Source organism: Klebsiella sp. JN_Kp127, from assembly GCF_040062505.1.
Lineage (GTDB): Bacteria > Pseudomonadota > Gammaproteobacteria > Enterobacterales > Enterobacteriaceae > Klebsiella > Klebsiella quasipneumoniae.
Window position 1 is genome coordinate 54,956 of record NZ_JBEAHS010000005.1, and the last position, 98,315, is coordinate 153,270.

Sequence of the window (98,315 nt, forward strand, 5' to 3'; positions counted from 1 at the left end):
CTTCCAGTGTCGCCTGGCTAATTTTCTGCTCTTTATCAATCATTATTTCGACACGCATGGAGATCATCCCCCTAACTGGAAACATCCATTGACCGGCTATACTCATGGCTACGGATTTTCGCCATTAATTCATCAGTCAGCTCTGAGACCCACTGGATAGCAAGCCGCTTCTCTTCATCGCTGCACTCACTAGCCGCTACAAGCTTGATAAAAAAATCAATACGCTGGAGCTTCAACGACTCCAAAAGATAGTCCTGCATTTTCCCTCCGATCCTCACTACAGGATATGTAATGCCACATCCCTACATACGGACAACCAAGTACTGTATATACATACAGTATAATACGTTTTTTAAGTTGTAAAATACTTTTTATCATTCAATCAGATGTGTCCGATGTAGCAGAAAAAAGGGGGGGGGGGAATGCGCCCCTCCATCAGTACCACTGGCACCATTTGTCATCTTCCTGCAGCCTTTGGTTCCGGTAAAAGACACGTAGACCTGCACCGGATGGAATACTGCCACCGCGCAAAAGCAGATCGATCTCCGCCTTCGAACCATCAAAGCCTCTCGATTTAAGTTCATACTCCAGCTGCAGGTGCTGCTGATTATCCACATCCGGCCTGTACCCTTTCCGGCGCTTAGGCTTAACCATGCGAAGCCGTGCATTTAGCTCCCTCAGCTCCTTTTTGCTCATGCTATGGAGATATTCCTGCAGCTCCCGTTCATCCATACCCGCTATATCCGGTAAATCCTGTCCGCTTACGGCCCCGTTTTCGTACATTTTTTCCACAGGGGGACAGTTATTGCCACGAGTCCAAGGGGCGCAAGCGCCCTGGTCGGCTGGCGCCTCCTGAACGTCAACGGCCTTACGAACCATTTTCCACTTCATCGCATGCGTGCAAATCCGGCCCTCAATAATCGGGGACCAGATGCCATAAATACGGATGCCGTGATCGCCATAGGCTGATGGCTCGTCATTGAGTTCATAAGCCGTGCGGACCAGGTGATGTTTACGCGGAACCAGTACGCCGCCCTGTTTCATGATGTAGGTGGCAAAACACCCGGCATCGGCTGCCGCCAGCACGGCATCCAGACGCGGGTTATCCAGTACCGGCGCACCTGCTTTTTTATCGGCCTGCTGTCGCGCGGCCTGGCCTGCCAGCAAACGCAGCTCGCGATAAGCCTGGCGGCCCGGTATACCGAAAAAGCGGAATTGCTGGACGCGATGCAGCGAAGCCCAGGCATTGACATGTTCGGCATTGTCCCGCAGTGATCTGCCGGTTTCTTTGCTGATTTCATTACCCAGGCCGCGGCCGTCGATGTTCTTACTGATGTACTTCGCGATGTAGCTGGTAGGCGTCCCCTTGTGCGGGTTGATCAGCTCAGATTTAAAGCGCGGGCCGGTATTATTTCCCAGCTCCTCGCGGTCCTCACGGATGGCAAATTTACGCAGCAGCGCAGTGATGGACTTGCGGTCTTTTTTGCGCATGAAGCAAAGCAGGTGCCAGTGCACGGTGCCGTCATGGTGTGGCTCAGCAACGCGGACGCCATACCAGCGCAGCCCGGCTTTGTGCATCGCCTTGCGGAAAGCGGCGAACGTATGCACCAGATAGTCACTGCTCTGCCGGACAGTGCCGCTTGTCCACTTCGGATTAGGTCTGCCGTTGTTGAGGGTGGCATGGAAGCGCGACGGGCAGGTGATGGTATAGAACACCGCGCAGTCACCCCTCATTTCCGCGATTAACTCCAGCCCCTTAACGCAGGCCATCATTTCATTACGACGGTGCGTCGGATTGCTGCTACTGGCGTTTACCACGTCTTCCATATCCAGCGTATCGCCATGCTCATTGGTCAGCTCATGCGAGCGGAAGAACTCCAGCGATTTGCGGCGCTGTTCGCGTTTATGGATCACGGCCTCATAGCTGACATACGGGGACGCCTTTTTGTTAACCAGGCAGACGGCGCGCAGCTGTTCTTCCCGCCATTCACACCGCATCTGCCACAGCTTGCGATACCACCAGTCAGCACAGAGCATACGGGCAAGCGAACCCGGAATAAGTTCGTATGGTACCGGGTTACGGCGGTGCTTTTTACGGCGCAGCCGCTCGAAGGCAGGCGGGATAACATCAAGGCGCATGGCCTCAGCGGCCACCCTTTCCCATGACCGGCGGATCTCTTCCGGCGTAACGTCTTCATCCGCAAGCAGCTCACCGCAGGCAGCATCCAGACACATGCTCATGTGTGCCGCCACTAGGGTAGATAACCGCTTAACCTGATCCTGGTTCATTTCCGGCAGAACCAGCAGGCCCTCCAGCCCGTCGTGGCTCGCCATAAACCGGAATGACGCAGAAACCTGGCTTGCACGCACGCGCTCCAGGCGTTCAAGGCACGGCCTGATGGTTTCACGCAGGTAGCGGGAATAGGCTTTTGCTCTGCCCAGACTATGGAAATATTTAATCCGCTCCAGCAGAGGCTTGCTGATATGGGACGGCATGGCGTTAACGTCAGCCAGTATGACCAGATCGGGATTAAAACGCTGCTGCTCGCGCGCCATTTTGGCATGGCTAATCAGCCGGTCCTGCTCCATTTCACGCTGAACAGGATCACGGGCTTCATTGTAGAAATAGCGTTCCCAGACCTCATCGCTCATCGCCTCACGGCGCAGCTGCTCCTGCTCGTTGTCGCTGGCGTAGAGAGCGATCAGGTTTGAAAGCGCTGACACCGGCGCAACTTCCGCCGGGTCCAGATATGGGTTAATCGCCTTGTTAGGTATATTCCAGGCAAAAGCAGCGGCGGAATCTTCTGCTCCGCCGTGCTTTTCAACTTCGTGATGACTCACGCGCGCACCTCATGCACGACAGAGCAATCAGGTCCGCCAGCTAGATCAAAGCCAGCCCATACTCCCGGCTTCAGTACAGCAATAAGTTCGTCAGCACTTTTTCCTTCGCCCGCGGCAACGCCGATGCTGCGCTTTACGTTAATGCGGTCATGAGTGAAATTTCGATACAGGGAACGAGTCAGAGAAGTGTCGCTGTTCGAAACAATGACCGGATGGCCTTCTGATGCCCGGCGCTCAAGGATAGACGCCAGATGATACTGATCATCCTCGGTAAATCCGTCAGTGTGGTAAGTGGAAAATGTACCGTCATACGGAGGATCGCAGTAGATAACATCCCCCGACTGCAGCATTGCCAATGTTTTCTCATAGCTGGCGCAAATGAAGGTGGCACGCTTTGCCTTTTCGGCAAATGCTCTGATTTCGCTTTCCGGGAAATAAGGTGCTTTGTAATTACCGTATGGGACGTTGAAATGACCTTTAAGGTTATAACGACATAAGCCACGGTAACCATGACGATTAAGAAAAATAAACATAGCTGAGCGGCAAACAGCGGGCCAATCACGACCATGATTAAACTCTTTTCGAATATCGTAATAGCATTCTGCTGAATTATTTTTAGCAAACAGGTCTTTAGCTATAGATATCAAATGGTCAGCATCGTCTTTAATGACACTGTATAGATTAATTAAATCAGGATTCACATCAGCAACAAGATAATGAGGATACTCTGTCGCCATCATCACAGCGCAGGAACCCGCGAAAGGTTCAACCAGTCGCGGGCCTGCAGGCAGGTGCTTTTTCAGCTCATGCATGACGGCGGTTTTATTGCCCGCCCATTTCAGGATGGTGCTCATACAGCACCACCATTGTAATGTTTGCCTTTCAGCTCTGCGATTTCCTGACAGGTGATGCAGCACTGCACGCCAGGAATAGCGCGGCGGCGGGCAGGCGGTATTGGTGCGTCGCAGTCAATGCACAAGACACGGGAAACGCCCGGCGCTTTACTGCGGGCGGTGTGGATGTGCCGCTGGAGTTCTTCTTCAACGCGCTGCTGTACGAGGTCCATAGAATCAGCCATCAGTGGATCTCCTGCGCTTCGTTCTGGATGTTTTCCGCAGCAACGCGCAGCAGCTCCGCCGCCTCAACGTGATTAAGCTGGCGCGATGTGATGTGACACGCCAGGCTATCAAGACGGGCAGCCATTGCCGCAGCACGTGCACGGCGTTCTTCCATGCGGACCTCTGTCAGTATCTGGTTAAGACCTGCATCATCCGGGCCGATTTTGTTGGAACGGGTTTCTATATTTCGCATTGTTGTTTCTCCTGAATTTTGGCAAAAGAATGCCCGGCGGGTTTACGCCATTAATTTCTGTTACTGGTTAATTCGGCATGGTTAGCCGCTTTGGAAATAAGCTCACCACTGCACGAAAATGGTTCATTGCTTTTATCAGCTCCCGCTTTTCGTCAGTCGTCAGCTCATTCATATTGACGTTATGACGATCCGCCGGAATCTTAGCCATAAAGAATATGGCGGCTAAGGCACGCTCATTCTGTTTATGGTTAATATCTCGCTGGTCCCGCATATCGCTAATAAAACGCTCCAGTTCAGGTTCTATATTCAAGCCGAACACTTTCGCCCTAAGCTCTGCAATATGATTCAGGCCATCCAGCCGATGCCCCGGACTTAGTGGAACAGTCGCAGAATCGCCTTCAATAGCCATGGTTTCCCCTGTTTAGTAGTACGCAGTTCAGCCAGCAGCGCATCCTGCGAGCGGCACGGATGCCAGCGCTTGCCATCCTTCCCCATGATCCAACCATGCCCGAAATGAGGTGATGGGCTTTGCTTAACGAGCAGCGATGCGAGTGATGGTTGTTTAGTCAACATAGCCACCTCAGATCAAACCAAACGAGGCACCCAGGCCAGTGACTGTATCAATGGTGCTGGCCATCGCCGGGCTTGCCTGCAGGCGCGCCTGCAACGTCACTGCGGTTAATGCCATCAGTCGAGTAACTGAATTGATGCTATCAACAATCTGGCGGCGCCCTGCCGTTGTGTGCGCTTCGCCGGAAACAGCGCCAGCAGCTACGCGGCCGATTTCTGCCGTGGCTTTCAGTACGTAGTCCGGCATTTTCTCCCGAGCGACTTCGTTTAGCGGCACGCACGGCAGGCAGTGGATCTGTGCCAGGAAACCATCAACCAATGCGGAATCCTCGGTCAGATCAGTAAGCAGCCAGATTTCCGGTGCGGTAAGTTGGTGCGGCTGGTCAGGGTTTAGCTTATTACGCAGTGTCTGGACATTCATTCCCGCGCGTTCTGCCAGTTTCGCCATGTTATGACGCAGCGCGAAAGCCCGGCAGGCCTCTTCAAAATGTGGATGTTTGGAAATCCTGAAATCAAACATGTTCGTCGCTCCAAAAGTTCTCATAATTGGACTTACTGACCAACGATGATGCGGAAGTTGGAGTGACCAAGGGACTCACGAACCTGATCGGTTTTGTACATCAGGTAACGCAAACTTACACGACCTTTATTTTTTTCTTTCTTTACCATGTACTTAGCGAGTTTTCCATGGTGGATTTTTTGATAAACAGAACCGCGTGAAATACCTTCCCATTCCGCGAACTCTGCAGGAGTTGCCATCTCTTTTGGTACACGAATTGAAATATCTGTGCTCATAGTGCAGTATCTCTTGGTTTGGTTTCGTTTTATCTCGTTTTATTTGGTTGAGGTTTGTTTTTCTAACCTCAATCGAATACTAAGATCACATTTTATATACGTCAAGGGTTTTGCTTATGAGATCTATCAAGGTTGGCAATGACAGCGGAGGACGTGAAGCAATCAATAGGCTGATTAAGGCTTATAAATTCAACTCTCGACAGCAACTATGCGACCATCTTTCTGTTTCAAAAAGCACTATGGCAAACAGATATTTAAGGGATAGTTTTCCCGCGGAATGGGTTATACAGTGCGCTCTTGAAACTGGGGTTTCGCTACTTTGGTTAGCTACCGGGCAGGGAGATAAAAATGATAATAATGCTCAGGAAAATAGTTTTGTTTTTGTGAACCACTCCCACATCAAACCGTTATCCGAGGTAGTAGCACCTGAAATTGACAAGGCCACATTGGATGGTGGAGCTTTAGTTGACCATGGAAAAGTCATACTAGATAACAGCCTGATCCCTCACAACATAACTAATCCGTGGCTCATCCATACGGATGATGGTTCCTATCTCGTTGACCGTAGCGGCACTCCGCCAGTAAACGGTACATGGCTCGTCGATATCGATGGGATAAAAACGATGGCAAAGCTTGCACGAATCCCCGGAAATCGATTAGTTGTCCAGCAGGGCGAATCATCTTTTGAGTGCAGCCTTGATGATATTGAGGTCGTAGGCCGGGCAGTTAAAGTCATAAAGAGCATCTGAACATGACCATCAGAAAACAGCCGAACGGAAAATGGTTGTGCGAGTGCTATCCGAACGGGCGGGACGGCAAGCGCGTGCGCAAGCAATTTGCGACAAAGGGCGAGGCTATAGCATTCGAAAATTTCACCATGGATGAAGTGAACAAAAAGCCGTGGCTGGGTGAAAAGGAAGATCGGCGGCGTTTGTCAGAATTGATTGAGCAGTGGCACTCCCTTTATGGCCAGACGCTCGCAGACCCCAAGCGCCTGATGGCGAAACTCAACATTATTTGTAACGGCCTAGGCGATCCCATCGCCTCGGAGCTAACAGCTGGTGACTTTACCAGATATCGAGAAGCACGATTAAAAGGTGAGATACGAAACGAAGACGGCACGCTAATGTCGCCAGTAAAGCCCCGCACGGTAAACCTGGAACAGCGTAACTTATCATCCGTTTTTGGCACCTTGAAAAAGCTGGGCCACTGGTCAGCGCCTAACCCGCTCGCCGGGCTGCCTACATTCAAAATTGCAGAGGGAGAACTGGCATTCCTGGCCCCGGACGAAATTAAACGCCTGCTTGATGCCTGCGCTGACTCTCAAAGCCCCAGCTTGTTGAGTATTGCAAAAATATGCTTGGCCACCGGCGCGCGGTGGAGTGAAGCCGAAAACCTGCAGGGCCATCAGTTATCTAAATACCGGATCACCTATACCAAAACCAAAGGCAAGAAAAACCGAACCGTACCGATATCTCAGGATCTATATGACGAACTCCCCAAAAACAGAGGGAAGTTGTTCACTCCATGTAGAAAAGCGTTTGAGCGCGCAGTGAAACGAGCAGGTATTGATTTACCAGAGGGTCAATGTACTCACGTTCTGCGCCATACATTCGCCAGCCATTTTATGATGAACGGCGGAAACATACTGGTCCTTAGAGATATATTAGGTCATTCCGATATCAAAATGACTATGGTTTATGCTCATTTTTCGCCTGATCATCTTGAAGATGCGGTGACAAAGAATCCACTTTATGCATTAAACTACTCTAAAGGGTAAAACATGGGAAGTGAAAATTTATCTGATGGTTTGAATGATATTTTTTCAAACATAGTCAATGAAGAAAGTTTAAATTTACCATTTACGGTTGAATCTGACATTATTAGTGACTTTAAAGAAAAGTGCCAAATCTATTTCAACCTTTTAAATGACTATACTGAGAACAATGAAACTGGATTATCCAAGAGAATCAGCAGACGTCTAGAAAAAATTATTGAGATTTATTTTGGATTAGTCACCTCTTTGTCAGAATTTTTATCTGGTGATATTAAGGCAGCATATGATAGCTTTGATAAAACCTTTTCTGACAATGTAACCTCTCGCTATATACATCACATATCTATTCCACTAAACAAGTTGTGCAACGAATCCAAACCTCTATTTCGAGTCAGGAAGTCTGACACTTCAATAAAAGACAGAAGTGAGATATTTCACATCCCTTTCTCTATGCGGCATTTAGTCAACGCACAGAGATACTCTGTCGCAGGTTTGCCATGCTTATATCTTGGATCGTCTTTGTATGTCTGTTGGTTGGAAATGGATAAACCAGACTTTGACAAACTATATATTTCTTCTTACTCGTCTGATGAAGAGAATTCTAAAATTTTGGACTTTACCGCCGAAATCCTTTACTCACGTTTTTATGGCATTGTCGATGATGATGAAATGCCGTACCTTACAAAAATGGCATATATTTGCTTAATGCCATTGATTTACGCTTGCAATTTTAGAAAAAAGCATAACAGTACATCATTTACTCAAGAGTACATAATTCCAAACTTATTAATGCAATGGATTAGCCGCCGGGCAAAATCAAATATTGTTGGCATCGCTTACAGATCCACGAAAATGGTTAAAACAAATGATGGGGACAAGTCAATCAATGTTGTACTCCCTCCAAAAGTCACTTACCAACAAACAATCTCAAAAGATTTTTGTCCCAAACTGATTAAAATGTTTAAGCTCACTCCCCCTGTATCATGGCAAGTACTTAAAACACTGGATTACACATGCGAGCCAGGTGAAGGAGATAGGGTAAAGTCCGCCTCAAGGTTTTTGAGGCGGACTGAACGCCTGTCAGGGATCAAGAATTTTGACGACAGCATTGTGCACCTTTACCCTCTCACCGACTTCTATAAACTCGAGAAGTGCATGGATAACTTGCTTGAGTACGACTTCATTGAAGATAAGAAGTGATGGCGGCACTTTGGCGGCAAAGCAGTAAAAATGTATAAAATTGGCAAACACCACAAAAAAACAACGTATTGTTTTAAAACATAAATTACTGTTTTTGTTGTAGTGAAAATGCTATGTAGGAATTTCGGACGCGGGTTCAACTCCCGCCAGCTCCACCAAAATTCTCCATCGGTGATTACCAGAGTCATCCGATGAAGTCCTGAAAGCCCGCACGGCGCAAGCCCTGCGGGCTTTTTTGTGCCTGTTGTTGTTCGAGAACATCCGGCTAAATCCTGTGATTATTGGTACACGTTTAGATACACGCTATAGTGTTGTCCATTAAACGTGTACCAATTATGGAAGGAATCCAGATATGGGGCGCATCACACGCCTACTCACTATCAACGAAATCCTCAAAGCTAAACACCGTGAAAAAGACTTCACCCTTCATGATGGCGATGGACTGTTTTTACTCTTCAAACCTCCGGTAAAAAACTCTAGCGTTTCCGTTATCAACGACCGGGAAGCAGCAGCCGCATGAATTTGAGTCTCGGCTCATACCCTGCCCTTACACTCGCAGCAGCTCGTCAGATACGTGACCAGCACTTGACCACACTCGCGCAAGGTATGGATCCACAACAGGAACAGGAACAGTAACAAGCGTCAGAACAACGCCAGATTGAGTTAGACAGCATTTTTTCAACTGTGACTGCCAACTGGTTCCAGATAAAAAGCAGAAGTGTCACACAGGATTATGCAAAGGATATTTGGCGTTCTTTGGATAAAGATGTGTTCCCGGCAATCGGTACGATACCCGTACTGGAGGTAAAGGCCAGAACGATAGCTGAAGCACTTGAGCCAATCAAAGCGCGAGAGGCATTGGAGACAGTTCGCCGCCTGGTACAACGTATTAATGAAATAATGATTTATGTGGTTAACACTGGTCTGATAGATGCGAATCCGGCCTCAGGTGTTGGCATGGCCTTTGAGAAACCAAAAAAGCAAAACATGCCGACGCTGCGGCCAGAAGAATTGCCAAAATTGATGCGGTCACTGGTTATGTCTAATTTAACTGTTCCGACACGCGTCTTATCGAGTGGCAGCTTCTAACACTTGTGCGTCCCTCTGAGGCTTCAGGTACTCGATGGTTAGAGATCGATATAGATGCCAAGCTTTGGACAATTCCAGCCGAACGGATGAAGGCCAAGCGTGAGCACATTGTAGCTGTATCTCCTCAGCCATTAGAGATTCTGGAAGTGATGAAGCCTGTTAGTGCTCATCGAGAACATGTTTTCCCGAGCAGGAACAATCCAATACAACCGATGAATAGCCAGACAGCCAATGCTGGATTAAAGAGGATTGGTTTTAGTGGGAAATTAGTTGCTCGTGGCCTACGATCAATTGCTAGCACTGCAATGAATGAAGCTGGTTTTAATGCCGATGTGATACAGTCCGCTCTTGCACATAGCGATAAAACGAAGTAAGAAAAGCTTATAATAGATCTAATTACTTAAAGCAAAGAGTAGAATTGATGGACTGGTGGGGAATACCTACATTTAAAGAATATACTAAAAGCACAATATCCTTTCCTACTAAAAAATTTTAAAAACCTAATCACTAACTATTATAAAACCACGTCTAATGACGTGGTTTCTTGTTATGACTTAGTGAGCTATAATTTCACTAAGATATTTTATAATTGGAACTTTATTTATATCTTGATGAGTGATATTAGGCTTTAGAATATCCTTCCAATATAGGTTTGCATTAAACGGCTTACTTTTATCACCACTATCGACAAATCTCAAGAAATCAGGTATATCTGTGCTTTGATGTGCTGGTTCAAAAGTGATGGAATGAGTTCTAAGCAAACCAATATTCTTATTATTTTGTTTTTTATCGTAAGAATGCTGGTCTGATATGGTTTTTTGTATCCCAGAATCAAAGCATGGGTTACCACTCTCATCAATACTTAGGATTGAAGCTTTGTCAGTATCACAAATCACATGATATTTAATATTGAAACGTGAGAAAATTTTTTGATAGAAGGGGATGTTAGTTACAGTACCACAATTAAGAACGAATACTGTTTTTTGAGAAGGGAATTCCTGAAAGTATGCTCTAGATATTATCTCCTCCGTTGGGCCTTCAATCAAAAGAACCTCATCTGCATAAAATGATTCACATATATAAGGATTAAACCTCAATACTTCATACATTTCCTGCTTGAGTTCATCGTTGGTGACTATCCCCTTCGCATCCTTCAAAAACTGGTCATTTATTTGGTATGTTTTGGTCCCCTCTCTGTTATTTACCAAGCGTATTATAGAAGATTTAGGTTTTGAAAGGTCTATCATAGAAGATGAATGTGATGCACAAAGCACTTGATAAGGAAGATCTTCAACACTAACTTGATAAATAAGATCACGAAGTTCCTTAACTATCCTTGGATAAAGAAACAGTTCAGGCTCTTCAAAAAGGACCATGTAATCTTTACGCCCTTGTTTTCTCTCAAACCTCTCAGCAACATCCCGCATTAATAGCAAAGTAAATATTGCCGTTCTGATTGTTCCATGACCTACACTGCTATAAGTAGAGGGTATGTTAGCATCTACTACACCATCACCATTTTTTTTCAGAAACTCAATATCAAAATCCTTTCCAAGTTTATTTTCTGTCCAAACAACCCTATCCTTTTGATCTTTGAAATATATTTCCGTATCGCCGAATATCTTATTAAAATAATCATTAACAGATGCTTGATATGCGTCAATTAATTTTGGATCGTACATCCTATCCTGCAACTCTTTTATCTTATCTTGTGCCGCCTTTAATTCTGCGAGATCATCTTTTCTAAGAGTACTTTCAGCCATCAACTTTAATATGTCATTAAGTATTTTTTTTGCTTCCTCTTCTGTCGGCATCGCTTTAATAAATACAGGTTTTGGTAAGCAAGATTGAAAAACTGTATGCAAACCAACTGTCGCATATCCAACCTCATCATATTTGTCACTATTATAATCGTAGGTAAAATTCTTATCTTCTATCTTCGAACCGTTTTTACTCCAAACTTTCTTTATTCTTATAAAATCATTTTTCAAATATTTTTTGTAGCTTTCTTTTTGTTTAGGAGCTTTCTCTTCTATCCTTTGTTTATCTAGATCATCGAGCTCAACCTCTAACTCGAATTCGATAGAATTTTTATCATCACATTTATAAAAATCATTACCTGTAGGTTTTTCATTTGAATAAAAAAATACATACGCCTTTAAAAAAGTCGATTTTCCGGCATTATTAGCCCCATATATAAATAAAGTATTAGTATCCTTAAAAATTATCTTATTGTTTTCGATGCCACCAGAGATGGTGCGAAAATTATCAACTCCAAAAAATGATATTTTCATAAGAGAACCCTATCATAATTATAGTGTGTGTAGTAAATCGTTCGGTATGACAAGTTATTAATAGCAAATTTATCAAAGTATAAAATAGACTATATTTTTACATATGTGAGGTTGCTTACATTTTATTGGAATAATGACTTATTAACACTATTACAATTACATATTCATTACAAAATAGTAACCGAATTTAGCCCACCCTCCTTTAGGTTGATAATAATTTACCTGTGAATTAATTTTGAAGTTCTAAGTCAATTAAAAACTAATAAGTTAAATGATTCTAAATGAGAGGCCAAGACTTTCCCCGCCTCGCCTGCACGCTTCGTGAAGTGACCGGGCTAGGCGACAGCGGGAAAAGTATTCTCGTCGAAATTGCCACGATGCTGGCCGGAGAGGATAACGCCACGTCAGCCGATATTGACACGCTGGAAGACCCGCGCAAGCGCGCCTCCCTGATTGGCTTCTCGCTGATACGTCTGCCTGACCAGGAGAAATGGAGCGGTGACGGTGCCGGACTCAAGGCCATCACCGGCGGCGATGCGGTCTCCGTTGACCCGAAATACCAGAATCCGTACTCGACGCATATTCCGGCGGTGATTCTGGCCGTCAACAATAACCCGATGCGCTTCACCGACCGGAGCGGCGGCGTCTCACGTCGCCGGGTGATTATCCACTTCCCGGAGCAGATTGCGCCGGAAGAACGCGACCCGCAGCTCAGGGATAAAATCGTCCGCGAGCTGGCCGTGATTGTGCGCCAGTTGATGCAGCAGTTCAGCGACCCGATGAGCGCCCGCGCGCTGCTCCAGTCGCAGCAGAACTCCGACGAGGCACTGAGCATCAAGCGTGATGCTGATCCGACGTTTGATTTTTGCGGCTATCTGGAGGCACTGCCGGAGCCGGACGGGATGTATATGGGGAACGCGAACATTATCCCGCGCCAGCCGCGCCTGTATCTGTATCACGCCTATCTGGTCTACATGGAGGCCCACGGCTACAGGAACGCACTCAGCCTGACCATGTTCGGCAAGGGGCTCTCAGCCATGCTGAAAGAGTACGGACTGAATTATGAGAAGCGCCGCACAAATCAGGGTATGCAGACCAATCTCGCTCTCAGGGAGGAAAGCAACGCCGACTGGCTGCCGAAGTGCGATGACCCCACCGCAACATAACCTACCCGGACCGGCATTGCCGGTCTTTTTTTACCTGCACACCGGGCAGAGTGAACAGTAAAGTGTTCAATGTTTAATGAGTGTTTATCTGCTAACCAAATGAAATAAAAAACAAAAATACAGAATAAACAGTGTAAAAAGTTTTCCAGAAAAAATTTTTCATCCTAAAAAAATTATCAGGTAGCTCAGTGCTAAAATGGACATTACTACGTCTTTATGCACTAATTATTGGGGGGCGGTCATATCGAGTACCGCAGTTTTTAAACAACCATTAGCAAATTTGAGTGGAGAAAAGGAAAATAAAATGCACGATTCATTTATATCATATGCAATAGAAGATAATGATTTTGTATCGGATTTAGCATTTGGATTGAAGAGAAATGGATTAAGTGTTTGGTTTGCTCCTCTGTCTCTTAAGGTAGGGGACCGATTGCTCGATTCTATCGAAAAAGGATTGAATGAATCGAGGACAGGGATTTTGATTTTGAGTCCATCTTATCTTTCAAAAAACTGGACATCTTATGAAATGGATATTCTTATTAGACAAAATATTGAAGGTAATAAAAAAATACTCCCAATATGGCTAAATGTTACTAAGAAAGATATCGAGAATAAGCACATCGGACTAAGCGGAATAGTAGGGATTACAGATACAGCGGAAGTTTCTAGAGTCGTATCTCAGTTGGTAGAAGCTCTGTCAGATGGTGCACCGTATAGAGGTGTTATTCCCAGTTGGGAGAATCCGGAATACCGGTTTTTAAGTGGTGTCAGTGAAGTAAATCTTCAAAGTATTGATGGTAAGACAACTACAATTTTCGAACTATTAGTTCACAGTAATGATGAGCAGTTTCCTTTTTGGTTAGCTGGTAAGTCTTATTCAAAGGAGGAGCTTTTATTGCGCGTTGCTGAAGTTATAGGAGCAGATCCTGCTAGAGTAAAAAAATGGGTTGGAGATGATGGCTATCAGCAGCTCTGGGATATGTGCATTGAATATGGTTATGATCCAAAGATATTTTGCTAATTATATAACGCTTGTTAGCCTTTTCTCTCTGTCGAACTCACAGCGCGTAGTTAACACTATCTCCGCATACCAGAAGCAGAAGAAATTTTGATACATATACCCTAAATAATTCGAGTTGCAGAAAGGCGGAGACACAGCGAGTCCCCAGGAGCATACTCCAGTAAGTGACTGGGGTAAGCGAGGAAAGCCAACGCACATGCAGCTTGAAGTATGACGGGTATATAAACTTATCTAAAAACCAACTTCCGTTTTTCGTTCTCAGTAAACTACAGTGATTTTACCTATAAGGCCGCAAAGGTGAACAGTCAAGTGTTCACTGTTCACCAAGCATTCACATGCTAACACCATGAAAATAAATAACAAAAACGCTCAGTGAACAGTGTGAACAGTTTTCACCAAAAAAACTTTTTCCCCCCCCTCATCACTATCGTATTGCGGTGATGGTCGCCGGAAACCGGCCAGAGACGCGCTGAGGTGAAGAGTTGACTGTTCACTCTTCACCAACTGGTCACCATCTATCATTATGATATAAAAAGAAAAATAATAAGGTGAACAGTATGAACAGTTAAATGCAAAAAAATTTTTCTCTAGCCTTTGTAGATACAGAAAAATCATCAGGAGGAAGAACAATCGACAACTTTAGATAGGTAAGAATGCTATGACATTCCATAATTGGTACACGTTTAGGTACACAAATGAAAGTTGAACACATTAAAATTATTTAAATTTAAATGCTTACGAGGTTTATTCAGACTCCGCCAGCCCACCAAAATTCTCCATCGGTGATTACCAGAGTCATCCGATGAAGTCCTAAGAGCCCGCACGGCGCAAGCCCTGCGGTTTTTTTTGTTACCTGTGCGGTCATATTCTCTGTATAAATCTCGAGCATCATCTATGCTTGTTTTGCACCACGATGCCATATCGTAAAAAACCATGGTGCAAAAAGATACCTAACCAATTGAAATACCAAACTAATACCGAGTAGCGGCTACGCGATGGCGACGGGCTGGCGTTGTTGATTAAGCCATTCGGCAGAAAGATCTGGTTCTTCAAATACACTCCCCCGGCGCTGAAAAAAAGGGCCACCATCAGCATTGGCCCCTACCCCGCTTGGTGCCAAATGCCAACGCTGCAGCCATAATCTCACCATGGCGTGATGTAACAGATGACGACTGATGGTTATCTTCGTCAGGTACTTGATGTTTCTAAAGACAAAGAAAGGCGAATCATGGGCAGATTTCAAGGTAAACGCATCCTTATCACTGGCGGTACCAGCGGTATGGGATTTGCAGGCGCACTGCGCATTGTTAGTGAGGGCGGCAATGTTGCCATTACGGGCCTCAATGATGAAAGGCTGAAGCGCGCCCGTAGTCTACTGCCTGAATCATCTCTCATTCTGAAAAACGATGCAGCCAGCGAAGCAGATATAAGCGTTCTTCAGGCAGCGATAAGCGACTGGGGTTCACTCGACGGACTATGGCTTAATGCTGGCTTCGCAGAAGTAGGTGCTCCGGAATCGGTGACAGCGGATGCTTTTAACCGCATGATGAATGCTAACGTCCGCGGCCCGATGCTGCAGCTTGCCGCTCTTTCTGGATCCCTCAATTCAGGCGCATCTGTTCTTGTCACCTCATCTTCATCTGTATATGAAGGTGCGGCAATGACCAGCCTCTATGCAGCAACGAAAGGCGCAGTTGTCGCAATGGTTAAAAGCTGGGCCTCTGCGCTGGCTGTGCGGGGTATTCGCGCCAATACGCTGGTACCGGGTCCGATCGAAACGAACTTTAGACATTTCATGCCGGAAGAGTCGCGTCAGCAGTTTGAGGATTTTGTTGTCAGCCAGGTCCCCCTCGGCCGGGCAGGAACCGCGGAAGAAGCATCTGCTGTCGCACTTTTCCTGCTTTCTGATGATGCATCCTATGTCACCGGCAGTCAGTACGCGGTAGATGGCGGGCTGGTGCATTACTAGATATGGCAACACCGGCATCATTTCCTGATACAGATCCTCAAACCCCCACTGTAGAAGTGGGGAAAATAACGGCCCCTGCTTACATCAATAAACAATCCGTTACTCCAGAATCATCCATTTTTCGCTTAAAACAGCCCGGCAACATCCGAACGCAACGAACAGATTCAATGTGCAATATCTCCCGTTACCCAGACTGCCCATCAAACCGGTGAACACCAAAATGGTTCATTTGAAAGGATAAACGTGGTATTCAGGCATGGCGGGCGCGTGAAGAATCACTGACTGTTGATGCAGCGATGACATATCAGGCCAGCGACAGCAGTGTTATGTCCCTACCGCAATCTCAACTGGGCGGGGCGTTTATTCGGATGAGAAGGACTCACTCGGGGAGGGAGGCAATAATGGCAGATTCTGAACGCGATAAACCAGCTGCGTTGTCATTAAATATCGGCAGTAAAATAAGACGACTACGGCAGTCCCGGGGGATTTCGTTAAACGATCTGTCTAAATTGTCAGGGGTTTCAAAGGGAGCGTTATCCAAGCTGGAATCAGGATCTTCCAGTCCCCGAGTTGATACGCTGGACGCTATCGCCACCGCGTTACGTTTACCGGTCGGCGATTTGCTAAGCGGCAGCAGGATGTATCCCCGCTTTGAAAAATATCGCCCTGTGCCGGGCGAGTATTCGCAAATGATGAAATTCCGCATCGGCCCCGGCAATACCTCCGAGATATGGTTGCTGCAAATGGAACCGCGGGTCACCATCCACAGCCCCGGACATTCAGAGGGGGCGCATGAACATATTCTGGTACACAGCGGAACTCTGCGCCTGCGCTTGAGCCAGTATGAAGTCATCACCCTGGAGCCCGGGGATTTTTATGCCTTCTCTGCAGAGATTGCGCACACGTACAGCGCAACGGAAACGGCGGTTAGCGCGACGGTGGTGATGACTCACCTCGAGCCCGGTTAACTCCGCCGCGCCATTATCGGACCTGGAGACCTGAGATATGGCGCCGGCGTTTCGGGCATCTGTTCACTTAAAGAAACAAAAACGGTCCGCTGAATGCCTGAGGAAAAATTATTTTAAAAATAAAATTAATTAAATTCAGTCGATTGATTGCGAACTGATAAATATATTCCCCCGTCATCGGGAAACCCGTTGTTCAGTTTGCGGGTTAACTGTATTGTTATTTCGAACAGCAGAGCCGGCCTGCTTGCGCTGTATTTCCCCACAAAGCAAAGCAGGCGTAATAGCCGGAAAGCTGGCCATGATACGGTCACTTTCCTGATAATCCTGGCGTCTTTTTATTAGCGATCAATATCGCCTAACCCGGCTGTGCGCCGTGCGGCCCAATGCCTGCTCTTTTTTTATGACGAAATCAACCCACCCGCATTAAATATGTGTGACGGAGAAGATGAATGCGTAAAGTTAATTTAAAAGACAGTTTTGCTCTGTTCAGCGATTACTGGAGCCCGAAAATTGTCGGCGAAATGAATAACGAATATGTCAAACTGGCTAAATTATCCGGAAAATTTGACTGGCATCATCATGAACAGGAGGACGAGCTTTTTCTTGTGGTCAGCGGCCGCTTGCGAATGGGCTTAAGAACAGGCGATATTATTCTTGATGCCGGTGAGTTTATTATTGTGCCGAAAGGAACTGAGCATTGTCCTGAAGCGTTAACCGAAGAGTGCTGCGTCGTTTTACTGGAGCCAAAATCGACCCTGAATACGGGTAATATCGTCAATGAACGTACGGTGCATGAACTGGATAAACTCTAATCGTCTGGCGGTGCGGAACAAACCGGGCCAGGGGAAGTTTTAGCGTTACCGGTTACCCGGCCCCCCTCTAAGGATAAAACCACCCATAACATCTCGCGCAACCCTTTCATACTCCGGCCGCGTCAGCGGCCGGAGGGATAGATTTACTCCTTGTCAGAATAGGCGTCCAGCATGGCAAAGACCGCCCACCGCGCCGCATCGTCTGCAATATTGTCAGGCAGCGCATCAGCCCGCAGATTGACATAAGCGTCGGCAGCCCTTCGGATGGCAATCCCGACAGAGTGACGATCGTGCGTTGCCAGAGTGGAAGTCAGCAGGCCATCGGGATCAATGCCGAGGGCTTCTATTCGGCGAACCCCGCGTTGCGGTAGATTGGCGCGACGGAACAGCATCGGTCCCAGCACTTGTTCGCGGAAGAAGGACAGCATCCCCAGCGCTTCGAAGAGTTCGCCCCGGCCCAGTTTAACCCCGGCATAATGCAGCCAGATCCAGGCTCGGGACTCAAACCACTCCGGCGTCATGTTCGGCCAGTAAGCGCTAAATTTTGCCAGCTGGCGCTTGAGAGCATCGCTATCACGGGTAAATAGCACGGCAGGCTCCTCAACGCGCTGAGTGAGCATGTCCAGGGTGATAAATTTGAGATCGACATGCAGAAGTTGCGGGCCAAACAGACAGATCAGCAGGCGAGGCTCGCCGACGTGTTCCCCGGTGAAAGCATGTAGCAGATGGCCGAGGGTTCCGGCGAACGCCATACGCTGAGCCATGATTTCGTCATAATAGAGAGGGTCGACCACCACCACGAAATCGAGATCGGAGTATTGATCAAACCCGCCATGGATAAACGAGCCGCCGGCGAGAAGGGCGAGGATCCGCGGGTCAGACTGTAATTTAAGCTTCAGTTGCTCTGCAAAACTTCTGTGTAAATCGGGGAGCGTATTAAACATACTTTTTCCTGTTCACAAAAAAGACAAAGCACTACAGAATATCGAGTGATTGATCGGCAGACCAGATATTTCTGCAGGAGCCCTGCGCTCCCATGAGGGGCTCCCGAAACGATAATCTCCTCAAACCACCTCGCTCATCCACTCAGCAAACGCCCGCACGGCAGGAGAGAGAAAGCGCTGGTGCGGATAGAGCAACGTGACAGGTACCGGGGGCGGCTGCCAGTCCGCCAGCACTTCCACCAGCCTCCCCTCCCGCAGGTGGTCAGCCACGATATTCTCCGCCAGCTGCGCCAGCCCAAATCCTGCCAGGCACATTTTTATATAAAGCCCCGTTTCATTCACCGCGGCGGTGCCGCTGACGGGTACAGAAAAAGTCTCGCCGTGGCGAAGGAAGCGGAACTCATCGGCCCGCCTCGCCTGGCCGGAGAAATAATGCACGGCCCGGTGCTGAGAGAGCGCCTCCGGTGATGGCGGCACGCCATATTCCCTGAGATAGTCCGGTGACCCGCAGGTGACCCAGCGAAAGCGGCCCAGAGGCCGGGCCACCAGGCTGGAGTTGTTCAGCTCTCCCGTGCGTATCACGCAGTCGACGCCTTCCTGAATGAGATCGACCTGCCGATCGCTGACCCCGATCATCAGGTAGATATCAGGGTAACGTCGGTAAAAGTCTTGCAGATGGGGCATGACGATGAAATGCGCGATGCCCGCGGGCATATCAACCCGCAGGCGCCCCTGAGGCCGCGCGACAGACTCGCTCAGGCTGGATTCGCTATGTTCGATGAGGGCGAGAATTTCCCGGCACTGCGCCAGATACTGCATCCCTTCCGGAGTCAGGCTCACCCGCCTTGTGGTCCGGTTCAGCAGCCGCACCTTCAGGTATTTCTCAAGGTTTTTAATGGTACTGGTGACAGTGGAGGCCGGCAGGGAAAGGGTTTCCGCGGCACGTACGAAGCTTCCTGCCTCCGCGACGCGCATAAACATCTGCATAGCCTGGATACGATCCACCTTCTTTCTCCCCTGTAGCGAGCAGCCTACCGACAGGCGGCATGATTATTCGTTGATTATGAATAATGAAAACAATTTACGCATCTTTTTGCGCTTAATCGCCTGGCGTATCGTTGCGCTGTGGATATCGCGTGAGGGGCCAAAAATGACCATGCCCTCAATAAATATCCAGAGAATCAACATATTAAATAACACGCATAAAGGAAAAATAATGTCCGTTCAGCCTGTCGAATTAAGTAAGGCGTATCGTTTATTGCAGGTCGGGTCCACCACCATGATTTCCGCAAAATATGATGGCGTCGAAAATGTCATGTCAGCCGCCTGGGTTGGGCTGGCAGGCGAGCGAAAAGTGGTGGCCTATATCGGCCCCCAGGCCTTCACTCGTCAGCTGGTGGAAAAGAGCGGCTATTTCGTCGTGCAGATCCCCGTAGTCAGCCAGATGGCAACCGTCCTCTACGCTGGCGGGCGCAGCTATGCCGACGCGCCGGATAAAAACGACACCATCCCCTTCTTTTATCAGCCGGGGTTCGATCTCCCCCTTGTCGCCGGCTGCGCGGGCTGGCTGGTGTGCAAAGTGATGCCTTACCCGGACATCCAGCAACAGCACAATCTGTTTATGGGTGACATCGTCGCCGCCTGGAGCGATGACCGGGTATTCCGCAACGGACACTGGATCTTTGATGATGCGCCGGACGAGCTGCGGACCGTTCACTATGTCGCAGGCGGGCAGTTCTATGCCATCGGCAAAGGCAGCAAATTCGATCATGGACCGGGTAAGGACTGACCCTCCCCGGTCATGAGCATCACTGACGAGATGTCTGCGCGGCAGAGCGGCTGATACTCCGGCGCCAGACGCCGGGCGCCTGGCCAAACTGGCGCTTGAAGCTGCGGTTGAAGGACTGCTGTGAGTCAAAGCCGAGGGCGATCGCCACGTTGAGGATCGGCTCGTTGCTGTGGGCTAAGCGTTCGACCGATTTTTGCAGCTTTTGCGCCCGGATATACTCCCCGAGGGGGTGCCCGGTATGTTCTTTGAAGATCCGCTGCAGGTGCCACTTCGAATAGCCGGCTCGCCGGGCAACGGTATCAATATCCAGACGGCTATCAAGATGGTTGTCGATCCAGTCGATCAGATCCTGAATGATGGCGCCAGTGTTCATCATATTTCCCCCTCGCGGCCGGTTAAAAGCATCTTTAGCAGTTGCATTAAAAGGTGGCCTGGTTTTACACAAAATGCAAGTTTTATTGTTGCATTTAAAACCCTGCCAGGATCGCGCCTTTTTTCTCCGGTGAGGATCGCACATAAAGTGCAACAATTATTCTTGCACTTAGTTAAGCGCATTCCTACAATCGCCGCGATAGTGTATTCGAAATTGTTACAATTTTGTGGCGATGATCGACACAAATGGCCTTAAGCCAGCCCGGACAAAGGAAGTGGCGCAGCCTCTCAGGCTGCGTCTTGCCCGGCGGCTACAATGACTGGAATAAAAATAATGAGCCTGCAAAAAAACTGGGGAAACATTCACCTGACCGCGCTCGGCGCGATGATGCTCTCCTTTCTGCTCGTCGGCTGCGACGACAGCGTCGCGCAAAACGCCGCGCCGCCCGCGCCTGCCGTCAGCGCCGCTAAGGTGTTGGTGAAGTCGATCAGTCAGTGGGATAGTTTCAACGGTCGCATTGAAGCGGTGGAGAGCGTTCAGCTCCGCCCCCGCGTCTCGGGATATATTGATAAAGTGAATTACACCGACGGCCAGGAGGTGAAAAAGGGCCAGGTGCTGTTCACGATAGACGACAGAACCTATCGCGCCGCGCTGGAGCAGGCGCAGGCGACGCTGGCGAGAGCCAAAACGCAGGCCAGCCTGGCGCAAAGCGAGGCGAACCGCACCGATAAATTAGTTCATACCAACCTCGTCTCCCGTGAAGAGTGGGAGCAGCGCCGGTCAGCCGCGGTACAGGCGCAGGCCGATATTCGCGCCGCGCAGGCGGCGGTGGATGCCGCGCAGCTTAACCTCGACTTCACCAAAGTGACCGCCCCTATCGACGGCCGCGCCAGCCGCGCGCTGATCACCAGCGGCAACCTGGTCACGGCGGGCGACACCGCCAGCGTGCTCACCACCCTGGTCTCGCAGAAGACGGTGTACGTCTACTTTGACGTCGACGAGTCAACCTACCTTCACTACCAAAATCTCGCCCGCCGCGGGCAAGGCGCGTCCAGCGATAATCAGGCGCTCCCGGTGGAGATTGGCCTGGTTGGCGAGGAGGGCTACCCCCATCAGGGCAAAGTGGATTTTCTCGATAATCAGTTAACGCCAAGCACCGGCACCATCCGCATGCGCGCCCTGCTGGATAACTCGCAGCGGCTGTTCACGCCGGGTCTGTTTGCCCGCGTGCGTCTGCCGGGCAGCGCGGCGTTCCAGGCTACGCTTATCGACGACAAAGCGGTGCTCACCGATCAGGATCGTAAATATGTCTATATCGTTGATAAAGATGGCAAAGCGCAGCGACGTGATATCACGCCGGGGCGGCTGGCCGACGGTTTACGCGTCGTGAAGCAGGGTCTGAAGCCAGGGGATAGCGTCATCGTCGACGGCTTACAAAAAGTGTTTATGCCGGGTATGCCGGTTAACGCCAAAACCGTTGCCATGACCCCCAGCGCCGCCCTCAACTGATCCCTAATCAGAGAATCCAAGACATGGACTTTTCCCGCTTTTTTATCGACAGGCCAATTTTCGCCGCGGTGCTGTCGATTTTAATTTTTATCACCGGGTTAATCGCCATCCCGCTGCTGCCGGTGAGCGAATATCCTGACGTCGTGCCCCCCAGCGTGCAGGTGCGCGCGGAGTATCCCGGCGCCAACCCGAAAGTGATTGCCGAGACCGTGGCGACGCCGCTGGAGGAAGCGATCAACGGCGTTGAAAACATGATGTACATGAAATCGGTCGCCGGCTCCGACGGCGTGCTGGTGACCACCGTGACCTTCCGCCCGGGTACCGACCCGGATCAGGCGCAGGTTCAGGTGCAGAACCGGGTCGCGCAGGCGGAGGCGCGTCTGCCGGAGGATGTGCGCCGTCTGGGGATCACCACCCAGAAACAGTCCCCGACGCTGACCCTGGTGGTGCATCTGTTTTCGCCAAACGGTAAGTACGACTCGCTGTATATGCGCAACTACGCCACGCTGAAGGTGAAGGATGAGCTGGCGCGCCTGCCCGGCGTCGGCCAGATCCAGATATTTGGTTCCGGCGAATATGCGATGCGCGTCTGGTTGGATCCCAATAAGGTGGCGGCGCGTGGGCTGACCGCCTCGGACGTGGTCACGGCGATGCAGGAGCAAAACGTCCAGGTCTCCGCCGGACAGCTTGGCGCCGAGCCGCTGCCGCAGGAGAGCGACTTCCTGATCTCGATTAACGCCCAGGGCCGTCTGCATACCGAAGAAGAGTTTGGCAATATCATTCTGAAAACAGCGCAGGACGGCTCGCTGGTCCGCCTGCGCGACGTGGCGCGCATCGAGATGGGTTCCGGTAGCTATGCGCTGCGCTCCCAGCTCAACAACAAGGACGCGGTCGGGATCGGTATCTTCCAGTCCCCGGGGGCTAACGCCATCGATTTGTCGAACGCCGTGCGCGCCAAAATGGCCGAGCTGGCCACCCGCTTCCCGGAAGATATGAAGTGGGCGGCGCCGTACGACCCAACGGTGTTCGTGCGCGACTCCATCCGCGCGGTGGTGCAGACGCTGCTGGAGGCGGTGGTGCTGGTGGTGCTGGTGGTGATCCTGTTCCTGCAGACCTGGCGCGCGTCGATTATCCCGCTGATCGCGGTGCCGGTATCGGTGGTCGGTACCTTCAGCATTCTCTATCTGCTGGGCTTCTCGCTGAATACCCTGAGCCTGTTCGGGCTGGTACTGGCGATTGGTATCGTGGTGGATGACGCCATCGTGGTGGTGGAAAACGTCGAGCGCAATATCGAAGAGGGGCTTGCGCCGCTTGCCGCGGCGCATCAGGCGATGCGAGAGGTCTCCGGGCCGATTATCGCTATTGCGCTGGTGCTGTGCGCGGTTTTCGTGCCGATGGCGTTTCTCTCGGGCGTGACCGGTCAGTTCTACAAGCAGTTTGCGGTGACCATCGCCATCTCCACGGTGATCTCGGCCATCAACTCGCTGACGCTCTCCCCGGCGCTGGCGGCCCTGCTGTTAAAGCCGCACGGCGCGAAAAAAGACCTCCCTACCCGGCTGATCGATCGTCTGTTCGGCTGGATTTTCCGTCCGTTTAACCGCTTTTTCCTGCGCAGCTCGAACGGCTATCAGGGGCTGGTGAGCAAAACCCTCGGCCGCCGTGGCGCGGTGTTTGTGGTGTACCTGCTGCTGCTCTGCGCCGCAGGGGTGATGTTTAAAGTCGTCCCCGGCGGATTTATTCCCACCCAGGACAAACTGTACCTGATTGGCGGCGTGAAGATGCCGGAAGGTTCGTCGCTGGCGCGCACCGATGCGGTGATCCGCAAAATGAGCGAGATCGGGATGAATACCGAAGGGGTCGATTATGCGGTCGCCTTCCCCGGTCTTAACGCGCTGCAGTTCACCAACACGCCGAATACCGGGACGGTCTTTTTTGGCCTGAAGCCGTTCGACCAGCGCAAACACTCGGCGGCGGAAATCAACGCGGAGATTAACGCCAAAATCGCGCAAATCCAGCAGGGATTTGGCTTCTCCATCCTGCCGCCGCCGATTTTAGGATTGGGTCAGGGATCCGGCTACTCCCTTTACATCCAGGATCGCGGTGGGCTGGGCTATGGCGCGCTGCAAAGCGCGGTGAATGCCATGTCCGGGACGATTATGCAGACGCCGGGGATGCACTTCCCGATCTCGACCTACCAGGCTAACGTGCCGCAGCTGGATGTCCAGGTCGATCGCGATAAGGCGAAAGCGCAGGGGGTATCGCTGACCGATCTGTTCGGCACGCTGCAGACCTATCTCGGCTCGTCTTATGTCAATGACTTTAACCAGTTCGGGCGTACCTGGCGCGTGATGGCCCAGGCTGACGGGCCGTACCGCGAGAGCGTGGAAGATATCGCCAATCTGCGCACCCGCAATAATCAGGGCGAAATGGTGCCGATCGGCAGTATGGTGAATATCAGTACCACCTACGGGCCGGATCCGGTGATCCGCTACAACGGTTATCCGGCGGCGGACCTGATTGGCGATGCCGATCCGCGCGTCCTCTCCTCCTCGCAGGCGATGACGCTGCTGGATGCCATGTCTAAACAGGTGTTGCCGAATGGGATGAATATTGAGTGGACGGATCTGAGCTTCCAGCAAGCCACCCAGGGCAATACGGCGCTGATCGTCTTTCCGGTGGCGGTGCTGCTGGCGTTCCTCGTGCTGGCGGCGCTGTATGAAAGCTGGACCCTGCCGCTGGCGGTGATCCTTATCGTGCCGATGACGATGCTCTCCGCGCTGTTTGGCGTCTGGCTGACCGGGGGCGATAACAACGTCTTCGTGCAGGTGGGGCTGGTGGTCCTGATGGGCCTGGCCTGTAAAAACGCCATTCTGATCGTCGAGTTTGCCCGCGAGCTGGAGATTCAGGGCAAAGGCATCATGGAAGCCGCGCTGGAGGCGTGCCGCCTGCGACTGCGCCCGATTGTCATGACCTCCATCGCCTTTATCGCCGGGACCATTCCGCTGATCCTCGGCCACGGCGCAGGGGCGGAAGTCCGCGGCGTCACCGGGATCACGGTGTTCTCCGGGATGCTGGGGGTGACGCTGTTCGGTCTGTTCCTGACGCCGGTGTTTTACGTGACGCTACGGAAACTGGTGACCCGCAGTAAGCCGGTCGAGGAGGATCTGCCCGCCTAGCCTGCGGCAAATAACAAAAAACCGCCTTCAGCTGAAGGCGGTTTTTTTTCGTCAGGACCAGGATTAATGCGCTTTTTTAAAGCGGGCGATCATTTCCGGTACCGGGTCGCAGCCGCTGGTATCGGCGTTTTTAAGTGCCTCCAGCGCGCTGGCCACGGTATGGCGAGCGAGGACGTTTAGCGAAGCCTGCTCCGCTTCGTCAGCGACCGACTTGAAGTACCAGCAGGCGTTGGCGCTGACCACGCAGCGGGCCGGGACGTCAGGGCGCGACGCCCACAGTTTTTTATCTTCGATAACGGAAAGATAGATATCACGCAGAGTGATTTTGTCCGCCGGGCGGCCAAGATGAATAGAGCCGTTGCGGCCAAGCGTGGAGACAATGATGCCGTCACGGGTGAGCGGAACCATTAATTTGCGGATAAAGCTCGGGTTGGCTTCCAGGCCGTAGGCCAGAATCGCACTCGTCGAACGTTCACCCATCTGCTCCGCCATTGCTACGCTGAGAACCATCTGCAAAGCTGTCGGGAAGCGGTAATCTAACATGGTATTGTCCTGGGTTGCGGTGAATCTTGTTCTTTTTGGCACCGCAGAGGTGAGTAATCAATGAACAACAATATAACAAATACGGGAATTTTTTTGAAGCAATCTGCGGTTAGCCTGCGAAGTAAATTTTCCTATTTCGTCTGCACAGGCGGGCTGAGAAACCGCGCTCTTCCGAAGCGGTTTGACTGGACGGCAATCTCCTCAGCGCTCCCCGGTGGCTGCCCCGTGGTATAGAAATCCGCTGCCATAACGGCAGCGGATCCTGTGGGAGGTTACGCCGTTAACTCCAGCTCGGTTTCAAAGGTGGTCACCGGCACAAACGGCAGATAGGAGATCCGCAGCCTCTCGGCCACCTTCAGGCGATGCCAGCCGGCCGGCAGGCCGCCGGGTTTGAGCACCGTGATGGTCGCCTTTTCACCGAAGTTCCACCGGTCGTCGTAAACGCTCTCCAGCTCGTCGAGCGTCCACTCCCGGCCGCGCAGCGCCAGGCGGATCGCCTGCCGCGGGATGGCTTCGCCGTTGAGGGTCACGGCGATATCTTCCACCATCGACAAACCCAGACCGCGGTAGTAAGGCAGACGGGCCAAAAAGCGCACGCCGATAATTTCCCCGTCGCGGGTGACGTTGCCGAAACCTTCGCGGCAGATAATATGCTGATCAAACATGATAATGCTCCTTACTGACCCAGCAGCGCCGGGGGTGGGGTTTCATCTAAAAGGCGACAGAACATCAGCTGCTGGCGGCGGACCTGCTCCAGGCTGTCCACCTCCTGCGCATCTTCCACCCAGCGGTTGCCTTCATACTCGGAGCACACATACCCCTCATAGCCGCCCTTCTGCAGCACGCGGAAGATCTCATCGTAGGGAATTGACCATTCGCTTATCTCGTCGGTCATCTCATAGAATTTGGCATGAATGTTGTGGATCCGCGGCATAAAATCGAGCATCCGCTTCGGCTCGAACGCCGCGTTGTGGCGCAGCGTTTCCGCCATCGCCAGCTGCGGGCCCGGCCCCCATTTTTGCATCACATCCAGGATCACGTATTCGCTGAGCGTCCGCTCCTCATAGGCTTTCTCGATAAAATCCGCCGCCGCCTGCGGGCAACCGTTACGAATAAAGCGCTCTTTCCACACCCGCGGGAAGCGGGCTAAAAACATCCCCATATCCGGCAGGAAGCCCAGCGCCCGGGTGTTGGCTTTTTCATAGGCTTCGGCATGGCGAATAATCCACGGATGGTCGAAATGCAGCGGGGCGTGCACCTCCAGCAGAATGGTGATCCCTTTGTCTTCCGCATAAGGCGCCGCCGCCACCAGCACCTCCGGCGCCACGGAAACCAGAGAGCGGATAAAGCGCATGCCCAGCCGGGCGGCAAAATCGATGTCGTTTTGCACGCTGCGCACCTGCTCGTCAAACGGCATCGGCCGGTCTTTATAGCGTTTATAGTCGAGCATAAAGTCATGGCACACCGGCACCGTGTCATGGCGCTGCATCAGACGGCGCCAGTCGGCGATCGCCGCCTCCGGCATGCCGCACTCCGGCCAGCCGGCGAAGGTCTGTTCGCCGACGACTTCAATGCCGCGGGCGCCGAACGCCGCGCAGTGACCGATCGCCTGATCGAGGGACATCTTGCCGAGATAGGTCTCATTCTGAAAGCTGTACAGACTGACGCCGCGTTTTATTTTCTGAGTCATAAAAGTACCAGGTAAGTTGGTTAACAGGATAAGCCGGTCGCTTCGCGGGCGCGGGCCACCGAGGCCGCTGCGGGCAGCGACGGTTTATACTCCAGGCCAATGGCCCCGTTGTAGCCCAGGCGTTGCAGCCGGGCGATCACTTCTGGCCACTCGCCGCTGCGCGGATCCGGTTCGTTACGTTCCGGCGCCTGCGCTATCTGCACGTGTCCCACCCGGTGCATTCTGCCGCCGAGCACCTCCTCCATCTCCTCTTCCATCACCAGCGAGTGATAGACGTCAAACAGCAGCTGCAGCCGCGGGCTGTCGACCGCCTCGATAATGTCCAGCGCCAGCCGGGTGTCGTTTAAGAACATCCCCGGATGATCGATGCGGGTGTTGAGCGGCTCCAGCAGCAGAGTGACCCCGGCGGCTTCCGCCAGCGTCGCCGCCTGGCGCAGGATGTGGATCGCCTGCGCCTGCTGTTCGGCGATCGCCACCCCTTCGCGGCTGAAGCCGGAGGCCACCACCAGCGGCGGCGACCCCAGCTGGCGCGAGGCCGCAAGGCTGTCGCTCACTGCCGCCAGAAACTGCTCATGCTCCGCCGGATCCACCAGGCTGCGCCGGGGCTCCACCACGAAGCTCGACAGCCTCACGCCGGTCTCCTCCAGCGCCTGCGCCAGCGCCGCCAGCGGTTTATCACGCCAGAGATGAAACTCAACGTGGCTGAATCCCTGCGCTTTCGCCGCCCGGACCCGATCGCTGAAATCGGGATACTCTTCACGAAACAGCCATTCAATACATGCGGACAAATACATCCGACCCCCTTCTCTACTTGCCAGATCAAAACAAACAAAATTAGAATAAGAATTCTTATTCTGTTTCGGAGCGGCAGTGTGACGCCTTCCCTTCTGGCTTCGCGGTCAACAGCAGGATCTGACGCGGCATAACCAGAATGAGTGCTCTAATTCTAATCTCTGGTTGCTATAAATTGTCAACATTATTTAACAAGTTTTTAACCAAATCTGAAGGTACATCATGCTCAATAACGCTTCGGCGGCCGCGGTTCAGGCGCCTCCCTATACTAGCGAGCGGCAGCGCACGCTGGCCACGCTGGTGGTTTCGATAGCGCTGGTGCTGGAGATCATCGACGTCTCGATCATTAATGTCGCCATCCCGGTGGTACAGCGGGATCTGCTCGCCAGCCCGCGGCAAATTGAATGGGTGGTCACCGGCTACCTGTTCTTTTTCTCCATTCTGCTGCTCACCGGCGGTCGGCTCGGCGATCTGTATGGCTACCGGCGGCTGTTTATCAGCGGACTGCTGGCGTTTGGCGCTGCGTCGGCCGGCTGCGGGCTGGCCGCCAGCCCGGAGATGCTGGTGGCGATGCGTATTGCGCAGGGGGCCAGCGGGGCGATGATGGGCCCGCAAATCCTCTCCCTGATGCAGGTTCTGTATCGCCCGCACGAACGTTTCCGGGTGATGAGTATTTTCGGCCTGCTCGGCGGCGCCGCCGGGATCCTCGGCCCGGTGCTCGGCGGGATCATCATCGAAAGCAATCTGTTCGGCCTCAGCTGGCGGCCGATCTTTTTGATCAACGTGCCGGTGATCGTCGTCGCCGTGATACTGGCCTGGCGGGCGCTGCCGGCGGTGCGCAGCCCGGCGGCCAAAGGTATCGATCCGCTGGGTACCCTGCTGGCGGTGGTGGGCGGCGGCGCGCTGCTGCTCACCCTGATCGAAGGCCCCGCCCTGCGCTGGCCGCTATGGATGGCGCTGCCGCCGCTGCTGTCGCTCATCACGGTGGCCCTCCTCTGGCGACATCTGCTGGGCCGTGAACGCCGGGGCGGCACGCTGTTGTTACCCCCCGCGGTGCTGCGCGACCGCTTCTTTCGCGCCGGGATCGTCATCACCCTGCTCTATCAGCTGACCACCGCCTCGCTGCTGCTGGCCACCGCGCTGGTGCTGCAGAGCGGGCTGGGCTTCAGCCCGTTCCATACCGCCCTGCTGCACATCCCCTTCGCCCTCGGGGCGATGTTTTCCATCGCCGTCGCCGGCCGCCGGCTATCGCCTCGTCTTGGGCGTAACGTGACGCTGGTCGGGGTGACCGTGCAGATGAGCGGCCTGCTGCTGATGGGCTACGGGATCGCCGCGGCGCCGGGGACGCTGCCGCTGACCGCGCTGGGTCTCGGGTTCGGCCTGTGCGGCTGTGGGATGGGGCTTATCTCCGCCCCACTGCCGGCCTTTGCCATGGCGGCGATCCCGGTGGCCCACGCCGGCGCGGCGTCGGGATTATTTCGCACCGGCCAGCAGTTTGGCGCCGCCCTCGGCATGGCGACCCTTGGCGGTTTCTATCTGGCGCAAAGCGCCTCCGCGCCGGACGCCTGGCGCGGGGCGTTTATCACCCTGCTGACCCTTGGCGCCCTGATCCTGCTGGCGATTGCCGCCCTCAGCCGCCTGCTGCCCGTCTCGGTGCTTCCCCCGCCAGGGAAGCCATGACCTATCGCGTCCGGCAATGGCTGCTATCATGAGGAACCATTTATCAGGACGCACAAAGCTGTAGTACCTATTTTCTGTACACCTGCAACGGGCATGCGCCCGGAGAACAACAAAGGCAAGGACTGATATGGATGAGAACATCGATGTACTGATTATTGGCAGCGGCCCGGTAGGCGCCGCTTTCGCGCGGCGGATTGCCGACCGCCGCGCCGCGCGGATCCTGGTGGTGGAAGCCGGCGAAGCGCTGACGCCCGCCACCGGGGTTAATATCCGCAACCTGGCGCCAGCGCAGCGGGAAACGGCCTACGACCGCGCCCGGGCGTTTCCGCTGGCCGCCCTGCCGGAAAACCTGCCGGCAGACGCCCTGCAGGCGCGGCCCGGCACCCATCTTCTCGACCCGACGGCGCCCCACAGCGGCATGCCGGCCGCCGCGCTCTCCACTAACCTCGGCGGCATGGGCGTCCACTGGACCTGCGCCTGTCCGCGCCCGGGCGGCAGCGAAGTCATTCCCTTTCTCGATCCCCGGGAGATGGCCGACGCCTGGGAGTCGGCAGAGCATTATCTGCAGGTGACCCGCGAAGGATTTCCGGCCACCGCCATCGGCCGGCAAATCGTCGATGCCCTTAATCAGCACTTCGCCAGCGACCGTCCGCCGGCGCGGCTGGCACAGCCTATGCCGCTGGCCTGCGCCGCGACGCCGGAGGGCAAGCCGCGCTGGTCCGGCGTCGACGCGGTGCTCGGCGAGCTGGCGGAGGAAGAGACCCGCCGCCACCGCGGGGTGGAGATCCGCACCGCCACCCTGTGCACGCGGATCCTCAGCGAGGACGGCGTCGCCCGCGGGGCGGAGCTGCGCGATCTGCGTACCGGCGAACAGTATGTGGTGACGGCCAAAGCGGTAGTGGTCGCCGCCGATGCGCTGCGTACGCCGCAGCTGCTGTACGCCTCGGGCATCCGTCCGCGGGCGCTGGGGCGCTGGCTCAACGATCAGCCGCAGGTGATCGCCCTGATTGAAGTGGACGCCCCGCCGGCCGCCGTCGCGCCGACCTCCCCGGTGCGCGACGGACGGGACAATGTCTCCGGCGTCACCTGGCTGCCGTTCCATGAGCCCGATTTTCCGTTCCACGGTCAACTGATGCAGATGGATACTTCGCCGATCGCCTTTGCCCAGCCGTCGGGTACCCCGGCGAAGCCGGTGGTGGGCCTGGGGCTGTTCCTCGCCAAGGAGCTGCGCGAGGAGGATCGGATCGTCTTCAGTGATGAAACCGACGCCGTAGGGCTGCCGAAAATGCAGCTGAACTATCAGTTAACCGACGGCGATCGCCGCCGTTTACAGCAGGCGGTGGCAGTGACTGAACGCGTCGGCGCCGCGCTGGGCCGCGTGGCGCCCGGCGGGGAGGCCATGATCCTGCCGGCGGGCACCTCGCTGCATTACCAGGGAACCTGTCGCCTGGGAGAAGCGAACGACGGCAACAGCGTGGCCGACCGCCGCTCGCGGGTCTGGGGTTTTCACAATCTGTACGTCGGCGGCAACGGCGCGATCCCCACCTCAACCGCCTGCAACCCGACGCTGACCAGCGTCGCGCTGGCGATCCTCGCCGCTGACGATATCGTGGCGCGGCTGCTGTAGCGCCTCTGGCTCACCGGGGCACAAGCGGCCCCGCTCCCAGCGAAAGGCGACACCGGTCGCCTTTTTATTGCCGCAAAAAACCATACAAAACAAATGGTATTTTTGTTTGTGATGGATCACATACGTAATCACAATTTTTCCCCGCGCCGTTCCTGCTCCTACTCTTAAATCCGCGGCTATTCCCGCCGCCACCTGTATCCCTGACCTGCATACTAAAAAACCGCGCCGCCGCCAACGACAGGCGACCCGCGCGATAAAAGGAGAACGTCGTGAGCCATAGTCTGAATCCGCCCCACGCGCCGCAAGCCGGCGCGATCCAGGGCATCATCATCGCCCTGACCGCCTTTCTGCCCATCCTGGCGATCGTTTCCCTGGCGCCGGCGGTCCCGACGCTGATCCAGCACTTCGCCGGCGTGCCTTATGTCGAAACCCTGGTGCCGCTGATGCTCACCGCGCCCGGTCTGGTGATCGCTATCGCCGGGCCCTGCACCGGCTGGCTGGCGGATAAATTTGGCCGCCGCAAACTGCTGCTCAGCGCCACGCTGCTGTATGGCATCTGCGGCACAATGCCGCTGTACATCACCTCCCTGACCGGCATCTTTTGCAGCCGCCTCGGCGTCGGGCTGGCGGAGGCGGTGGTATTGACCATCGCTAACACCATGCTGATCGATTACTTTGACGACAAACAGCGCCGCTTCTGGCTGACGGTGCAGGGGGTGATTGGCCCGGCGCTGGCGGTGCTGGTGCTGGCCAGCTCCGGCTATCTGACCGCCCTGCGCTGGAACGGCGCCTTTATGATCTACTTTGTCGCCATCCTGCTGTTTCTGGCGATGTACTTCTGGATGTTCGAACCCGCTCAGGCGGCCCGTCCGCAGCACGCCGCCCAGGCGGCGCAGCATAATCCGTTTCCGTGGCCGCGAGTGATCGCCCTCAGCGTGCTTACCTTTGTCTGCGCCATCATTTATTACGTGTACACCATCAACGGCGCCAACGCCTTTCATACCCTGCAAAACGCCAGCCCACAGCGTATCGGCCTGATTATGTCGCTGGTCAGCCTCGCCGTGCCGGTTGGTTCGCTGCTGTTCGGTCTGGTCTCCCGCCGCTATACGCCGGAGCGCGTGCTCGCCATCATGCTCTGCCTGATGGGGATCGGAATGCTGGTGGTGGGCGAATCGCGGACGCTGATCGCCATGGGGATCGGCTCCGCCATCCAGCAGCTGGGTGCCGGCATGGCGATTAATGCGATGATTTACTGGGTAGGATCGTTGATTCCGCCCGCCTACTGCGGCCGGGCGATGGGCGCCTGGTCCGGCGCCTTCTTCGCGGGCATGTTCGTCAGCCCGATTATCGTCGGCGCGATCCGCCTGCGGGCCGGGAACGATGTGCTGAGCGCCTTCCTGACGCTCGGCATCGCGGCGCTGGTGCTGGCCGCCGCGATATTTCTTTATACCTTCTCCCGCCATAGCCAGCGCCTGCGTCAGCACAAGCAGGCCAGCGCCTGGCAGTTAGCGAAGTAAAATCCCGCGGCTTAGCCGGCCTCGACGGGGGTAACCAGATAGCTCAGACACATCATGCCCAGATGGCGTTTGAGCTGTTCCCAGTCGCCCTCGCCGGCGGCTTCTGCCGCCGACCCCAGGCCGAGGAAGCGCGCCAGCGCGGCATACGAAACCGTAAAGCAGAAGCGGGCGGCCTGCTCTGGCTCCGGGTGGCGGATCTCCGCCGCGGCGTCGAGCAGCTGGTCGATAAAGGTCTGCTCATTTTTCTGGTAAGCGGCTTTACCAATCCCCGCCACGCGCTCATCATCCGCCCGCGCCATAAACGGCCGCAGGATCCCGGCATGGCGACGCAGATACTCCGCCTGGACATCCATCAGCGCCGGAAGCCGCTGGCGCAGCGGCAGATTGCGCGCGTGCAGCTGCTGGATCAGCTGCTGCCATTCGGCGTCCAGCTCCTGCATCACCTCCATCATGACGGCGATAAACAGATCTTCTTTGCCGCCGAAGCGGGCATAGATCGAGCCGACAGAAACGCCCGAGCGTTTACTGATTTCAGCAATGGTCAGCAGCTCAAAGGTGCCTTCATGCAGGATTTCACGGCTGGCGGCCATCAGCCGCTCCAGCGCCACCCGGCTCCGGTCCTGTTTCGGCTGGCGCATCGCGGGAAGATCGGTCATCGCAGTTCTCACCTCTTTATCCATAGAAAACCCCCGCAGTGTATTGCAGTTAGCGACCACGCTGCAAATTGCCCACCCGACTCCCCCGTCGGCGATGTGACAAAAGTGTGATGGCGGTCATTTTCATTCTTTGATAAACAACTAGAATCATAATTCTAGTTCTATTTAATAATAACAACCACCACACAACCCAGGAGTTGCTATGCGTTTCTCTGTTTTCCTCGTCGGCCGTTCCACCGCCCCCGAGCAGGATCGTTTTGTCATGCAGTCGCTGATCGATCATGCGCGCCAGGCCGAAGATCGCGGCTTCGATGCGGTCTTTATGCCAGACCATCACTTCACCGGCTATGCGCCGATGTCCAGCGATCCGTTTGTCTTCGCCGCCTACCTGGCCGGCCAGCTGAAAAAGATCCACTTCGGCATGTCGGTGACCACCGTCCCGCTGCACCACCCGGTGCGCTTCGCCGAGCGCGTTAACCTGCTGGATCAACTCACCGAAGGCCGCCTGCTGGTGGGCATCGGCAGCGGCACCACGCCGGAAGAGATGATCGGCTTTGGCGTGAACTACAAGGACGCCTCCAGCCTGCTGCAGGAGAACCTCGATCTGGTCCAGCGGCTGTGGGAGAAAAATATTGAAGACGATCCGATCATTTTCGAAACCGGCCACTATAAGGGCGCGGTAGTCCAGCGCATCGTTCCTGCCCCCTGGCAAAAACCGTTCAACCGCATTATGCCGGTGGCGCTGCGTGAAACCAGCATGCAGCGCGCCGCCGATAACGGCTGGCCGGCCTTTATTCCCGCGTTTACTCCGCCGATCCCGGCCAGCAACGATCCGTTTGGCCAGCTGACCCACTATTTCACCCGCTACCGCGATGCCCTGCTCAACGCCGGCCATAGCGACGAGGTGGTGAACCACTGCCTCTCGTGGACCACCCACACCTGGCAGTGCGTCCATATCGCCCCCACCGACGAGCAGGCCCGCGAAGAGATGCTGCAGATCATGGGCTGGTACCAGCAGGCCATCGACCGGGAATATGAGTACAACAAGCGGGCGGAAGAGTTCAGCGGCGTTACGCTGCACCGCCATCCGGACTGTTTCAGCGAAGAGTGGATCAAAACCTGGTGCCTGTACGGCAGCCCGGAGACCGTCGCCGAGGAGCTGGAACGCCATCAGCAGCTGGGCATCGGCAACGTGCTGCTCGGCTTCACCAACGGCCCGCTGACCGAGGAGCGCCTGCGCCTGAGCCAGCAGTCGATCTCGTTGTTTGCGGACCAGATCCTGCCGCGCTTTCGCTAATCCGACCGGGAGATCCTGCTATGAATAAACCTGCTTTCTCACGCCCGCCGCTGCTGATCGGCATCGGCGGCACCACCCGCCCGGGCTCCAGCACCGAGCGCGCCCTCGCCGCCGCGCTGGCCCACGCCCGCACGCTCGGCGCGCAGACCCAGCTGTTCGGCGGCGCTGAACTGGCGGCCCTGCCGCCGTTTAACCCGGAAGTCACCACTCGCACGCCGCAGGAAACGGCGTTTGTCGACGCCGTGCGCCAGGCCGACGGCATTCTGCTGGCCTCGCCGGGCTACCACGGCGGGGTGTCTGGCCTGGTGAAGAACGCCATCGACCTGCTGGAAGATTTGCGCGGCGACAGCCGGGTCTATCTTGATGGCCGGGCGGTGGGCTGCATCGTCACCGCCGCCGGCTGGCAGGGTTGCAACACCACCCTCGGCGCCATGCGCGGGATCGTTCACGCCCTGCGCGGCTGGCCGACTCCGCTGGGGGTGACCCTCAACACCGCCGGCGTGTCGCTGTTCGACAGCGAGGGACGCTGCACCGACGACGCGGTCCAGCGCGCGCTGGCCACCGTAGCCGAACAGGCGCTGGCCTTCGCCCCCGCCGCCCCCTTACGGAGACATGCCGATGCCTGCGCTCAGTCTGTCGCTTAGCGTTGCCGAAAAAGCGCGGCTCACCGCCGGGATGGGGATGTGGTCCACCCACCCTATCCCCCACTCCACGCTGGGTTCAGTCACCCTGTCCGACGGCCCGATGGGGATCACCGGCGGCCGGGTTGACGAGCGGGATATTGCCCTGCTCAGCCCCTGCGGGCTGGCGCTTGGCGCCAGCTGGGACCGCCAGCTGGTCAGCCGGGTTGGCGGCGTCATCGGCGAGGAGGCGCTGCGCACCGGAACGCAGGCGCTGCTGGCGCCTAACCTGAACCTGTTGCGCAGCCCCCTTGCCGGCCGCGCGTTTGAGCTTTTCGGCGAAGACCCGCGGCATATCGCCGAGCTCGGCGCGGCGTGGATCGACGGCGTCCAGCGTCAGGGGGTGGGCTGCATCGTCAAGCATATGGTCTGCAATGATTCGGAAACCGATCGGCGGACCATGAACGTGGTCGTCGATGAAGCCACCCTGCGCGAAGTCTATTTCTGGCCGTTCGAAGTGGCGGCCAGTCGCGGCGTCTGGGGCATGCTGACCGCCTATAACCGGGTGAACGGGATCTATTGCGCCGAGCAGCATCAGGCCATCAGCCAGTGGCTGAAGCGCGATCTCGGTTGGGACGGGCTGGTGATGTCCGACTGGTTCGGCACCCAGAACGGCCCGGCCAGCTTCCGCGCCGGGCTGGATCTGGAGATGCCGGGCCCGGCCCGCCATATGGGCGAGCGCCTGCTGCCCGCGCTGATGGACACCGACAGCGACGCCCGGCGGCTGGACGATGCCGCCGTCCGGCTGGCGCGGCTGGCCGAACGGGTCAGCCATCCCCTGCCCTGGGATGGCTCTGCCGCCGCCGAGGCGCAGCGGCGTCACACCCTCGAAGAGGCGGCGGCGGCGGGGTTTGTCCTGCTGCACAATCGCCAGCGGCTGCTGCCCCACGCCGCGCAGGCGGGACAGCGGCTGGCGGTGATTGGCCCCAACGCCACGACGCCCTGCTTCCAGGGCGGGACCTTTGCCAGAGTGGCGCTGATGCCGGGGCTGATCTCTCCTCTGGAGGCCATTCGCCAGCGCTTTTCCGCCGCAGGGGTCGAAATAAGCTATGCCCAGGGGGTGGAGAGCGATTACCGCATCCCGCCTCTGCATCATCTGCCGCTGCGCACCGCCGCCGGCGAGCGCGGCCTGGACGTTGCCTACGCCACCGCCGACGGGGGCGTGGTTCATCAGGAGGTGCGCGACGCCTCCTCGCTGATCTGGTTCCGCGATATGCCGGGCGTCGGCGACATGCTGCGCCTGACCGAACGCGCCACCGTGACGGTAAGCTGCCAGTTCACCGCGCCGGTGAGCGGCCGCTACGGCTTCTGGATCGGCGGCACCGGGGAGATCGCCCTGCAGCTGAACGGCGAGCGTATGGCGACCTTTAACGGCGAGGCGCTGGAGGGGGATATCATGGGCAAGCTGATGCAAGCCCCACATACCCGTCTCGACTTCCCGCTGCAGGCGGGGGAAACCCTGACCTTCCGGGCCGAGATGGCGCTAGGCAGCAGTATCGCCCACGGCATCTGGTTCGGCTGCCAGCCCCCGCAAACCATCGACCTGCTGCAGCAGGCGGTCGACCATGCCCGGGCGGCCGACAGCGTGGTGCTGGTGATCGGCGAAACGGCCGATGCCGGTCTGGAGAGCATCGACCGGGACGCTACCGCGCTGCCGGCGCATCAGGTCGCCCTGATCCGCGCCGTCTGCGCGGCGAATCCGCGGACGGTGGTGGTGCTGAACGTCGCCCATCCGGTGGATACCGGGTGTCTCGCCGACGCGGCGGCGGTCATGGTCGTCTGGTATCCGGGCCAGGAGTTTGGCCCGGCGCTGGCCTCGGTGCTGGCCGGGGATCGTGAGCCTGGCGGTCGCCTGCCGGTGACCTTCGCCCAGCGTCTGGACGACTATCCGGTGCGCAGCCTGACGCCGGACGCCGCAGGGGACCTCTGGTACCACGAGCGCCAGCAGGTGGGCTATCGCTGGTTTAACGCCCGCGAACGCCCCGCCGCCTGGGCCTTTGGTCACGGTCTGGGGTATGCCGATATCACCCTGAGCGCCGCCGCGCTGACAGGCGACGAGGTGGACGCTCTGCAGCTGCGCTGCCGGCTGGAAAACCGCGCCGCCCGCGCCGGAAAAGCAGTGGTCCAGCTCTACCTGCGGGGGCCGGAGACGGCCTGGTCGGCGCTGGCGGAGTTTGCGGCGGTCAGCGTCCCGGCGCACGAGGAAGTCGCCCTGACCCTTGCCCTGCCGCGTCACGCGCTGCAGCGCTGGCAGGTGCCAGCCCAGGAATGGCGCCTGGCCAGCGGCCCCTGGCAGCTGGCGGTGGGTTTCGCCAGCGACGATATCCGGGCAACCTTCGATTTCGTGCTGACTCCCGACGGGAAAATCAGCCACCGGGGCTAAGCCCGGATCGATGTCAAAGAGGGTCGGCAACATGCCGGCCCTCTTTTTTTATTCCTGCGCCAGCCGATTCGCGAAAAAAAAACCGCCCGGCGGCAGCGTACCGGCGGGCGGGGTTAAAACCCTGAGGCGATCGGTGTCAGAAGTTCCAGTACATCGAGGACTGCCAGAGGACCGCCGACTCATGCTTCGGCACCAGCGTCGGGTTATCCTGCCAGGTGATACCGTTGATCCAGTAAATCCCTTTCGTCACGCGCAGGGCGTGCGACAGGGAGATGGCGTTGATGCTCTGCGGCGCTTCCATCCCCGCCTCGCCGACATAATCGCGGAACTTCTTACTGATAAAGGAGCGGGTGTAGCCCAGCGAGGTCATATCCTGCTCGCGGCCGGGAAACAGGCCGATGTCAAAGAAGGTCACCTGGAAGTCGCTGGTGTAAGCATTGCGATCGTCCGGCGCGTAGTCCGCTTTCACATCGAGATACAGCCCCAGCGGAAGCCCTTTTTTCGGCTGGGTCAGCTGCATGGTGTTGGCGACGTAGAACGCATAGTTACTACTGCTGTCGCCGGGCTGGTCAAAATACTGGTAGTGCGAGGTGTTATAGATAGCCCCGGCGCGGAACCACAGCGATCGCTGCGACTCGCCCGCCGCCTGCTTAAAGCCAAACTCATTCACCAGGATCGGGTTGGCGCCATCGACGTGCCATTTCAGCCCCGAGGGGTTCTGCTCCACGTCGTCGAGATGTCCGGCAGGCGACATACTGCGGCTGACGGCAAAGTTGTTATAGAACTTCTTATCGCTGTCGCGGACGATGGCGGTGAAGGTCGGCGTCGGCGCGTTGAGGCTGATCCCCACCTGCACCGGGATCACGCTGGTCGGCCCCAGCGCGGCTGAGGAGGAGTTACCCCCCAGCACCATGCCGTAAAACTGACGAATTAACGGATAAAAACCATACTGCAGTTCCAGCTGGCCGTTTAATAAGGGCTGGTTCACCGCCAGCACCGCAATATTATGCAGTTCCGGATAGCTATCATGATAATTCGAGGTCGCCCACTGGGGAGAAAAAGTAAATTGCGCGTCTTTGCTAAAACCAATTCGGCTTAAATCGTAGGTGACGTTCAGCGACATATTTTGCGACCAGGTAAAATTCTGCCCGGCATATTGTTGCGGGTCGGCGGACTGGCCTTTCAGATCGTACATCACCATCGGATTCCAGCTTAACTGGACGCCCCACCCGCGGTCGGCCAGCGCGCTGCGAAAGCCGCCAATATCGCCGATGAGCGATTCGCAGGTTGACGGAGGGCTGACGACCTGCGCGGAGCGGGTATTCAGTTTATCCAGTTGCTCACAGGTCCAGGTATCGGCCAGCGCGGTGCTGGAGAATATCGCCAGCGTCAGCGCCGAAAGTGGAAACACTATTTTCTTACTTACGTCGGTACAGCAGAGACTCATAATAAACCCTCATTTTTATTTTTTGCAGGTAAGATGCGCCATATCGTGAAAAATAAATTAGTCACAATACGTTTATTTACAGGGATTAATTAGGCTGAAAGTTAACGCTAAATAAGGTGTACGCTTTTTCTAAATAATGGCCTCCCCTTCCCGCCGGGAGACCGGCGGGCGTGTGGTAATTATGTTGTCAGGTGAAATTAACGAGCCAGCGCGCGGCGGCCCCCCATCCGGGCGCTGGCGATACCCGTCGCGCCGGCGATAGCCAGCGTCAGCAGCGCAAACAGCAGCAGGCTGTCCTGCATGCTGCCGGTCATGCCGTTCAGCAAGGTCATCAGAACCGGGCTGATGAACATGCCGAGGAAAAAGAAGGTGTGCCAGATACCGATCCCCGTCGCCCGGTGCGGCGCCGGCAGGGCTTCCAACATCCAGGCCAGCATCAGAGGGATCAGCATTCCGTTACCAACCTGCGCGACGAACGCTGCCGCCACGCCGGCCAGCGGATTGTGGGCCACGGCGATAAACAGCAGACCGAGGCCAAAAATGGCGTAAAAAAGGAAAAACTGCCTGTCGACACGCTGCCTGGCGCTGCGGCCATACAGCCAGGCGCCCAGCGGCACGCCAATGCCCGCAACGGCGGTGGCGATGCCGATCTGGCTGCTGGAGGTCAGCCCGAGCTGACTGAACACCTGGCTTATCTGCAGCGGCTCGAGAAAGTAGAGGATCGCGCTGGCGAGCGTAATCAGACCGATCGTCGCCATTTTGCGCCGTGGAAAAGCGACAGGCTCCTCGTCAGCGACGCTGTCCGCGCGACGCCGGGTCGCCGGCTCAGCGGTGAACAGGCACAGGCCGATAAACACCGGGATCGCCAGCGCATACAGGTAGATCGGGCCATACCAGCCCAGGGTGCCCAGCAGGCCAGCGCCCAGCACGATCAGCGTCGACAGTATCGAACCGATGCCGCTCTGCACCGCCAGCCATTTGCTGCGCGCCTCGCCGGCAAAGTAGTCGCCAACCAGCGCATTGGCGGTGGTAAGAATAAAGGCGTCGGCGATGCCCATCACCAGCCGCGCCAGCAGAATGGCATACAGATCGTCGAGCATCACCGGCAGCAGGCCAAACCCCGCGTACAGAGCAGTGGCGGCAATCAGCAGGCGACGACGGCTCAGGCGATCGCCCACCCTCCCCGCCAGCGGAGCCAGCAGCGCCATGCTCACCGCCGGAATGGTGATGATCATCGGCACCAGCAGCTGGGCGTGCGGCTGCGCGGCAAAATGGCCGAACAGGAGCGGCATCACCGGCAGCATGGTCAAGGTCCCCATGATCGGCAACAGGGCCGCCAACATCAGTAAAATCGCCTGTACGGCCCCCGCCTCGCCCGGGGTTGCTGAAACCTTGTGCATCACCATCTTCCGCTCTCCGTCACTGCTCTTTATTTAGAATATGAATTACAGTTCTATTTTTTATCGATAAAGAAAGGCGCTCTGTCGCCCCGGTATCCTGGCTGAACACGCCGCAGCGAACTCAGCACACATACCGTTCTACCCTACCGGATGCAGGTGGCATGGACTGCGATTGCTATCACAATTAACACAATGCATTCACATTAAATTAACATAACCATCGACTCCTTCAGGCGTCGACAATCGCCACCGCGCGGATAAAACCGGCCGAGCCGCGGCGGATCTTGTAGGGAAAACAGCTCACCCAGAAGCCGTGGTCGGGAAGCTGCTCCAGGTTGCTCAACTTCTCCATTTGCCCATAGGCGATCTCCCTGCCGGCTTTATGTCCTTCCCAGATCAGCCCGGCGTCGCCGCTGGCCTGAAAGCGTTCGCGGGTAAAGTGGAAGGGCGCATCCCAGCTCCAGGCGTCGGTGCCGACCACCCGTACCCCCTGCTCCAGCAGCCACAGCGTTGCCGCCCGGCCAATGCCGCAGCCGCGCTGCAGATAATCCGGCTGGCCGTAGCGGGCGCCGGCGGCGGTATTGATTAACACGATATCCAGCGGCGACAGGCGATAATCGATCCGCGCCAGCTCGCGCTGCAGATCCTCCGGCTGGAGGATCGCCCCGTCGGCGACATGGCGAAAATCCAGCCGGACGCCGGGGCGCAGGCACCACTCCAGCGGCAGCTCATCGATGCCAAACGCCGGTTCGCCGCCGTTGGTGGTTGAGCTGTAGTGCCAGGGAGCATCCATATGGGTGCCATTGTGCGGCGTCACGGTCAGGCGCTCCGAGGCCCAGGCCTCCTCTCCCGGCATCTGCGTTTTTTCCAGTCCCGGAAACATCGCCGCCATTTCCGGCCATCCCTGCTGATGATCCTGATACTCAATGTTCGGCAGCAGCGGCGGCGGGTCGGTCCAGGGATTGTTATCCAGGGTGACGGAGAGGTCGATCAGCCGACGCCCCTGTAAAAGATTGATCATGGTTTACTCCGTTAACATCACAACATGTTGATCCAGCACGCCAAACAGCGGCCGGCCATCAGGGGCGTGGGCTTCCATCGTCACCCGCTCCCCCGGGGACAAAAACGGCGTGCGCGGCTCGCCGAAGGCCAGCATCTCTATGGCCCGCACCTCGGCGATACAGCTGGCGCCGCGGCTGGCGTCCGGCCCGGACACCGTGCCGGAACCCACCACCGTCCCGGCGCGCAGGCGGCGGGTCTGCGCCGCATGGGCAATCAGTTCGCCAAAATGGAAATGCATCTCGCTGCCCGACTGGCAGCCAAACGGCTCGCCATTGCGGGTCACCTGCAGCGTCAGCGCCGCCCGCCCGTGCTGCCAGGCCTCGCCCAGTTCATCCGGGGTAAGGGCCACCGGCGCAAAGGCCGAGGCGGGTTTGGCGTGAATAAAACCAAACCCGGTCTGCATCTCGCGCGGCGCCAGCGCCCGCAGACTGATATCGTTGAGCAAGACGATCAGGCGGATACAGCTCAGCGCCTGCTGCGGCGAGCACCCCTGGGGTACCTCGTCCACCACCACCGCGAACTCGCCCTCAAAGTCGAGACCGTCCTCGACCCGGCGGCAGACTATCCCGGCGTGGGGGGCAAGAAAGTCGTCCCCGCTGCCCTGATACATCAGCGGCGTCTGGTCGGCGCCGGCAATCGGCGGCAGATGAAAGGCCCGCTGCATGCGCTCGCCATGGCTGAGGAAGGCCGAACCGTCCAGCCACTGCCAGGCGCGGGGCAGCGGCGCCAGCAGGCGCCGGGGATCATAGGGCTGCGCCGCCGGGTAGCGGCGCGCATTGAGCGCCTGATAGCGCGCCTGCAGCGCAGGCCAGACCCGCGCGGCCTGCTCCAGCGCCTGCTGAAGCGTCGGAGCGATATCCGCCGCATCGGCCATCAGCGTCAAATCGCCCGAGACCACCACCAGGCAGCCGTCGCGTTCACCGTTATCTCGTGTTGCCAGTTTCATAACCTGCCTCCTCCAGCAGACAGAGCCAGCCGTCGGCGTCCACCTCGCCAGCCAGCGGACTCAGACGTTGGCCTACGCAGGCGCCCTGCACGCAGAGGCCGCTGTCCGGCATAAAAATCGCCCCGTGGGCGAAGCAGACCAGCCGGTCGCCCCGGGCGTTGAAAAAAGCGTCCTGCCGCCAGTTCATCGGGGTATCCAGATGCGGACAGCGGTTACGCCACAGATAGAGCATTCCCTGATAGCGGCAGGCAATCACCGTCGCCTGCCCGCTGCCCGTAGGGTCAAATCCCCGCGCCTGGCCCTCGGCGAGGCTGTCGGCACGGCACAGGCGAACCATCAGCGAGCGTTATCCGGACCGGGGGCCCACTTCTCGCGATACCCCAGCAGGAAATATTGCGAGTTATCGGCTCCCGGCAGCGCTTCGCGCGGCTGCCAGTGGTCATCGTGCTGATCCATATCGGCGTCGTATTCGATGTGACACCCGAGCGGGCTGTTGAAGTACCAGAACCAGTTCGATCCCAGCTGATGGCGCCCCGGCCCCCAGAAGGTCTGATACCCCTTCTGCTGAAAGCGGCTGCCGGCCATCATCAGCTCGGTGGGGCCGCCGAGATGAAAGGTAAAGTGTTCAATACCGGTCATAAACGGCGGGGCCTGGATCAGAAACAGGGTATGGTGATCCTGGGTGCCGGCGGGCCGCAGGAAGGGGCCGACGTGGGTGAAGCGATCGGTACAGACAAAGCCCAGCCGTTGATAGAAGGCTTCCGCGCGCGCGGCGTCCGGCACAAAATAGACCACATGGGAGAGCGAGCGCGGCTCTGCCGCCATGTCAGCGCTGGCCCCGGTCTGGTTGACCGGCCGCCCGGCGCGATCCCCCGGGGCGTTGATTTTCTCCCCTTCCCGCTGCAGCGGCTGGCGCTGGCTGACGCGAAACCCGAGGGCAAAGCCGGCATCATCGACGCAGCGCAGCACGCCGTCGGCGCCGAGCTTCACCTCGCGATCGCGGCGCAGCGTCTCGGCGATCGCCTCAAGGGTGGCGCTATCCGCCACGCCATAGACGGTTTCCCGCAGCTGGCTGCCGCTGGGCAGCGCCGCGGGCAGCGACGGATCGTCACGCTCCCGCAGCAGCACCCCGGTGCCATCCAGCGCGCTAAAGAAACCGTTCTCCTGCTCGCGTAAACCGTAGTCGAGAAGAAACTGTCGGCAGCCCGTCAGGTCATCGACGCCAAATACCAGATAATCCGGACCAAGAATATTCATCGCGGTTGTTCCTTATGCGTGTTCAGGCCACCCGGCCGCCGAGGGCTTCCGCCACCCAGTCAGCGATGTAGTGCCCGGCGTTAATCGAGTTGTCGAAGCTGGAGTGCTGCACACCGCCCTCGCGGTCAGTAAAAATTTTCAGCTCGCGGCGCGGACTGTTCACCAGCTGGTCGTAGGTGCGCTGCGCCCATTTCACCGGGATCTGCGAGTCCTTTTCACCATGGGTGACGAGGAAAGGCACCCGTATGCGGTCGAGAATGCCGTCGAGATGGACGTTCTCCGCGATGCGCATAAAAGCGTCGATATCCTCGCCCCCCCACACCCAGCGCACATGCTGCCAGTAGTGCGGTACCGGAAAATCGCCTTCGCGTTCGCGGCGGCGCTGCTGTACCTCCCGCCAGTCGTGATTGGCGCCCCACACCACGCCGCAGGCGAAGCGCGGCTCAAACGCCACCGCCCGCGGGCAGTAATAGCCGCCCAGCGAGACCCCTTCCATGCCGATGCGCCCGGCATCCACCTCCGGGTGCTGTTCCAGCCAGTCAACGATCCGGCTGGCCCAGTGCTCGCTGTCATAGCGGGCCTGCATGCCGTGAAGACGCAGCGCTTCGCCGGTTCCCGGCTGGTCGACCACCAGCGAGGAGACCCCGCGCCGCGCCAGCCACTGCGGCAGCCCCACCAGATATTTCATCTCTTTGGTGGAGTCGAGACCGTTGACCTGCACCAGCAGCGGCGCGCGGCCGGTCGCCCCTTCGGCGCGGACGTAAAGCGCCGACAGGGTTTTGCCCTCGTAGGGAATAGTCACCCGCTGACAGTTGGCATGGGTATGGTGCAGCCCGGCGGCAAAGACATCGAGAAAGCGGCGGTACAGCGCATCGCGGTCCGGCGCGCCATGCGCCTGCAGGCGCTCGCAGGTCAGGTAATAGTTGGCCGCCCGAAGATATTTCTCTCCTGCCGACAGCCGCCGCCCCCGCGCCTCATCTTCGCCGGCCAGCGCGCATAATTTATCGGCCATGCGGGACCAGGTTTCCCGGAACGCGCGGGTGCCTTCGGCGTCGGGATGCTCGGACGCGGCCAATAGCGGCGCGCACATCTCTTCGATCTCACCGATGCGGGCGCCCATCTCGATGGAGAGATCCACCGACAGGTTCCAGACATAGTTTTTAGGGAAATAGCGAAACATAGGGTCATCCTTCAACATTCAGTCGCAATCGCTGTAGCGCAGGCACTGTCACATAAAGCACCTGCGGGCGACCAATCATGTCTCAGGATGTCAGGTATCGACGGGAGCAATACCAGTGGGTTAGCGTGCGCTGGCGACGATTTTCGCTTTCAGCCAGCCGAAGATAGGATCGTTATCCAGCGAGCGGTGCCAGCCGATAAATTCGCGCATGACCGGCAGCGTCACCGGGACCGGGAAAAGACGCAGCGGCAGCATCGCCGCGTACTGCTCCGCCAGCCGCCGGTGCAGCGTGGCGATCCGCGAGGTGCCGATCAGCAGCTGCGGAACGCAGTGGTAGCTGTGGGTCACCACCTCGATACGGCGGCTCAGCCCCGACTCGGCAAATAGATTGCCCTCCAGCCCCGGCTGCCGCTCGCGGCCAAAGACCACCGACACGTGCCCCAGCTGTTGCCAGGCTTCAAGGGTCAGCGCCTCGCCGGTGTGGGGATTGTCCGCCCAGGCCAGGCAGACAAACTCTTCGTCAAACAGCGCTTCGGCGGGATGGTCGGCGGCCATAAAACGCTCCGGCGCCACGATGATATCCAGCTCGCCACGGTTGAGCATGCCGGTGGACTGGGCGTCCGGCGAGAAAAACTCAAAGGTCATATTCGGCGCCTGCAGGTGTACCGCCTGCAGCGCATCCTTCAGCATCACGTTGATAACGTAATCCGAGGCCATAATGCGGAAATGGCGCTTACTGGTTGCCGGCTCATCCACCGGCCGGCGGGCAATGGAGGTCTGAATTTTCATCAGCACGTCGCGGACCGGCTCCCGCAGCTCTTCCGCCAGCGGCGTGGGCCGCATCTTTCTGCCCACCTGGGTGAGCAGATCGTCCTCAAAGTAGGTGCGTAGCCGGTTGAGCACCCCGCTGGTGGCAGACTGGGTCATATGCAACCGGCCCGCGGCGCGGGTGATGTTCTGTTCATCGAGTAACACATCCAGTGCCACCAGTAAGTTCAGATCAAGATGTTGGTAACGCATGGGTCCCCCGGCGAGAAATGGCGTGCTTATCCTGTGGCTTAATTTAACTTTTCTGCAACTTTTTGTTTTCAATTTCCACGGCGATATCGTTTTTTGCGATAGCGATCATTCTTTATCGCGATTAGTCAGCGCGCCGCTGGCCTGGTTAACGTCCTCTACTCTGTACCCTGGAGAAAACAGCTACGATGAACATCAATAACGTATTAATCGTTGGCGGCGGCATCGGCGGTCTGTGCACCGCCATCGCCCTCCGCCAGGCCGGCGTCGCCGTCGACGTGGTGGAGATCCAGCCGCAGTGGCGGGTCTACGGCGTCGGTATCATTCAGCAGAACAATGTCGTGCGGGAAATGCAGCGGCTTGGGGTGCTGGAACGCTATCTGGACGCCGCCTGGCCGTTTGACAGCGTCTCAGTGCACACCCTGAGCGGCCACCAGCTGGCCAGCTTTCCCGGCCAGCGGCTGGCGGGTGAACAGTTCCCGGCTAACGTCGGCATCTCCCGCCTGGCCCTGCACAACGTCCTCTGTTCCACCGCCCGGGAGCTGGGGGTCCGACTGACCACTGGCGAGAGTATTGACGCCTTTCGTCAGGTTGACGATGCCGTGGAGGTGAGCTTCAGCCGCGGCGGCCAGGGGCGCTACGATCTGCTGGTAGGCGCCGACGGGATCTACTCCCGGGTGCGCGGCATGCTGTATGGCGAGCGCTATCGTCCCCGCTTTACCGGTCAGGGCGTTTGGCGCTACAACTTTCCGCGTCCGCCGGAGGTGGACCATCTGATGTGCTTTATGGGCGAGAGCTGCAACTGCGGGCTGGTGCCGCTGGGGGAAGATCTGATGTATCTGTTTATCACCTCCCACGAAGCGGATAACCCCCGCTACGCCCGCGACCAGCTGGCGGCAGAGATGCGCCGCCGTCTGCCGCCCGGCGCGGGGTTACCGGGGAGCCTGCGGGAGCATATCGTTAACAACGACGAGGTCGTCTATAAGCCGCTGGAGGAGCTGTTCGTCGACGATCCCTGGTATCAGGGACGAGTCGTTCTGGTGGGCGACGCGGTTCACGCTACCACCCCGCACCTCGGTCAGGGGGCGGGCATGGCGATTGAGGATGCCATCGTGCTGCGCGAAGCGCTGCAGCAGACCGACAGCGTCGCAGCCGCGCTGGCGCATTTTGACGCCCGCCGCCGGCCGCGCTGTCAGCAGATCTGGGCCGCCTCGCTGCAGGTGGGCGAGAGCGAGATCCACCGCGATCGCCATTTTGACCGCCAGCGGGCGATCGGCGATATGATGACCCTGACGGCGAGACCGATATAAACGCCGCCCCCTCCGCCGGCCAGGCCGGCGGAGTATTCTCTTGTTCATTCGTCGACACGACCGCCCTCTCCCCTCTTTCACCAGACGCTCACCTTTCGCCATGGAAAATATACCGGCGTGCCTCGTGATATTTGACACCCCTCCATCATGATGGCTAAGGTATATTTCAGCCCGCCCCGTTATCATGGAAAGGAAAATACGGAGATGAATATTATTCCGACTGAGATCTTAAAATATGCTATCGCTATTATCCCGCTGATTATTCAAATTTTTGCCGTGCGTTCTGGCTGGGTATTCCCTAAAGATAAAATATTCACCTCGCGCAAAAACATCAGTGAGTTCGCCGCTGCGCTGCATAAAAACAGCGACGATCCCGATCTGCAACGGATCGCGTACGAATATGGTATCGCCGCGCTGACCAAAGATAAAAACCTGACCATGGAGCAAAGAAAAATACTGTTGAAATGCAAAAATCCGGTCAGCGATATTGATAATTACAGCAAATGCCAGCATTTAATTTCCGTCAATAATGAAAAGCGGATATTCAAATGGAAAAAGCCGGGCTATCGCTTCTGGCTCTATCGCAAATGCGTCGAAGTCATCAGTCTGGCGCTCTATTTTATTGGCGGCTTCTTAACGGCTTTGCCTTTCCTGTATGAAGGCCTCGCCAGCCCGGCGGTGATTGAGCGGATTAATCATTTATCCCGTCTGCAAAAATTCTGTATGGCAAGTTATCTGTTCGCCTGCGGGGTTTGTCTGGCGCTGATCTGCCTGCATAAACTCTCCACCCTCTCGATCGCGGAAAAAACCATCAAAGCGAATCGCTAACCCGCCCACCGCCCGGCGACCTGTCCACATCAGCGGCCCCTAACCCTGTGGATAACCTGGAGGCAGTTGCCCGGCAGCCCCAGCACAAGCGGGCTACCGGCCGCCGTTCGTTTTTTGAACAGGAAAACACCCCCGCCGGACCGCGCGCTGAGCGCGAACCCCGCCACCACGGCGGAGGGAAGCGTCCGCCCCGCTTAATAATTCCACTTCGGCCGCGCCACCGTGTTTTTCTTCAGCAGATCGCGGAACGCTTTCAGATAGGGTTCATTACTGCGCCCGCGCTTACAGATGGCCGAGAACGGCGACTGAAAGCCAAACTCGTTGGGCAACAGCACCCGCAGGCGGTTCTCTTTGATCCACGGCCAGGCGTAATGCTCCGGCAGATAGCCAATATATTTCCCCGAGAGGATCAGCAGCAGCTGGGCGTCGACGGTCTCAACGGTGGCGCTGCCTTTGCTGAAGCCCCGGCGGCGGAGATCGCTGGTGTTCCAGTAGCTGCGGGTCACCAGCGGACACTGGCTGATCTGCTCTTTATCGAGCTGGCGGCTGAAGAACATCGGGTGCAGATCGCTGCAATAGAGCCAGTGCTGCTCGCGGTACAGCGGCTCGCTGATGATGTTATGCACCTGCGAGTTGTAGCTGCCGATGGCCAGGTCGATATGGTTGTTCAGCACCCCGTTCAGTTGCTCCGCCGGGGTGCGAATAATCAGTTTGATATGCACATGGGGAAATTTGTCGCTGAAGCTGCGCAAGACCACCGGCAGCGAGAGTGCCGTTTCGGTCTCGATGGAGTCGAGCGTCGAAATGCACAGGGTGCCGCTGTGCTCCCCTTTGAGCAGGGCCGACTGCCGCTCCAGCTCATTGAGTTCGCTCAGCACGCGGATCGCCTGCTGTAAAAACTGCTGTCCTTTTTCCGTTAAGGAAAAGCCGCCGCGCCCGCGCTGACAGAGGGTGAAGCCGAGCTGCCCCTCCAGTTGCGACATCGCATTGCTGATGGCGGAGACCGAAATGCCCAGCTCCTGCTGGGCCCGGCTGTAGCTCTCCAGGCGGGCCACCGCCTCGAAAACCTGCAGCTGACGAATATTGAGGCTGGCGTCGTGATGCATCGTATTTAGTTCACCAATAAATGAACTGAGTATTTACGCCAGACGATGTAAAGTCCAGCGCGGGTTGCGCACTATCTCTCCTGTTACGTTTCATCCGTCAGATTCAGGAGCAGACATGGATAACCTCTTTCACCAACCGCAGGGTGGCAATGAGATGCCACGCTTCGCCGGCCGCGCCACGATGATGCGCCTGCCGTTTATCGAAGATTTACAGGGACTTGATGCGGCATTTGTCGGCATTCCGCTGGATATCGGCACCTCGCAGCGCTCAGGCACGCGCTACGGACCGCGCTATATTCGCGCCGAATCGGTGATGATCCGTCCGTACAATATGGCGACCGGCGCCGCGCCGTTCGACTCGCTGTCGGTAGCCGACATCGGCGATGTGCCGATCAATACCTACAGTTTGCTCAAATCGGTGCAAATTATTGAAGATTACTACACCGGTTTGAATAGTTATCCGCTGATCCCCCTCACCCTCGGCGGGGACCACACCATTACCCTGCCCATCCTGCGGGCGCTGACCAAAAAACATGGGCCGGTGGGGCTCATCCACGTCGACGCCCATACCGACACCAATGATGAGATGTTCGGTGAGAAAATCGCCCACGGCACCACCTTCCGCCGCGCCGTTGAGGAGGGACTACTCGACCTCAAGCGGGTGGTGCAGATTGGCCAGCGCGCCCAGGGCTATGCCGCCGGGGACTTCCAGTGGGGCGTCGACCAGGGCTTTCGCCTGGTGCAGGCGGAGCAGTGCTGGCATACCTCGCTGGCGCCGCTGATGGCCGAAGTCCGCCAGCAGATGGGCGACGGGCCGGTGTATCTCAGCTTTGATATCGACAGCCTCGATCCTATCTGGGCCCCGGGAACCGGGACGCCGGAAGTCGGCGGCCTGACCTCCATTCAGGCGCTGGAGATCGTCCGCGGCTGCCGCGGCCTGAACCTGATTGGCGCCGATCTGGTTGAAGTCTCGCCCCCCTATGACGTGAGCGGTAATACCTCCCAGCTGGCGGCCAACCTGCTGTACGAGATGCTCTGCGTCCTGCCCGGCGTGAAGTACGCCTGAGGAAGCCGCCATGGAGCTGAAATGCTTTCGCACCCTCTGGGGAGTGACGACCCCCTGGCCGCAAACGCTGGATGAACTGCAGCGCGTCGGCTGCTGCGGTATCGAAGCCCGCGTCCCGTTAACCGCGGAGGAGCGGCGGCAGCTCGCCGACCGCCTGCAGGCGTCGGGGCTGGAGTATATCGCCATTCTCTTCAGCGGCGGCGGGGTGCTCCCCGCTCAGCATGAAACGCCGGAGCAGCATCTGGCGCGCCTGCGGATCCGCTTCGCCGAGGCCAGCGGCCTCAACCCGCGCTTTGTCAATCTGCTGGCGGGCAACGATCGCTGGCCGCTGGCGCAGCAGGTCGATTTTCTCGGCAAGGCGCACGAGCTGGCCGCCGGGTTTGGGTTGACCTGCAGCTTTGAAACCCATCGCGCCACCTCGCTGTACAGCCCGTGGCTCACCCTGGAGATCATTCAGCAGCTCCCCCAGCTGCGCTTTACCGCCGACATCAGCCACTGGGTGGTGGTCAGCGAGCGCCTGCTGGATGACCCCTGCGATGACTTCAGCGCCTTTATCGACCGCGTGCATCACGTGCAGGCCCGGGTGGGCTACGACCAGGGGCCGCAGGTGCCGCACCCGGCGGCGCCGGAGTATCAGCCGGCGCTGTCCTTTGCCGAGCGCTTCTGGGAGCAAATCTGGCATTCGCAGCGCCGGCGCGGCTACCCGCAGACCACCCTGACGCCGGAGTTTGGCGCCGACGGCTATCTGCACCATCTGCCGTTCACCAACGTTCCGGTGGCCGACCTCTGGTCGCTCAACGCCTGGATGGCCGCGCGCCAGCAGGCCCACTTTCAGCAGTTTTTAACGCTCACTGAACAGGAACCGCAGCCATGACCGCCGTGAAGCACGCTTTTACTGAACTCCCGACCATCGATATCCGCGATCTGGCCGGCGACGATCTCGCCAGGCGCCAGGCGGTGGCCGACGCCATCGGCCGCGCGGCGCGCGAGGTGGGCTTTTTCTACATCACCGGCCACGGCATCGACCCGGCGCTGATCGCCGGCGTCCGCGAGGCGGCGAAGCAGATCTTCGCTCTGCCGATGGCGGAGAAGATGAACTATTACATCGGCCGCTCCAAAAGCCATAAGGGCTACGTCCCGGAAGGAGAAGAGATCTACGGCGCCGGCAAGCCGGACCATAAAGAGGCCTTCGATATTGGCTTCCAGGCGGCGGACGACCATCCGCTGGTACTCGCCGGTACGCCGCTGATCGGCGCCAACGAGTGGCCCGACCTGCCGGATTTCCGCGCGCGGGTGCTGGCCTACTACGACGCGGTCTTCGCCCTCGGCCACCGCCTGTTCGACGCTTTCGCCCTCGCGCTCGGTCTGCCGGAAGGGTATTTCAAACCGATGGTGACCTGCCCGCCGGCCAAGCTGCGGCTCATCCATTACCCGTTCGACGCCAGCGTCGAAGATGTTCCCGGAATTGGTGCACACACCGACTATGAGTGCTTCACCCTGCTGCTCGCCGACCAGCCCGGGCTTGAAGTCCTCAATGAAGAAAGCGTGTGGATCGACGCGCCTCCCGTCACGAACGCCGCCGGAGAAGAGGCGTTCGTGATCAATATCGGCGACATGCTGGAAGTGCTCAGCGCTGGCACATTTGTTGCTACAGCCCACCGGGTGCGCAAAGTGCCGCAGGAGCGGTACTCCTTCCCGCTGTTTTTCGCCTGCGATTACCACACGCTGATCCGCCCGCTGCCGACCTTTCTCGCCGCCGGCGAAGCCAGCGAATATCAGGAGCTGAGCATCGGCGAGCATATGTGGAGCCAGGCGCTGCAAACCTATCGCTATCTGCGCGAGAAGGTCAATCGCGGCGAGCTCCAGCTGCCGGCGCGCGCGCGCGGCACCCATACCTTTGGCCATCTGAAAAAACAGGCACAGCAAAAAAAACCCTAACCACCCGTGAGGATCCATGATGACTAGCACCCTGAAAAAAATCTCGCGCCGCGTCGCGCTTACCCTCGCCGTCAGCGCCTGTTTCTCCTCTGTCACCCAGGCGGCGGAACTGCTGACCGAGGGCGTCTTTAAGGTGGGGATGGAGGTCACCTACCCGCCGTTTGAGTCCTATGACAGCAATAACAATATCGTCGGTCTCGACCCGGAGTTCGCGACGCTGATTGCCGAGCATCTGCAGGCCAAACCGCAGCTGATCGACACCAAGTTCACCAGCCTGATCCTCGGCATCGGCAAGAAATATGATGCGGTGATCTCCGGGATGTACGTGACGCCGGAGCGCCAGAAACAGGCCGACGCCATCCCTTACGCCCTCTCCGGCGCGTCGATCATCGCCCTCAAGGGCGGCGCGGCGCAGCCGAAAACCGAAGATGAGCTGTGCGGCGTGAAGGTCGGCCTGCAGGCAGGCACCACCTGGGTGACCAGCCTGAAAAAACACTCCGATGAGTGGTGCCTGAAAAACGGCAAACCGGCCATCACTATTCAGGAGTTCCCGACGGCGCCGGAAGCCTCCCAGGCGCTGCTGTCGAAGAACATCGACGCCCAGCTTGAGATAGCCCCGGCGGCGCAGATTATCGTCGATAAGAGCCGCGGTCGCCTGGGGATAAGCTCGACGCGCCTCGTCTACCCGCTGCCGCTGGGGATCTATGTCGCCAAAGGCAACACCGAGCTGGCGGAGGCGATCAAGGCCACCCTCGCCACGCTCAAAGCCAACGGCAAATATGCCGCGCTGATCAAAAAATACAACTTAGAAAGCATCGATTAAGACAATAAGCACTGCGCAACAGGAGTCAGTATGGCGTTCGATTGGGGATACTTTTTTTCATTATTTAGCATTGGGGCATTCTGGCAGGCGTGCGTGACGGTTATCGTGATCAGCACCTTGTCCTGGGGGATCGGCCTGGTGGTCGGTTTTCTGCTAGCCTGCGCGAAGCTCTCGGCGCCGCGCTGGATCAAGATCCCCGTCGAACTCTATATCTGGTTTTTCCGCAGCGTGCCGCTGATGGTGCTGCTGGTGTTTGTCTACAACCTGCCGCAGCTGTTTCCGCTGACCCAGCCGCTGCTCGGGGTGCCCTTTATCGCCGGGCTGGTGTCGATGACCGTCACCGAAGCGGCCTATATGGCGGAGATCCACCGCGGCGGGCTGTTGTCGGTGGCCAAAGGGCAAAGCGAGGCGGGCCATGCGCTGAGCTTCAGCTTTATCGGCATCCAGCGGCTGATTGTTATTCCTCAGGCGTTTCGCATCTCGTTGCCGACGCTGATCAATGAATACATCACCATCATTAAGCTGAGCTCGATTTTATCGGTGGTCTCCTTACCCGAGCTGCTGCTCACCGGCCAGCGCTTGTATGCGCAAAATTTCCTCGTGATGGAGACGCTGCTGGCGGTGGCGGTGTACTACGTCATGGTGGTTACCGTCTTCACCTGGCTGTTCCGGGCGCTGGAGAATAGCCTCGATATTCAGCGCAAGCGTCCGCAAACGCTCAGCGAGGCGGAATGCCAGGCGCTGCGCCAGAGCCTGCCGGCGATGACGGAAGCGATCAACACCCCGGCCGTCAACGGCGCGCCGCCGGCGCTGGATCTGCGGGGCATCCGCAAATCCTGGGGCCAGCATGAGGTGCTGAAAGGCATCGACCTGCAGGTAGATAACGGGGAGGTGATCAGCATCATCGGCCCGTCCGGCTCCGGCAAAACAACCCTGATCCGCACCATCAACGCCCTCGAAAGCATTGATGACGGGGAGATCATTCTCTACGGCGAGGACTATCTGAAAGGCGGAGCCATCGTCGATAAGCACCAGATGCGCGCCGGGGTGCGGCGCATCGGCATGGTCTTCCAGAGCTTCAACCTGTTCCCCCACCGCACGGTGCTCGACAACGTGATGCTGGCCCCGCGCTACCACCAGCTGCTGGATCAGCCGGTCGCCCGCGAGCAGGCCCTGGCGCTGCTCGACCGCGTCGGTCTGCTGGCCCATGCCCACAAGTACCCCGGACAGCTCTCCGGCGGCCAGCAGCAGCGCGTGGCGATCGCCCGGGCGCTGGCGCTGAAGCCGGACATCATGCTGTTTGACGAACCGACCTCGGCGCTGGATCCCGAGCTGGTGGGCGAGGTGCTGAAGGTTATTCAGTCGCTGGCCCGCGAAGGTATGACCATGCTGATTGTTACCCACGAGATGGACTTCGCCCTGTCGATTTCCGACCGCGTGGTGCTGATGGAGAACGGCGTGGTGCAGGCCGACATCGCCCCGCAGGTGATCCGCAGCCCGCTGGAGGCCCCTTCTCTGCAACGAATCCGTGAATTTATGGGAGTGCACTAAATGGCAACTGAGCAACACCTGCGCCAGCAGCTGGCCGCCGCCTACCGTCTGGCGGCGCTGTTCGGCTGGGAGGATACCCTCTACACCCACTTCTCCGTGCGCCTGCCCGGCGACGGCGAGCCGCGCTTTTTAATTAATCCCTTCGGCATGATGTTTGATGAGGTCACCGCCAGCAATCTGATCGTGGTGGATATGCAGGGCAAGGTCGTAGAGGGCGAGGCGCCGGCTAACTCGGCGGGCTTCACCATCCACAGCGCGGTGCATATGGCCCGGGAAGACGCCCACTGCGTGATCCACACCCATACCCTGCCGGGGATGGCGGTGGCCGCCTGCGAGGACGGCCTGCTGCAGCTCAACCAGATCAGCACCGAGTTTTACCAGCGCGTCGGCTACCACCCCTATGAAGGGGTGGCCTTTGACCTCGACGAACGGGCGCGCATTCAGCGCTCGCTGGGGAATAACATCGCCATGATCCTGCAGAGCCACGGCCTGCTGTCGGTGGGCCGTACCGTGGCTGACGCCTTTTACATCATGTTCTACCTCAATCGTGCCTGCGAGATCCAGATGGCCGCCGCCCAGCTGGCGGCCCTCAGCCCGATCCACACCATCGCCCCGCACCTCAGCCAGCACGCCTGCGAGCAGCTGATGGGCGTGGAGCATGAACGTCAACAGGTCTGGCAGGCGTGGTTGCGCCGTCTTGACCGTCTCGATACTTCTTACAAAGACTAACGCCTATGTCCGATATCACTATCGTGGTGGATTGTAACGACGCGGATTTCGCCCGCGATATCTGCGCCGCCCTGCAGCAGTTTCCCGACGTCACCGCGCTCCTGCCCCATCACCAGGCGGCGCGCGACGCGCAGTACGCCAGCTGCTGGTTCCCTAGCCCGCAGCTGTTGACCCGCTCGCCAGGGCTGAAGCTGATCCAGGCCGCGTCCGCCGGGGTCGATCATCTGCCGCCCGCGCTGTTCGCCAGCGATATCCCGCTGTGCCGGGTGATCGATGAGGACTTTCGTCACGGCATGTTCGAATATGCCCTGTGGGGCGTGCTGTGGTTCCAGCGTTATTTTGACCGGGCGCTGGCCCACCAGCGGACCCAAACCTGGAAGCTCTATCCCCAGCGCGCCGCCGCCGACTTCCATATCGGCATTATGGGACTCGGCGAAATTGGCGGCTATATCGCCGACCAGCTGGCCCGCCTTGGCTATCGGGTCTCCGGCTGGTCGCGCAGTGAGAAGCAGCTGGCTGGCGTCACCAGCTACCGCGGCGAGGAGGCGCTCGACAGCTTCCTCGGGTCGCTTGACGGGCTGATTAACCTCCTGCCGCTCACCGCGCAGACCCGGGGTATTCTCGCCGCGCCGCTCTTCAGCCGGCTTCCCGCCGGGGCGGTGTTAATCAACTGCGGGCGTGGAGAGCATATGGTCAATGAGGATGTGCTGGCGGCGCTGGAGAGCGGCCAGCTCGCCGGAGCGGTGCTCGACGTCTTCCCGCAGGAGCCATTGCCGGCGGACGATCCGCTATGGCGCCATCCGCAGGTGGTGATCACCCCGCATATGGCCTCTGCGGCCCCCGCCGAGGTGATCGCCCGCCAGCTGCTGGAGAACATTCAGCGCCAGCGTCGCGGGCTGCCGCTCAAAAACCTGGTCAATAAGCACGCCGGTTACTGATCCCCACCGATACCGCCGCTGCTACGCTTAATGGGAGATCCACAACCAGAAGGCAGGAACATGAAGATTGATTTATCGGGGAAAGTCGCGCTGGTCACCGCCTCCACGGCGGGTATTGGCTTTGCTATCGCCAAAGGCCTGGCGGAGAGCGGCGCAGAGATCATCCTTAACGGGCGCAGCGAGCAGAGTGTGAACGCCGCGATCGCCCGCTTGCAAAATGAGGTGCCGGGGGCGAAAGCGCGCCCCGCCGTCGCCGACCTCAGCGGTGCCGACGGCGCGGCACAGCTGCTGCAGGCCGTGACCGGCGTCGATATTCTGGTCAATAACGCCGGGATCTACGGCCCGCAGGATTTTTACGCCACCGATGACGCGACCTGGGAAAACTACTGGCAGACCAACGTCATGTCCGGCGTGCGCCTGTCGCGGGGGCTGCTGCCGGCGATGGTCAGTAAAGGCTGGGGACGGGTGGTGTTTATCTCCTCGGAATCGGCGCGCAATATCCCGGCGGATATGATCCACTATGGCGTCACCAAGACCGCCCAGCTGTCGCTGGCCCGCGGCCTGGCGAAATATGTCGCCGGCAGCGGAGTGACCGTTAACAGCGTTCTGCCGGGGCCGACGATTTCCGACGGCTTTGCCGAAATGCTGAAAGACGAAGTGGCGAAAACCGGCCAGTCGCTGGAGGAACTGGCGAAAGCGTTTGTCATGACCCATCGTCCGAGTTCGGTGATCCAGCGGGCGGCCTCGGTGGAAGAGGTCGCCAATATGGTGGTATACGTCTGCTCGCCGCAGGCGTCGGCCACCTCCGGCGCCGCGCTGCGCGTTGACGGCGGCGTGGTGGATGATATTCTCTGACGTCCTCTCATTCAGGGGAGTCCCCCTCCCCTGTCGTCTTTCCCGGCGCTAAAAAGCGCAAAACGTTAAAAAACCGCCGCAAAGTCGCACAAAGTGAACAGGAACATGTATTCCCAAAACTTATGATATTTGTTTTAAATATAAGTTGTGGTGTTAATGTCTCTGTTACGAAGCTTGCTTTTCTTTCTCGGCGCGGCGGTCGCGGCCGCCATCGCGGTACTCTGCCTGTGGGTGGATATTCGGGTATTTGGCAACGACATCCCGGAGGTGTCGCTCACCGAAGTGGTTCAGGAGAGCGTGCTGGCCGTCATCGTGTTGGTTCATCTTCTGCTGGCGCGCAAATATGCCCACCTGCGCTATAGCAATATCCTCATCGGCGGCTTCTTCCTCGCCATGCTGATCCGCGAACTGGATGGCCTGTTTGATTTACTCTCCCATGGCAGCTGGGTGTGGTTTGCCCTGCTGGCTACCGCAGGGTCCCTGCTGATGCCGCTGCGCCATTTGCGCCAGACCCTGTCGCAGCTGGCGGATTATACCCGCACCCCGTATTACGGGATGATGATCAGCGGCCTGCTGGCGATTCTGGTCTTCTCGCGGCTGTTCGGTATGCACGGCCTGTGGTACGCCGTGCTGGATGAGAACTACGCTCGGGTGGTGAAAAATACGGTGGAGGAAGGCAGCGAGTCGTTTGGCTATATGCTGTGCCTGACCGCCACCCTCGGCTACGCCTGCTACTTCCGCGACCTGGCGCGACAGACGCTGTCGCCGCAGCGCTGACCGCGGCCGACAACCACCGCCGGACGCGCCCGTCGGCGGTGGGGCCCTCAGCGCTTAACCGCGAATTTTCCACTTCCGTTTGAGAACCTCTTTATCCTGGCTATCCAGCCACTGGTTCACTTTCTCCAGCAGCGCCGGATTATCTTTACTCATCATATACACCTTGTCGCTGGCGGTGCCGGCGAACGGCGTCTCGTTGGCGACGCAGAACACGCCGGGCTCTTTGCTCTGGTAATAGTCGCCTTCGATCAGATCGGTCACCATCATATCGGCCGTTTTCTGCCGCAGCGCCTCCAGGTTATCGACGTTGTTCTTCACGCGAATGATCTGCGCCTGCTTAATATGCTCATCGACAAAGCTCTGGTTGGTGCCGCCAGGGTTGACGACCACCTTCACCTCCGGACGGTCTATCTTCGCCAGCGATCCAAGCCGGGGGGCGGCCTGACAGTTGGCTAAGGCGATTTTACCGTTCGCCACCACCGGGTGGCTGAGGGCGAACTCCTTCGCCCGCGCCGGGGTCTGCGTCACGCCGCCCATCGCAATATCAAACTTGTCCGCCTGCAGATCGGCGGCGAGCGCCGGCCAGCTGGTGTAGACGAAGCTCACCTTCAGCCCCAGCGTGCGCCCGAGATCGCGGGCCATGTCCACGTCATAGCCCTGCAGCTCGCCGGCGGTATTGCGAAACGCCAGCGGGGCGTAGTCGCCCGGCACGCCGACCTTCAGTTCACCGCTGCGCTCAATGGTTTGCATATCGCGCGCCTGGGCGCCGCAGGTCATTATCGCCAGCGTCAGCGCCAGCCCCACCGTCAGTTTCATCTCGCCATCCTTATTGTTATCGGGTTTTCGCGCCGGGGTGGCCGGCCGCTTCTCAGTCAACATCATCCGCAGCGCGTAACAGGGAATTCATCCTATTTTTAAACATCGGGACATACAACCCGACGATCGGGTTGCCGATCGCAAATCTGAAAACGAAACAGGGCTATCGCCCGGTGAATGATTTCTCATCCGCCGGGCGTAGCTTTACGCCAGCGATCGTATTTTCCAGACTGACGCCGTGCCGAATTAAGCACAAAAAACAGCAGCAAGAGCGAAGTAACCAATTGAATTAATGAATAATTTATTTAAATACACGATATTTCGCGTTCAGACACCGACAACTACCGTCTTATTTACTCCAGCATTCCTCCACAGTACTATCCCGGAAAACGCAGGTAATAAATAACAAGCATATATTAATTCCAGGCGACAATATATTTGCCAAATAAATGAATTAATAAAAAACATGCCCGATTAAAGTCATTTTGTGCCGTATCTGACCCGCAAAATAATGACCCTGGCGCCAGGTTTACCGGCACGACAGGAGGAATGAACATGAAAATAACCACCCTGGGTCTGGCGATGCTCTTCGTCGGACTGGCCGCCGGCCCGGTTTACGCGGCAGACGGCACGCTAAATTTCATCGGCAGGGTCGTGAACGGCGCCTGCAAACTCGAAGGGGCGGGCAATAACGGGGTCATCGACATCAGCATGGGCGATATTCCGCTGTCGAGACTGAAAAACAGCCAGTCGGGTACCGGGCCAGCGGTCGGCGTCGATATTCGCGTCAAAGATTGCGAGAAAGGCACCTACTACATTGTGGTGGATGGCCCCTCTCCCACCGCCACGCCTGAAAATCATGTGCTGGCCCTCAACGATAGCGGTAAGCCGGCCGGCAGCGTGGGTATTCTGCTCACCGACCGTACGGGGACGCCAATCGGCCTCGATGCACACCTCGATCCACAGCACGATCCCCGCATTGAGATCCCGGTGGACGGCGGCTCCGGCACCTTCAGTCTGAAAGCCTTCTATTACACCTGGGATAAAGCCCACGTACTCCCCGGCGACGGCAACGCAACGGCCCGGTTTACCATTATGCAGGAATAGCTTCCCGGTCAGGGATGAGACGTAAAGGGAGCGAAGATGAAAATACAGCTGGCTGTTCTGTTTAGCGCCATGACCTTTCAGGCCTGCGCCGGGATCACCATCGATGCCACGCGGGTGGTCTACTCAGGAAAAGACAAAGCCGCCACCCTGAACATTCATAACCGCAGCCGCACACCTTATAAAGTGCAGATCTGGCTGGACGCCGGGCTCAACAGGTCGCGCGTCGGCCTGCCGATGGTGGCGACCCCGCCGCTGGTCTATTTATCCCCCCAGCAAACCGCCCAGCTGCGCTTTATCTATCTCGGCGGCGGGCTCCCCGCCGATCGGGAAAGCCTGTACTGGGTCAATATTCAGGAGAATCCGCCGCCGTCAGACGGTAACCATACGCTGCAGTTTATCGTCCGCACCCGCCTGAAGCTCTTTTATCGTCCTCCCGCCATCGCCACCACCCTCGCCAGAGAGGTGCGAAAGCTGCAGTGGCAGCAGAGCGGCAATAACCTGCGCTTAACTAACTCAGGCCCACTGCATATCACCCTGGTCAACGGGGCGCTGATCGATAATAAAGGCCACATTTCGCCGATGAGAAACGTGATGCTCCGGCCGTACAGCAGCTATACCGTGTCAACGACCGACAGCGCTCGCCTGTACAAGCTGAACTATATCGACGATGACGGCGCGGTGGTGGCGATCCCCCTTCAGGCGGCCTATGCTCCGGCCCCACGCTAGTTATACTCGAGGGCGAAGGTCACCATGCTGTCGGCTGTGCCCGCCGTCACCGTGGCGTCAGTTTGCACATACTGGGCGTTAAAATTGATGGCCTCAGCCGTGCCGGCGTTACTGCCGGTTACCCTTTTCAGGATCGGCAAGTTGCTGGCCTCATTGATTTTAACGCTGGAGCCATCGGACACTGCCGCGCCGGGGTTATTGCCGTAGGTCAGCTTCACGCCGACGCCGCTGGCGCTGTTGCTGGCCTTGCTTAGCGCCAGGGTATCACTCTCCACGCTGACGCCGAAAAAGCCGATGCGCACATCGGTCGGCGACGGACAGAACACCGGGATCGAAAAGCGCTTCGCCTGGCCGCCGGTGCTCCCTTTACCGTGAAACTCCGCCCGGTTTACCGTGCCCAGACTGACCTGGATCGTTGAGGTCGCCACCTGGCAGCTGCCGCTGCTGCCAATGTCCACGTTCAGGGCGGCGATATCAATGCTGACCGGCGCGCTGGCGACAAAGCCGGCGTTTCCGTTGGCCTGCTGTTCAATGGTCACCTCCCCTACCTGCGGCAGCGGCGACGAGTTGGTATGCGTCCCGTCCGCCAGCTGTACCGTACCGGTCTTATAGAAGGTTACCGCGATCCTGACCGTCGTCTGCTGCTGCGTCATGAGCGCCGGGAGCATCGTGCTGTCGCAGACCACCACCGACTCGCCGCCAGCGGAGTGGCTGCCGTCGATAGCGCGCATCGGGCCGCCGGCGCACTGGAAGCTAAGCGCGTAGCCGATGCCGTCGATGGCGCTGGGGTAGACGTGCTGTCCGTTAATCACCACCGGCGAGCCGCCGGTTTTCAGCTGTTTGTAGACAATGCGTTTGGCGCTCGCCGTCGGCAACTGCAGGTCGCAGGAAAAGGGGATCCCGCTGCCGTTATCCGCCATCGCGCTGGTCATCTGGGTATTGACCGGCAGCGTGGGCAAATACTTGATATTGGGAATATTGACGGTGGTCTGGCCGATATTCGCGCGGCAGTTTTCAGCCCGCGCGCCGGGAAGATAGCCGCTCAACGCCAGCAAAAAGAGAAAAGGAAGTAGACGAAAAACAGATTTCATAGCCGCCTCAGCGTGACTGGCACAGCCCGGAGACGGTTTTCACCGTATTCAGACTCTGCTGTGGGTTATCCGCAAGATGAAAATGCATCGTGCAACTCTGCGACTGGTTATTGACGACCCAGCTCACCGCCAGGGTTCCCTCCTGCGGCACGCCGCTGAGGTACACCTGACCGCCGTCGGCTACCATGCCGCCCGGCGCATTGCCGCTCTCCTCCGTCCCGACCAACCGTGCGCTGGCGCCAAAGGGTAACGGCCCCTGCGCGTTGCGCAGGGTAAATAGCACCCGGTTGCCTATGCGGGTCCGGTAGTTGGCCATCACCACCGCGCCGCCGCCAGGGATCACCGTCTGACCCTGCTGGTCGACGTCGGTGTCGTCTGCCATCGACTCCGTGTCGAGGGTAATGACATTTTTCCGGTAGGTGGTCAGAGACGGCACCACGGCATAGCCGCGCCAGTCGGTGTGCACATTGTTGCCGTTTTGCACCGCCACGCCGGCAGCCCCCGGCGCGCGGACGATGGCGAAGCTCTCGCCCACCGTCTGACCGAAGGTCACGCCGTGCGGATGCGCGACCACCGAGCCGGCGCCTCCCCAGGTCAGCTGATTACTGGCGGCGTCATGGCGATAGCCGAGCTGCGCGTTGCCGAAGCCGCCGTGGTAGTCCAGGGCGACGCTGCTGTTGGTGCCCCGCCCCTGGTTGCCGTAGCCCTGCTGAACCGAGTAGAACAGATTCGGCCGCGTCGGCACCGCGCCATACAGCGACACCTGCTGCGAGGTATAGCCATTGCTGTCCGAGGTGGTGTTGTAGCTCACCGCGCTGTCGGACAGCGGACCGCCCAGCGGAATATTGATATTGAAAGACCAGGAACGGTCATTTTTTTGCTGGCCGCTGGCGCGGGTGTAGTAATAGCCCACGCCCCAGGAGATCCCTTTCCAGGCGCTGTAGAACCCGAGATGCACCGTCTCATCCCGACTCTGCCGGTGCCAGTATTCCTGCGACCAGGCGGAAACCGCCAGACTGCCCAGACCGCCGAGGCTTTGTGACACCGACACTTCCTCCCGGCGGCGCCGGTTATCCACCTGCCCCTGCGCGCTTTCGAGGGCGCTGGCTTCGGCAAAATCGTAATAGCCGCTGGAGGAGTAGCGATAGCTGGCGAGGCTGAACGTGGTGCCCGAGCTGACGAAATCTTTCTGATACTGAGCGCGCAGCGAATGGCCCGCATAGCGCTTGCCCGACGGCGTACGGGTGACGGCCTGGGTGACGTCGCCTCCCAGCGAACCGAACTCGCCAAAGCCGCGGCCCAGGCCCAGCGCCCACGACTGATAGTCCTGGGCCAGCTGCGTGCCGCCGTAGAGGGTAAATCCCGCCGACAGACCATAGAACAGGGTGCCCTGCAGGAATTCCGGCGAGCGCACCGAATCCGCCCCGGAGTGGTAGCGACCGGCGCTGAGGCTGAATTTGCCGCGCCCTTCGCGCAGCATGTAGGGCACGGCGGAATAGGGCTGGGTAAAGGTGCGCACCGAACCATTGCTCTCGGTCACCTTCACCTCCAGATCGCCGCTCTGCGAGGTGGGATAAAGATCGCTGATGGCGAACGCCCCCGGCGACACGAAGGTTTCGTAGATCACATACCCGTGCTGGGAGACGGTCACTTTGGCATTGCTGTGCGCCACGCCGCGGATGGTAGGGGCAAAGCCGCGCTGGCTGTCCGGGAGCATCTCATCGTCAGACATCAGCTGGACGCCGCGAAACGGGATGCTGTCAAACACATCGCCGGTGGTGTAAGTATCGCCGATCCGCAGCAGACTCTTCAGCGAGCGGACGTCGCGCTGCAGCCAGGTGCTCTGTGAATCCCAGTGCCGGCGCTGCTGGTCGTACTGCATTGAGGAGATATTGCGCAGCCGCCAGGCGCCCAGGTTCACGCCGCTGCGTAAATTGAGATAGTTTGAGCGGCTGCTCTCCCCTTCATCGGCATTCTTTATCTGCGCGCCGGAAAAATAGTAATCGACAAACGCGGCCGGCACGCCATCGTCCCAGCGCGAGGGATCGACATAGCCGCGGCTTTGCACGTTCATCGCCGCCTGGGGAATGCTCAGCGTCAGGCGCTGGTTAGCGAAGGTGAAGCGGCTGCTGGCGTCGGGAATAAACTTCTCGATCCGGGTGAAGGTCTCACCTTCATGCAGCGTTTGAAAAGTCGGAAACGCGCTGACGTTGACCCCATAATCCGCCAGCTGCCCGGGCGTCAGCACCGGCTGCAGCTGCCCGCCATCGTCAACAAAGGTGATATTGGCCTGGCCCAGCTCCTGGTCGTTAACCACCACGGTGACAGGATAAGTCCCCGGCTGCTGCCCGCCGGGTTTGGCGAAGTAGTGCAGATCGGAGGTTTGCTGCTGCGGGTCGGCAAACTCCAGCGCCGCCGGATCAAAATAGTCGTCGGCCAGCGCCCGGCTCAGCGGGCTGAGACAGCACATCATCGTCGGCAGCGTCGCCAGCGCCAGCGCCCGTCCGGCGGTGACGGGCAACGCGGCATACTCCCGCACCCTGGCTGTTGTTATTCTTTTCATGCTGGCGCCGTCCGGTAAGCTCATCACAAAGGGGAATTACTGCTGGGCGTAATCGCTGACGCCGCCGTAGTCGTTAATCGCCCGCCATTTGACGGTGCCGTGCCCGCTCACCGGCCACGTTTTCTCGCCAAAGGGGGTCACCATGCCAGGCTCGTCGATTGCCTGCCCGCCCACCTCGACGGCGTAAAAAGAGACAAAATAGGGAGTGGGGTTTGCCACCGTCAGATGACCGCCGGACTGGCTAAACTTCAGCTGCTGCCAGGCTTTAGCCGGGTCGCCCGCCAGGCCGTTGGGGCGATAAAAGATTTTGAATTTCGACTTAATATTGACCTGCAGCTTGTTCACCTCGCCCTTGGGCGTCGGGGCGATACTTTTGACGTTCAGCCAGTAGACCGATTCACGATCGCTGGGCAGCGAGGCGCCAATAAAGTTAATGCGCAGGACGTTATTTTGCTCCGGATCGAGACGGAATAAGGGCGGCGTAACAATAAAGGGCACCTTGGCCTTATCGTTTTCCGCGTAATTTTCCACCCACGACTGCACCAGATAGGGCGTATGGGTATCGGCATTAGTGACTGAAATAGCGGCTTCACGCTTCCCTTCCTGATAAATCACACGGGTTCCACCCATGACAATACCGGCCTGCGCTGCCGTGGAGCACAGCAGAAAGGCCGCAACGGCAATTATTTTCTTCATCATGACTTACCATCAGGTAAAAGTTGAACAAACAGTAAAATAAAGCAGGGAATATCAGAGCCAGTACCCGTCGGGATAATTAGCAAAAACAACTATACCGTCACGAATATATTTCGTGACTTTATGACAATTATCACTTTAGCTATCTGCAATTAATCAGGACGCAGTGGACTGACTCTGAATAGCGCGCAATATGATTAGTTATAAATCATATTGAAATTAGCCGTACCGTTGGCATCGCCAGCCGTCACCGCACCGGTGGAGATATAGTCGGCGAAAAACTCGAGGTCGGCAGTGCCGGTGCCGGCAGTCGCGCCCGCAACGACATTTTTGGCTTTCGACACTTTGCCGAGGCTGACCGCCGTAGACTTGTCATCTTCATACAGCTTGATCGCCACGCCAGCGGCGCCGCCGGTGGTCGCCAACAGCGTGTTATCGGACTGATCGCGCGCGCCGTCAAACAGCACCGCGACATTTGTCACGCTGGCAGGGCAATCTTTTACTTTGATATGGAAAGGCGTTTTGGTGGTTTCAAAACCTGTGCTGGTAAAATAGGTGCTGGCCCATTTGCCCAGATCCACCGTCTGGCTGGTGGATGCGCTGTCGATATTGCAGGAGCTGTCGGTGATTGATCCATTGAAGATAACCTGTCCGCCGGTACCCTGGGTACCCGCGTTGGAGCCTGGGTTAACGTTAATGGTTGGCGTAGTAACAGAAATTGCAGCGCCAGAAACCAGCGCTCCCATGAGAATTGCCATAATACGAAGTTGCGTTTTCATTATTTATCTCATCGTTAACGAATATATTTTCCCGTCATCGACAATAGCCCCATGGCTATCGCGAAACGGCTCGTCCATTCCTCCCTGTAAATGTTCATTGCGTTCCTTCCGCAGGATAATCGGCACACGTCCTTTAACTCCGCTTTATTTCGCCGAAAGGTGGCCATGAATAACAAGCAGAAGAAAAAGAGTTATTTTGATGTGCGAAATAAATATATTACCCGATGTAAAAAAAGGCAACCTGATGAAATGTTACATACAGGTTAACGACTATACTCGGCATAAAGTTATTTTTTGAAATGGCATTTCAATGTTAATTTACATATCTATACAAAAGAAAATTAAATACCTCTCAACAACAACACGTCCATTTTATTAACAAATTTAAAGGTAATTGCTCAAAAAAGCGTCTTGTTTTATTGTGCTCAAACCCGTTGCCACTAAAAAATTAGGAATTTTCCTGGTATTAATCTTCATCATTTCTACACAAATTAAGGCAAAGCGCTCCTGACCCGCGCTGTAATTTCTTGTTCTGGAAGTGTTTTTGTTTTCAAATGAAAGCCATTACTTCATTAACCCAAATGTATTGCCGTGATCCGCCACCGTAACCGCTCCCTTTCACAGGGTTATTTTGACGCAAAAAAAATCCGCAACCCGAACGGATTGCGGACTGAGGATCAATCAGTAATGAGATGGCCTTCAGAACAGGCCCAGCGGCGCGGTGCCGTAGCTCACCAGCAGGTTTTTGGTTTGCTGATAGGCATCCAGCGCCATCTTGTGCGTTTCCCGCCCGACGCCGGACTGTTTATAGCCGCCGAACGCCGCATGAGCCGGGTAGACATGATAACAGTTGGTCCATACGCGACCGGCCTGAATACCGCGCCCCATGCGATAGGCGAGGTTGGTATCGCGCGTCCACACCCCGGCGCCGAGGCCAAACTGGGTCTCATTGGCGATAGCCAGCGCTTCCGCTTCGTCCTTAAAGGTGGTCACCCCGATCACCGGCCCAAAGATCTCCTCCTGGAAGGAGCGCATATCGTTGCGACCTTTAATCAGCGTGGGCTGAATATAAAAACCATTATCCAGCGCCGGCGCGATCGCCGCCCGCTCGCCGCCGGTGAGGATTTGTCCGCCCTCTTCCCGGGCAATCTGAATATAGGAGAGGATCTTGTCGAACTGCTGGCGGGAAGCCTGGGCGCCGATCATGGTGTCGGTATCTAACGGATCGCCGCGACGGATCTGCGCCACCTTCTCCATGACCCGCGCCATAAAGGGCTCATAGATGGATTCATGGATCAGCGCCCGCGACGGGCAAGTACAGACCTCACCCTGGTTGAAGAAACCGAGCACCAGCCCCTCCACCGCCTTCTCAATAAACTCCTCTTCACCCTCCATCACGTCGGCGAAGTAAATATTGGGCGATTTGCCCCCCAGCTCGACGGTGCAGGGGATAATATTCTCCGCCGCGCAGGCGAGAATATGTCGCCCGACCGGCGTGGAGCCGGTAAACGCCAGCTTGGCGATACGCTTGCTGGTGGCCAGCGCCTCGCCCGCCTCTTTGCCGAAGCCCTGCACCACGTTCAGCACCCCCGCCGGGAACAGATCGCCGATCAGCTCCAGCAGCAGGGTAATACTCAGCGGCGTCTGTTCCGCCGGCTTGAGCACCACGCAATTACCCGCCGCCAGGGCCGGGGCCAGCTTCCACGCGGCCATCAGCAGCGGGAAGTTCCACGGGATAATCTGACCAACCACCCCCAGCGGTTCATGGAAATGGTAGGCCACCGTAGTTTCGTCAATTTCGGCAGTGCTTCCCTCCTGGGCGCGCAGGCAGCCGGCGAAGTAGCGAAAATGATCCACCGCCAGCGGCAGGTCGGCATTCAGCGTTTCGCGGATCGGTTTGCCGTTGTCCCAGCTCTCCGCCACCGCCAGATATTCCAGATGCTGTTCAATACGGTCGGCGACCTGCAGCAGCAGCCTGGAGCGCTGTTGCACTGAGGTTTTGCCCCACGCCGGCGCCGCACGGTGGGCGGCGTCGAGGGCGAAGTCAATGTCTCTGGCATCCGACCGGGGAAACTGCGCAATGTTGCTGCCGTCTACCGGGGAGGTATTCATAAAGAATTCACCGCTCAGCGGCTCGACAAATTTACCGTCAATAAAGTTGCCGTAAGCGGATTTCAATGAAACCAGGGCGCCGGGCTGGCCAGGGTGTGCATAACGCATCGCAAATCTCCTTCTGTAGGGTTGAGACGCAGCGGCATATTGATTTTTTAAACTTGCCGCCGAACGCTTCTCACTTTGCAGGGGTTATGCCAGTTTTTCATTTTCTCTAAATATGTTTATTTATTAACAGGTTGTATTCACTGGCTGGGCAGATGGTCAGCCACTGTCGCACGGGTTTCCACTTATGTGTTGCAAATCGCAACACCAAATAAACCAAATAGCTACAATATTGCAACACAGCAACATCGACCCAGAGGTGCCCTGTGCCAGGCAATCCCTTTCTTCTCGCCCCAGAGGTTAACGCCAATCCCCTGCTGAGCGATTCATGGTCTCGCTGCCAGCGCTACGGTCTGGATCCCGCCACCGAGGATTTTCCCCGCCTCGACGCCGGCGAGCTGGCGGACCGGCTCGCCAGCCACCGCAGCCTGCAGCAGCTGGCGCAGCCGGTGGTGGAAGCCCTGTCGCGCCAGGTGGCGGACCTGCAGTCGGTGGTGATCCTCTCCGACCCCGGCGGTCTGGTGCTCCATACCGTCGGCGATACCCAGGCGATGCAGAAGGCTCAGCGCGTCGCGCTGGCGCCGGGCAATCTGTGGAGCGAAAGCGGACGCGGGACCAACGCCATCGGCACCGCGCTGGCGATTGACGACGGCTGCGAAATCGATGGGCGTCAGCACTTTCTCACCCGCAACCAGAATTTGTACTGCGCGGCGATGCCGCTCCAGCGGCCGGACGGAAGCATCGCCGGCGTGCTGGATATCTCCGGCCCGGCGGATTTTCCCCACCAGCACACCTTTGGCTGGGTGAAAGCGGCGGCAAAGCAGATTGAGTATCTGTGGGTGAAGCAGAGCCTGCATCCTGAGCAGTGGCTGATGAGCCTCCACCGGCAGGTGGACAAGCTCGACAGTGTGGAGGAACTGCTGCTGGTCTTTTCCGACAACGTCCTTACCGCCGGCAACCGGCTGGCGATGCGCGAGTTCGGCCTGAGCGCGGCGCAGTTTGGCCAGCTCACCTTTGCGTCGCTTTTTCCGACGCTGACGCAAACGGCGGTCAGCGTTCCCCTGCCCCTGACCACCCCGCAGGGCCGCTATCACTATCGCCTGCGCGAGCCCACCCGCCGCCGGGTGGCGGTGAGCGCCCCGCCGGCCATGCAGCTCCCCTTCACCAGCCCGCGGGAAGGCGAAAAGCTGCTCCGGCTGCTTAACGCCGGCATCGCGCTCTGTATTGAGGGGGAAACCGGCAGCGGCAAAGAGTATGTCAGCCGCACACTGCACCAGCACAGCCGCTGGCGCAGCGGTAAATTCGTCGCCATTAACTGCGCCGCCATTCCGGAATCGCTGATCGAGTCCGAGCTTTTCGGCTACCAGCCAGGGGCGTTTACCGGCGCCAGCAAAAACGGCTATATCGGCAAAATCCGCGAGGCCGAGGGCGGGGTGCTGTTTCTTGATGAGATCGGCGATATGCCGCTGGCGCTGCAGACCCGCCTTCTGCGAGTACTGCAGGAGAAAGAGGTCGCCCCGCTCGGCGCCAGCCGCAGCGTGCCGGTGAACTTCGCCCTGATCTGCGCCACGCACCGCAACCTGACCCAGCGGGTCAGCGCCGGCGAATTCCGCGAAGATCTGCTGTGGCGCCTGCGGGAGTACGCCCTGGCGCTGCCTCCGCTACGCGAGTGGCCGGCGCTGGAAACCTTTATCGCCACCCTGTGGCGCGACCTGGGCGGCGCTTCGCACCGGGTGACGCTGTCCACCGCGCTGCTGACCCACCTCAGCCAGCTGCCGTGGCCGGGAAACGTGCGCCAGCTGCAGAGCGTCCTGAAGGTGATGCTGGCTCTGGCCGATGAGGGCGACACGCTGACGCCCGATGCGCTGCCGGACGCATACCGCGCTGCGCCTGCGCCGCTGCCGCGCGGGGGGTTACAGGCCCATGACGAGCAGTTGATTGTCGATACCCTCGCCAGGGTCAACGGCAACGTCAGCCGGGCGGCGCAGATGCTGGGCATCGCCCGCAGCACGCTATACCGCCGCGCCGCCCGTGCCGGACGGCCACGCCGCTGAGGCGATGGCGTAAAGCGCGCCGGCCGCGGACGCTACGCCAGACCCAGCCCCGCCCGCAGGGCATCGATCGTCACCCGCGTTTTTTGCGGCAGCCACGGCCCTTCCGGCCACACCGCGTGAATGGCGAAACGCACACGGTCGCTGGGCGCCAGAACCTGCTGCAGCGTCCCGTCGGCGAGCGCCTGCGCCACCAGCCAGTCCGGCAGCCAGGCGATGCCCATTCCCTGCTGCGCCGCAGCGGCGATGGCGGCAAAGTCATCCTGCACCAGCCACGCCTCCGGGGTGAAGCGCACTTCGCCCTGCTGCGGGTCGTAAAGTTGCCATTTTTGCAGCTGACCGTTATGCAGATAGCCGAGGGTGCGATGCTCGCTCAGCCCGGCGATGGTCTGCGGCGCCGGCTGGCGACGCAGGTACTCCGCCGCCGCGCACAGCACCATGCCATGCCCCCCCAGCGCCCGCGCCCGTAGCGACCCGGTATCGGCCAGGCTCCCGATACGCACCGCGAGATCAAACCCCTCTTCCAGCAGATTGACCTGCCGGTCGCTGTAGTGGAGCTCGAGCTTCAGCAATGGATAGCGCTGGCTCAGGCGGAACAGCAGCGGCGCCACGCAGCGCTGGCCAAACAGCACCGGCAGCGAAATCCGCAGCCGTCCCTGCACCTCGCCTTTGCCGCGCTGCAGCGCTTCTTCGGCCTCGCGAATGCGTCCCAGCGCCTCCCGACACTGGTGATAAAATTGCTCTCCCTCTTCCGTCAGCAGTTGCCTGCGGGTGGTGCGCTGGAATAACGCCACGCCGAGACGCGCTTCCAGCCGGGCAATGGTTTTTCCCACCGCCGATCGCGTCACGTGGAGGATCGTCGCCGCGCTGGCAAAGTTACCGCTCTCGACCACAGTGACAAACACTGGGATCGCGTTCAGATCGTCGCGCACAGATTGGTTCCTTACGGGATACAATAGAGGAAAATAATGTCACTCCAGAGAGAAAAAAGACAGTGTTAGTCTCTGCTTCTATCCTTCACTTGAGGCACTCATCATGGCTAACGTTCTGGTATTAAAGTCCAGCATTAATGGCGAAACTTCCCTGACCAATCAGCTGATTAACGAATTTCTCGCGGCGCGCCAGGCGGCGGGCCGCCACGATCGGATCCGCGAACACGATCTCAGCGCTATGGCGCTGCCGACGCTGGATGGCGCGCTGTTTGCCGCCCTGCGCGGGGCGGCGGATCCGCGGCCGGCCATCCGCGCGGCGGTAGCGCTCTCCGACCAGTTTATCGCCGAGTTAAAAGCCAGCGACCTGCTGGTGATCGGCGCCCCGATGTATAACCTCAACGTCCCGACCGATCTGAAGAAATGGTTCGACCTCGTGGCGCGGGCGCGGGAAACCTTTCGCTACACCGACAGCTGGCCGCAGGGGCTGGTCGAGGGCGTCCGGGCGGTGGTCGTCAGCAGCCGCGGCGGTGTTCACCAGGGAGAAACCACCGACGCCGTCACCCCCTATCTGCGCGCGGTGCTGGGGCTGATGGGGATCCATGAGGTGGAATTTATCTATGCCGAAGGGCTGGATAACCGCCCGCACGGTCGCGATGCCGGGATCGCCAGCGCCCGGGCGCAGATAGCCGATCTCGCCGTTCCGGCCTGAGTCGCGGGGAAAAAGGGGCTGGCGCTGGCGGCTTTTTTATTTTAGAGTTATCTAAATTTAGAAAAAGCTAAAATACATGACCACACCCGAAGACCTGCAGGCCCGCGCCGGCGAAGCCGCCGCGCTGATGAAAGCGATGAGCAATCCTCACCGTTTGCTGATCCTGTGCATGCTGTGCGACGCGCCGCGGGCCAGCGCCGGTGAACTGGCCCGCGCTACCGGCCTGAGCCCTTCCGCCACCTCGCAGCACCTCGCGCGGATGCGTGACGAGGGGCTGATCGACAGCGAACGCGACGCTCAGCGCATCCACTATTTCATCACCCATCCTGCGGTACAGCAGGTGATCAACACGCTGAAAACGCTCTATTGCCCGTGAGGATCCTATGACCATCGCCACCTTAACCCCTGCCGAAGCCCGGGTGCAGATTGCCCAGGGCGCCAGATTGATAGATATCCGCGATGCGGATGAATACGCGCGCGAACATATTCCCGATGCCGAGCTGGTGCCGCTCGCCACCCTGAACGGCGGCGCGACCCTAAACGCCCGGGCCGGCGAGCGCGTGATCTTCCACTGCCAGGCCGGCTCCCGGACGCAGAACAACGCCATTCGTCTGGCCGCCGCCGCCGCGCCGGCGCAGGTCAGCCTGCTGGCGGGCGGGATTCAGGCATGGAAAGCCGCGGGGCTCCCGGTTGAGGAAGATAAATCGCAACCGCTGCCGCTGATGCGCCAGGTGCAAATCGCCGCTGGCGCTCTGATCTTACTGGGGGTGCTGCTGGGCTATACCGTGAACGGCGGCTTTTTCCTGCTCAGCGGCGCGGTCGGCGCCGGGCTCACTTTCGCCGGGATAACCGGCTTTTGCGGCATGGCGCGCCTGCTGGCGATCATGCCGTGGAACCGGCGCCAGGGGAGTTAAAACGCACTCCAGATAAGCCAGGCAATGCCGCCGAAAAGCAGCCATTTGACGACGTAATAGACCGTCTTATTCCATTTTTTCAGCCGCTTGCCGACAATGCGGATCTGGTAGATATAGCGAAACGCCCGGTTAATTCCGCCAGTGCGATCGCTGGCGTCGTTGGGCGCCGAGGCGGCGCTCATCAGATTGCGCCCCAGCCAGTGGTTGACCTTCTGCGCCCAGCGGTAGCGCATCGGCCGTTCAATATCACAGAACAGAATCAGCCGATTCTCACCGCTGGTATTTTCCGCATAGTGGATATAGGTCTCGTCAAACAGCACGCCTTCCCCGTCGCGCCAGCTGTAGCGCTGACCATCCACCTCGATAAAGCAGCGGTCATCGTTCGGCGTCGCCAGGCCAAGATGAAAGCGCAGGGAACCGGCGTAGGGGTCGCGATGGCGCGGCAGACGGCTGCCGTCCGGCAGGGTGGCGAACATGGCCGCTTTCACCGACGGAATATCCCGCAGCAGCGCGGTAGTTTGTGGGCAAAGCTGGCTGGCGGAGGGATGGGCATCCTCATACCATTTCAGATAAAAGCGTTTCCAGCCGGTTTTAAAAAATGAGTTAAATCCGGCATCGTTATATTTATCGGCCGCTTTAATCTGCTCCAGCTGCTGGAGGCGGATGCCTTCTTCGCGAATAACCAGCCAGTTTTGTTGCAATATCGCCAGCTCGGGAAACATCTCCGGGCGCAGATAAGGCGTATTCGGCACGCGGGAAAATAAATACATAAATCCATTCAACGGCGCGGTAAATGTGGAATGGTCGGAGAGCTGTCGCCAGAAACGATAGCGCACCCGTCCGCGGTAATGGACATACAGCACAGCAATAACAATGATCAACAGAATGATATACTTCATGGTGTCTTTCCTGACCTGATTGATGGTAACCCTACCCTCGCCGTCCCCCTTGTCAGCAGCGGTATGGCGCCAGCAAAACATTAACAACATTAATACATATACCTCCAAATTGTTTTAACAAAAAAGAGCACACCCGGTGTTCAGTGCGCGGGCGTTGAGCTATGGTTTAGGTTCATCCGTGGTATTAACAATGAGGAGTGAATGATGTTTTCTGTCGGCGATCTGGTACAACCGCGTGCGGGCGGGCCAAAACTGAAAGTGGTCGAAGTGCAGGGCGAGGATCTGGTGGTGGTTCAGGCCGCGCAGGAGCAGGGAGAACGCTATACGCTGAAGTCAGACGAGGTGACGTCCTATCAGGAAGAGGGGGACTTCGGCGTCTGCTGAAGCCCCTCGCTGCAGGTCATAAGGCCAGGCCGGGCGGTGGGTCTTTCCGCCGTCGCGGCGCTGGCCGCATCGGTTTTAAATTAAAAAGCTGTCCAGCGATTTCCCCTCGGCGACCGCCTGGGCAATCGGCTTCGGCATTCTTCCCTGGCCGGTCCAGGTTTTCTCGGCGCCGGTATGATCGGTATAACGATATTTCGCCGGGCGCGGTTTGCGCTTTTTACCGCCCGCCATCGGCGGCTGAATATCGGCCACCAGCTCGTCAGGAGAAATACCGTCGGCGCGCATCAGCTCAAGCCAGGTATTCACTTTTTCCTGATATTCCGCCTGCTGCTGCGCTGCCAGCTGCTGTTGCGTACGTATTTCTTCAGTGACGATCCTGAGCTTTTCCAGCATCTCTTCAAGCACGTCAATGGAGAATTCACGGGACAGCGCGCGCAGTGAACGGATATTATTCAGTTTGTGTAACATTGAAGACATAAAATTAAAAATTTCCAAATAGCAAATTAAAAGACACAACGCGGCAAGTGTAATAGAAACGTTTATTTATTTCCAGCCTTCGGTTATCCAGATAAATATATTATGCAGAGAGTAAACCTTTTCCACCTACCTTATATCGGGAAATCCCCGGTTCTTTTTCGCCAGCGCAGGCCAATAAGACCCTGAATAAATAAAAGCGGCGGATGGTGAGATAGGAAAATATATCAAGAAGGCGATATTACCTTTATGGTCAGCGGGTTATCCTCTTATCGTCGGTGAATGCGCAGGCCCTCTCCGCGTGGCCAAATGAATAGTTACTCAGTCATTCAGAATAAAACGCCACATATCGTTTTAGAATTTTTCACCACAAAAACCGGCATAATGGCATAAAAACATCTAAACATGACCCTCATCACAGGCTAACGCGATTTTGCGCCACAGCGGGCGGTCAGATACCGACCCCCTGGTCAGATATCATGGCACAAAACAACACAACCATTTGAAATTAAAAGAATTTAATAAAACCAGCACTAAAAGTAGCGTAACGGGCAAAAAACCGACCTTCGCAGAGTATTTTATCGACAAAAAGGCAATAAATAAAAATTTATAGCTAGTTGCCACTTTTAATGCAGAGATATACTCTACGCACATCAAAACAGGCAGCCCAAAAACGCTATACCAACGCGCATTTTTCGGCGTTATTGACTTCATTTTCGAGGAGCACTCCGATGTTCTCTGCGCACTCACGCTTGCGGCATGCGGTTGCAGACACCTTTGCGATGGTGGTTTACTGCACCGTCGTCAACATGATGATCGAAATTTTTCTCTCTGGTATGACGTTTGAGCAGTCGTTATCGTCGCGCCTGGTGGCGATCCCGGTCAACATTATTATCGCTGTCCCTTACGGGATTTATCGCGACTTCGCGATGCGTCAGGCCCGGCGCATCACTCCGGCCGGCTGGATGAAAAATATGGCCGACGTGCTGGCCTACGTGACCTTCCAGTCGCCGGTTTATGTCGCCATTCTGTGGAGCGTGGGTGCGGACTGGCACCAGATTGTCGCTGCGGTGAGCTCGAACCTGGCGGTTTCAATGATGATGGGCGCCGCTTACGGCTACTTCCTCGACTATTGCCGCCGCCTGTTCCGCGTGGCGCCCTACCAGCAGGCAAAAGCCTGACCGACACGTTAACAGCGACTGGCTCTGCCAGTCGCTTCCTCCCGCCAGCCAGCTTCTCCCGGGTCTTTATCCAGCGAATTAATTCGTCGACATGGCCGGCTGGGCTTCGCCAAACAGACCATTAAGAAAACGCTCAAGCGCCATGCGTGAGCTAAAGCCGTGCGGAATACCATAATGCTGCTGCGCATCCCCGGCTAAATACAGCGGAAACTGTTCATAATGGTCGCAGGTTTTGATATCTGAAGCCGGTTCAGCCAGCATATTGCTGCGCTCTTTTAACGCTGGATGAATAACTAACGCTGTTCGCCCCATGCGCGCTTCGCGGTTCACATAAACATAATTATCGCCGCGGCGATAGCCGTACGCTTTTTGCGTCACAACATCCATGGTGAAGCCGGCTTTTTCAAGAACACGCGCCACCTCATCGGGTCTTAAATACATACTGATTCCTCGTTATCTTTTACCGCACATTGACCTTACCTTATTCATTAAGGGCAGTGCTTTCGGAATATTCCAGAAACCACAGCAGTAAGCATAATTCAAAATCTTGTCCTACACTTACTCACTCGATGGAATTAAGGGAGATAACGATGGCTAACCATGTGAACCGCAACAATTTTGACGAGAATGCCGAAGATATTCATAACGATGTCAGCCAATTAGCGGACACGCTGGAAGAGGTGCTGAAATCGTGGGGCAGTGACGCGAAAGAGGAAGCGGAAGCGGCGCGTGCCAAAGCGCAGTCGCTGTTAAAAGAGACCCGCGCCCGCCTTAATGGCCACAACCGGGTGCAGCAGGCGGCGCTGGATGCGCGCCAGGCAGCGTGCGATGCGCTGGGCTGCGCCGACACCTACGTGCGCAATAAACCGTGGCACAGCGTGGGCGCCGCCGCCGCCGTCGGGGTATTTATTGGCGTATTGCTCAATTTACGTCGATAATAGCTATAGCGTTTGCTGCCGCCGCGCGATAAGCGCGCGGAAGCCCGCCTGCTTCACGGAAAGCAATGAAGATAACAAATACGCGTCAGCCCCTGCGCGCCTCTGGCCGCAGGGGTTTTTTATACGCCAGCGGGCGTGACGCCGCCGACGCCGATCGCCTCCCTCAGCCGCCGGGCCAGCGCGCCAGCCATTGCCGGCGAGCGAATATTGGTAAAACTCATCAGTAATCCCCCCTCGCCGGTATGGCGCATCCGCCAGTCGCTCAACGCCTGTACCGCCAGCCCGCCCGCCACCGCCCGTTGGGCCAGCAGGCGATCGTCGCCGTTGACGGGCATGACCAGCTGAATCCCCCCTTGCTGCGGCGTGACCTGAAAGCCCTGCGCCTGCAGAGCCGACTCCAGCCACTCCCTGCGCTGGCTGTAGCTGGCGCGCATTTTTTTCAGATGACGCCAGAAATGGCCCTGCTGGATAAAATCCGCCAGCGTCTGCTGCCACAGGGTGGGAACGGTGCAGGGCTGGCGCTCCACGGTCTGGTGAAAGCGCGCAGCCAGCGCGGTCGGCACCACCAGCCAGGCGGTGCGCAGCGCCGGAAACATCGACTTACTGAAGGTGCCCGCGTAGATGACCCGCTGTGGCGCATCAAGGCTTTTCAGCGGCGGCAGCGGTTTGCCGCGATAGCGAAACTCGCTATCGTAATCATCCTCAATTATCCAGGCGTCACGCTCTGCGGCCCATGCCAACAGCTGGCGACGCCGGGGCAGCGAGAGCGCCACTCCCAACGGACTCTGATGCGCCGGGGTGAGCAGGGCAAACCGCGCCTGCGGGTGATGGCGCTGGCCCCAGGCGATATCCATCCCTTCGTCGTCCACCGGGATCGCATCCACCACCAGCTGCCCGGCCTCGACCACCGGGCGGATAAAGGGATATCCCGGATCCTCCATCCACATATGCTGCCCCGGCTGCGCCAGGGTACGCAGGATCAGGTTTATGGCGGTGGCATAGTTGCCGGCGATCAGGACCTGCTCCGGCTGGCAGTCGATACTGCGCGACAGGCGCAGATAGTCGACGATCGCCTGACGCAGAAGCGGGTCGCCGCCGGGATCGCCGGGCGCCAGATCGAACCGCGACTGCGTCCGCAGCCGGCGCCCCATCACCCGCGCCCACAGCCCGCGCGGAAAGAGATCCAGCGCCGGGAGCCCCATCTGAAACGGCAACGGCTCCGCCGGCGCGGCAGGCTGCGCTGGCGGCACTGGCGCCAGCTGGCGCGGACTGAGCCGCTCGCTGACAAAGGTTCCCGCCTGCCCGCGTCGCTCGAGCCAGCCCTGGGCGACCAGTTCGCCCCAGGCGTTTTCGATGGTCGCCCGGGAGACGCCCTGCTCCTGGGCAAACACCCGGCTGGCGGGCAGACGGCTGCCCGGAGCCAGTTCGCCACGTTCAATGGCGGATTTCAGCTGGCGGGCGATGCGTTGATAGAGAGGGAGGTGGCTGGCTTCCATTATGGTCTGCTTTTTTCATCACAATATGGCTATCTTTTGCAGTCCATTATAGTGCTATTTTGGCTGCCGTCTTAGAGAGGAGAACACCATGAGCCAATTACGTCAGCCATTCAGTGAACTGAGCCCGGAAGTCTATAAAGGGCTGGTGCAGGCCAGCCTCGCGCTGGAGAAAAGCGAGCTGGGCAGCGCCCTGGTGGAGCTGGTCTATTTACGCGTGTCGCAGATCAACGGCTGCGCCTTCTGCCTTGAGAAGCACAGCCAGGCGCTGCGCAAAGGCGGCATGGCGCAGAGCAAGCTGGATGCCCTGGCCGGCTGGCGGGTGAGCGACCATTTTACCCCTGGCGAACGCGCGGCGCTTGCCTGGGCCGAGTCGGTCACCGACATCGCCGCCAGCCATGCGGAAGATGAGGTTTACCTGCCGCTGCGCGAACATTTTACCCCACGTCAGATAAGCGATCTCACCTTCGCCATCAGCCTGATGAACGCCTTTAACCGCCTCGCCGTCGCCATGCGTCTGTAGTTTCGCGCAGCCTTCCCCCTCCTCCGCCTGGCCACCCCGGCGGGGGAATTGTTTGCTAAAAACGCTATATATTGAGTGGTTGAAGTTTTAAATAACTACATCTAGTATTTCCTTATCGAATGGCCCACAACGTTCGACGCTACGTTTAGCGCCGTGTTGTTATCTTAAATGGAAATACGAATCATGCGCATTACTATTTACACTCGAAATGACTGCGTGCAGTGCCATGCCACCCGACGAGCCATGGAGAGCCGGGGACTGGCCTTTGAAATGGTCAACGTCGACCAGCAGCCGGATGCCGCCGACACCCTGCGCGAGCAGGGGTTTCGCCAGCTGCCGGTGGTGATCGCCGGCGACCTGCGCTGGAGCGGCTTCCGCCCGGATATGATCAATCGCCTGCGCCCCTCCGTCGCGGCGGCCAGCGCATGAGCCTCATCGTCTACTTCTCCAGCCGTTCGGAGAACACCCATCGCTTTGTGCAGCGCCTGGGGCTGCCGGCGGTGCGCATCCCGCTGAACGAGCGTGAACCTCTGCAGGTAGACGAGCCCTATATTCTCATCGTTCCCAGCTATGGCGGCGGCGGTACCGCCGGCGCCGTGCCGCGTCAGGCGATCCGCTTTTTAAACGACGTACATAACCGTCGGCTGATCCGCGGGGTGATTGCCGCCGGCAATCGCAACTTTGGCGACGCCTGGGGGCGCGCCGGGGATGTCATCGCGCAGAAATGCGCCGTGCCCTATCTCTACCGCTTCGAGCTGATGGGAACCCCCGACGATATCGATAACGTGCGTAAAGGAGTCAGCGAATTTTGGCAACGACAACCGCAGAACGTATAAACGCCGCCGTGGATTTTCACGCCCTCAATGCGATGCTGAATTTGTACGACAGCGAGGGCCGCATCCCGTTTGAGAAAGATCGCCAGGCGGTTGAGGCTTTTATGGCGACCCAGGTTCAGCCCAACACCCTCGCCTTTGCCAGCCAGGAGGATAAACTCAGCTGGCTCGTCCGCGAGGGCTATTACGATCCCCAGCTGCTGGCCGGCTATGATCGCGGGTTTGTGCTGGCGCTGTTCGCCCATGCCCGGCGCGCCGCGTTTCGCTTCCAGACCTTCCTCGGCGCCTGGAAGTTCTATACCAGCTACGCGCTGAAGAGCTTTGACGGCAAGCACTACCTCGAGGATTTCGCGGAACGCAGCGTAATGGTGGCCCTGACGCTGGCCCGGGGCGATGAACAGCAGGCGCGGCAGCTGACGGAGGAGATACTCAGCGGCCGCTTCCAGCCGGCCACGCCCACCTTCCTTAACGCCGGCAAACAGCAGCGCGGGGAGCTGATCTCCTGCTTCCTGCTGCGCATTGAAGATAATATGGAGTCCATCGGCCGGGCGGTGAACTCGGCGCTGCAGCTGTCGAAGCGCGGCGGCGGCGTGGCCTTTTTACTCTCCAATCTGCGCGAGGCCGGGGCGCCGATCAAGCGCATCGAAAATCAGTCCTCCGGCGTGGTGCCGGTGATGAAGATGCTGGAGGACGCCTTCTCCTATGCCAACCAGCTCGGCGCCCGCCAGGGGGCGGGGGCGGTCTGGCTGCACGTTCACCATCCCGATATTTTGCGCTTCCTTGATACCCGGCGTGAAAATGCCGATGAGAAAATCCGCATCAAAACCCTGTCGCTGGGGGTGGTGATCCCTGACATCACCTTCCAGCTGGCGAAAGAAGACGCGCAGATGGCGCTCTTCTCGCCGTATGATGTCGAACGGCTGTACGGCAAACCCTTCGCCGACTGCGCCATCGGCGACCTCTATCCACAGCTGGTAGCCGACGATCGGGTTCGCAAACGCTGGATCCGCGCCCGCGACCTGTTCCAGCGCCTGGCGGAGATCCAGTTTGAATCCGGCTACCCGTACATCATGTTTGAAGACACGGTGAACCGCGCCAGTCCGGTGGCCGGGCGGGTCACCATGAGCAATCTGTGTTCCGAGATCCTGCAGGTCAGTACGCCGTCCGCCTATAATGAAGATCTCAGCTATGCCCATATCGGGGAAGATATTTCCTGCAACCTCGGCTCGCTGAACATCGCCCACACCATGGACTCGCCGGATTTCGGCCTCACTATCGCCACCGCGGTGCGCGCCCTGACCGCCGTGTCCGACATGAGCCACATTCAGTCGGTCCCCTCCGTGGCGGCCGGCAACGCCGCCTCCCACGCCATCGGCCTGGGGCAGATGAATCTTCACGGCTACCTGGCGCGGGAAGGCATTGCCTACGGCAGCCCGGAGGGGCTGGACTTCACCAATATCTACTTCTACACCGTGACCTGGCACGCGCTGCACACCTCGATGCTGTTGGCCCGCGAGCGCGGCCAGCGCTTCGCCGGCTTCGGGCAGTCGCGCTACGCCAGCGGGGAATACTTCGACAAATATCTGCAGGAGTCGTGGCAGCCGAAAACCGAACGGGTCCGCGCGCTGTTCGCCCGCGCCGGCATCTCCCTGCCCGACCGGGAAAGCTGGCGCCAGCTGCGCGACGACGTCATGCGCTATGGCATTTACAACCGCTATCTGCAGGCGGTGCCGCCCACCGGCTCGATCTCGTACATCAACCATGCTACCTCCAGCATTCACCCGATCGTCTCGAAGATTGAGATCCGCAAAGAGGGGAAAACCGGACGGGTGTACTACCCCGCGCCGTTTATGAATAACGATAATCTGGCCCTCTACCAGGATGCGTACGAGATAGGCCCCCGGAAGATCATCGACACCTACGCCGAGGCGACGCGCCACGTCGATCAGGGGCTGTCGCTGACCCTGTTCTTCCCGGATACCGCCACCACCCGCGATATCAACAAGGCGCAAATCTACGCCTGGAAGAAAGGCATTAAGACGCTGTACTACATCCGACTGCGCCAGCTGGCGCTGGAAGGCACTGAAATTGAAGGCTGCGTGTCCTGCGCGCTGTAAGGAGAACAGGATGACCCATTTAACGCGCGTCAGCGCGATCAACTGGAACCGCATCGATGACGATAAAGATCTGGAGGTGTGGAATCGTCTCACCAGCAACTTCTGGCTGCCGGAGAAAGTGCCGCTGTCGAACGACATTCCCGCCTGGCAAACCCTCAGCGCGGCGGAGCAACAGTTGACCATTCGCGTTTTTACCGGGCTGACCCTGCTCGATACCATTCAGAACACCATCGGCGCGCCGGCGCTGATGGCGGACGCTCTGACCCCGCATGAGGAGGCGGTGCTGTCGAATATCAGCTTTATGGAAGCGGTTCATGCCCGCTCTTACAGCTCCATCTTTTCCACGCTGTGCCACAGCAAAGAGGTGGATGCCGCCTTCGCCTGGAGCGAAAGCTGCGAACCCCTGCAGCGCAAAGCGCAGCTGATGCTGGGCTACTATCAGGCCGACGAGCCGCTGAAGAAAAAAATCGCCAGCGTGTTTCTCGAATCCTTTCTCTTCTATTCCGGCTTCTGGTTGCCGATGCACTTCTCCAGTCGGGGAAAACTGACCAATACCGCGGATCTGATCCGCCTGATCATTCGCGATGAAGCGGTGCATGGCTATTACATCGGCTACAAGTATCAGAAAGGGCTGGAGATCGTCAGCCCCGGTAAGCGCGAAGAATTAAAAAACTTCGCCCTCGATCTGCTGATGGATCTGTACGACAACGAGCTGGCCTACAGCCGGGAACTGTACGGCGAGAGCGGCTGGTTCGACGACGTCAGCGCCTTCCTGTGCTACAACGCCAACAAAGCGCTGATGAACCTCGGCTACGAGGCGCTGTTCCCGGCGGAGATGGCGGCGGTTAACCCGGCGATCCTCGCGGCGCTGTCACCCAACGCCGATGAAAACCACGACTTTTTCTCCGGCTCCGGCTCCTCCTACGTGATAGGAAAAATGGAAGAGACCGCCGACGACGACTGGGACTTTTAACCGTACTTTCACCAGGAATATCGCCCGCATATTCCTGGTGATCAATTTCACAGAATCGCGATTAATCCACCAAATATTCTCTCCATGGTCTAACCGTCATCACTTCGTCATATTTAGCAGAAAACCGGTCCATTTCAGTCTAATTATCCAAAGATAATCAAAAAATATTACCCACAACAAATTACCGCTCAGCCCTTATATCACGGGGGCTGTGCCGCCATGTCCCTCCCTCCATTTTGCCGAGAGTTTGCCATTGAGGGTTGTCACAGAATCTGAGTATGTTAGGGTGTAAAAAGATCATTATCACCATTGGGTACCATATCGCAATAAACAAATAACAGGAACTTCTCTATTGCATGGCAATTAAATTAGAAATCAAAAATCTTTATAAGATATTTGGCGAGCACCCTCATCGTGCTTTCAAATATATTGAGAAAGGACTCAACAAAGCGCAAATACTGGAAAAAACGGGGCTGTCGCTTGGCGTCAAAGACGCCAGTCTGGCCATTGAAGAAGGCGAGATATTCGTCATCATGGGGCTCTCCGGCTCGGGGAAATCCACCATGGTTCGCCTTCTCAATCGCCTGATTGAACCCACCCGCGGCCAGGTGCTGATTGACGGGGTCGATATCGCCAAAATGTCGGACGCCGAGCTGCGCGAGGTGCGTCGTAAAAAAATTGCGATGGTTTTTCAGTCCTTTGCGCTAATGCCGCACATGAGCGTGCTCGACAATACGGCGTTTGGCATGGCGCTTGCCGGCGTCCCGGCCGCTGAGCGAGAGCAAAAAGCTCGGGAAGCGCTGCGTCAGGTGGGGCTGGAGAATTATGCCCACGCCTGGCCGGATGAACTCTCCGGCGGGATGCGTCAGCGCGTCGGTTTAGCCCGCGCCCTGGCGATTAATCCCGATATTCTCTTAATGGATGAAGCCTTCTCCGCGCTCGATCCGCTCATTCGCACCGAAATGCAGGATGAGCTGATCAAATTACAGGCTAAGCATCAGCGTACTATTGTCTTTATTTCCCATGACCTTGATGAAGCCATGCGAATTGGCGATCGTATCGCCATTATGCAAAATGGCGAAGTGGTTCAGGTCGGCACTCCGGATGAAATATTGAATAATCCGGCCAATGATTATGTCCGCACCTTCTTCCGCGGCGTCGATATTAGCCAGGTCTTCAGCGCGAAAGATATTGCCCGTCGTAGCCCGGTCGGCCTGATTCGTAAAACGCCAGGTTTTGGCCCCCGCTCTGCGCTGAAATTATTACAGGATGAAGACCGGGAATATGGCTATGTCATTGAGCGCGGTAATCGCTTTGTCGGGATTGTCTCGATCGATTCTCTGAAAACCGCGCTCAGCGCCGGCCAGGGGATCGAGGCGGCGCTGATTGACGCCCCGCTGGCGGTGGAGGCGCAAACGCCGCTCAGCGATCTGCTCTCCCACGTCGGCCACGCCCCGTGCGCCGTCCCGGTGGTGGATGAAGAACAACAATATATCGGCATCATTTCCAAACGAATGTTGCTCCAGGCTTTAGATCGCGAGGGGGTGAATCATGGCTGATCAAACCAATCCGTGGGACAGCGCCCCGGCAACCGACAGCGCCGCTCAGGCTGCTGACGCCTGGGGTGGCGCCTCAACTGCCGCGCCGACTAATAGCGGCGGCGCCGACTGGCTGCACAGCGCCCCGGCGCCGCAGCCGGAACAGTTCAATATCATGGATCCGTTCCATAAGACCCTGATCCCGCTCGACAGCTGGGTGACCCACGCCATCGACTGGATCGTGCTGCACTTCCGCCCGCTGTTCCAGGGGATCCGCGTGCCGATCGACTACATCCTCAGCGCCTTCCAGCAGCTGCTGTTGGGGATGCCGGCGCCGGTGGCAATTATCGTCTTCGCGCTGATCGCCTGGCAGATCTCCAGCCTCGGCATGGGGGTCGCCACCCTGGTCTCGCTGATTGCCATCGGCGCCATCGGCGCGTGGTCGCAGGCGATGGTCACCCTGGCGCTGGTCCTCACCGCCCTGCTGTTCTGCATGATCATCGGCCTGCCGCTGGGGATCTGGCTGGCGCGCAGTCCGCGAGCGGCGAAAATTATCCGCCCGCTGCTGGATGCCATGCAGACCACGCCGGCCTTCGTCTACCTGGTGCCGATCGTGATGCTGTTCGGCATCGGCAACGTGCCCGGCGTGGTGGTGACGATTATCTTCGCCCTGCCGCCGATCGTCCGTCTGACCATCCTCGGGATAAACCAGGTGCCTGCGGATCTGATCGAAGCGTCGCGCTCGTTTGGCGCCAGCCCGCGCCAGCTGCTGTTTAAAGTTCAGCTGCCGCTAGCGATGCCCACCATTATGGCCGGGGTTAACCAGACGCTAATGCTGGCCCTGTCGATGGTGGTGATCGCCTCGATGATCGCCGTCGGCGGTCTTGGCCAGATGGTGCTGCGCGGCATTGGCCGCCTGGATATGGGCCTGGCCACCGTCGGCGGCGTGGGGATCGTGATCCTGGCGATTATTCTTGACCGCCTCACCCAGGCCGTCGGCCGCGACGCCCGCAGTCGCGGCAACCGCCGCTGGTACACCACCGGCCCGCTGGGGCTTCTCACTCGCCCTTTCTGTCGATAAGTCGATAACAGCGCCGCTCCCTGACACCAGCCGATGCCGGGGGGCCGCCTTCCCGTTAAACAATAAGAGGAACCACCATGCGACATAGCACGATGATGGCCACCGCCGCCTTTGCCACCCTGATCGCCACCAGCGCCTTCGCCGCCGACCTGCCGGGCAAAGGAATTACCGTCAAGCCGGCCCAGAGCACTATCTCCGAAGAGAGCTTCCAGACCCTGCTGGTCAGCCGCGCGCTGGAGAAGCTTGGCTACACCGTCGAAAAACCGAGCGAAGTGGACTATAACGTCGCCTATACCTCGATTGCCGCCGGGGATACTACCTTTATCGCCACCAACTGGCAGCCGCTGCACGATGACATGTACGCCGCTGCGGGCGGTGATAACAAATTTTACCGCAAGGGGGTGTACGTCTCAGGCGCCGCCCAGGGCTATCTGATCGATAAAAAAACCGCCGAGCAGTACCACATCACCTCTATCGATCAGCTCAAAGATCCGCAGATCGCCAAACTGTTTGATACTAACAACGACGGTAAAGCGGACCTCACCGGCTGTACACCAGGCTGGGGCTGCGAAGCGGTGATTAACCACCAGATTGACGCCTATGGCCTGAGCAAAACCGTCACCCATAACCAGGGCAACTACGCGGCGATGATGGCCGACACCATCGCCCGCTATAAAGAGGGTAAACCGGTGCTCTACTACACCTGGACGCCGTACTGGGTTAGCGACGTGCTGAAGCCCGGCAAAGACGTCGTCTGGCTGCAGGTGCCGTTCTCCTCCCTGCCGGGCGAGCAGAAAAACATCGACACCAAACTGGCCAACGGCGCCAACTATGGCTTCCCGGTGAACAGCATGCACATCGTCGCCAACAAAGCCTGGGCGGAGAAAAATCCGGCCGCCGCCACCCTGTTTAGCGTCATGAAGCTGCCGATCGCCGACATCAACGCCGAGAATGCGATGATGCACGAAGGCCATGCTTCCGAAGCCGACATTAACGGTCATGTTGATGGTTGGATCAAAGCCCACCAGCCGCTGTTCGACAGCTGGGTGAAAGCCGCGCTCGCCGCGCAGCAGTAACCCGCCCCCGGATAAGGCCTGGCGCCTTATCCGGGCCCCTTCCCCGCCTTTCATCCCGTCAGGGTCATGGAAAAGCGGATTGCGGGCATTTTCATAGTGTTAAGGCGCGTCGCGCTCTGTTAAGGTGGGGACATCGGTCAATTTGCCACCTTCACATGGATCCAGCGATAAGTTATTCATATGGAAAACCCCGCGCCCTTAACCTGTGCCTTACCTGAACGTGTCGCTACCGTCGGCGAAGGCATTAAAGACAGTCTCCCCATCGTCATCAGCTACCTTCCGGTGGCATTCGCCTTCGGACTGAACGCCACCCGGCTGGGTTTCACCCCGCTGGAAAGCCTGTTTTTCTCCTGCATTATTTACGCCGGCGCCAGCCAGTTTGTGATCACCGCCATGCTGGCCGCCGGCAGTTCGCTGTGGGTCGCCGCCCTGACGGTGATGGCGATGGACGTCCGCCACGTGCTGTATGGCCCCTCGCTGCGCAGCCGCATTCATACCGCGCTGGACAAAAAGAAGACCGCCCTCTGGGCCTTCGGCCTGACCGATGAGGTTTTCGCCGCCGCCACCGCCAGGCTGGTTCGCGACAACCGACGCTGGAGCGAAAACTGGATGCTCGGTCTCGCGTTTACCTCATGGGCATCGTGGGTGTGCGGCACGCTGGCCGGCGCCTGGTCCGGCAACGGCCTGCTGGTGGATTATCCGGCGGTGGAAGCCGCGCTCGGCTTTATGCTGCCGGCGCTGTTTATGAGCTTCCTGCTGGCCTCTTTCCAGCGCCAGCAATCGCTGTGCGTCACGGCGGCGCTGGCGGGCGCGCTGGGCGGCATTCTGTTATTTTCCATTCCGGCGGCGATCCTCGCCGGGATTGTCTGCGGGTGTCTGACGGCGCTGGTCCAGGCCATGCTGAAGGGGATGCCGGATGAACAGTGAGGTCCTTCTGCTCGGAGTGATTGTCGGCGGCGTGAACTATCTGTTTCGTTATCTTCCCCTGCGTCTGCGCGCGGGCCATGCCCAGCCTGCCCGTCGTGGCCCGGTCAGCGTGCTGCTGGATACCATCGGCATCGCCTCGATTTGCGCGCTGCTGGTGGTCTCCAGCGTGCCGGAGATCCTCGCCGATGCCCATCGCCTGGCGCCGACGCTGATCGGCTTCCTGGTGCTGGGGGGCGCCTTCTGGAAAACCCGCAGCATTATTATCCCGACCCTGCTGTCGGCGTTGGCCTACGGTCTGGCCTGGAAAATCGCCAGCGGGCTCTAAGCTTTGCGTATCAATTTTGGTCAATAATTCATTTGATTTATTTGTCACAATAGTTATTATATCGGCTGTAATTAATGAGGTCATACCCAAATGGATAGTTCGTTTACTCCCATTGAGCAAATGCTCAAGTTCCGCGCCAGCCGCCATGAAGATTTCCCGTTCCAGGAGATTCTGTTAACTCGTCTTTGCATGCATATGCAAGGTAAGCTGCTGGAAAATCGCAATAAAATGCTCAAAGCGCAGGGAATTAACGAGACATTATTTATGGCGCTGATTACGCTGGAGTCGCAGGAAAACCACAGCATTCAGCCGTCCGAGCTGAGCTGTGCGCTGGGCTCGTCGCGTACTAACGCCACCCGTATCGCTGATGAACTGGAAAAACGCGGCTGGATTGAACGCCGCGAGAGCGATAACGATCGTCGCTGTCTGCATCTGCAGCTGACCGAAAAGGGCCATCAGTTTTTGCGTGAAGTCCTGCCGCCGCAGCATAACTGCCTGCACCAGCTGTGGTCTTCACTCAGCACCAGCGAAAAAGATCAGCTCGAACACATTACCCGCAAACTCCTGAGCCGCCTTGACCAGATGGAAGAAGAAGGCGTGCTGGCGGACTCTCTACGCTAAGGGCGGCGTCGCTCAGCCCATTTTTACGTTACAAGGAAAACAGCCAGGCCAGCAGATCTCTGCTGGCCTTTCTGATAAACAGGTCGGCTCAGCCGATGTGAAATAATAAGATCGTGGAGAATAACATGAGCGCAAATGCGGAGAGCCAAACCCCGCAGCAACCAGGCAGCAAAAAAGGGAAGCGTAAAGGCGCCCTTCTGTTGCTGACATTGCTCTTCATTATTATTGCCGTGGCATATGGGATTTACTGGTTTCTGGTACTGCGTCACTACGAAGAGACCGACGATGCCTACGTGGCAGGGAACCAGGTACAAATTATGGCCCAGGTCTCGGGCAGCGTGACCAAAGTCTGGGCAGACAACACGGACTATGTGCAGAAAGGCGATCCGCTGGTCACTCTCGATCAGACCGATGCCCAACAGGCGTTTGAGAAAGCCAAAACGCAGCTGGCCGCCAGCGTGCGTCAAACCCGTCAGCAGATGATCAACAGCAAGCAGCTGCAGGCGAATATTGACGTCAAAAAGACCGCCCTCGCCCAGGCGCAGGCTGACCTGAACCGCCGCATCCCGCTGGGCGCCGCGAACCTCATCGGCCGCGAAGAGCTGCAGCACGCCCGCGACACCGTCGCCAGCGCGCAGGCCGAGCTTGACGTGGCAATCCAGCAGTACAACGCCAACCAGGCGATCGTGCTGGGTACCAAACTGGAACAGCAGCCGGCGGTGCTGCAGGCGGCGACTGAAGTGCGTAACGCCTGGCTGGCCCTGCAGCGTACGCAGATCGTCAGCCCGATTAGCGGCTACGTTTCCCGCCGCTCGGTACAGCCTGGGGCGCAGATCGGCACCACCACGCCGCTGATGGCGGTGGTTCCGGCGACCAACCTGTGGATCGACGCTAACTTTAAAGAGACCCAGCTGGCGCATATGCGCATCGGCCAGCCGGCCACCGTAATCAGCGACATCTATGGCGATGACGTGAAATACACCGGCAAGGTGGTTGGTCTGGATATGGGTACCGGGAGCGCCTTCTCCCTGTTGCCGGCGCAGAACGCCACCGGCAACTGGATCAAAGTGGTACAGCGCTTGCCGGTCCGCATCGAGCTGGATGAAAAACAGCTGGCGGAACACCCGCTGCGCATCGGCCTCTCGACGCTGGTGGAAGTTAACACCACCGATCGCGATGGCGAAATGCTGGCAAGCCAGGTGCGGAGCTCCCCGGTCTACGAGAGCAATGCCCGCGAAATCGCTCTCGATCCGGTCAATAAACTGATAGACGAGATCATTCAGGCCAACGCCGGATAATTCGGGGTGAGTGTAATGCAACAGCAAAAACCGCTGGAAGGCGCGCAGCTGGTCATCATGACCATTGCGCTGTCGCTCGCGACGTTCATGCAGGTGCTGGATTCCACTATCGCCAACGTGGCGATCCCGACCATCGCCGGTAACCTTGGCTCATCGCTGAGCCAGGGGACCTGGGTCATCACCTCGTTCGGGGTCGCTAACGCCATCTCCATTCCGATCACCGGGTGGCTGGCCAAGCGCGTGGGCGAGGTGAAGCTGTTCCTGTGGTCCACCACCGCTTTCGCCATCGCCTCCTGGGCCTGCGGCGTCTCCAACAGCCTGACGATGCTGATCTTCTTCCGCGTCATTCAGGGGATTGTTGCCGGGCCGCTGATCCCGCTGTCGCAAAGTCTGTTGCTCAGCAACTATCCGCCGGCGAAACGCTCTATCGCCCTGGCGCTGTGGTCGATGACGGTGATCGTCGCTCCCATCTGCGGCCCGATCCTCGGCGGCTATATCAGCGATAACTACCACTGGGGATGGATCTTCTTTATCAACGTGCCCATTGGCGTGGCGGTGGTGCTGATGACCCTGCAGACCCTGCGCAACCGGGAAACCAAAACCGAACAGCGGCGTATCGACGGCGTCGGCCTGGCGCTGCTGATCATCGGTATCGGTAGCCTGCAGGTGATGCTGGACCGGGGTAAAGAGCTGGACTGGTTCTCCTCCAATGAAATTATCATTCTGACCATCGTGGCGGTGGTGGCGATAAGCTTCCTGATCGTCTGGGAGCTGACCGACGATAACCCGATTGTCGATCTGTCGCTGTTTAAGTCGCGCAACTTCACCATCGGCTGCCTCTGTATCAGCCTGGCCTACATGCTCTACTTCGGGGCCATCGTGCTGCTGCCGCAGCTGTTGCAGGAGGTCTACGGCTACACCGCGACCTGGGCCGGCCTGGCGTCAGCGCCGGTGGGGGTGATCCCGGTCATTCTGTCGCCGATTATCGGCCGCTTTGCGCATAAGCTCGATATGCGACGGCTGGTCACCTTCAGCTTTATCATGTACGCCGTCTGCTTCTACTGGCGCGCCTGGACCTTCGAACCGGGGATGGACTTTGGCGCCTCGGCGTGGCCGCAGTTTATCCAGGGCTTCGCGGTAGCCTGCTTCTTCATGCCGTTGACCACCATCACCCTCTCCGGCCTGCCGCCGGAACGGCTGGCGGCGGCGTCGAGCTTGTCGAACTTCACCCGTACTCTTGCCGGCTCCATCGGGACCTCGATCACCACCACCCTGTGGACCAACCGCGAGGCGCTGCACCATGCGCAGCTCACCGAATCGGTGACGCCGTTCAACCCCAACGCGCAGCAGATCTACGATCAGCTGCAGGGGATGGGAATGACGCAGCAGCAGGCGTCCGGCTGGATAGCGCAGCAGATAACCAACCAGGGGCTGATTATCTCCGCCAACGAAATCTTCTGGATCTCAGCGGCCATTTTCATCCTGCTGTTGGGACTGGTATGGTTCGCCAGACCCCCGTTCAGCGCCGGCGGCGGCGGCGGCGGCGCGCACTAAGCCTCACATTAAGGGACCTGCGGGTCCCTTTTTTACGGCGTCAGGTTGTCCAGTTCTCGCTAGTTTCTGTCTCGTTTGCGAAAGCCCGCCAGCCGGCGCTCGGGCAGGATAGAGGCTGACTATTAAGGAGAACACTATGCTGAGCCATCCTGCTGAAAAGTACCGTCCCTATCCGCCGATTACCCTGCCCGACCGCCGCTGGCCGGACCGGCAAATCAGCCACGCCCCGCGCTGGCTGTCGACCGACCTGCGCGACGGCAACCAGGCGCTGGCGGAGCCCATGGACAGCGCCCGCAAACTGCAGTTCTGGGATCTGCTGCTGGAGTGCGGCTTTAAAGAGATTGAGGTCGCCTTCCCTTCCGCCTCGCAAACCGATTTCAACTTTGTCCGCCAGCTGATTGACGAACAGCGCATCCCGGAGGAGGTCACCATCCAGGTGCTGACCCAGGCGCGGGACCCGCTGATCCTGCGAACCTTTGAAGCGCTGCGCGGCGCCCGCCGGGCCACCGTCCACCTCTACAACGCCACCGCGCCGCTGTTCCGCGAACTGGTTTTCGGCATGGACAAGGCCGAGGTGATCGCCCTCGCGACCCGCGCCACCCGGCTTATCCGCCAGCAGTGCGAACAACAGCCGGAGACCCGCTGGCAATATGAATATTCGCCTGAAACCTTCTGCTTCACCGAACCGGAGTTTGCGCTCGAGATTTGCGAAGCGGTGGCGGACGTCTGGCAGCCCTGCGCCGAGCGACCGATGATCGTCAATCTGCCGGCGACGGTGGAGGTCAACACCCCCAACGTCTATGCCGATCAGATCGAGTACTTTTGCCGCCACTTCTCCCGCCGCGGCGAGGTCTGCATCAGCGTGCATCCTCACAATGACCGCGGTACCGGCGTCGCCAGCGCCGAGCTGGCGGTGATGGCCGGCGCCGACCGGGTGGAAGGCTGCCTGTTCGGCAACGGCGAACGCACCGGCAACGTCTGCCTGGTGACGCTGGCGATGAACCTCTACAGCCAGGGCGTCGACCCTGAGCTTCGCTTCGAGCAGATGAACCGGGTGGTGGAAGTGGTGGAAAACTGCAATCAGATCCCCGTGCACCCGCGCCACCCGTGGGCGGGAAGTCTGGCCTACACTGCCTTCTCCGGTTCCCATCAGGATGCGATCAAAAAAGGGTTTGATGCCCGTCAGCCTGGCGACCCATGGCGGATGCCCTACCTGCCCATTGACCCGCAGGATATTGGCTGCAGCTATGAGGCGGTGATCCGCGTCAACAGCCAGTCGGGGAAAAGCGGCAGCGCCTGGCTTATCGAACAAAATCATGGTCTGAAGCTGCCCCGCGGGCTGCAGCAGGACTTCAGCCAGCACGTTCAGCAGGCCACCGATAGCGACGGCAAAGAGATGACCCACCATGCGCTGTGGCAGCTGTTCCGCACGCGCTACGGGCTGCAGGCGCAGCCTGCGCTGACGCTGGTCGATTATCAGAGCGCCAGCCAGCAGGATGGTCAGCTGTCCCTGCAGGCGACGCTACGTCACCACGGCGAAACCCGACGCCTGCAGGGCCAGGGCAACGGCCTGCTCTCCGCCGCCGCCAGCGGCCTCAGCGCGCTGTTTCGGCAGCCGTTTATGATCAAGGACTATCATGAGCATACCCTCGGCGCGCGCAGCGACAGCCGGTCGGTGGCCTATATCCGCTGCGTTTTTCCGCAAGGAGAGAGCTACTGGGGCGTGGGTATCGATAATGACGTGGCGCGCGCCTCGCTGCAGGCGCTGTGCAATGCGCTCAGCGCCGCCGATCAGGCCGGCGGACGAAAATAGTCGCTGGGGGCGACGCCCATCACCCGACGAAACATGGCGCTGAAGGCGCTGTGGCTGCCGTAGCCCAGCTCCAGCGCCACCCGCAGGACGGAGTGGCCCTGCGCCAGGCGAATCAACGCTTCCATTAGCTTCGCCCGGCGCACCCACTCGCGCCACGTCAGGCTAGTCTGCTGCTGAAAATGGCGGTTCAGGGTTCGCTCGCTCATGCTGCACGCCTTCGCCGCCTGGCTGCTGCTCCAGACGTCGCCCGGCGCCTCGCGCACCTGCTGGCACAGCCGGCGCAGCGTTTCGCTTTGCGGCTCCGGCAGGCCAAACGGCAGGATCGCCATCCCGCGGATCTCATCGAGGATCAGCTCATAAATCCGTTCGTCGCGGCTGGCGGGGGCATAGCGCTCGGCCAGCGCCAGGGAAGAGACGATCAGTTCCCGCAGCAGCGGCGTGATCTGGACGATCTGGCAGCCCGCCGGAAGATCGGCGCGCGCCAGCGGATCGATAAACAACGTGCGCGCCGCGACGTTGCCGGTCATGCGCAGCGCGTGGGGCGTTCCCGCCGGCAGCCAGACGCCGCGCCCGGGCGGCACCACCCAGTAGCCTGCCGGCGTCGCCACCCGCACCACGCCGCTTAAAATATGCAGCAGCTGGGCGCAGTCATGCTGATGCCAGTCTTCCTGGTCACCGTGAGCGTAATCATGGGCAAAGGGCACCAGCGGGCGGTGCTGAAAGGAGAAGGTGGTGGTGGTCGTCATGGCGGCGTCGGGAGAGCGGCCCGGCGACAGGCGTCGGGCCGCGGCGGAAGCACTAGATGTGCAGTTCCTGCAGTTTTTCTTTCGGCAACGCCAGTTCGTCGTTGCTGTTGATGCGCACATCGCGCTCAATGATATGACGAGCGATCTCCTGCGCCTCTTCCAGCGAGTGCATGGTATAGGTCCCGCACTGGTAGACGTTCAGCTCCGGGATCTGGTTCTGATCTTGCACCTTCAGCACGTCGGCCATCGCCGCTTTCCAGGCGTCGGCGACGCGCTGCTCGTCCGGCGTACCAATCAGGCTCATATAGAACCCGGTGCGGCAGCCCATCGGCGAAATGTCGATAATTTCCACGCCATTCCCGTTCAGGTGATCGCGCATAAAGCCGGCGAACAGGTGCTCCAGGGTGTGGATACCGCGCTCCGGCATCACTTCCTGGTTCGGCACGCAGAAGCGCAGATCGAATACGGTGATTTCATCGCCATGCGGCGTGTTCATTTTCTTCGCGACACGCACCGCTGGGGCTTCCATTCGGGTATGGTCGACTGTGAAACTATCTAACAACGGCATTCGTCACCTCCGGGAGTGAATTTTTTTAAAATAAAATGAACTCTTTGTTCAGCCGCGAGTCTCAGTATATGAAAGACGCGCATTTATTATCATCATCATCCCTGAATCAGAGATGAAAGTTTGGCCACAGTGATGTGGCCTTTTTCTTTTCCAGCGCTTCGACCGCTACGCGTGCCGCGCCAACAGCGCCTCAAACGGCTCGCTGTCTTCCGCTTCTACTTTCTTCTGTCGCGCCACCGACGCGTCGCGCTCGGCGATGAAATCTTCTTCGCTCAGGATCTCCAGCGGCTCTTCACGCAGCTGGGTCCGGTAACGATCGGCCAGCGCACGGCCGGTTCCGCCAATCCCTTCTTCAATCATAGAACGCAGAATGCGGGCTGAGAAGGTTAATTCCGGATCGTCAAAACAGGCCAGCAGCTTATCGCAGACCTGTTGATAGGCCTCGCCGCCGTGAATGCTGTCCAGCGTCTGCGCCACGCGGCGTAAATCGCGGAACAGATCTTTACCTACCTGCGCCAGCGGGAACTGCGCGCTTTCGCAGCCGATGCCCAACGTTAAGCCCGGCTTACGGCCTTCCAGAATCACCCGATTCCAGTTGGTGCGGGTGCACAGCAGCTCATCGCTGCTCATCTCCGGCGCGTCGGCCAGCGCGCACCAAACCATAAACAGATCGAGGAAACGCACCTGCTGGGCGTCAACGCCGATCGGCGAGAACGGGTTGATATCCAGCGAACGCACTTCAATGTACTCAATGCCGCCGCGCAGCAGCGCATCGGACGGGGTTTCGCCCCGACGGGTGACGCGTTTCGGGCGGATCGGCGCATAGAGTTCGTTTTCAATCTGCAGGATATTGCTGTTGATCTGCAGATACTTACCGTCTTTTTCCAGCCCGATTTTGGCGTACTCTTCCGACGGCGTTTTAATCGCGCGCTTCAATCCTGCCACATACTCGTGCAGATCGTTAAACGTAATTCCGAGATTGCTTTGCGACTTATTGGTATAACCGAGGTCGCTGAGGCGCAGCGAGGTGGCGTACGGCAGGTAGTACATGCCGTTGCCCGTCTCCTCAAAGGGCAGCGTCGTCGGCTTTCCTTGCAGGAATGAAGAGCAAATCGCCGGCGAGGCGCCGAACAGATACGGGATCACCCAGCCAAAGCGATAGTAGTTACGAATCGTGCGGAAATAGCCTGCCGAAATGGCCTCTTTCCCGCTTTCAGCGTCTTCCACACCGCACTTCGCCTGCCAGAAAGTCATCGGCAGCGAGAAGTTATAGTGCACGCCGGAGATAGTCTGCATCAGCGCGCCGTAGCGGTTCTTCAGCCCCTCGCGATACAGCGTTTTCAGGCGTCCCACGTTAGAGGTGCCGTACTGCGCCAGCTCAATATCCTGACCGGGGGCGATATAGCAAGGCATGCTCAGCGGCCACATCCGCTCGTCACCAAGCTGACGCGCGGTATAGCGATGGACATCGCGCATAAAGGTCAGCATATGCTCAATATCGCCGTCCACCGGCGTAATAAACTCGAGTAAAGCTTCGGCAAAATCGGTGGTAATCCATTTATGCGTCAGCGCTGAGCCTAACGCCAGAGGGTGACCGGTCGTCGCCAGCGTACCGTCTGCGTTCACGCGCAGCGTCTCCCGCTCCAGACCACGTTGAATACCCTGCAGGGCCTGCGGATGTTTTTCCAGCCAGGCCAGCGCCTGTGATACGTCCGGGATCAATTTGACCTCCCGCCTGTCGAAATCGTTTGAATAAGCATAATTGTAATGGATGAACTATCAGTCCAATTAGTGCCACCACGTCATGCCCTGAAGCGTCGCTGCCGCAATGACGATATAGCGCAGCGCCTTTCCAAGACATAAGAAAAAGAGTACCGGTCCCCAGGAAATGCGCATCCATCCCGCCAGCAAACACAGTAAATCGCCGACAACCGGCGCCCAGCTTAGCAACAGCGTCACCGCGCCGTAGCGCTTAAGCCAGCCGGCCGCCCGCTCCTGCCAGCGCGAGGTTTTACGCAGCGGAAACAGGCGCCCCAGAATAACGTTAGTTACCCCTCCAAGGCTATTGCCGATTGTTGCTATTAATACTAACCACCACGGATGACTAACCCCCGTAAGAAGCATCGCAACCAGCACAACCTCCGAATTGCCGGGAAGCAGCGTGGCGCTTAAAAAGCTACTGGCGAACAGCGAGAGGAGTGACAGCGCGTCGCTCACAGCAAACGCACGTCTACAGCGTCCATTCCCGCGCGCTTCGCCGCCTGCAGACCAAAGTCGGCATCTTCGAAGACCACGCATTTTTCCGGCGCGACGCCCATGCGCTCGGCGCACAGCAGGAAGGTATCGGGCGCGGGTTTATGGTTGACCACATGATCGGCCGCCACCACCGCGGAGAAGTAATGACGCAGGCCCAGGTGCGCCAGCAGCGCTTCGGCGACGGCGCTTTCACTACCGGTGCCGACCGACATCGGGCGACGGCCGTGCCACGCTTTGACCACCTCGATCAGCGGCAATGGGCGTACGCTATCCAGCAGCATCGCCTTAACGGCCAGGTTTTTTTCCTGCGCCAGGCGATGTGGATCGAGATCCGCCTGGTTGAGTTCAATAATCGCCTGGGCAATCCGCCAGGTCGGTGAGCCATTGAGGGCGACCATCGCCTGTTCGTCGAAACGCATACCGTAGCGGCCCAGCACCTCGTTCCATGCCTGACGGTGGGTCGGCTCGGTATCGAGGATGGTGCCATCCATATCAAAGATCAGTCCTGCGTAACCTTCGTACATCGTCTTCTCACCAACCGGTTAATGAATGGTTACTGTAACGCAAAAGCCGGTCGTTGTCGCGGCCAGCGGCGCAGACGACAAAGGCGCCCACAGGCGCCTTCAGGCATCAGACCGGATAGACGGCCTTATTTAATACGCAGATCGTTTTCGACCATTCGCACACCCTGCACCCGACGGGTGACTTCCACCGCCCGTTTAGCGCTTTCCGCGGAGGAGACAAATCCGCTCAGCTGGACGCGGCCTTTAAAGGTCTGGACGCTGATTTCAGAGGACTTGATGTCTTTATCGTTAAAGAGCGCCGTTTTCACCTTAGTGGTCACCACGGTATCGTCAATGTAACCGCCGGTACTTTCTTTGGTGGACGAACCGGCACAGCCAGCGAGGACCGTCGCCACCAGCAGCGTCGCGCAAAAAGCAGGTATTGCTTTGAACCATTTCATGGATTTCTCTCCTTGCATTTATCTCAGCCTGATAACGCTGATATACAAGGATAAATTATAGTGGAAAGCGCGGCTTGCCAATAAAAAAGTCGGATGAAACTGGGATGAAAAACGCGGTTATCGGGATGGCGAGGGAAGCGTGAAGAGGGTGCCGTTGCTTACGCAACGTTATCCGCCCTGGTGCTGGCGATAATTTCGCAGACCATGAAACAACATTTTCGCTGTTACTAAGGAGAAGGCTGTTGCTAAGGAGAATATGGTGCATCCGGGAGGATGACTCGGCTGCGCCTCGCCCTTCGGGCCGTTGCTTACGCAACGTTATCCACCCTGGTGCTGGCGATAATTTCGCAGACCATGAAACAACATTTTCGCTGTTGTTAAGGAGAATATGGTGCATCCGGGAGGATTCGAACCTCCGACCGCTCGGTTCGTA

93 protein-coding genes and 5 pseudogenes (1 of these 98 cut by a window edge) are annotated in these 98,315 nt (G+C 58.0%); 53 read left to right on the forward strand and 45 right to left on the reverse strand.

Translation table 11 applies throughout. The features are described 5' to 3' along the window. The 10 genes from ABLV04_RS03740 to ABLV04_RS03785 form a co-directional block, all read right to left on the reverse strand. A protein-coding gene (locus ABLV04_RS03740) for a DinI family protein (protein ID WP_348815358.1) crosses the window boundary here: on the reverse strand, positions 1–58 show its beginning. Its footprint begins 176 nt before the window's first position; the window shows 58 of its 234 coding nt (coding positions 1–58); it begins with the start codon at positions 56–58; its stop codon lies off the left edge, out of view. A gap of 13 nt (positions 59–71) precedes the next feature. Next, positions 72–260 (reverse strand): hypothetical protein, encoded by a 189-nt coding sequence (locus ABLV04_RS03745; RefSeq protein ID WP_004144689.1) that lies wholly within the window; start codon positions 258–260, stop codon positions 72–74. 175 nt (positions 261–435) lie between these two features. Beyond that, positions 436–2,841, reverse strand: coding sequence for a replication endonuclease (locus tag ABLV04_RS03750; RefSeq protein WP_348815360.1), 2,406 nt, complete (start codon positions 2,839–2,841; stop codon positions 436–438). Further along, positions 2,838–3,695, reverse strand: a complete 858-nt coding sequence (locus ABLV04_RS03755) for a DNA adenine methylase (protein ID WP_348815361.1) — start codon at positions 3,693–3,695, stop codon at positions 2,838–2,840. The genes ABLV04_RS03750 and ABLV04_RS03755 overlap by 4 nt, the downstream gene beginning before the upstream one ends. Then, positions 3,692–3,919, reverse strand: a complete 228-nt coding sequence (locus ABLV04_RS03760) for a TraR/DksA family transcriptional regulator (RefSeq protein WP_020324003.1) — start codon at positions 3,917–3,919, stop codon at positions 3,692–3,694. Before ABLV04_RS03760 ends, ABLV04_RS03755 begins: the two co-directional genes overlap by 4 nt. After that, positions 3,919–4,152, reverse strand: coding sequence for a DUF2732 family protein (locus ABLV04_RS03765; protein WP_080784239.1), 234 nt, complete (start codon positions 4,150–4,152; stop codon positions 3,919–3,921). Before ABLV04_RS03765 ends, ABLV04_RS03760 begins: the two co-directional genes overlap by 1 nt. A 67-nt stretch (positions 4,153–4,219) precedes the next feature. Next, positions 4,220–4,561, reverse strand: coding sequence for a DUF5347 domain-containing protein (locus ABLV04_RS03770; protein WP_004174279.1), 342 nt, complete (start codon positions 4,559–4,561; stop codon positions 4,220–4,222). Continuing rightward, complete coding sequence (locus tag ABLV04_RS03775) at positions 4,525–4,725, reverse strand: phage filamentation protein Fil family protein (protein ID WP_004174277.1); 201 nt, start codon at positions 4,723–4,725, stop codon at positions 4,525–4,527. Before ABLV04_RS03775 ends, ABLV04_RS03770 begins: the two co-directional genes overlap by 37 nt. A 7-nt stretch (positions 4,726–4,732) precedes the next feature. Next, positions 4,733–5,242 (reverse strand): phage regulatory CII family protein, encoded by a 510-nt coding sequence (locus ABLV04_RS03780; protein WP_004174275.1) that lies wholly within the window; start codon positions 5,240–5,242, stop codon positions 4,733–4,735. Positions 5,243–5,274: 32 nt separating this feature from the next. Further along, positions 5,275–5,517, reverse strand: coding sequence for a Rha family transcriptional regulator (locus tag ABLV04_RS03785; protein ID WP_032438893.1), 243 nt, complete (start codon positions 5,515–5,517; stop codon positions 5,275–5,277). Between the two features lie 116 nt (positions 5,518–5,633). On the opposite strand from ABLV04_RS03785, the gene ABLV04_RS03790 reads away from it, so the two are divergent. From ABLV04_RS03790 to ABLV04_RS03805, 4 genes and pseudogenes are all read left to right on the forward strand, one after another. Further along, entirely contained in the window at positions 5,634–6,266 is a 633-nt protein-coding gene (locus ABLV04_RS03790; RefSeq protein WP_117267397.1) for a phage repressor protein CI, read from the forward strand. A 2-nt stretch (positions 6,267–6,268) separates the two neighbouring features. Next, positions 6,269–7,297: a site-specific integrase gene (locus tag ABLV04_RS03795; RefSeq protein ID WP_110212950.1), complete on the forward strand. Its 1,029-nt coding sequence runs from the start codon at positions 6,269–6,271 to the stop codon at positions 7,295–7,297. 3 nt (positions 7,298–7,300) lie between these two features. Continuing rightward, complete coding sequence (locus tag ABLV04_RS03800) at positions 7,301–8,494, forward strand: hypothetical protein (protein ID WP_348815365.1); 1,194 nt, start codon at positions 7,301–7,303, stop codon at positions 8,492–8,494. Between the two features lie 352 nt (positions 8,495–8,846). Further along, a pseudogene (locus ABLV04_RS03805) lies at positions 8,847–10,079 on the forward strand (integrase domain-containing protein). Between the two features lie 58 nt (positions 10,080–10,137). Here the strand turns inward: ABLV04_RS03805 and ABLV04_RS03810 are convergent. Continuing rightward, entirely contained in the window at positions 10,138–11,877 is a 1,740-nt protein-coding gene (locus tag ABLV04_RS03810) for an ATP-binding protein (protein WP_180264058.1), read from the reverse strand. 323 nt (positions 11,878–12,200) lie between these two features. Here ABLV04_RS03810 and ABLV04_RS03815 point away from each other — a divergent pair. The 6 genes and pseudogenes from ABLV04_RS03815 to ABLV04_RS03840 all read left to right on the forward strand — a co-directional run. Next, a pseudogene (locus ABLV04_RS03815) lies at positions 12,201–13,043 on the forward strand (primase-like DNA-binding domain-containing protein); the annotation flags it as partial. 304 nt (positions 13,044–13,347) lie between these two features. Further along, a complete protein-coding gene (locus ABLV04_RS03820) occupies positions 13,348–14,064 on the forward strand; it encodes a toll/interleukin-1 receptor domain-containing protein (protein ID WP_050597806.1) in 717 nt (238 codons plus the stop codon). A gap of 946 nt (positions 14,065–15,010) precedes the next feature. Then, a pseudogene (locus ABLV04_RS03825) lies at positions 15,011–15,172 on the forward strand (integrase arm-type DNA-binding domain-containing protein); the annotation flags it as partial. 120 nt (positions 15,173–15,292) lie between these two features. Next, entirely contained in the window at positions 15,293–16,033 is a 741-nt protein-coding gene (locus ABLV04_RS03830; RefSeq protein WP_023290695.1) for an SDR family oxidoreductase, read from the forward strand. Between the two features lie 401 nt (positions 16,034–16,434). Further along, positions 16,435–17,001 carry an XRE family transcriptional regulator gene (locus tag ABLV04_RS03835; protein WP_049003977.1) on the forward strand — a complete coding sequence of 189 codons (567 nt, stop codon included), beginning with the start codon at positions 16,435–16,437 and terminating at the stop codon, positions 16,999–17,001. Positions 17,002–17,450: 449 nt separating this feature from the next. Next, complete coding sequence (locus ABLV04_RS03840) at positions 17,451–17,813, forward strand: cupin domain-containing protein (protein ID WP_087775169.1); 363 nt, start codon at positions 17,451–17,453, stop codon at positions 17,811–17,813. Positions 17,814–17,956: 143 nt separating this feature from the next. On the opposite strand, the gene ABLV04_RS03845 is transcribed toward ABLV04_RS03840, so the two are convergent. Beyond that, on the reverse strand, positions 17,957–18,757 hold the full coding sequence (locus ABLV04_RS03845) for a hypothetical protein (protein ID WP_102004649.1): 801 nt from the start codon (positions 18,755–18,757) through the stop codon (positions 17,957–17,959). A gap of 120 nt (positions 18,758–18,877) precedes the next feature. Beyond that, positions 18,878–19,762, reverse strand: a complete 885-nt coding sequence (locus tag ABLV04_RS03850) for a LysR family transcriptional regulator (RefSeq protein ID WP_023290699.1) — start codon at positions 19,760–19,762, stop codon at positions 18,878–18,880. A gap of 211 nt (positions 19,763–19,973) precedes the next feature. Between ABLV04_RS03850 and ABLV04_RS03855 the strand changes: the two genes are divergently transcribed. Next, positions 19,974–20,546: a flavin reductase family protein gene (locus ABLV04_RS03855; protein WP_048335044.1), complete on the forward strand. Its 573-nt coding sequence runs from the start codon at positions 19,974–19,976 to the stop codon at positions 20,544–20,546. A 19-nt stretch (positions 20,547–20,565) separates the two neighbouring features. On the opposite strand, the gene ABLV04_RS03860 is transcribed toward ABLV04_RS03855, so the two are convergent. Continuing rightward, entirely contained in the window at positions 20,566–20,919 is a 354-nt protein-coding gene (locus ABLV04_RS03860) for a helix-turn-helix domain-containing protein (RefSeq protein WP_032429203.1), read from the reverse strand. 333 nt (positions 20,920–21,252) lie between these two features. On the opposite strand from ABLV04_RS03860, the gene oqxA reads away from it, so the two are divergent. Both oqxA and oqxB read left to right on the forward strand, forming a co-directional pair. Beyond that, positions 21,253–22,428 (forward strand): multidrug efflux RND transporter periplasmic adaptor subunit OqxA, encoded by a 1,176-nt coding sequence (oqxA, locus tag ABLV04_RS03865; RefSeq protein ID WP_023290702.1) that lies wholly within the window; start codon positions 21,253–21,255, stop codon positions 22,426–22,428. 23 nt (positions 22,429–22,451) lie between these two features. Next, positions 22,452–25,604 (forward strand): multidrug efflux RND transporter permease subunit OqxB, encoded by a 3,153-nt coding sequence (gene oqxB, locus ABLV04_RS03870; RefSeq protein WP_044524417.1) that lies wholly within the window; start codon positions 22,452–22,454, stop codon positions 25,602–25,604. A 63-nt stretch (positions 25,605–25,667) separates the two neighbouring features. Here the strand turns inward: oqxB and ABLV04_RS03875 are convergent, their stop codons facing one another. The 4 genes from ABLV04_RS03875 to ABLV04_RS03890 all read right to left on the reverse strand — a co-directional run bounded on the left by ABLV04_RS03875 (position 25,668) and on the right by ABLV04_RS03890 (position 28,631). Further along, complete coding sequence (locus ABLV04_RS03875; RefSeq protein ID WP_023290703.1) at positions 25,668–26,147, reverse strand: Rrf2 family transcriptional regulator; 480 nt, start codon at positions 26,145–26,147, stop codon at positions 25,668–25,670. Positions 26,148–26,419: 272 nt separating this feature from the next. Then, complete coding sequence (locus tag ABLV04_RS03880; protein ID WP_050533619.1) at positions 26,420–26,812, reverse strand: DUF6379 domain-containing protein; 393 nt, start codon at positions 26,810–26,812, stop codon at positions 26,420–26,422. Positions 26,813–26,823: 11 nt separating this feature from the next. Continuing rightward, complete coding sequence (locus ABLV04_RS03885) at positions 26,824–27,837, reverse strand: TIM barrel protein (protein ID WP_049013851.1); 1,014 nt, start codon at positions 27,835–27,837, stop codon at positions 26,824–26,826. A gap of 20 nt (positions 27,838–27,857) precedes the next feature. Next, positions 27,858–28,631 (reverse strand): TIM barrel protein, encoded by a 774-nt coding sequence (locus tag ABLV04_RS03890; protein ID WP_050533618.1) that lies wholly within the window; start codon positions 28,629–28,631, stop codon positions 27,858–27,860. 220 nt (positions 28,632–28,851) lie between these two features. On the opposite strand from ABLV04_RS03890, the gene ABLV04_RS03895 reads away from it, so the two are divergent. The 3 genes from ABLV04_RS03895 to ABLV04_RS03905 all read left to right on the forward strand — a co-directional run bounded on the left by ABLV04_RS03895 (position 28,852) and on the right by ABLV04_RS03905 (position 33,453). Next, positions 28,852–30,309, forward strand: a complete 1,458-nt coding sequence (locus ABLV04_RS03895; RefSeq protein ID WP_233673068.1) for an MFS transporter — start codon at positions 28,852–28,854, stop codon at positions 30,307–30,309. Positions 30,310–30,436: 127 nt separating this feature from the next. Next, complete coding sequence (locus ABLV04_RS03900) at positions 30,437–31,936, forward strand: GMC family oxidoreductase (RefSeq protein WP_348815369.1); 1,500 nt, start codon at positions 30,437–30,439, stop codon at positions 31,934–31,936. A 269-nt stretch (positions 31,937–32,205) separates the two neighbouring features. Next, the gene (locus ABLV04_RS03905; RefSeq protein ID WP_023290709.1) at positions 32,206–33,453 is read left to right on the forward strand and encodes an MFS transporter; all 1,248 of its coding nucleotides are present in this window, start codon (positions 32,206–32,208) and stop codon (positions 33,451–33,453) included. An 11-nt stretch (positions 33,454–33,464) separates the two neighbouring features. On the opposite strand, the gene ABLV04_RS03910 is transcribed toward ABLV04_RS03905, so the two are convergent. Next, positions 33,465–34,109: a TetR/AcrR family transcriptional regulator gene (locus tag ABLV04_RS03910; protein WP_012967405.1), complete on the reverse strand. Its 645-nt coding sequence runs from the start codon at positions 34,107–34,109 to the stop codon at positions 33,465–33,467. Positions 34,110–34,311: 202 nt separating this feature from the next. Between ABLV04_RS03910 and ABLV04_RS03915 the strand changes: the two genes are divergently transcribed. The 3 genes from ABLV04_RS03915 to ABLV04_RS03925 are packed head-to-tail and all read left to right on the forward strand — an operon-like array spanning position 34,312 to position 38,469. Further along, complete coding sequence (locus ABLV04_RS03915; RefSeq protein ID WP_014907086.1) at positions 34,312–35,406, forward strand: LLM class flavin-dependent oxidoreductase; 1,095 nt, start codon at positions 34,312–34,314, stop codon at positions 35,404–35,406. Between the two features lie 20 nt (positions 35,407–35,426). Beyond that, on the forward strand, positions 35,427–36,050 hold the full coding sequence (locus tag ABLV04_RS03920) for an NADPH-dependent FMN reductase (protein ID WP_048298064.1): 624 nt from the start codon (positions 35,427–35,429) through the stop codon (positions 36,048–36,050). After that, entirely contained in the window at positions 36,025–38,469 is a 2,445-nt protein-coding gene (locus ABLV04_RS03925; protein WP_348815371.1) for a glycoside hydrolase family 3 C-terminal domain-containing protein, read from the forward strand. Before ABLV04_RS03920 ends, ABLV04_RS03925 begins: the two co-directional genes overlap by 26 nt. A 136-nt stretch (positions 38,470–38,605) precedes the next feature. Here the strand turns inward: ABLV04_RS03925 and ABLV04_RS03930 are convergent, their stop codons facing one another. From ABLV04_RS03930 to ABLV04_RS03965, 8 genes are all read right to left on the reverse strand, one after another. Then, positions 38,606–39,916: a carbohydrate porin gene (locus ABLV04_RS03930; RefSeq protein WP_043521376.1), complete on the reverse strand. Its 1,311-nt coding sequence runs from the start codon at positions 39,914–39,916 to the stop codon at positions 38,606–38,608. Between the two features lie 197 nt (positions 39,917–40,113). Then, on the reverse strand, positions 40,114–41,316 hold the full coding sequence (locus ABLV04_RS03935) for an MFS transporter (RefSeq protein ID WP_261971843.1): 1,203 nt from the start codon (positions 41,314–41,316) through the stop codon (positions 40,114–40,116). 229 nt (positions 41,317–41,545) lie between these two features. Continuing rightward, positions 41,546–42,337, reverse strand: a complete 792-nt coding sequence (locus tag ABLV04_RS03940; RefSeq protein ID WP_023290715.1) for a cyclase family protein — start codon at positions 42,335–42,337, stop codon at positions 41,546–41,548. Between the two features lie 3 nt (positions 42,338–42,340). Then, positions 42,341–43,324, reverse strand: coding sequence for a fumarylacetoacetate hydrolase family protein (locus ABLV04_RS03945; RefSeq protein ID WP_032454935.1), 984 nt, complete (start codon positions 43,322–43,324; stop codon positions 42,341–42,343). Next, complete coding sequence (locus tag ABLV04_RS03950; protein WP_049013840.1) at positions 43,302–43,661, reverse strand: Rieske 2Fe-2S domain-containing protein; 360 nt, start codon at positions 43,659–43,661, stop codon at positions 43,302–43,304. The genes ABLV04_RS03945 and ABLV04_RS03950 overlap by 23 nt, the downstream gene beginning before the upstream one ends. Further along, positions 43,661–44,581: a VOC family protein gene (locus ABLV04_RS03955; RefSeq protein WP_023290718.1), complete on the reverse strand. Its 921-nt coding sequence runs from the start codon at positions 44,579–44,581 to the stop codon at positions 43,661–43,663. Before ABLV04_RS03955 ends, ABLV04_RS03950 begins: the two co-directional genes overlap by 1 nt. Before the next feature lie 22 nt (positions 44,582–44,603). Beyond that, a complete protein-coding gene (locus ABLV04_RS03960; protein ID WP_023290719.1) occupies positions 44,604–45,761 on the reverse strand; it encodes a prolyl oligopeptidase family serine peptidase in 1,158 nt (385 codons plus the stop codon). A gap of 120 nt (positions 45,762–45,881) precedes the next feature. Then, positions 45,882–46,781: a LysR family transcriptional regulator gene (locus ABLV04_RS03965; RefSeq protein ID WP_023290720.1), complete on the reverse strand. Its 900-nt coding sequence runs from the start codon at positions 46,779–46,781 to the stop codon at positions 45,882–45,884. A gap of 185 nt (positions 46,782–46,966) precedes the next feature. On the opposite strand from ABLV04_RS03965, the gene ABLV04_RS03970 reads away from it, so the two are divergent. Next, positions 46,967–48,088, forward strand: a complete 1,122-nt coding sequence (locus ABLV04_RS03970; protein ID WP_023290721.1) for an FAD-dependent oxidoreductase — start codon at positions 46,967–46,969, stop codon at positions 48,086–48,088. Between the two features lie 204 nt (positions 48,089–48,292). Next, positions 48,293–48,916, forward strand: coding sequence for a hypothetical protein (locus ABLV04_RS03975; RefSeq protein ID WP_032453780.1), 624 nt, complete (start codon positions 48,293–48,295; stop codon positions 48,914–48,916). A 194-nt stretch (positions 48,917–49,110) separates the two neighbouring features. Here the strand turns inward: ABLV04_RS03975 and ABLV04_RS03980 are convergent, their stop codons facing one another. Further along, on the reverse strand, positions 49,111–50,022 hold the full coding sequence (locus ABLV04_RS03980) for a LysR family transcriptional regulator (protein WP_002914199.1): 912 nt from the start codon (positions 50,020–50,022) through the stop codon (positions 49,111–49,113). Between the two features lie 115 nt (positions 50,023–50,137). On the opposite strand from ABLV04_RS03980, the gene speB reads away from it, so the two are divergent. The 9 genes from speB to ABLV04_RS04025 all read left to right on the forward strand — a co-directional run bounded on the left by speB (position 50,138) and on the right by ABLV04_RS04025 (position 58,699). Then, positions 50,138–51,088 (forward strand): agmatinase, encoded by a 951-nt coding sequence (gene speB, locus ABLV04_RS03985; protein ID WP_004145693.1) that lies wholly within the window; start codon positions 50,138–50,140, stop codon positions 51,086–51,088. Positions 51,089–51,098: 10 nt separating this feature from the next. Beyond that, positions 51,099–51,962 (forward strand): TIM barrel protein, encoded by an 864-nt coding sequence (locus tag ABLV04_RS03990; RefSeq protein ID WP_048298074.1) that lies wholly within the window; start codon positions 51,099–51,101, stop codon positions 51,960–51,962. After that, positions 51,959–53,026, forward strand: a complete 1,068-nt coding sequence (locus tag ABLV04_RS03995) for a 2-oxoglutarate and iron-dependent oxygenase domain-containing protein (RefSeq protein WP_023290725.1) — start codon at positions 51,959–51,961, stop codon at positions 53,024–53,026. The genes ABLV04_RS03990 and ABLV04_RS03995 overlap by 4 nt, the downstream gene beginning before the upstream one ends. A 19-nt stretch (positions 53,027–53,045) precedes the next feature. After that, positions 53,046–53,849, forward strand: coding sequence for an ABC transporter substrate-binding protein (locus tag ABLV04_RS04000; RefSeq protein WP_023290726.1), 804 nt, complete (start codon positions 53,046–53,048; stop codon positions 53,847–53,849). A gap of 30 nt (positions 53,850–53,879) precedes the next feature. Further along, entirely contained in the window at positions 53,880–55,400 is a 1,521-nt protein-coding gene (locus ABLV04_RS04005; RefSeq protein WP_348815374.1) for an amino acid ABC transporter permease/ATP-binding protein, read from the forward strand. Then, positions 55,401–56,129: a class II aldolase/adducin family protein gene (locus tag ABLV04_RS04010; protein WP_032453783.1), complete on the forward strand. Its 729-nt coding sequence runs from the start codon at positions 55,401–55,403 to the stop codon at positions 56,127–56,129. It begins immediately after the preceding gene. A 5-nt stretch (positions 56,130–56,134) separates the two neighbouring features. After that, positions 56,135–57,067: a glyoxylate/hydroxypyruvate reductase A gene (locus ABLV04_RS04015; protein ID WP_348815376.1), complete on the forward strand. Its 933-nt coding sequence runs from the start codon at positions 56,135–56,137 to the stop codon at positions 57,065–57,067. A gap of 60 nt (positions 57,068–57,127) precedes the next feature. Beyond that, entirely contained in the window at positions 57,128–57,922 is a 795-nt protein-coding gene (locus ABLV04_RS04020) for an SDR family NAD(P)-dependent oxidoreductase (protein WP_048335058.1), read from the forward strand. Positions 57,923–58,078: 156 nt separating this feature from the next. Then, positions 58,079–58,699, forward strand: coding sequence for a hypothetical protein (locus ABLV04_RS04025; protein WP_023290731.1), 621 nt, complete (start codon positions 58,079–58,081; stop codon positions 58,697–58,699). A 54-nt stretch (positions 58,700–58,753) separates the two neighbouring features. On the opposite strand, the pseudogene ABLV04_RS04030 reads toward ABLV04_RS04025, so the two are convergent. Further along, positions 58,754–59,606 (reverse strand): annotated as a pseudogene (locus ABLV04_RS04030) (transporter substrate-binding domain-containing protein). Positions 59,607–60,070: 464 nt separating this feature from the next. Here ABLV04_RS04030 and ABLV04_RS04035 point away from each other — a divergent pair. Both ABLV04_RS04035 and ABLV04_RS04040 read left to right on the forward strand, forming a co-directional pair. After that, entirely contained in the window at positions 60,071–60,622 is a 552-nt protein-coding gene (locus tag ABLV04_RS04035) for a fimbrial protein (protein ID WP_023290733.1), read from the forward strand. A gap of 36 nt (positions 60,623–60,658) precedes the next feature. After that, positions 60,659–61,348 carry a molecular chaperone gene (locus ABLV04_RS04040; RefSeq protein ID WP_044524452.1) on the forward strand — a complete coding sequence of 230 codons (690 nt, stop codon included), beginning with the start codon at positions 60,659–60,661 and terminating at the stop codon, positions 61,346–61,348. Here the strand turns inward: ABLV04_RS04040 and ABLV04_RS04045 are convergent. The 5 genes from ABLV04_RS04045 to ABLV04_RS04065 all read right to left on the reverse strand — a co-directional run bounded on the left by ABLV04_RS04045 (position 61,345) and on the right by ABLV04_RS04065 (position 68,697). Beyond that, positions 61,345–62,439 carry a fimbrial protein gene (locus ABLV04_RS04045; protein ID WP_348815377.1) on the reverse strand — a complete coding sequence of 365 codons (1,095 nt, stop codon included), beginning with the start codon at positions 62,437–62,439 and terminating at the stop codon, positions 61,345–61,347. The genes ABLV04_RS04040 and ABLV04_RS04045 overlap by 4 nt on opposite strands. 7 nt (positions 62,440–62,446) lie before the next feature. Continuing rightward, the gene (locus ABLV04_RS04050; protein WP_102004654.1) at positions 62,447–65,002 is read right to left on the reverse strand and encodes a fimbria/pilus outer membrane usher protein; all 2,556 of its coding nucleotides are present in this window, start codon (positions 65,000–65,002) and stop codon (positions 62,447–62,449) included. Between the two features lie 36 nt (positions 65,003–65,038). After that, positions 65,039–65,701 carry a molecular chaperone gene (locus ABLV04_RS04055; protein WP_147734083.1) on the reverse strand — a complete coding sequence of 221 codons (663 nt, stop codon included), beginning with the start codon at positions 65,699–65,701 and terminating at the stop codon, positions 65,039–65,041. Between the two features lie 194 nt (positions 65,702–65,895). Then, positions 65,896–66,477, reverse strand: coding sequence for a fimbrial protein (locus ABLV04_RS04060; protein WP_023290738.1), 582 nt, complete (start codon positions 66,475–66,477; stop codon positions 65,896–65,898). Between the two features lie 699 nt (positions 66,478–67,176). Further along, positions 67,177–68,697, reverse strand: a complete 1,521-nt coding sequence (locus ABLV04_RS04065) for an aldehyde dehydrogenase family protein (RefSeq protein WP_032453792.1) — start codon at positions 68,695–68,697, stop codon at positions 67,177–67,179. 263 nt (positions 68,698–68,960) lie between these two features. Between ABLV04_RS04065 and ABLV04_RS04070 the strand changes: the two genes are divergently transcribed. Beyond that, positions 68,961–70,748 (forward strand): sigma-54-dependent Fis family transcriptional regulator, encoded by a 1,788-nt coding sequence (locus ABLV04_RS04070; protein WP_348815379.1) that lies wholly within the window; start codon positions 68,961–68,963, stop codon positions 70,746–70,748. Between the two features lie 32 nt (positions 70,749–70,780). Here the strand turns inward: ABLV04_RS04070 and ABLV04_RS04075 are convergent, their stop codons facing one another. Then, complete coding sequence (locus ABLV04_RS04075; RefSeq protein ID WP_275257100.1) at positions 70,781–71,677, reverse strand: LysR family transcriptional regulator; 897 nt, start codon at positions 71,675–71,677, stop codon at positions 70,781–70,783. A gap of 103 nt (positions 71,678–71,780) precedes the next feature. Between ABLV04_RS04075 and ABLV04_RS04080 the strand changes: the two genes are divergently transcribed. From ABLV04_RS04080 to ABLV04_RS04090, 3 genes and pseudogenes are all read left to right on the forward strand, one after another. Then, entirely contained in the window at positions 71,781–72,386 is a 606-nt protein-coding gene (locus tag ABLV04_RS04080) for an NAD(P)H-dependent oxidoreductase (RefSeq protein WP_048298082.1), read from the forward strand. A 76-nt stretch (positions 72,387–72,462) separates the two neighbouring features. Further along, positions 72,463–72,762, forward strand: a complete 300-nt coding sequence (locus tag ABLV04_RS04085; RefSeq protein WP_002914277.1) for a metalloregulator ArsR/SmtB family transcription factor — start codon at positions 72,463–72,465, stop codon at positions 72,760–72,762. 7 nt (positions 72,763–72,769) lie between these two features. After that, positions 72,770–73,316, forward strand: a pseudogene (locus tag ABLV04_RS04090) (rhodanese family protein). Here ABLV04_RS04090 and lpxO read toward each other — a convergent pair. Next, complete coding sequence (gene lpxO / locus ABLV04_RS04095; RefSeq protein WP_032453800.1) at positions 73,297–74,199, reverse strand: lipid A hydroxylase LpxO; 903 nt, start codon at positions 74,197–74,199, stop codon at positions 73,297–73,299. The pseudogene ABLV04_RS04090 and the gene lpxO sit on opposite strands and share 20 nt — an antisense overlap. Before the next feature lie 204 nt (positions 74,200–74,403). Between lpxO and ABLV04_RS04100 the strand changes: the two genes are divergently transcribed. Beyond that, positions 74,404–74,583 carry a hypothetical protein gene (locus ABLV04_RS04100; protein WP_023290745.1) on the forward strand — a complete coding sequence of 60 codons (180 nt, stop codon included), beginning with the start codon at positions 74,404–74,406 and terminating at the stop codon, positions 74,581–74,583. A 75-nt stretch (positions 74,584–74,658) separates the two neighbouring features. On the opposite strand, the gene stpA is transcribed toward ABLV04_RS04100, so the two are convergent. Next, the gene (stpA, locus tag ABLV04_RS04105) at positions 74,659–75,060 is read right to left on the reverse strand and encodes a DNA-binding protein StpA (protein ID WP_023290746.1); all 402 of its coding nucleotides are present in this window, start codon (positions 75,058–75,060) and stop codon (positions 74,659–74,661) included. 728 nt (positions 75,061–75,788) lie between these two features. On the opposite strand from stpA, the gene alaE reads away from it, so the two are divergent. Next, positions 75,789–76,238, forward strand: a complete 450-nt coding sequence (alaE, locus tag ABLV04_RS04110; protein ID WP_004205719.1) for an L-alanine exporter AlaE — start codon at positions 75,789–75,791, stop codon at positions 76,236–76,238. A gap of 78 nt (positions 76,239–76,316) precedes the next feature. Here alaE and ABLV04_RS04115 read toward each other — a convergent pair whose 3' ends face one another. After that, positions 76,317–76,679, reverse strand: coding sequence for a DUF2002 family protein (locus ABLV04_RS04115; protein ID WP_002914291.1), 363 nt, complete (start codon positions 76,677–76,679; stop codon positions 76,317–76,319). 149 nt (positions 76,680–76,828) lie between these two features. Between ABLV04_RS04115 and ABLV04_RS04120 the strand changes: the two genes are divergently transcribed. Beyond that, positions 76,829–77,176, forward strand: a complete 348-nt coding sequence (locus ABLV04_RS04120) for a DUF883 family protein (RefSeq protein ID WP_032432206.1) — start codon at positions 76,829–76,831, stop codon at positions 77,174–77,176. 119 nt (positions 77,177–77,295) lie between these two features. Here ABLV04_RS04120 and ABLV04_RS04125 read toward each other — a convergent pair whose 3' ends face one another. Then, a complete protein-coding gene (locus tag ABLV04_RS04125) occupies positions 77,296–78,672 on the reverse strand; it encodes a PLP-dependent aminotransferase family protein (protein WP_180266278.1) in 1,377 nt (458 codons plus the stop codon). 88 nt (positions 78,673–78,760) lie between these two features. Here ABLV04_RS04125 and ABLV04_RS04130 point away from each other — a divergent pair, with 88 nt between their 5' ends. The 14 genes from ABLV04_RS04130 to leuA all read left to right on the forward strand — a co-directional run bounded on the left by ABLV04_RS04130 (position 78,761) and on the right by leuA (position 93,348). After that, positions 78,761–79,192, forward strand: coding sequence for a carboxymuconolactone decarboxylase family protein (locus ABLV04_RS04130; RefSeq protein WP_023290749.1), 432 nt, complete (start codon positions 78,761–78,763; stop codon positions 79,190–79,192). A 183-nt stretch (positions 79,193–79,375) separates the two neighbouring features. Further along, positions 79,376–79,621 (forward strand): glutaredoxin-like protein NrdH, encoded by a 246-nt coding sequence (gene nrdH / locus ABLV04_RS04135; RefSeq protein WP_048298086.1) that lies wholly within the window; start codon positions 79,376–79,378, stop codon positions 79,619–79,621. Further along, a complete protein-coding gene (gene nrdI, locus ABLV04_RS04140; RefSeq protein WP_023290751.1) occupies positions 79,618–80,028 on the forward strand; it encodes a class Ib ribonucleoside-diphosphate reductase assembly flavoprotein NrdI in 411 nt (136 codons plus the stop codon). Before nrdH ends, nrdI begins: the two co-directional genes overlap by 4 nt. Beyond that, positions 80,001–82,142 carry a class 1b ribonucleoside-diphosphate reductase subunit alpha gene (gene nrdE, locus ABLV04_RS04145; RefSeq protein WP_064155055.1) on the forward strand — a complete coding sequence of 714 codons (2,142 nt, stop codon included), beginning with the start codon at positions 80,001–80,003 and terminating at the stop codon, positions 82,140–82,142. The genes nrdI and nrdE overlap by 28 nt, the downstream gene beginning before the upstream one ends. Before the next feature lie 10 nt (positions 82,143–82,152). Continuing rightward, positions 82,153–83,115, forward strand: coding sequence for a class 1b ribonucleoside-diphosphate reductase subunit beta (gene nrdF / locus ABLV04_RS04150; protein ID WP_032453806.1), 963 nt, complete (start codon positions 82,153–82,155; stop codon positions 83,113–83,115). 356 nt (positions 83,116–83,471) lie between these two features. Beyond that, positions 83,472–84,674, forward strand: coding sequence for a glycine betaine/L-proline ABC transporter ATP-binding protein ProV (proV, locus tag ABLV04_RS04155; protein ID WP_002914328.1), 1,203 nt, complete (start codon positions 83,472–83,474; stop codon positions 84,672–84,674). After that, on the forward strand, positions 84,667–85,734 hold the full coding sequence (proW, locus tag ABLV04_RS04160) for a glycine betaine/L-proline ABC transporter permease ProW (RefSeq protein WP_087775231.1): 1,068 nt from the start codon (positions 84,667–84,669) through the stop codon (positions 85,732–85,734). Before proV ends, proW begins: the two co-directional genes overlap by 8 nt. A 77-nt stretch (positions 85,735–85,811) precedes the next feature. Further along, a complete protein-coding gene (gene proX, locus ABLV04_RS04165; RefSeq protein WP_180266279.1) occupies positions 85,812–86,810 on the forward strand; it encodes a glycine betaine/L-proline ABC transporter substrate-binding protein ProX in 999 nt (332 codons plus the stop codon). A 180-nt stretch (positions 86,811–86,990) separates the two neighbouring features. Next, positions 86,991–87,737, forward strand: a complete 747-nt coding sequence (locus ABLV04_RS04170; RefSeq protein ID WP_180266280.1) for an AzlC family ABC transporter permease — start codon at positions 86,991–86,993, stop codon at positions 87,735–87,737. Further along, positions 87,727–88,062, forward strand: coding sequence for an L-valine transporter subunit YgaH (gene ygaH, locus ABLV04_RS04175; RefSeq protein ID WP_072413487.1), 336 nt, complete (start codon positions 87,727–87,729; stop codon positions 88,060–88,062). The genes ABLV04_RS04170 and ygaH overlap by 11 nt, the downstream gene beginning before the upstream one ends. Positions 88,063–88,152: 90 nt before the next feature. After that, positions 88,153–88,683: a transcriptional repressor MprA gene (gene mprA / locus ABLV04_RS04180; protein WP_002914337.1), complete on the forward strand. Its 531-nt coding sequence runs from the start codon at positions 88,153–88,155 to the stop codon at positions 88,681–88,683. Between the two features lie 125 nt (positions 88,684–88,808). Further along, positions 88,809–89,981, forward strand: a complete 1,173-nt coding sequence (gene emrA / locus ABLV04_RS04185; protein WP_004205697.1) for a multidrug efflux MFS transporter periplasmic adaptor subunit EmrA — start codon at positions 88,809–88,811, stop codon at positions 89,979–89,981. Between the two features lie 15 nt (positions 89,982–89,996). After that, positions 89,997–91,535 (forward strand): multidrug efflux MFS transporter permease subunit EmrB, encoded by a 1,539-nt coding sequence (emrB, locus tag ABLV04_RS04190; protein WP_002914342.1) that lies wholly within the window; start codon positions 89,997–89,999, stop codon positions 91,533–91,535. Positions 91,536–91,671: 136 nt separating this feature from the next. Further along, positions 91,672–93,348, forward strand: coding sequence for a 2-isopropylmalate synthase (gene leuA, locus ABLV04_RS04195; protein ID WP_023290757.1), 1,677 nt, complete (start codon positions 91,672–91,674; stop codon positions 93,346–93,348). Here the strand turns inward: leuA and ABLV04_RS04200 are convergent. The 6 genes from ABLV04_RS04200 to ABLV04_RS04225 all read right to left on the reverse strand — a co-directional run bounded on the left by ABLV04_RS04200 (position 93,327) and on the right by ABLV04_RS04225 (position 97,882). Then, on the reverse strand, positions 93,327–94,094 hold the full coding sequence (locus tag ABLV04_RS04200; RefSeq protein WP_032456498.1) for a helix-turn-helix transcriptional regulator: 768 nt from the start codon (positions 94,092–94,094) through the stop codon (positions 93,327–93,329). The genes leuA and ABLV04_RS04200 overlap by 22 nt on opposite strands. Positions 94,095–94,146: 52 nt before the next feature. Next, positions 94,147–94,662: an S-ribosylhomocysteine lyase gene (gene luxS / locus ABLV04_RS04205; RefSeq protein ID WP_023290759.1), complete on the reverse strand. Its 516-nt coding sequence runs from the start codon at positions 94,660–94,662 to the stop codon at positions 94,147–94,149. A gap of 165 nt (positions 94,663–94,827) precedes the next feature. Then, positions 94,828–96,384 carry a glutamate--cysteine ligase gene (gene gshA, locus ABLV04_RS04210; RefSeq protein WP_180266281.1) on the reverse strand — a complete coding sequence of 519 codons (1,557 nt, stop codon included), beginning with the start codon at positions 96,382–96,384 and terminating at the stop codon, positions 94,828–94,830. A gap of 66 nt (positions 96,385–96,450) precedes the next feature. Then, positions 96,451–96,879 (reverse strand): YqaA family protein, encoded by a 429-nt coding sequence (locus ABLV04_RS04215; protein WP_023290761.1) that lies wholly within the window; start codon positions 96,877–96,879, stop codon positions 96,451–96,453. Continuing rightward, positions 96,876–97,442 (reverse strand): fructose-1-phosphate/6-phosphogluconate phosphatase, encoded by a 567-nt coding sequence (gene yqaB, locus ABLV04_RS04220; protein WP_109882481.1) that lies wholly within the window; start codon positions 97,440–97,442, stop codon positions 96,876–96,878. Before yqaB ends, ABLV04_RS04215 begins: the two co-directional genes overlap by 4 nt. 125 nt (positions 97,443–97,567) lie before the next feature. Next, a complete protein-coding gene (locus ABLV04_RS04225) occupies positions 97,568–97,882 on the reverse strand; it encodes a BON domain-containing protein (RefSeq protein WP_023290762.1) in 315 nt (104 codons plus the stop codon). Positions 97,883–98,315 lie beyond the last annotated feature (433 nt).

Excerpts from the sequence above, each read along its gene's own strand:
- ABLV04_RS03745 (WP_004144689.1), bottom strand. The coding sequence starts at position 260 with ATGCAGGACTATCTTTTGGAGTCGTTGAAGCTCCAGCGTATTGATTTT.
- ABLV04_RS03755 (WP_348815361.1), bottom strand. The coding sequence starts at position 3,695 with ATGAGCACCATCCTGAAATGGGCGGGCAATAAAACCGCCGTCATGCAT.
- ABLV04_RS03760 (WP_020324003.1), bottom strand. The coding sequence starts at position 3,919 with ATGGCTGATTCTATGGACCTCGTACAGCAGCGCGTTGAAGAAGAACTC.
- ABLV04_RS03765 (WP_080784239.1), bottom strand. The coding sequence starts at position 4,152 with ATGCGAAATATAGAAACCCGTTCCAACAAAATCGGCCCGGATGATGCA.
- ABLV04_RS03770 (WP_004174279.1), bottom strand. The coding sequence starts at position 4,561 with ATGGCTATTGAAGGCGATTCTGCGACTGTTCCACTAAGTCCGGGGCAT.
- ABLV04_RS03775 (WP_004174277.1), bottom strand. The coding sequence starts at position 4,725 with ATGTTGACTAAACAACCATCACTCGCATCGCTGCTCGTTAAGCAAAGC.
- ABLV04_RS03780 (WP_004174275.1), bottom strand. The coding sequence starts at position 5,242 with ATGTTTGATTTCAGGATTTCCAAACATCCACATTTTGAAGAGGCCTGC.
- ABLV04_RS03785 (WP_032438893.1), bottom strand. The coding sequence starts at position 5,517 with ATGAGCACAGATATTTCAATTCGTGTACCAAAAGAGATGGCAACTCCT.
- ABLV04_RS03790 (WP_117267397.1), top strand. The coding sequence starts at position 5,634 with ATGAGATCTATCAAGGTTGGCAATGACAGCGGAGGACGTGAAGCAATC.
- ABLV04_RS03795 (WP_110212950.1), top strand. The coding sequence starts at position 6,269 with ATGACCATCAGAAAACAGCCGAACGGAAAATGGTTGTGCGAGTGCTAT.
- ABLV04_RS03800 (WP_348815365.1), top strand. The coding sequence starts at position 7,301 with ATGGGAAGTGAAAATTTATCTGATGGTTTGAATGATATTTTTTCAAAC.
- ABLV04_RS03810 (WP_180264058.1), bottom strand. The coding sequence starts at position 11,877 with ATGAAAATATCATTTTTTGGAGTTGATAATTTTCGCACCATCTCTGGT.
- ABLV04_RS03820 (WP_050597806.1), top strand. The coding sequence starts at position 13,348 with ATGCACGATTCATTTATATCATATGCAATAGAAGATAATGATTTTGTA.
- ABLV04_RS03830 (WP_023290695.1), top strand. The coding sequence starts at position 15,293 with ATGGGCAGATTTCAAGGTAAACGCATCCTTATCACTGGCGGTACCAGC.
- ABLV04_RS03835 (WP_049003977.1), top strand. The coding sequence starts at position 16,435 with ATGGCAGATTCTGAACGCGATAAACCAGCTGCGTTGTCATTAAATATC.
- ABLV04_RS03840 (WP_087775169.1), top strand. The coding sequence starts at position 17,451 with ATGCGTAAAGTTAATTTAAAAGACAGTTTTGCTCTGTTCAGCGATTAC.
- ABLV04_RS03845 (WP_102004649.1), bottom strand. The coding sequence starts at position 18,757 with ATGTTTAATACGCTCCCCGATTTACACAGAAGTTTTGCAGAGCAACTG.
- ABLV04_RS03855 (WP_048335044.1), top strand. The coding sequence starts at position 19,974 with ATGTCCGTTCAGCCTGTCGAATTAAGTAAGGCGTATCGTTTATTGCAG.
- ABLV04_RS03860 (WP_032429203.1), bottom strand. The coding sequence starts at position 20,919 with ATGAACACTGGCGCCATCATTCAGGATCTGATCGACTGGATCGACAAC.
- oqxA (WP_023290702.1), top strand. The coding sequence starts at position 21,253 with ATGAGCCTGCAAAAAAACTGGGGAAACATTCACCTGACCGCGCTCGGC.
- oqxB (WP_044524417.1), top strand. The coding sequence starts at position 22,452 with ATGGACTTTTCCCGCTTTTTTATCGACAGGCCAATTTTCGCCGCGGTG.
- ABLV04_RS03875 (WP_023290703.1), bottom strand. The coding sequence starts at position 26,147 with ATGTTAGATTACCGCTTCCCGACAGCTTTGCAGATGGTTCTCAGCGTA.
- ABLV04_RS03880 (WP_050533619.1), bottom strand. The coding sequence starts at position 26,812 with ATGTTTGATCAGCATATTATCTGCCGCGAAGGTTTCGGCAACGTCACC.
- ABLV04_RS03885 (WP_049013851.1), bottom strand. The coding sequence starts at position 27,837 with ATGACTCAGAAAATAAAACGCGGCGTCAGTCTGTACAGCTTTCAGAAT.
- ABLV04_RS03890 (WP_050533618.1), bottom strand. The coding sequence starts at position 28,631 with ATGTATTTGTCCGCATGTATTGAATGGCTGTTTCGTGAAGAGTATCCC.
- ABLV04_RS03895 (WP_233673068.1), top strand. The coding sequence starts at position 28,852 with ATGCTCAATAACGCTTCGGCGGCCGCGGTTCAGGCGCCTCCCTATACT.
- ABLV04_RS03900 (WP_348815369.1), top strand. The coding sequence starts at position 30,437 with ATGGATGAGAACATCGATGTACTGATTATTGGCAGCGGCCCGGTAGGC.
- ABLV04_RS03910 (WP_012967405.1), bottom strand. The coding sequence starts at position 34,109 with ATGACCGATCTTCCCGCGATGCGCCAGCCGAAACAGGACCGGAGCCGG.
- ABLV04_RS03915 (WP_014907086.1), top strand. The coding sequence starts at position 34,312 with ATGCGTTTCTCTGTTTTCCTCGTCGGCCGTTCCACCGCCCCCGAGCAG.
- ABLV04_RS03920 (WP_048298064.1), top strand. The coding sequence starts at position 35,427 with ATGAATAAACCTGCTTTCTCACGCCCGCCGCTGCTGATCGGCATCGGC.
- ABLV04_RS03925 (WP_348815371.1), top strand. The coding sequence starts at position 36,025 with ATGCCTGCGCTCAGTCTGTCGCTTAGCGTTGCCGAAAAAGCGCGGCTC.
- ABLV04_RS03930 (WP_043521376.1), bottom strand. The coding sequence starts at position 39,916 with ATGAGTCTCTGCTGTACCGACGTAAGTAAGAAAATAGTGTTTCCACTT.
- ABLV04_RS03935 (WP_261971843.1), bottom strand. The coding sequence starts at position 41,316 with ATGCACAAGGTTTCAGCAACCCCGGGCGAGGCGGGGGCCGTACAGGCG.
- ABLV04_RS03940 (WP_023290715.1), bottom strand. The coding sequence starts at position 42,337 with ATGATCAATCTTTTACAGGGGCGTCGGCTGATCGACCTCTCCGTCACC.
- ABLV04_RS03945 (WP_032454935.1), bottom strand. The coding sequence starts at position 43,324 with ATGAAACTGGCAACACGAGATAACGGTGAACGCGACGGCTGCCTGGTG.
- ABLV04_RS03950 (WP_049013840.1), bottom strand. The coding sequence starts at position 43,661 with ATGGTTCGCCTGTGCCGTGCCGACAGCCTCGCCGAGGGCCAGGCGCGG.
- ABLV04_RS03955 (WP_023290718.1), bottom strand. The coding sequence starts at position 44,581 with ATGAATATTCTTGGTCCGGATTATCTGGTATTTGGCGTCGATGACCTG.
- ABLV04_RS03960 (WP_023290719.1), bottom strand. The coding sequence starts at position 45,761 with ATGTTTCGCTATTTCCCTAAAAACTATGTCTGGAACCTGTCGGTGGAT.
- ABLV04_RS03965 (WP_023290720.1), bottom strand. The coding sequence starts at position 46,781 with ATGCGTTACCAACATCTTGATCTGAACTTACTGGTGGCACTGGATGTG.
- ABLV04_RS03970 (WP_023290721.1), top strand. The coding sequence starts at position 46,967 with ATGAACATCAATAACGTATTAATCGTTGGCGGCGGCATCGGCGGTCTG.
- ABLV04_RS03975 (WP_032453780.1), top strand. The coding sequence starts at position 48,293 with ATGAATATTATTCCGACTGAGATCTTAAAATATGCTATCGCTATTATC.
- ABLV04_RS03980 (WP_002914199.1), bottom strand. The coding sequence starts at position 50,022 with ATGCATCACGACGCCAGCCTCAATATTCGTCAGCTGCAGGTTTTCGAG.
- speB (WP_004145693.1), top strand. The coding sequence starts at position 50,138 with ATGGATAACCTCTTTCACCAACCGCAGGGTGGCAATGAGATGCCACGC.
- ABLV04_RS03990 (WP_048298074.1), top strand. The coding sequence starts at position 51,099 with ATGGAGCTGAAATGCTTTCGCACCCTCTGGGGAGTGACGACCCCCTGG.
- ABLV04_RS03995 (WP_023290725.1), top strand. The coding sequence starts at position 51,959 with ATGACCGCCGTGAAGCACGCTTTTACTGAACTCCCGACCATCGATATC.
- ABLV04_RS04000 (WP_023290726.1), top strand. The coding sequence starts at position 53,046 with ATGACTAGCACCCTGAAAAAAATCTCGCGCCGCGTCGCGCTTACCCTC.
- ABLV04_RS04005 (WP_348815374.1), top strand. The coding sequence starts at position 53,880 with ATGGCGTTCGATTGGGGATACTTTTTTTCATTATTTAGCATTGGGGCA.
- ABLV04_RS04010 (WP_032453783.1), top strand. The coding sequence starts at position 55,401 with ATGGCAACTGAGCAACACCTGCGCCAGCAGCTGGCCGCCGCCTACCGT.
- ABLV04_RS04015 (WP_348815376.1), top strand. The coding sequence starts at position 56,135 with ATGTCCGATATCACTATCGTGGTGGATTGTAACGACGCGGATTTCGCC.
- ABLV04_RS04020 (WP_048335058.1), top strand. The coding sequence starts at position 57,128 with ATGAAGATTGATTTATCGGGGAAAGTCGCGCTGGTCACCGCCTCCACG.
- ABLV04_RS04025 (WP_023290731.1), top strand. The coding sequence starts at position 58,079 with ATGTCTCTGTTACGAAGCTTGCTTTTCTTTCTCGGCGCGGCGGTCGCG.
- ABLV04_RS04035 (WP_023290733.1), top strand. The coding sequence starts at position 60,071 with ATGAAAATAACCACCCTGGGTCTGGCGATGCTCTTCGTCGGACTGGCC.
- ABLV04_RS04040 (WP_044524452.1), top strand. The coding sequence starts at position 60,659 with ATGAAAATACAGCTGGCTGTTCTGTTTAGCGCCATGACCTTTCAGGCC.
- ABLV04_RS04045 (WP_348815377.1), bottom strand. The coding sequence starts at position 62,439 with ATGAAATCTGTTTTTCGTCTACTTCCTTTTCTCTTTTTGCTGGCGTTG.
- ABLV04_RS04050 (WP_102004654.1), bottom strand. The coding sequence starts at position 65,002 with ATGAAAAGAATAACAACAGCCAGGGTGCGGGAGTATGCCGCGTTGCCC.
- ABLV04_RS04055 (WP_147734083.1), bottom strand. The coding sequence starts at position 65,701 with ATGATGAAGAAAATAATTGCCGTTGCGGCCTTTCTGCTGTGCTCCACG.
- ABLV04_RS04060 (WP_023290738.1), bottom strand. The coding sequence starts at position 66,477 with ATGAAAACGCAACTTCGTATTATGGCAATTCTCATGGGAGCGCTGGTT.
- ABLV04_RS04065 (WP_032453792.1), bottom strand. The coding sequence starts at position 68,697 with ATGCGTTATGCACACCCTGGCCAGCCCGGCGCCCTGGTTTCATTGAAA.
- ABLV04_RS04080 (WP_048298082.1), top strand. The coding sequence starts at position 71,781 with ATGGCTAACGTTCTGGTATTAAAGTCCAGCATTAATGGCGAAACTTCC.
- ABLV04_RS04085 (WP_002914277.1), top strand. The coding sequence starts at position 72,463 with ATGACCACACCCGAAGACCTGCAGGCCCGCGCCGGCGAAGCCGCCGCG.
- lpxO (WP_032453800.1), bottom strand. The coding sequence starts at position 74,199 with ATGAAGTATATCATTCTGTTGATCATTGTTATTGCTGTGCTGTATGTC.
- ABLV04_RS04100 (WP_023290745.1), top strand. The coding sequence starts at position 74,404 with ATGTTTTCTGTCGGCGATCTGGTACAACCGCGTGCGGGCGGGCCAAAA.
- stpA (WP_023290746.1), bottom strand. The coding sequence starts at position 75,060 with ATGTCTTCAATGTTACACAAACTGAATAATATCCGTTCACTGCGCGCG.
- alaE (WP_004205719.1), top strand. The coding sequence starts at position 75,789 with ATGTTCTCTGCGCACTCACGCTTGCGGCATGCGGTTGCAGACACCTTT.
- ABLV04_RS04115 (WP_002914291.1), bottom strand. The coding sequence starts at position 76,679 with ATGTATTTAAGACCCGATGAGGTGGCGCGTGTTCTTGAAAAAGCCGGC.
- ABLV04_RS04120 (WP_032432206.1), top strand. The coding sequence starts at position 76,829 with ATGGCTAACCATGTGAACCGCAACAATTTTGACGAGAATGCCGAAGAT.
- ABLV04_RS04125 (WP_180266278.1), bottom strand. The coding sequence starts at position 78,672 with ATGGAAGCCAGCCACCTCCCTCTCTATCAACGCATCGCCCGCCAGCTG.
- ABLV04_RS04130 (WP_023290749.1), top strand. The coding sequence starts at position 78,761 with ATGAGCCAATTACGTCAGCCATTCAGTGAACTGAGCCCGGAAGTCTAT.
- nrdH (WP_048298086.1), top strand. The coding sequence starts at position 79,376 with ATGCGCATTACTATTTACACTCGAAATGACTGCGTGCAGTGCCATGCC.
- nrdI (WP_023290751.1), top strand. The coding sequence starts at position 79,618 with ATGAGCCTCATCGTCTACTTCTCCAGCCGTTCGGAGAACACCCATCGC.
- nrdF (WP_032453806.1), top strand. The coding sequence starts at position 82,153 with ATGACCCATTTAACGCGCGTCAGCGCGATCAACTGGAACCGCATCGAT.
- proV (WP_002914328.1), top strand. The coding sequence starts at position 83,472 with ATGGCAATTAAATTAGAAATCAAAAATCTTTATAAGATATTTGGCGAG.
- proW (WP_087775231.1), top strand. The coding sequence starts at position 84,667 with ATGGCTGATCAAACCAATCCGTGGGACAGCGCCCCGGCAACCGACAGC.
- proX (WP_180266279.1), top strand. The coding sequence starts at position 85,812 with ATGCGACATAGCACGATGATGGCCACCGCCGCCTTTGCCACCCTGATC.
- ABLV04_RS04170 (WP_180266280.1), top strand. The coding sequence starts at position 86,991 with ATGGAAAACCCCGCGCCCTTAACCTGTGCCTTACCTGAACGTGTCGCT.
- ygaH (WP_072413487.1), top strand. The coding sequence starts at position 87,727 with ATGAACAGTGAGGTCCTTCTGCTCGGAGTGATTGTCGGCGGCGTGAAC.
- mprA (WP_002914337.1), top strand. The coding sequence starts at position 88,153 with ATGGATAGTTCGTTTACTCCCATTGAGCAAATGCTCAAGTTCCGCGCC.
- emrA (WP_004205697.1), top strand. The coding sequence starts at position 88,809 with ATGAGCGCAAATGCGGAGAGCCAAACCCCGCAGCAACCAGGCAGCAAA.
- emrB (WP_002914342.1), top strand. The coding sequence starts at position 89,997 with ATGCAACAGCAAAAACCGCTGGAAGGCGCGCAGCTGGTCATCATGACC.
- leuA (WP_023290757.1), top strand. The coding sequence starts at position 91,672 with ATGCTGAGCCATCCTGCTGAAAAGTACCGTCCCTATCCGCCGATTACC.
- ABLV04_RS04200 (WP_032456498.1), bottom strand. The coding sequence starts at position 94,094 with ATGACGACCACCACCACCTTCTCCTTTCAGCACCGCCCGCTGGTGCCC.
- luxS (WP_023290759.1), bottom strand. The coding sequence starts at position 94,662 with ATGCCGTTGTTAGATAGTTTCACAGTCGACCATACCCGAATGGAAGCC.
- yqaB (WP_109882481.1), bottom strand. The coding sequence starts at position 97,442 with ATGTACGAAGGTTACGCAGGACTGATCTTTGATATGGATGGCACCATC.
- ABLV04_RS04225 (WP_023290762.1), bottom strand. The coding sequence starts at position 97,882 with ATGAAATGGTTCAAAGCAATACCTGCTTTTTGCGCGACGCTGCTGGTG.